102 protein-coding genes and 9 tRNA genes are annotated in these 115,343 nt (G+C 61.8%); 32 read left to right on the top strand and 79 right to left on the bottom strand.

The features are described 5' to 3' along the window. The first annotated feature begins 350 nt into the window (after positions 1–350). The 13 genes from DM813_RS25030 (at position 351) to DM813_RS24970 (ending at position 16,758) form a co-directional block, all read left to right on the top strand. A complete protein-coding gene (locus DM813_RS25030; RefSeq protein WP_128326083.1) occupies positions 351–704 on the top strand; it encodes a hypothetical protein in 354 nt (117 codons plus the stop codon). A gap of 74 nt (positions 705–778) precedes the next feature. Beyond that, positions 779–1,489 carry a FadR/GntR family transcriptional regulator gene (locus tag DM813_RS25025; protein WP_128326082.1) on the top strand — a complete coding sequence of 237 codons (711 nt, stop codon included), beginning with the start codon at positions 779–781 and terminating at the stop codon, positions 1,487–1,489. Between the two features lie 118 nt (positions 1,490–1,607). Further along, positions 1,608–2,801, top strand: a complete 1,194-nt coding sequence (gene lhgO, locus DM813_RS25020; RefSeq protein WP_128326081.1) for an L-2-hydroxyglutarate oxidase — start codon at positions 1,608–1,610, stop codon at positions 2,799–2,801. A 46-nt stretch (positions 2,802–2,847) separates the two neighbouring features. Then, positions 2,848–4,176 carry an MFS transporter gene (locus DM813_RS25015; protein WP_128326080.1) on the top strand — a complete coding sequence of 443 codons (1,329 nt, stop codon included), beginning with the start codon at positions 2,848–2,850 and terminating at the stop codon, positions 4,174–4,176. Between the two features lie 246 nt (positions 4,177–4,422). Beyond that, complete coding sequence (locus DM813_RS25010; protein ID WP_045187310.1) at positions 4,423–5,382, top strand: AAA family ATPase; 960 nt, start codon at positions 4,423–4,425, stop codon at positions 5,380–5,382. Between the two features lie 4 nt (positions 5,383–5,386). Then, complete coding sequence (locus tag DM813_RS25005; RefSeq protein WP_128326079.1) at positions 5,387–6,331, top strand: DUF58 domain-containing protein; 945 nt, start codon at positions 5,387–5,389, stop codon at positions 6,329–6,331. Then, positions 6,328–6,822 carry a DUF4381 domain-containing protein gene (locus DM813_RS25000; RefSeq protein WP_128326078.1) on the top strand — a complete coding sequence of 165 codons (495 nt, stop codon included), beginning with the start codon at positions 6,328–6,330 and terminating at the stop codon, positions 6,820–6,822. The genes DM813_RS25005 and DM813_RS25000 overlap by 4 nt, the downstream gene beginning before the upstream one ends. Further along, entirely contained in the window at positions 6,815–7,891 is a 1,077-nt protein-coding gene (locus DM813_RS24995; protein ID WP_128326077.1) for a vWA domain-containing protein, read from the top strand. The genes DM813_RS25000 and DM813_RS24995 overlap by 8 nt, the downstream gene beginning before the upstream one ends. Then, on the top strand, positions 7,888–9,606 hold the full coding sequence (locus tag DM813_RS24990; protein ID WP_128326076.1) for a vWA domain-containing protein: 1,719 nt from the start codon (positions 7,888–7,890) through the stop codon (positions 9,604–9,606). The genes DM813_RS24995 and DM813_RS24990 overlap by 4 nt, the downstream gene beginning before the upstream one ends. Next, positions 9,603–11,231 carry a BatD family protein gene (locus tag DM813_RS24985; RefSeq protein ID WP_128326075.1) on the top strand — a complete coding sequence of 543 codons (1,629 nt, stop codon included), beginning with the start codon at positions 9,603–9,605 and terminating at the stop codon, positions 11,229–11,231. The genes DM813_RS24990 and DM813_RS24985 overlap by 4 nt, the downstream gene beginning before the upstream one ends. 51 nt (positions 11,232–11,282) lie before the next feature. Next, the gene (locus DM813_RS24980) at positions 11,283–12,524 is read left to right on the top strand and encodes an exonuclease SbcCD subunit D C-terminal domain-containing protein (RefSeq protein WP_128326074.1); all 1,242 of its coding nucleotides are present in this window, start codon (positions 11,283–11,285) and stop codon (positions 12,522–12,524) included. Further along, complete coding sequence (locus tag DM813_RS24975; protein WP_128326073.1) at positions 12,521–16,168, top strand: AAA family ATPase; 3,648 nt, start codon at positions 12,521–12,523, stop codon at positions 16,166–16,168. The genes DM813_RS24980 and DM813_RS24975 overlap by 4 nt, the downstream gene beginning before the upstream one ends. Next, the gene (locus DM813_RS24970) at positions 16,165–16,758 is read left to right on the top strand and encodes a glutathione S-transferase (protein WP_128326072.1); all 594 of its coding nucleotides are present in this window, start codon (positions 16,165–16,167) and stop codon (positions 16,756–16,758) included. Before DM813_RS24975 ends, DM813_RS24970 begins: the two co-directional genes overlap by 4 nt. 181 nt (positions 16,759–16,939) lie before the next feature. On the opposite strand, the gene DM813_RS24965 is transcribed toward DM813_RS24970, so the two are convergent. From DM813_RS24965 to DM813_RS24915, 11 genes are all read right to left on the bottom strand, one after another. Beyond that, positions 16,940–17,119, bottom strand: a complete 180-nt coding sequence (locus DM813_RS24965) for a hypothetical protein (RefSeq protein WP_038616324.1) — start codon at positions 17,117–17,119, stop codon at positions 16,940–16,942. Positions 17,120–17,240: 121 nt separating this feature from the next. Next, complete coding sequence (locus DM813_RS24960) at positions 17,241–18,380, bottom strand: lactonase family protein (RefSeq protein WP_128326071.1); 1,140 nt, start codon at positions 18,378–18,380, stop codon at positions 17,241–17,243. Next, complete coding sequence (locus DM813_RS24955; protein WP_128326070.1) at positions 18,346–18,636, bottom strand: DUF5629 family protein; 291 nt, start codon at positions 18,634–18,636, stop codon at positions 18,346–18,348. The genes DM813_RS24960 and DM813_RS24955 overlap by 35 nt, the downstream gene beginning before the upstream one ends. Positions 18,637–18,756: 120 nt before the next feature. Next, positions 18,757–21,135 carry an efflux RND transporter permease subunit gene (locus DM813_RS24950; protein ID WP_431312013.1) on the bottom strand — a complete coding sequence of 793 codons (2,379 nt, stop codon included), beginning with the start codon at positions 21,133–21,135 and terminating at the stop codon, positions 18,757–18,759. Positions 21,136–21,155: 20 nt separating this feature from the next. Continuing rightward, entirely contained in the window at positions 21,156–22,202 is a 1,047-nt protein-coding gene (locus DM813_RS24945; RefSeq protein WP_128326068.1) for a YCF48-related protein, read from the bottom strand. 233 nt (positions 22,203–22,435) lie between these two features. Beyond that, positions 22,436–25,093, bottom strand: coding sequence for an aminopeptidase N (gene pepN, locus DM813_RS24940; RefSeq protein WP_128326067.1), 2,658 nt, complete (start codon positions 25,091–25,093; stop codon positions 22,436–22,438). A 12-nt stretch (positions 25,094–25,105) separates the two neighbouring features. Next, positions 25,106–25,936, bottom strand: coding sequence for a DUF2797 domain-containing protein (locus DM813_RS24935; protein ID WP_128326066.1), 831 nt, complete (start codon positions 25,934–25,936; stop codon positions 25,106–25,108). Further along, positions 25,933–26,193, bottom strand: a complete 261-nt coding sequence (locus tag DM813_RS24930; protein ID WP_038608730.1) for a YeaC family protein — start codon at positions 26,191–26,193, stop codon at positions 25,933–25,935. Before DM813_RS24930 ends, DM813_RS24935 begins: the two co-directional genes overlap by 4 nt. Positions 26,194–26,206: 13 nt before the next feature. Beyond that, on the bottom strand, positions 26,207–27,076 hold the full coding sequence (locus DM813_RS24925; protein ID WP_128326065.1) for a rhomboid family intramembrane serine protease: 870 nt from the start codon (positions 27,074–27,076) through the stop codon (positions 26,207–26,209). Continuing rightward, on the bottom strand, positions 27,073–28,047 hold the full coding sequence (locus DM813_RS24920) for a metallophosphoesterase (protein WP_206617429.1): 975 nt from the start codon (positions 28,045–28,047) through the stop codon (positions 27,073–27,075). The genes DM813_RS24925 and DM813_RS24920 overlap by 4 nt, the downstream gene beginning before the upstream one ends. Beyond that, the gene (locus DM813_RS24915) at positions 28,044–28,934 is read right to left on the bottom strand and encodes an NAD(+) kinase (protein ID WP_128326063.1); all 891 of its coding nucleotides are present in this window, start codon (positions 28,932–28,934) and stop codon (positions 28,044–28,046) included. Before DM813_RS24915 ends, DM813_RS24920 begins: the two co-directional genes overlap by 4 nt. A 136-nt stretch (positions 28,935–29,070) precedes the next feature. On the opposite strand from DM813_RS24915, the gene DM813_RS24910 reads away from it, so the two are divergent. Further along, on the top strand, positions 29,071–30,015 hold the full coding sequence (locus DM813_RS24910; protein ID WP_128326062.1) for a DUF1853 family protein: 945 nt from the start codon (positions 29,071–29,073) through the stop codon (positions 30,013–30,015). Between the two features lie 44 nt (positions 30,016–30,059). Here the strand turns inward: DM813_RS24910 and DM813_RS24905 are convergent, their stop codons facing one another. Then, on the bottom strand, positions 30,060–31,346 hold the full coding sequence (locus DM813_RS24905) for an arsenic transporter (RefSeq protein ID WP_128326061.1): 1,287 nt from the start codon (positions 31,344–31,346) through the stop codon (positions 30,060–30,062). A gap of 172 nt (positions 31,347–31,518) precedes the next feature. Between DM813_RS24905 and DM813_RS24900 the strand changes: the two genes are divergently transcribed. Further along, positions 31,519–32,067 carry a cytochrome b gene (locus DM813_RS24900; RefSeq protein ID WP_128326060.1) on the top strand — a complete coding sequence of 183 codons (549 nt, stop codon included), beginning with the start codon at positions 31,519–31,521 and terminating at the stop codon, positions 32,065–32,067. Here the strand turns inward: DM813_RS24900 and DM813_RS24895 are convergent. Then, a complete protein-coding gene (locus DM813_RS24895; protein ID WP_128326059.1) occupies positions 32,064–32,960 on the bottom strand; it encodes a 1-aminocyclopropane-1-carboxylate deaminase/D-cysteine desulfhydrase in 897 nt (298 codons plus the stop codon). The genes DM813_RS24900 and DM813_RS24895 overlap by 4 nt on opposite strands. 72 nt (positions 32,961–33,032) lie before the next feature. Further along, positions 33,033–35,069: an NADPH-dependent 2,4-dienoyl-CoA reductase gene (locus tag DM813_RS24890; RefSeq protein ID WP_128326058.1), complete on the bottom strand. Its 2,037-nt coding sequence runs from the start codon at positions 35,067–35,069 to the stop codon at positions 33,033–33,035. 192 nt (positions 35,070–35,261) lie between these two features. Between DM813_RS24890 and DM813_RS24885 the strand changes: the two genes are divergently transcribed. Together DM813_RS24885 and DM813_RS24880 are read left to right on the top strand one after the other, a co-directional pair. Beyond that, positions 35,262–36,383 (top strand): nitrilase-related carbon-nitrogen hydrolase, encoded by a 1,122-nt coding sequence (locus DM813_RS24885; protein ID WP_128326057.1) that lies wholly within the window; start codon positions 35,262–35,264, stop codon positions 36,381–36,383. Between the two features lie 7 nt (positions 36,384–36,390). Then, positions 36,391–37,431, top strand: a complete 1,041-nt coding sequence (locus DM813_RS24880; protein ID WP_128326056.1) for an AraC family transcriptional regulator — start codon at positions 36,391–36,393, stop codon at positions 37,429–37,431. A 217-nt stretch (positions 37,432–37,648) separates the two neighbouring features. Here the strand turns inward: DM813_RS24880 and DM813_RS24875 are convergent, their stop codons facing one another. After that, on the bottom strand, positions 37,649–38,509 hold the full coding sequence (locus tag DM813_RS24875) for a DUF2242 domain-containing protein (protein ID WP_128326055.1): 861 nt from the start codon (positions 38,507–38,509) through the stop codon (positions 37,649–37,651). A 268-nt stretch (positions 38,510–38,777) separates the two neighbouring features. Between DM813_RS24875 and DM813_RS24870 the strand changes: the two genes are divergently transcribed. Continuing rightward, entirely contained in the window at positions 38,778–40,331 is a 1,554-nt protein-coding gene (locus DM813_RS24870; protein ID WP_431312009.1) for a methyl-accepting chemotaxis protein, read from the top strand. A gap of 73 nt (positions 40,332–40,404) precedes the next feature. On the opposite strand, the gene DM813_RS24865 is transcribed toward DM813_RS24870, so the two are convergent. The 19 genes from DM813_RS24865 to leuC form a co-directional block, all read right to left on the bottom strand. Beyond that, positions 40,405–40,481, bottom strand: a tRNA-Asp gene (locus tag DM813_RS24865). A gap of 113 nt (positions 40,482–40,594) precedes the next feature. Continuing rightward, positions 40,595–40,671, bottom strand: a tRNA-Asp gene (locus DM813_RS24860). Positions 40,672–40,770: 99 nt separating this feature from the next. Next, positions 40,771–40,847 (bottom strand) — tRNA-Asp (locus DM813_RS24855). 77 nt (positions 40,848–40,924) lie between these two features. Continuing rightward, positions 40,925–41,000: transfer RNA gene (locus DM813_RS24850), tRNA-Val, on the bottom strand. Between the two features lie 94 nt (positions 41,001–41,094). After that, positions 41,095–41,853 (bottom strand): SDR family oxidoreductase, encoded by a 759-nt coding sequence (locus DM813_RS24845; protein ID WP_206617436.1) that lies wholly within the window; start codon positions 41,851–41,853, stop codon positions 41,095–41,097. Between the two features lie 11 nt (positions 41,854–41,864). After that, a complete protein-coding gene (locus DM813_RS24840; protein ID WP_128326053.1) occupies positions 41,865–43,076 on the bottom strand; it encodes an O-succinylhomoserine sulfhydrylase in 1,212 nt (403 codons plus the stop codon). Positions 43,077–43,091: 15 nt separating this feature from the next. Then, positions 43,092–44,597 (bottom strand): amidophosphoribosyltransferase, encoded by a 1,506-nt coding sequence (gene purF, locus DM813_RS24835; RefSeq protein ID WP_128326052.1) that lies wholly within the window; start codon positions 44,595–44,597, stop codon positions 43,092–43,094. Between the two features lie 41 nt (positions 44,598–44,638). Then, entirely contained in the window at positions 44,639–45,193 is a 555-nt protein-coding gene (locus DM813_RS24830; protein ID WP_045187244.1) for a CvpA family protein, read from the bottom strand. Between the two features lie 99 nt (positions 45,194–45,292). After that, positions 45,293–45,982: an SPOR domain-containing protein gene (locus DM813_RS24825; RefSeq protein ID WP_128326051.1), complete on the bottom strand. Its 690-nt coding sequence runs from the start codon at positions 45,980–45,982 to the stop codon at positions 45,293–45,295. Beyond that, entirely contained in the window at positions 45,966–47,273 is a 1,308-nt protein-coding gene (gene folC / locus DM813_RS24820) for a bifunctional tetrahydrofolate synthase/dihydrofolate synthase (RefSeq protein WP_128326050.1), read from the bottom strand. The genes DM813_RS24825 and folC overlap by 17 nt, the downstream gene beginning before the upstream one ends. Beyond that, positions 47,270–48,190, bottom strand: coding sequence for an acetyl-CoA carboxylase, carboxyltransferase subunit beta (accD, locus tag DM813_RS24815; RefSeq protein WP_128326049.1), 921 nt, complete (start codon positions 48,188–48,190; stop codon positions 47,270–47,272). Before accD ends, folC begins: the two co-directional genes overlap by 4 nt. 281 nt (positions 48,191–48,471) lie before the next feature. Then, positions 48,472–49,092, bottom strand: coding sequence for a phosphoribosylanthranilate isomerase (locus DM813_RS24810; protein WP_128326048.1), 621 nt, complete (start codon positions 49,090–49,092; stop codon positions 48,472–48,474). A 38-nt stretch (positions 49,093–49,130) separates the two neighbouring features. After that, the gene (gene truA / locus DM813_RS24805; protein WP_128326047.1) at positions 49,131–50,006 is read right to left on the bottom strand and encodes a tRNA pseudouridine(38-40) synthase TruA; all 876 of its coding nucleotides are present in this window, start codon (positions 50,004–50,006) and stop codon (positions 49,131–49,133) included. A 90-nt stretch (positions 50,007–50,096) separates the two neighbouring features. Further along, positions 50,097–52,793: a FimV/HubP family polar landmark protein gene (locus DM813_RS24800; RefSeq protein ID WP_128326046.1), complete on the bottom strand. Its 2,697-nt coding sequence runs from the start codon at positions 52,791–52,793 to the stop codon at positions 50,097–50,099. Positions 52,794–52,865: 72 nt separating this feature from the next. Then, the gene (locus tag DM813_RS24795) at positions 52,866–53,876 is read right to left on the bottom strand and encodes an aspartate-semialdehyde dehydrogenase (RefSeq protein ID WP_128326045.1); all 1,011 of its coding nucleotides are present in this window, start codon (positions 53,874–53,876) and stop codon (positions 52,866–52,868) included. A 160-nt stretch (positions 53,877–54,036) separates the two neighbouring features. Then, on the bottom strand, positions 54,037–55,149 hold the full coding sequence (asd, locus tag DM813_RS24790) for an aspartate-semialdehyde dehydrogenase (protein WP_128326044.1): 1,113 nt from the start codon (positions 55,147–55,149) through the stop codon (positions 54,037–54,039). A gap of 68 nt (positions 55,150–55,217) precedes the next feature. Further along, a complete protein-coding gene (leuB, locus tag DM813_RS24785) occupies positions 55,218–56,300 on the bottom strand; it encodes a 3-isopropylmalate dehydrogenase (protein WP_128326043.1) in 1,083 nt (360 codons plus the stop codon). Positions 56,301–56,475: 175 nt separating this feature from the next. After that, the gene (gene leuD / locus DM813_RS24775) at positions 56,476–57,120 is read right to left on the bottom strand and encodes a 3-isopropylmalate dehydratase small subunit (RefSeq protein ID WP_128326042.1); all 645 of its coding nucleotides are present in this window, start codon (positions 57,118–57,120) and stop codon (positions 56,476–56,478) included. Then, entirely contained in the window at positions 57,117–58,550 is a 1,434-nt protein-coding gene (gene leuC, locus DM813_RS24770; RefSeq protein WP_128326041.1) for a 3-isopropylmalate dehydratase large subunit, read from the bottom strand. The genes leuD and leuC overlap by 4 nt, the downstream gene beginning before the upstream one ends. Before the next feature lie 132 nt (positions 58,551–58,682). Here leuC and DM813_RS24765 point away from each other — a divergent pair, with 132 nt between their 5' ends. After that, on the top strand, positions 58,683–59,561 hold the full coding sequence (locus tag DM813_RS24765) for a LysR family transcriptional regulator (protein WP_128326040.1): 879 nt from the start codon (positions 58,683–58,685) through the stop codon (positions 59,559–59,561). A gap of 66 nt (positions 59,562–59,627) precedes the next feature. After that, on the top strand, positions 59,628–62,921 hold the full coding sequence (locus tag DM813_RS24760) for a sensor domain-containing protein (protein WP_128326039.1): 3,294 nt from the start codon (positions 59,628–59,630) through the stop codon (positions 62,919–62,921). Positions 62,922–62,986: 65 nt separating this feature from the next. On the opposite strand, the gene DM813_RS24755 is transcribed toward DM813_RS24760, so the two are convergent. The 10 genes from DM813_RS24755 to gltX form a co-directional block, all read right to left on the bottom strand. Then, positions 62,987–63,433, bottom strand: coding sequence for an Hsp20 family protein (locus DM813_RS24755; protein ID WP_128326038.1), 447 nt, complete (start codon positions 63,431–63,433; stop codon positions 62,987–62,989). Positions 63,434–63,547: 114 nt separating this feature from the next. Next, entirely contained in the window at positions 63,548–64,507 is a 960-nt protein-coding gene (locus DM813_RS24750) for a tRNA dihydrouridine synthase (protein ID WP_128326037.1), read from the bottom strand. Between the two features lie 48 nt (positions 64,508–64,555). Continuing rightward, the gene (locus DM813_RS24745; protein WP_128326036.1) at positions 64,556–64,996 is read right to left on the bottom strand and encodes an acyl-CoA thioesterase; all 441 of its coding nucleotides are present in this window, start codon (positions 64,994–64,996) and stop codon (positions 64,556–64,558) included. 45 nt (positions 64,997–65,041) lie between these two features. Next, positions 65,042–65,875: an alpha/beta fold hydrolase gene (locus DM813_RS24740; protein ID WP_128326035.1), complete on the bottom strand. Its 834-nt coding sequence runs from the start codon at positions 65,873–65,875 to the stop codon at positions 65,042–65,044. A 27-nt stretch (positions 65,876–65,902) separates the two neighbouring features. Next, positions 65,903–66,442 carry a TetR/AcrR family transcriptional regulator gene (locus tag DM813_RS24735; protein WP_128326034.1) on the bottom strand — a complete coding sequence of 180 codons (540 nt, stop codon included), beginning with the start codon at positions 66,440–66,442 and terminating at the stop codon, positions 65,903–65,905. A gap of 179 nt (positions 66,443–66,621) precedes the next feature. After that, positions 66,622–66,697, bottom strand: a tRNA-Glu gene (locus tag DM813_RS24730). A gap of 44 nt (positions 66,698–66,741) precedes the next feature. Next, a tRNA-Ala gene (locus tag DM813_RS24725) sits at positions 66,742–66,817 on the bottom strand. 53 nt (positions 66,818–66,870) lie between these two features. After that, a tRNA-Glu gene (locus DM813_RS24720) sits at positions 66,871–66,946 on the bottom strand. Positions 66,947–67,025: 79 nt separating this feature from the next. Then, positions 67,026–67,101, bottom strand: a tRNA-Ala gene (locus tag DM813_RS24715). 333 nt (positions 67,102–67,434) lie between these two features. After that, positions 67,435–68,916 carry a glutamate--tRNA ligase gene (gltX, locus tag DM813_RS24710; RefSeq protein WP_128326033.1) on the bottom strand — a complete coding sequence of 494 codons (1,482 nt, stop codon included), beginning with the start codon at positions 68,914–68,916 and terminating at the stop codon, positions 67,435–67,437. Between the two features lie 144 nt (positions 68,917–69,060). Here gltX and DM813_RS24705 point away from each other — a divergent pair, with 144 nt between their 5' ends. After that, the gene (locus DM813_RS24705) at positions 69,061–70,110 is read left to right on the top strand and encodes an HlyD family secretion protein (RefSeq protein WP_128326032.1); all 1,050 of its coding nucleotides are present in this window, start codon (positions 69,061–69,063) and stop codon (positions 70,108–70,110) included. Between the two features lie 49 nt (positions 70,111–70,159). Further along, entirely contained in the window at positions 70,160–71,650 is a 1,491-nt protein-coding gene (locus DM813_RS24700; RefSeq protein ID WP_206617435.1) for an MDR family MFS transporter, read from the top strand. A 113-nt stretch (positions 71,651–71,763) separates the two neighbouring features. Here DM813_RS24700 and uvrB read toward each other — a convergent pair whose 3' ends face one another. Beyond that, a complete protein-coding gene (uvrB, locus tag DM813_RS24695; protein ID WP_128326030.1) occupies positions 71,764–73,779 on the bottom strand; it encodes an excinuclease ABC subunit UvrB in 2,016 nt (671 codons plus the stop codon). A gap of 308 nt (positions 73,780–74,087) precedes the next feature. Between uvrB and DM813_RS24690 the strand changes: the two genes are divergently transcribed. Both DM813_RS24690 and DM813_RS24685 read left to right on the top strand, forming a co-directional pair. Then, a complete protein-coding gene (locus DM813_RS24690) occupies positions 74,088–75,284 on the top strand; it encodes an amino acid aminotransferase (RefSeq protein WP_128326029.1) in 1,197 nt (398 codons plus the stop codon). Between the two features lie 62 nt (positions 75,285–75,346). Next, a tRNA-Asn gene (locus DM813_RS24685) sits at positions 75,347–75,422 on the top strand. Positions 75,423–75,495: 73 nt separating this feature from the next. Here the strand turns inward: DM813_RS24685 and DM813_RS24680 are convergent. From DM813_RS24680 to DM813_RS24650, 7 genes are all read right to left on the bottom strand, one after another. Next, positions 75,496–76,722, bottom strand: coding sequence for an NADH:flavin oxidoreductase/NADH oxidase family protein (locus DM813_RS24680; RefSeq protein ID WP_128326028.1), 1,227 nt, complete (start codon positions 76,720–76,722; stop codon positions 75,496–75,498). Positions 76,723–76,806: 84 nt separating this feature from the next. Continuing rightward, the gene (locus DM813_RS24675; RefSeq protein WP_128326027.1) at positions 76,807–77,214 is read right to left on the bottom strand and encodes a MerR family transcriptional regulator; all 408 of its coding nucleotides are present in this window, start codon (positions 77,212–77,214) and stop codon (positions 76,807–76,809) included. 58 nt (positions 77,215–77,272) lie between these two features. Continuing rightward, on the bottom strand, positions 77,273–77,695 hold the full coding sequence (locus DM813_RS24670; protein ID WP_128326026.1) for a cupin domain-containing protein: 423 nt from the start codon (positions 77,693–77,695) through the stop codon (positions 77,273–77,275). 90 nt (positions 77,696–77,785) lie between these two features. Continuing rightward, a complete protein-coding gene (locus DM813_RS24665; RefSeq protein WP_128326025.1) occupies positions 77,786–78,346 on the bottom strand; it encodes a DUF1285 domain-containing protein in 561 nt (186 codons plus the stop codon). A gap of 10 nt (positions 78,347–78,356) precedes the next feature. Then, positions 78,357–78,962 carry a DUF4823 domain-containing protein gene (locus DM813_RS24660; RefSeq protein WP_128326024.1) on the bottom strand — a complete coding sequence of 202 codons (606 nt, stop codon included), beginning with the start codon at positions 78,960–78,962 and terminating at the stop codon, positions 78,357–78,359. Between the two features lie 66 nt (positions 78,963–79,028). After that, complete coding sequence (locus tag DM813_RS24655; RefSeq protein ID WP_128326023.1) at positions 79,029–79,997, bottom strand: GTP 3',8-cyclase MoaA; 969 nt, start codon at positions 79,995–79,997, stop codon at positions 79,029–79,031. A gap of 127 nt (positions 79,998–80,124) precedes the next feature. After that, positions 80,125–80,763, bottom strand: coding sequence for a TetR/AcrR family transcriptional regulator (locus DM813_RS24650; protein WP_128326022.1), 639 nt, complete (start codon positions 80,761–80,763; stop codon positions 80,125–80,127). A 72-nt stretch (positions 80,764–80,835) separates the two neighbouring features. On the opposite strand from DM813_RS24650, the gene DM813_RS24645 reads away from it, so the two are divergent. Beyond that, positions 80,836–81,969, top strand: coding sequence for an aminotransferase class V-fold PLP-dependent enzyme (locus tag DM813_RS24645; protein WP_128326021.1), 1,134 nt, complete (start codon positions 80,836–80,838; stop codon positions 81,967–81,969). 239 nt (positions 81,970–82,208) lie between these two features. Here DM813_RS24645 and DM813_RS24640 read toward each other — a convergent pair whose 3' ends face one another. The 12 genes from DM813_RS24640 to DM813_RS24585 form a co-directional block, all read right to left on the bottom strand. After that, on the bottom strand, positions 82,209–83,021 hold the full coding sequence (locus tag DM813_RS24640; protein ID WP_128326020.1) for a TatD family hydrolase: 813 nt from the start codon (positions 83,019–83,021) through the stop codon (positions 82,209–82,211). Between the two features lie 43 nt (positions 83,022–83,064). Continuing rightward, positions 83,065–84,051 (bottom strand): DNA polymerase III subunit delta', encoded by a 987-nt coding sequence (locus DM813_RS24635; protein ID WP_128326019.1) that lies wholly within the window; start codon positions 84,049–84,051, stop codon positions 83,065–83,067. Further along, complete coding sequence (tmk, locus tag DM813_RS24630; protein WP_128326018.1) at positions 84,044–84,676, bottom strand: dTMP kinase; 633 nt, start codon at positions 84,674–84,676, stop codon at positions 84,044–84,046. The genes DM813_RS24635 and tmk overlap by 8 nt, the downstream gene beginning before the upstream one ends. 19 nt (positions 84,677–84,695) lie before the next feature. Further along, positions 84,696–85,838: an endolytic transglycosylase MltG gene (gene mltG / locus DM813_RS24625; RefSeq protein WP_128326017.1), complete on the bottom strand. Its 1,143-nt coding sequence runs from the start codon at positions 85,836–85,838 to the stop codon at positions 84,696–84,698. A 3-nt stretch (positions 85,839–85,841) separates the two neighbouring features. Further along, the gene (gene pabC / locus DM813_RS24620) at positions 85,842–86,657 is read right to left on the bottom strand and encodes an aminodeoxychorismate lyase (RefSeq protein ID WP_128326016.1); all 816 of its coding nucleotides are present in this window, start codon (positions 86,655–86,657) and stop codon (positions 85,842–85,844) included. Then, positions 86,657–87,901 (bottom strand): beta-ketoacyl-ACP synthase II, encoded by a 1,245-nt coding sequence (gene fabF / locus DM813_RS24615; RefSeq protein WP_128326015.1) that lies wholly within the window; start codon positions 87,899–87,901, stop codon positions 86,657–86,659. The genes pabC and fabF overlap by 1 nt, the downstream gene beginning before the upstream one ends. Before the next feature lie 105 nt (positions 87,902–88,006). Further along, a complete protein-coding gene (acpP, locus tag DM813_RS24610; protein ID WP_003175607.1) occupies positions 88,007–88,243 on the bottom strand; it encodes an acyl carrier protein in 237 nt (78 codons plus the stop codon). 195 nt (positions 88,244–88,438) lie between these two features. Next, complete coding sequence (gene fabG / locus DM813_RS24605; protein ID WP_128326014.1) at positions 88,439–89,179, bottom strand: 3-oxoacyl-ACP reductase FabG; 741 nt, start codon at positions 89,177–89,179, stop codon at positions 88,439–88,441. A gap of 16 nt (positions 89,180–89,195) precedes the next feature. Then, complete coding sequence (gene fabD, locus DM813_RS24600; protein ID WP_128326013.1) at positions 89,196–90,134, bottom strand: ACP S-malonyltransferase; 939 nt, start codon at positions 90,132–90,134, stop codon at positions 89,196–89,198. Positions 90,135–90,263: 129 nt separating this feature from the next. Next, entirely contained in the window at positions 90,264–91,274 is a 1,011-nt protein-coding gene (plsX, locus tag DM813_RS24595; protein WP_128326012.1) for a phosphate acyltransferase PlsX, read from the bottom strand. Positions 91,275–91,277: 3 nt separating this feature from the next. Then, on the bottom strand, positions 91,278–91,460 hold the full coding sequence (rpmF, locus tag DM813_RS24590; protein ID WP_010223221.1) for a 50S ribosomal protein L32: 183 nt from the start codon (positions 91,458–91,460) through the stop codon (positions 91,278–91,280). A 13-nt stretch (positions 91,461–91,473) separates the two neighbouring features. Continuing rightward, entirely contained in the window at positions 91,474–92,001 is a 528-nt protein-coding gene (locus tag DM813_RS24585; RefSeq protein ID WP_010223220.1) for a YceD family protein, read from the bottom strand. A 95-nt stretch (positions 92,002–92,096) separates the two neighbouring features. Here DM813_RS24585 and DM813_RS24580 point away from each other — a divergent pair, with 95 nt between their 5' ends. Beyond that, a complete protein-coding gene (locus DM813_RS24580; RefSeq protein ID WP_128326011.1) occupies positions 92,097–92,675 on the top strand; it encodes a Maf family protein in 579 nt (192 codons plus the stop codon). Positions 92,676–92,725: 50 nt separating this feature from the next. Here the strand turns inward: DM813_RS24580 and DM813_RS24575 are convergent, their stop codons facing one another. From DM813_RS24575 to rluC, 3 genes are read right to left on the bottom strand one after another with little or no spacing between them, the layout of a single operon-like run. Beyond that, positions 92,726–93,718: a S49 family peptidase gene (locus DM813_RS24575; RefSeq protein WP_128326010.1), complete on the bottom strand. Its 993-nt coding sequence runs from the start codon at positions 93,716–93,718 to the stop codon at positions 92,726–92,728. Between the two features lie 6 nt (positions 93,719–93,724). Further along, on the bottom strand, positions 93,725–94,396 hold the full coding sequence (locus tag DM813_RS24570; RefSeq protein ID WP_128326009.1) for an HAD family hydrolase: 672 nt from the start codon (positions 94,394–94,396) through the stop codon (positions 93,725–93,727). Beyond that, a complete protein-coding gene (rluC, locus tag DM813_RS24565; protein WP_128326008.1) occupies positions 94,386–95,342 on the bottom strand; it encodes a 23S rRNA pseudouridine(955/2504/2580) synthase RluC in 957 nt (318 codons plus the stop codon). The genes DM813_RS24570 and rluC overlap by 11 nt, the downstream gene beginning before the upstream one ends. Positions 95,343–96,089: 747 nt before the next feature. Between rluC and rne the strand changes: the two genes are divergently transcribed. Next, the gene (rne, locus tag DM813_RS24555; protein WP_128326007.1) at positions 96,090–99,245 is read left to right on the top strand and encodes a ribonuclease E; all 3,156 of its coding nucleotides are present in this window, start codon (positions 96,090–96,092) and stop codon (positions 99,243–99,245) included. Positions 99,246–99,409: 164 nt separating this feature from the next. Here the strand turns inward: rne and murB are convergent, their stop codons facing one another. The 8 genes from murB to DM813_RS24515 all read right to left on the bottom strand — a co-directional run bounded on the left by murB (position 99,410) and on the right by DM813_RS24515 (position 106,245). After that, a complete protein-coding gene (gene murB, locus DM813_RS24550; protein WP_128326006.1) occupies positions 99,410–100,429 on the bottom strand; it encodes a UDP-N-acetylmuramate dehydrogenase in 1,020 nt (339 codons plus the stop codon). Further along, positions 100,426–100,890, bottom strand: a complete 465-nt coding sequence (locus tag DM813_RS24545; protein WP_128326005.1) for a low molecular weight protein-tyrosine-phosphatase — start codon at positions 100,888–100,890, stop codon at positions 100,426–100,428. The genes murB and DM813_RS24545 overlap by 4 nt, the downstream gene beginning before the upstream one ends. Then, positions 100,890–101,654: a 3-deoxy-manno-octulosonate cytidylyltransferase gene (gene kdsB / locus DM813_RS24540; protein ID WP_128326004.1), complete on the bottom strand. Its 765-nt coding sequence runs from the start codon at positions 101,652–101,654 to the stop codon at positions 100,890–100,892. Before kdsB ends, DM813_RS24545 begins: the two co-directional genes overlap by 1 nt. Further along, positions 101,651–101,836, bottom strand: coding sequence for a Trm112 family protein (locus DM813_RS24535; protein WP_011532874.1), 186 nt, complete (start codon positions 101,834–101,836; stop codon positions 101,651–101,653). The genes kdsB and DM813_RS24535 overlap by 4 nt, the downstream gene beginning before the upstream one ends. A 39-nt stretch (positions 101,837–101,875) precedes the next feature. Continuing rightward, positions 101,876–102,886: a tetraacyldisaccharide 4'-kinase gene (gene lpxK, locus DM813_RS24530; protein WP_128326003.1), complete on the bottom strand. Its 1,011-nt coding sequence runs from the start codon at positions 102,884–102,886 to the stop codon at positions 101,876–101,878. Continuing rightward, positions 102,886–103,317, bottom strand: a complete 432-nt coding sequence (locus tag DM813_RS24525; protein WP_128326002.1) for an ExbD/TolR family protein — start codon at positions 103,315–103,317, stop codon at positions 102,886–102,888. The genes lpxK and DM813_RS24525 overlap by 1 nt, the downstream gene beginning before the upstream one ends. Then, positions 103,314–103,949 (bottom strand): MotA/TolQ/ExbB proton channel family protein, encoded by a 636-nt coding sequence (locus DM813_RS24520; RefSeq protein ID WP_128326001.1) that lies wholly within the window; start codon positions 103,947–103,949, stop codon positions 103,314–103,316. The genes DM813_RS24525 and DM813_RS24520 overlap by 4 nt, the downstream gene beginning before the upstream one ends. Positions 103,950–104,019: 70 nt before the next feature. After that, positions 104,020–106,245 carry a DNA internalization-related competence protein ComEC/Rec2 gene (locus DM813_RS24515; protein WP_128326000.1) on the bottom strand — a complete coding sequence of 742 codons (2,226 nt, stop codon included), beginning with the start codon at positions 106,243–106,245 and terminating at the stop codon, positions 104,020–104,022. 143 nt (positions 106,246–106,388) lie between these two features. On the opposite strand from DM813_RS24515, the gene DM813_RS24510 reads away from it, so the two are divergent. Then, positions 106,389–106,931, top strand: coding sequence for a DUF2062 domain-containing protein (locus tag DM813_RS24510; protein WP_128325999.1), 543 nt, complete (start codon positions 106,389–106,391; stop codon positions 106,929–106,931). On the opposite strand, the gene DM813_RS24505 is transcribed toward DM813_RS24510, so the two are convergent. From DM813_RS24505 to DM813_RS24495, 3 genes are all read right to left on the bottom strand, one after another. Next, positions 106,899–107,678 (bottom strand): ABC transporter permease, encoded by a 780-nt coding sequence (locus tag DM813_RS24505; protein ID WP_128325998.1) that lies wholly within the window; start codon positions 107,676–107,678, stop codon positions 106,899–106,901. The two genes, DM813_RS24510 and DM813_RS24505, sit on opposite strands and share 33 nt — an antisense overlap. Then, positions 107,675–108,607 (bottom strand): ABC transporter ATP-binding protein, encoded by a 933-nt coding sequence (locus DM813_RS24500; protein WP_128325997.1) that lies wholly within the window; start codon positions 108,605–108,607, stop codon positions 107,675–107,677. Before DM813_RS24500 ends, DM813_RS24505 begins: the two co-directional genes overlap by 4 nt. A 137-nt stretch (positions 108,608–108,744) precedes the next feature. After that, positions 108,745–109,368, bottom strand: a complete 624-nt coding sequence (locus DM813_RS24495; protein WP_128325996.1) for a glutathione S-transferase family protein — start codon at positions 109,366–109,368, stop codon at positions 108,745–108,747. Between the two features lie 182 nt (positions 109,369–109,550). Between DM813_RS24495 and DM813_RS24490 the strand changes: the two genes are divergently transcribed. The 4 genes from DM813_RS24490 to DM813_RS24475 all read left to right on the top strand — a co-directional run bounded on the left by DM813_RS24490 (position 109,551) and on the right by DM813_RS24475 (position 114,406). Next, positions 109,551–111,998 (top strand): acyl-CoA dehydrogenase, encoded by a 2,448-nt coding sequence (locus DM813_RS24490; protein WP_128325995.1) that lies wholly within the window; start codon positions 109,551–109,553, stop codon positions 111,996–111,998. 129 nt (positions 111,999–112,127) lie between these two features. After that, a complete protein-coding gene (locus tag DM813_RS24485) occupies positions 112,128–112,538 on the top strand; it encodes a PA2817 family protein (RefSeq protein WP_128325994.1) in 411 nt (136 codons plus the stop codon). Positions 112,539–113,068: 530 nt separating this feature from the next. Then, the gene (locus DM813_RS24480) at positions 113,069–113,611 is read left to right on the top strand and encodes a fimbrial protein (protein ID WP_128325993.1); all 543 of its coding nucleotides are present in this window, start codon (positions 113,069–113,071) and stop codon (positions 113,609–113,611) included. A gap of 57 nt (positions 113,612–113,668) precedes the next feature. Beyond that, positions 113,669–114,406, top strand: a complete 738-nt coding sequence (locus tag DM813_RS24475; RefSeq protein ID WP_128325992.1) for a fimbrial biogenesis chaperone — start codon at positions 113,669–113,671, stop codon at positions 114,404–114,406. Positions 114,407–114,534: 128 nt separating this feature from the next. Here DM813_RS24475 and DM813_RS24470 read toward each other — a convergent pair whose 3' ends face one another. After that, on the bottom strand, positions 114,535–114,930 hold the full coding sequence (locus DM813_RS24470) for a hypothetical protein (RefSeq protein ID WP_128325991.1): 396 nt from the start codon (positions 114,928–114,930) through the stop codon (positions 114,535–114,537). Positions 114,931–115,343: the final 413 nt, after the last annotated feature.

The following is a 115,343-nucleotide window of genomic DNA, read 5'->3' as shown; positions in this document are numbered from 1 at the left end:
CTGTGGTACTCCGCTTGGGCTTTGTTTTTGAGTGAAGCGTCGCGCGCGTCCGCCATCTACGGATCAACGATAGCCAACCCGTAGCAGGAGGACAGTAAAACCACCAGGAACGAGTGCAAAACGCGACTCATGAGTCACATACCCCGTTCCAAGGATGGGCATCTGCAAAAACGACTGCGCCGCACGGCGCTGTGTCTTTACGGGTGACCATCGACAGCGCAGCTTAACGAGACCCCGCCCGCCCCTGCTTGCGGTGCTGCGACATATTCGGTCATTGAGGTGCAGGTGCTCGTTTATCCAGGCGCAGAAGACTGGCAGAATCGTGTTTCAACTTATTTATCGAGCCGCTCATGCAACTGACCACCGCCCTGCTCTTCGCCACCCCCTGCGATGATGAAGAAGACAACATGGCCACCCTGTGCTGCCACAGCGACAAGGGCCAGATGTTCCTCATGACCCGCTACCCGGACGAAGACCGCGTGGACATCACCCTCGACGACCACTACGCCCCCGTCGAAGGCTTGAAGGTCACCCTGAGCAAAACCCGCTTGCTGGTCGAGGTGGCGCCACTGGATGCCGACGCGCTGGGTGGCGACGATCACCTGGAAATCATCCTGAGCAGCGACGGTACCGACTTTGCCGAGGTCGAGGAAACCCTGCAGAACATCCTCAAAGGCACTGGCACCTACGTCAGCGAGCTGTAAGCGTGGCAGCGGTTTCTTGACAAGATTCCGCCCTGAAGGCATTGTCTGACAACCTGACCAATGAGCAATACCCCATGCTTGAGCTTCAGCGCCCCGACACGCTGGTCGAACGCGTCGTCGGCGCCATCCGTGCAGAGATCGATTCCGGACGCCTGGCGGCCGAATCGCGCCTGCCCACTGAACAGCAACTGGCCGAACAGCTGAATGTCAGCCGTTCGGTGGTGCGCGAGGCAGTGGCCCAGCTCAAGGCCGACGGGGTATTGATTGCCCGCCGCGGTCTGGGTTCGTACATTTCCCAGACCCCGACCGGCACGGTGTTTCGCTTTCCCCAGGGCCAGGGCCGACGCCCGGACCTGGTGCAGATGTTTGAAGTGCGCCTGTGGATCGAAACCCAGGCTGCCTCGGTGGCCGCCCAGCGCCGCGATGCCGCGGACCTGGCGCGGATGAACAAGGCCCTGCAGGAGATGCTCGACAAGCGCAGTGACTTTGCTGCAGCGGCGGCCGCCGATGTCGAGTTCCACCGCGCCATCGCCGACGCCAGCAAGAACGATTATTTCGTGGCCTTTCACGACTTCCTTCGTGGTCAACTGGCCGCTGCGCGCAAAACCGCCTGGGAAAACTCCGCCGCGCACTCGGTGGGTGGCTCGGCGGATGCCAACCGCGAGCACCAGGCGCTGTACCAGGCCATCGCCGATGGCGATCGCCACGCTGCTGCGGCCTGCGCCGAGGCGCACCTGCGCGCATCGGCCAAGCGCCTGAAACTGGAACTGCCAAGCATCGATTGAACCCTTGATATGCACGTATTAGCGGGCGCTGGTAGAAAGCGCCCTTTTGTTTGACCTACTTAGTCTGACAACCTGATAAGCAGACTCTCTGACAAGAACAACCCAAGGTGACACCTGCATGATTTACGACTACTGCATCATCGGCGGCGGCATCGTCGGCCTCGCCACCGCCATGGCGCTACTGGAGCGCCAGCCCGGTGCCTCGCTGCTGATCCTGGAAAAGGAAGCGAGCCTGGCCCGGCATCAGACCGGGCACAACAGTGGCGTTATCCATGCGGGCATCTATTACGCCCCGGGCAGTCTCAAGGCCGACCTGTGCAAACGCGGCGCCGAAGCCACCAAGGCGTTCTGCACCGAGCACAAGATCAAGTTCGATGTCTGCGGCAAGTTGCTGGTAGCCTCCACACCGCTGGAAGTCCAGCGCATGCATGCGCTGTACGAGCGTTCGCAGCAGAACGGCCTGAAGGTCGAGCGCCTCGATGCCACAGAACTGCAACGCCGTGAACCGAACATCGTTGGCCTCGGCGGCCTGTTCCTCGATGCCACCGGTATCGTCGATTACAAACAGGTGTGCCAGGCCATGGCCCGGGTCATCCAGGCCGCCGGTGGCGAGCTGCAGCTGTCGACCACCGTGCGCGCGATCGTCGAGAGCGGCGACTGCGTCACCATCAGCAGTGACGACAAAGTCTGGCAGGCTCGCCAGCTCGTTGCCTGCGCCGGCCTGCAATCGGATCGCCTGGCGGCGCTTGCCGGGGTGAAGATCGATCACCAGATCATCCCGTTTCGCGGCGAGTATTTCCGCCTGCCAGCCAGCAAGAATGACATCGTCAACCACCTGATCTACCCGATCCCGGATCCGGAACTGCCGTTTCTTGGCGTGCACCTGACACGAATGATCGACGGCAGCGTGACCGTAGGGCCGAACGCCGTGCTGGGCCTGGGCCGCGAAAACTACAAGAAATTCTCGGTGAACTGGCGCGACGTGGCCGAGTACGCGCGCTTCCCCGGGTTCTGGAAAACCATCTGGGCCAACCTGGGCTCCGGCACCACCGAGATGAAGAACTCGCTGTTCAAGGGCGGCTACCTGGAACAATGCCGCAAGTACTGCCCGTCCCTGAATATCGAAGATTTGCTGCCCTACGAAGCCGGCATCCGCGCACAGGCGGTGATGCGCGACGGCACCCTGGTTCACGACTTCCTGTTCGCCGAGACGCCACGCATGGTGCATGTCTGCAACGCCCCTTCACCGGCCGCCACCTCGGCGATCCCGATTGGCCAGATGATTGCCGACAGGATCTTCAAGACACGCTGAAACGCTGCTGCATACCATAACTACAAAGACAAAAAGGAAACCTCCGATGTCGGTACATGAGGCGGCCGTGGCCGCGACAGAAACCCCGGAACAGACTAAAAAGCGCCTGCGCAAGGTTGCTGCTGCGACCATCTTCGGCTCGATGCTGGAGTGGTATGACTTCTACCTGTACGCCACCATGGCGGCGATCGTCTTCTCGAAGGTGTTCTTCGACCCCAGCAACCCGGCCGTGGCCTCGCTGCTGGCGTTCTCCACCTTCGCCATCGGCTTCATCGCCCGCCCCTTCGGCGGCATCCTGTTCGGCTACCTGGGCGACCGCTTCGGGCGCAAACAGGTACTGGTCATCACCTTCTGCCTGATGGGCGTGTGCACCACCGTCATCGGCCTGATCCCCAGCTACGCCTCCATCGGCATCTGGGCACCGATCATCCTGGTGCTCGTGCGTATCATCCAGGGTCTCGGGGCTGGTGCCGAACTTTCGGCCGCTGCCGTCACTTCCTACGAGCATGCCAGCGAAGGCAAGCGCGGCAGCCAGGGCGCCTGGCCGGCACTGGGCCTGAACCTGGGGCTGCTGCTGTCGTCGCTGACCGTGTACGTGCTGACCATGAACGGCAACGACTTCCTGCTCTCTGGCGGCTGGCGCATCCCGTTCATCTGCAGCATCGTGCTGGTCGCTGTCGGCCTGTGGGTGCGCAGAAGCATTCCGGAAACCCCGGACTTCAAAGAACTCGACAAAGCACCGAGCAAAGCCCAGGTGTCGCCGCTCAAGCTGCTGTTCAAAAACGACCTCAAGGGCCTGGCGGTGGTGTTCTTCGTGGCGATCGGCTACAACGCCCTGAGCTACATCTTCAAGACCTTCTCGCTGGCCTACCTGACCCAGTACAAAGGTGTTGAAGCCCATGTCACGTCGCTGTCGGTGACCATTGCCAGCCTGGTGGCGATCATCGCCGTGCCGTTCTTCGGCTGGCTGTGCGACAAGTGGAGCAGCAAGACCGTGCTGATGCTCGGCGGGATTTTTTCGGTGTTGTTCGCCTACCCGTTCCTGGCACTGCTCAACACCGGCGAGCCGATGATGATCTACCTGGCCATCGCGATTGGTACCGGCCTCCTGGCGCCAATGATGTTTGCCCCGCAGGGTTCGTTCCTCAGCCGGCAGTTCCCGACCCAGACTCGCTCTTCGGGCTTCGGTACCGGCCGCGAGATCGGCACTGCCGTGGCCGGTGGCCTGGCGCCGCTGGGCGGCCTGGCGCTGGTTGCAAGCTCCGCCACCCACTCCACCGACGGTGTGGCGGTCATCCTCGCGGTAGCGGCAGTGCTGGTGGTGGTGTTTGCCCTGTGTGACCAGGGCCGCAAGCACTCCAGCTTCAAGAACTGACAGCCTGCAGGAGCGGAGTTATCCGCGATGGGGCGCGTAGCGGCCCCAAAGAAGGGACTGCCATGCAGTCCATCGCGGCGGTCCGGCGTCCCGGTGAATCCGCTCCTACGGGCCGGGTACGCCGGGTATTCGCACAAAATTACACGCCGCCGTTAGTCGCCAGGGCCCCGGATAGATTAAAGTGTCATCCCCTGCCCGGGCGCTTTTACGCCGCACGCCCTGGCCTAAGTCCAGGAACCTTCATCGATGGAACACCGTGAGGCGCTGATCGCGCTGCGCACCTTTCTTTCCACCCAGATCCTTGGCCAGGAAAAACTCGTCGAGCGCCTGCTCATCGTGCTCCTGGCCGACGGCCACATGCTCGTCGAAGGCGCGCCCGGGCTGGCCAAAACCAAGGCCATCAAGGAACTGGCCGAAGGTGTCGAAGCCGAGTTCCATCGCATCCAGTTCACTCCCGACCTGCTCCCGGCCGATATCACCGGTACCGAGATCTACCGCCCGGAAACCGGCAGCTTCGTGTTCCAGCAGGGGCCGATCTTCCACAACCTGGTGTTGGCCGACGAAATCAACCGGGCACCGGCCAAGGTCCAGTCGGCCCTGCTTGAAGCCATGGCCGAGCGCCAGGTCAGCGTCGGGCGCAGCACCTACGAGCTGTCGCCGTTGTTCCTGGTGATGGCCACACAAAACCCGATCGAGCAGGAAGGCACCTACCCGCTGCCTGAAGCCCAGCTCGACCGTTTTCTCATGCACGTGAAAATCGGCTTCCCGGACGCGTCGGTAGAACGGCGTATTCTCCAGCAGGCCCGTGGCGAAGCACTCAATGGCGAAGCCAAGCCCGAACGCCGGGTGAGTCAGCAGGCGATCTTTGCCGCGCGCAAGGAAATCCTCGGCCTGTACATGGCCGATGCGGTAGAGGAGTACCTGGTCCAGCTGGTCATGGCCACCCGTACCCCGGCCAAGTTCGACCTGGAGCTGGCCGACTGGATCGCCTATGGCGCCAGCCCGCGCGGCTCCATCGCCCTGGACCGCTGCGCACGGGCCCATGCCTGGCTGGCCGGACGCGACTTCGTCAGCCCGGAAGACATCCAGGCGGTGCTGTTTGACGTGCTGCGCCACCGCATCATTCTTTCCTTCGAGGCCGAGGCCGCCGGGATCGATCAGGACCGGGTGATTCAGCGCATCCTCGACGTCGTCGCTGTCGCCTGACGCCATGCCCGAGCAACTGCTGGCCGCACCCGGCATTCGCATCAGCCTCGCCGAGCTGATCGAAATGCGTCATCGCGTCCGCGAAGTGCAATTGTTTTCGCGTCCCGGCCAGCGCAGCCCGCTGGTGGGCCTGCATCACTCGAAACTGCGTGGGCGCGGGGTCGACTTCGATCAGGTACGGGTCTACCAGGCCGGCGACGACGTTCGCAACATCGACTGGCGAGTAACAGCACGTACCCAGGAGCCGCATACCAAACTCTTCCATGAGGAGCGCGAGCGGCCGATTTTCATCCTGGTCGAACAGAGTCAGCGCCTGTTCTTTGGCTCAGGACTGATGTTCAAGTCGGTGCTCGCCGCCCAGGCAGCCGCATTGATCGGCTGGGCCGCGCTGGGCCATAACGACCGTATCGGCGGCTTGGTGTTCGGCGACAACGAGCACTACGAAATCAAACCACGGCGCAGCAAGCAAAGCCTGTTGCAGCTGCTCAACCGTCTGGCCAGGGTCAACCAGTCGCTGCACACCGAAGCCCAGCCCCAGGCCGACAGCCTCGGCCTGGCCCTGCGCCGCGCCCGTGAGGTGCTACGCCCGGGCAGCCTGGCCATCATCATCTGCGACGAGCGCGCCCTGACGCCGGCGGTGGAACAGCAACTGAGCCTGCTGTCCAGGCACTGCGACCTGCTGTTGCTGCCGCTGTCCGACCCGCTTGACCATGCCCTGCCCGCGGCCGGCCTGCTGCGTTTTGCCCAGCACGGCGCACAGCTTGAGCTTGATACTCTCGACCCCACCCTGCGCCGCAGCTACCGTCACCAGAGCGAGGCACGCATCGAGCGCTGGGAGATGCTGGCGCAAAAACTGCGGGTGGTGCTGATGCCGCTAAGCACCCAAAGCGAAATGATCGAGCAACTGCGCGAATACCTCAATGCGCAACGACCGGGGAAAGCCCCGTGAACGAACTGGAACAACTGCAGCCATTGATCACCCCGCCGGCCATCGGCTGGTGGCCACTGGCACCTGGCTGGTGGCTGCTCCTGGCATTGTTGCCGCTACTAGGCTGGGGCGCGTGGCGCCTGCGCCACTGGCGGCCCGGGAAAAAGCCGATTGTGCGTGCCGAACTGCCGCTGGACCCGATTCGCGTCGAAGCCCTGGCTGAATTGGCACGCCTGCCCAAGCCGTATAATGGTGAACCGGCCGGCGCCTGGTTGCAGCAGATCAACGCCCTGCTCAAACGCCTGTGCCGCAATCATTATCCCGGCAGTCACAGCCATACACTCAACGGCCGCCAGTGGCTGGCGTTTCTCGACAACCGATGCCCGGCTGCCGGCCTGACCCGCTGGATGGTGCTGGTCGAAGGCGCCTACAAGCCTGAATGCAAGCTCGACGACAAAGCCATTGCCGGGCTCTATCAGGCGGTCGACACCTGGATCCGCAAACATGTTTGAACTGGCCTGGCCGTGGGTTTTCCTGCTGCTGCCGCTGCCCTGGCTCGCGCGGCTGCTGCTACCGGCTGCCGACAGCGGCGAGCCGGTGCTCAAAGTCAGCTTCCTCAACGAGCTGGAAGGCCTGGCTGGGCGCCGTGCCCGCCTGAACCTCCCCACCTGGCGCCAACAGGCGCCCTTTGTGCTGGTCTGGCTGCTGTTGCTGTGCGCCGCTGCCCGCCCGCAGTGGCTGGGTGAGCCGCTGCCGGTTTCGGCCAGCGGCCGCGACCTGTTGGTAGCCGTGGATGTCTCCGGCTCCATGGACTTTCCCGATATGCAGTGGCAAGGCGAAGAGGTCAGCCGCCTGACCCTGGTCAAGGCGCTGCTTGGCGACTTTCTCGAGGCTCGCCAGGGCGACCGTGTCGGCTTGATCCTGTTTGGCAGCCAGGCCTATCTGCAGGCGCCACTGACCTTTGACCGGCGCACGGTGCGCACCTTTCTCGACGAAGCACAGGTTGGTATCGCCGGCAAGAACACCGCCATCGGCGATGCAATCGGCCTTGCGCTCAAACGCCTGCGCCAGCGTCCGGCACAGAGCCGGGTGCTGGTACTGGTCACCGATGGCGCCAACAATGGCGGCCAGATCCATCCACTGACTGCGGCCCGTCTGGCAGCCCAGGAAAACGTGCGCATCTACACCATCGGCATCGGTGCCGACCCGCAGGAATCCGGTACTGCCGGCCTGCTCGGCATCAACCCGAGTCTGGACCTGGATGAAGCCTCGCTCAAGGAAATTGCCGAACAGACCGGTGGCAGTTATTTCCGCGCCCGTGATGGCGAAGAACTCCAGGCCATCGACGAGGCGCTCGACCGCCTGGAGCCGGTGGCTCAGCAACCGACCCAGGCACGCTCGGCCCAGGCCTTGTACAGCTGGCCGCTGGCATTGGCCTTGCTGCTCAGCTTGCTGCTGGTGGCGCGCGAGCAATGGCCGGACAATCCCCTGCAACGCCTGCTGCGCAGGCCGCACTTCCTGGCACCGCACTGGCAGTGGCGTGAGCGGCTCAAACGCCTGCGCCTGAGGAGACGCCGATGATTGCCCTGTGGCCGCAATGGTTGCGCCCGGCCTGGCTGATTGTGCTGCCGCTGCTCGCCTGGCTGCTGTGGAAACTCTGGCACCGGCAAAAACGCGCCGGGCGCTGGCAGATGATCCTGCCCCCCAGTTTCCATGCTGTGCTGTTGGGTGGCGGCAACGGCCGCGACAGTAAACTGCCGTGGATTGCCCTCGGCCTGGCCTGGCTGCTGACCGTACTGGCCCTAGTTGGCCCTAGCTGGCAGCGCCTGGAAGAAACCCGCCAGCGTCCGGCCGACCCGCTGGTGATCCTGCTCGAACTGACCCCACAGATGCTCGCCGAAGATGCCGCGCCTACGCGCCTGGAGCAAGCGCGGCGCAAGGTGCTCGACCTGCTCGAGCATCGCCGCGACAGTCAGACGGCAATCATCGTCTATGCCGGCAGTGCCCACACCCTGGTACCGCTGTCAGACGACCTGGCGACCAGCCGCAACCTGCTTGAGGCCCTCACTCCGTCGATCATGCCCCAGGCCGGCCAGCGCGCCGACCTTGCCGTCCGCAAAGGGCTGGCTTTGTTGGCCCAGGCGGGCCTCGGCCAAGGTCGCCTGCTGCTGATCGGCTCGTCCCTGAGCCCTCAGGAGCGCGAAGGTATCAAGCAGGCGCTCGGTCGCCAGGGTCCCGGTTTGTTGATGCTGGGCGTCGGTTCTGCCGAAGGTGCCCCGGTCAAGCAGGCCAATGGCGAGTTTCTCAAGGACGACCAGGGCGGCATCCTCATGCCGCGCCTGGACAGCGCGAGCCTCAAGGCATTTATCAGCAGCACCGGTGGCCGCTACCGCAATGCCCGCATCGACGACCTCGACCTGCGCGGCCTGCGCCTGTTCGACAACCCCAAAAGCCTGCGTGAAGACGGCCAGGCACTGCAACTGGACAGCTGGGCAGACCAGGGCTACTGGCTGCTATTGCCCCTGCTGCTATTGGCAGCCTGTGCCGGCCGCCGCGGCTGGCTGTTCTGCTTGCCGCTGTTGCTGGCGCTGCCGCAACCGGTGTACGCCTTCGAGTTCAACGACCTGTGGCTACGCCCCGACCAGCAAGGCCAGCGCCTGCTCGAGCAACAGCGCCCGGACCAGGCTGCCGAGCACTTCCAGAACCGCCAATGGAAAGGTGTGGCGCTGTATCAGGCCGGTGACTACGACGGTGCCGCACGCCTGTTTGCCCAAGGCAGCAGCGCTGCCGATCACTACAATCGTGGCAACGCCCTGGCACGCAGCGGGGAACTTGAAGCTGCGATTGATGCCTATGAGCAGGCCCTGGAACTGCAACCCGAATTACAGGTAGCCTTGGCCAACAAGGCCTTGGTCGAACAGGTGCTGCAACAGCGTCAGGCCGAGCAGGCCGAGCAACCGCCCAAGGACAACCCGCAGAGCGACAGCAACGCCCAGCCCGACGCCAACAGCAGCGCCCAGAGTGCCGAGGGAGAAACCCGCGAGCAATCGGCCCAGCAACCCAGCGACGCCAACAGGGACGAAAACACCTCGAGCGAGCAGGCGCAACAGCTGGCCGGCAACGGCGATGATGATGAAACCACCCGACCGCCCCAGCGCCCGCAAGGCAGCACCCTGGATGCGGAGCAGCGCCAGGCCCTGGAGCAATGGCTGCGGCAGATTCCGGATAACCCGGCAGAGCTGCTTCGGCGTAAATTCTGGTACGAACAGCAACAGCATCAGGAACCCCATCGATGAGTCGCGTCTGCGTCTTTGTGCTCAGCCTCTTCATTTGCCTGCAGGTGCAGGCCGCCGTGCTGCGCGCCAGCGTTGACCGTACCCGCCTGAACGCCGGCGAAACCCTTGAACTGACCCTGCAGACCGAAGATGTGACCCAGTTCGGCAAACCCGACCTGAGCCCGCTGGACGCCCATTTCGAAGTGCGTGACACCCGCCAGGTCAACAGCCTGAACAATGTCGGCGAACAGAACAGCGCCGGCACTCGCTGGATCATCACCTTGCTGCCACGCCAAAGCGGCAGCGTGGAGATTCCGGCCTTGCAGGTCGGCGATCTGCGCAGCGAGCCGATCAGCCTGCAGATACTTACCCAGGACGCCAGCAGCGAAAACCACGGCCCGGTGTTCATCGATGCCAGCCTCGATCAACCCGAGGTCTATGTGCAGGCCCAGGCCGTGCTGACCCTGAGCATCTACCATTCGGTGCCGCTGTACGACGACAGCAGCCTGAGCCCGTTGCAGATCGACAATGCCAAGGTCGAGCCACTGGGCGAATCGCGTACCTTCGAGAAAGATATCGACGGCGTGCGCCACGGCGTCATCGAAATGCGCTATGCAATCTACCCACAGCAAAGCGGCGACCTCACTGTTCCGGCCCTGACGTTCACTGCCACAGCCGCCCAGAACGATGCCGACCAGGAACTCAACACGCCCCGTGCAGGCAAGCAAGTACGCGTCAGTTCCACGCCACTGGTACTGACCGTCAACCCGATTCCCGCCGACTACCCGGCCAATGCCCCCTGGCTCCCGACCAGCAGCCTGACCCTGGAAGAGCACTGGAGCCCTGATCCGGCCGCGCAACAAACCCAGATCGGCGACTCCCTCACCCGAACCGTGACGCTTCAGGCCGAGGGCTTGTCCAGTGCCCAGTTGCCCCCGCTGCCAGCGACCGAAGTAACAGGCCTGCGCCGTTACCCGGACCAGCCGCAACTGCGCAACCAGGTCAACGACCGCGGCTTGCTGGGCGTGCGTGAAGAACGTGAAGCCCTGGTCCCCACCCACAGCGGCACACTGGAGCTGCCGGCCCAGGAAGTTTTCTGGTGGAACACTCGCGAAGACCATCTGGAACACAGCAGCCTGCCGGCGCGTAGCCTGCAGATTCAGGACAACCCGGCCCTGAGCGCCGACAAACCGGCCAACATTGACCCGGTCAGCGTCACCACACGCCCGCTCTGGCCCTGGCAGCTGAGCACCTTCATCTTCGCCCTGACCACCCTGCTCGGTTTTACCTTGTGGTGGCGCGCCCGTTCGCAACCGGCGGTGCTGCGCGCCGCGCAAACGGGGCCCAGCCCGCGCACCCTGCTGGATGACCTCAAGCGCGCCTGCCAGGCCAACGATCCACAGGCTACACGCCAGGCGCTGGACGCCTGGGCGCGCCAGCAACCGGAAACTCTGGCCGAAATGGCCGCCCGCTTCATCCCCTTGTCCGATGCCCTGGATGGCCTCAACGGTGCCCTCTACAGCGAAAGCGGGCACTATTGGCAGGGTGATGAACTCTGGCGTGCCATCGGCACCATCCCGGCGGCAGAACAGATCCTACCGGCCGCGAGCGAAAACGGCAGCCTGCCACCGCTGTACCCCAAATAACCCCCAGGCGTGACGCCCCGCGCGTTACGCCGGTAATCTGCGGAACCCTCCATGCGTCTGTTTCATACTTCCGACTGGCACCTGGGACAAGCCCTGCACGGCCAGGAGCGCGACTTCGAACACGCCTGTTTTCTCGACTGGTTGCTCGGCCAGCTCAAACTGCGCCAACCGGATGCGCTGCTGATTGCCGGCGACATCTTCGACACGGTCAATCCGCCGGTCAAAGCGCAGGAACGCCTCTACGACTTTATCGTCCAGGCCCATGAGCAACAGCCGAAGCTTAATATCGTGATGATCGCCGGCAACCATGATTCGGGCTCGCGCATCGAACTCCCGGCACCCCTGATGCGCCGCCTGCGCACTCACGCCCTGGGCCGGGTACAGTGGCTGGATGACGGTGTGCTGGACAGCGAGCGCCTGCTGATCCCGCTGACCAATGCGCGCGGCAAAGTGAGCGCCTGGTGCCTGGCCTTACCTTTCCTGCGCCCGGCCGAAGTAACCGGTCCCCACCTCGGTGACGATTACCTGCGGGGCATTGCTCAGGTTCACGAGCGCCTGATCGAAGCCGCCCTTGAGCGACGCAAACCCGGACAAGCGCTGATTGCCGTGAGCCATGCGCACATGGCCGGTGGTTCGGTGTCAGAGGATTCCGAGCGCAGCCTGATCATCGGCAACGCCGAAGCCTTGCCTGCCAGCTTGTTCAGCAAAGACATCAGCTATGTCGCCCTCGGTCACTTGCACAAGCCGCAGCGAGTCAACCGCGAGGAACGCATCCGCTATAGCGGCTCGCCGATTCCACTGTCGTTCTCGGAAATCGCTTACCCGCATCAGATCCTTGAGATCGAGCTCGATGGCAGCACCCTGACCAGCGTCGAATCGCGCCTGATCCCGCGTGCCGTGCACTTGCAACGCCTGGGGCCAGCGCCGCTGGCAGAGATACTTAAACAACTGGCCGAGCTGCCGGTGGTCGACCTGCTCGAAGACCCGCAACGCCAGCCATGGCTGGAAGTGCGCGTGCGCCTGGACGAACCGCTGCCAGACCTGCGCCAGCAGCTGGAAAACGCACTGCAGGGCAAGGCGGTGCGCCTTGTACGCATCGCTGCCGAATACGCGGGCAACCGCGAAGGTGAAGCGCTCGATGACGCCGCCTTGATGGAGCTGGGCCAGATGACCCCACAGGAACTGTTCAGCCGCGCCTGGACCCAGGCTTACGGTAACGCCGTGGATGAGCAGACCCTGGCCGACTTCGCGCTGTTGCTGCAGGACGTTCAGCAGCAAGAGGAGCAGCCATGAAAATTCTCGCCATCCGCCTGAAGAACCTGGCCTCCCTGGCGGGCCCGTTTGAGATCGATTTCACCGCTGAACCGCTGGCCAGCGCCGGCCTGTTTGCCATTACCGGCCCCACCGGCGCGGGCAAGAGCACCCTGCTCGATGCCTTGTGCCTGGCCCTGTTTGGCGCGGTGCCGCGCTTGAGCAACATTGGCCGGGAAACCAAGCTGCCGGAAATCGACAGCGACATTCTCACCAGCGACCCGCGGACCCTGCTGCGCCGCGGTACCGGCAGCGGCTTTGCCGAAGTCGATTTCGTCGGTCTCGATGGCCGCCGCTACCGTGCACGCTGGGAAGCCAACCGCGCCCGCGACAAAGCCAATGGCAAGCTGCAAGGCAGCCGCCAAAGCCTGCATGACCTGGACAGCGAGCAACTGCTGAGCAACCAGAGCAAGGGTGAATACAAGCAACTGATCGAGGCCTGCCTGGGCCTGAATTTCGAGCAGTTCACCCGCGCCGTGATGCTGGCCCAGAGCGAATTCAGTGCCTTTCTCAAGGCCGACGACAAGGACCGCAGCGAGCTGCTGGAAAAGCTCACCAACACGGCGATCTACAGCCAGTTGGGGCGTCGCGCCTACAGCAAGAGCAAAGAGGCCGAGGACGCCCACAAGGCCCTGCAGGATCAAGCGGCGGGTGTCATGCCGATGGCGCCTGAAGCACGTGCCGAACTCGACCAGCGCTACGCCGGGGCGCTTGAGCACCTCAAAGGCGAACAGGCTCAATTGCGTCAGCTCGAACTGCAACGCGCCTGGCTGACCGAACTCAAGCAACTGCAAGCCCAGGTGCACAGCAGCAGCGAACAATTGCGCAGTGTCCAGCAGCACAGTGACAGCCTGCAGGGCGAACGCCTGAACCTCGCACGCCTGGAACACCTGGCGCCGCAACGCCATCAGTTCGCCCGTCTGCAAACCTTGGGCAGCCAGCTTTCACCGTTGGCCGCCAGCATCCGTGCGCAACGCCTGCAGCACGAAGCGCTGCAGGCCGGACAACACCAGCTACAGACCGAGCAGCAACTGGCGCAACAGGCACTGGCCGAGGCCCTGGCGCAACAGGCGGAGCGGGCGCCCCTGTTGCGCCAGGCCTTCACAGAACAGAACAGCCTGACCCGCCTGTCACAGGAACTGGCCAATTGTGCCGCGCTCAAGCAACAGGCCGAACAGGCCAGCGCCGAAGGCCAGCAGCAATTGGCAAGTCTGTCCGAACAGCAGCGGCTAACGGAAGAGCGCCTGACCCAGATCAGCGAGCAGCTCACCCACAGCGCAGCCCTGGCAGGCCTGGGCGATGCCTGGAACGCTTACCGCGATCGACTGCAGCAGCTGATGCAGCTAGGAAACCGCCTGAACCAGGGGCGCGCCGAACTGCCCGGCCTGCAGGCGCGCACCCTGCAGGCAAACACCACGCTGGACGAACAGCGTGCCGCCATCGCCCTGCTCTACCGCGAAGCCCAGGCCGAGCCCGATGCCCTGGCCGAACAGATCGGCCTGCTGGGCGAACTCCTGCAAAAAAACCGCCAGCAGCAACGCCAGGTGGAAGACCTGAGCCGTCTCTGGCACCAACAGCAGGATCTGGAGCAGCGCCTGACGGCCCTGCGCGAACGCCAGCAGGCGGCCCTCAAGCAGCGCGAGCAACTGATCAGTGAAGGCCTGAACGGCAAGAACCAGCTGACCGCCGCTGAACAGGCGCTGAACATCACCCGGCAATTGCTGGAACGCCAGCGCCTGGCGCGCAGCCAAAGCGTCGAAGAGCTGCGCGCACAATTGCAGGATGACCAGCCTTGCCCGGTCTGCGGTAGCCAGGAACACCCCTATCATCAGCCCGAGGCCCTGTTGCAGAGCCTGGGCCGCCATGATCAGGATGAAGAACACAATGCCCTGCAACAGGTCGATGCGCTGAAAAAACAGCTCGACGAACTGCGCACGCAACTGGGTGGCGTCAACGGTCAGATCAAAGAGTACCTGCACCAGCAGGAGCAACTGGCCGAGCAGCTTCAGCGCCTGGCCCCGAGCGTGCAGGCCCAGCCGTTGTATGCGGACCTGGCCGGCCAGGACAGCCGCCAGCAATCTGCCTGGCTCGAGCTGCAGGAGCGGCGTCTGGCGGATGACATCAGCCGCGACGAACAGCGCCAGAACGCTCTGTTGACCCTGCAAAAGGATGCCGCACGCCTGCAACAGCAGCTGCAGGCGGCGATCGAAGCCAGCCAGCAGGCCAGTCAGCACCTGAGTCAACAACAGCAAGCCCTGGACAACGACGAGCAACGCCTGGAGCAGGAGCTGGCGAGCTTCGCCACCGTGCTGCCGGCCGACGTGCTTGACGACCTGCGTCGCGAGCCGACGGACACCTTTCTGCGCCTGGACCAGCAACTGGCGCAACGCATGGACCTGGTGCAACGCCACAAGGACGAGCAACTCGAACACAGCGAGCGCCAGCAGGCACTGGACAAGGCCCAGGTACTGCAAGAAGGCCGGGGCCAGAAGCAACAGGAACTGCAGCAGCAATTCACCGAATTTGAGCGCCAGCAGCACAGCAGCCAGACCAGCCTCAGCGGCCTGCTCGGCGAGCACGCCGGTGCCGAGCAGTGGCAGCAGCACCTGGAGCAGGCTGTAGAACAGGCGCGCCAGCAGGAAGCGCTCAAGGTCCGGCAGTTGCAGGAAACCCAGGCGCAACTGATCGAGCTGACGACCGAACTCAAGGCCAAGGACGAGCGCTTGATCGCGCTTGAACAGGAGCACGGCGAGGTCCGTACGCAGATCGAGCAGTGGCGCCAGCGTCACCCCGAACTGGATGACAGCGGCCTGGAACAATTGCTCGCCCTCGACGACAACGCCGTTGCCCAGCTGCGCCAACGCCTGCAAGACAGCGAAAAGGCCCTGGAACAAGCACAGGTGCTGCTCAACGAGCGTCAGCAACGCCTCGACCAGCACCAGGCCCTGGTAACGCTCGAGTTACCGGAAGATGAGCTGGAGCAATCGCTCGAGGTCCTGCAAGGTCAACTCGCCAACAGCGAGCAGCACTGCGCCGAACTGCGTGCCGAGCAGGCCGATGACCAGCGTCGCCAGCAGGCCAACCAGGCCCTGGCCGAGCAAATCACCCAGGCCTACGGCGAATGGCAGCGCTGGGCCCGCCTCAATGCCCTGATCGGTTCGGCCACCGGTGACACCTTCCGCAAGATCGCCCAGGGCTACAACCTCGACTTGCTGGTGCATCACGCCAATGCCCAGCTGCGTCAGCTGGCCCGCCGCTATCGTCTGAAGCGCGGGGGCAGCCTGCTTGGCCTGCTGGTGCTGGATACCGAAATGGGCGACGAGCTACGCTCAGTGCATTCATTGTCCGGTGGCGAGACCTTCCTGGTGTCCCTGGCCCTGGCGTTGGGCCTGGCGTCGATGGCGTCGAGCACCCTGCGTATCGAATCGCTGTTTATCGACGAAGGCTTCGGCAGCCTGGACCCGGAGTCGCTGCAGCTGGCCATGGACGCCCTTGACGGCCTGCAGGCTCAAGGTCGCAAGGTCGCAGTGATTTCCCACGTGCAGGAAATGCACGAACGCATCCCGGTGCAGATCCAGGTGCGCCGTCAGGGCAATGGCTTGAGTTCGGTGGAGGTCAGTGGATGATTCTCTACTCGTTCCGTCGCTGCCCTTGGGCCATGCGCGCGCGCCTGGCCTTGCGTTACAGCGAGTGTCCGGTGGAAGTCCGCGAAGTCAGTCTCAAGGCCAAGCCGCCCGAGCTGCTCGCGCTGTCACCCAAAGGTACGGTGCCGGTGTTGAGTGCGGACGATCAGGTCCTCGATGAAAGCCTCGACATCATGCGCTGGGCCCTGGCCCGGCATGATCCGCAGGACTGGTTGCTACACGCCGATCCGTCCGCAGCGCAGGCAGCCGATGCCCTGATCGTGCGCAATGACCGCGACTTCAAGGCCCAGGTCAACCTCTACAAGTACGCCGAGCGCTACCCGCAACATACGCGTGAGGATTATCGCCAGCAGGCGCAAGCCTGGCTGGAGGAACTTGAGGGCCTGCTGACGCAGCGCCCCTACCTGTTCGCCGATCATCCAAGCCTGGCCGATGCCGCGTTGCTGCCATTGATGCGCCAGTTTGCCGGAGTCGAACCGGACTGGTTCGCCAGCGCGCCCTACCCGCACCTGCGAGCGTGGCTGCGGGGCTGGCTGGAGTCGGCGCTGTTCAAGGCAATCATGGCGCGTTGAGTCTCATCGCCGACAAACCGGCTCCCGCCGGTTACAGCGCCAGAATCGGCGAAGAATAAAGGAACAGCAGTACCGCCAGGATGCGCCATTTCATGTCTTTATCCCCTAAGGACAAGTGTCAATAAATTAGCGTCAAATTCAATCATATGGCGGTATGCCATTACCAGAATATTTACACGTCTCAGTGCTGCGACTTGTGATCCAGCGCCGCATAGAAATTGGCACTCTGCTGCAGGTACTTTTGCGTGTAGCTGAGGGTGGAGGATTTGCGTTCGCTGATTTCAACCTGCGCGTGGGCAGGCAATGCCACCGAAGCAGAAATGGCAGAAGCGGCAATGACCGGGAAGAGATTGAAGTTCATGGCGCTGACCTCGAAGTCTGTGGTTTGAAGTGGCCGTTGCCGGCCGTGGTTCAAACGTACGCCGCTCACGCGGCGCACAGAAATTCATTGCAGCAGTAGCTATTATCGAGGCGATTGATAGTCAATCGAGAAACTTGAGGTCCGACGGCGCATCCTGGACCAGCTTCTGCACAGTTTCACCGAGCATGCCGCTACGCGGATCGCGGCGGATGACCACGATTTCGTTGCTCTTCTGGTTGGCCACCAGCAGGAACTTGCCCGTCGGGTCGATAGCGAACTCGCGTGGGTGGTCACCCTCGACGCTGCGTCGCTGCACCTGCATCAACTTGCCGCTGTCGTCATCCACCGCAAACACCAACAGTTCGTTAGCCGTGCCGCGGTTACTTACATACAAAAAACGGCCGTCCGGCGACAGGTGCAAGGCGCCCGCAGCTTTCGCCGAAGCATCGTTCTGCTCGGTCAGTGGCAGTCGCTGACGCTCGGTCAACGCACCATCAACATGATCGAAGACCACCACCTGCGCGCTCATTTCCAGGGTCAGGTAGGCATGCTTGCCATCCTTGCTGAACAGCAGATGCCGTGGGCCGCTGCCCGGAGGCAGGTCAACAGCAGGCATTTTGGCAGGGCTCAGGGGGTGCTTGGGGCTGGCGCCGTCATACTGGTAGACGAACACCTTGTCCGCTCCCAGATCGCTGGCAAACACGTAATGCCCATCTGGCGAAGACACCACTGAATGCACATGGGGCCCGGCCTGGCGCTGCGGATTGGCACCGCTGGCCTTGTGCTGGTCCTGCTGCACCGAGTCGCCGAGTTTTCCGTCCTTGGCGACCGGCAGCACACTCAAGCTGCCACCCGGCGTCGGCTGTACACCGTAGTTGGCCACGAACAGGTAACGCTGGTCATGGCTGAGGCTGGCATGCGTGGGTTCGTCGCCCGCACTGCTGACCTGATTGAGGGGCTTGAGGGTGAAATCTTTGGCACTGATGGAAAAACTGCTGGCCTGGCCTTTACCCGCACCATTTTCATTGACCGCAAACAGCAGCTTCTGGTCAAACGATATGGTCAGCCATGACGGGTTTTCGCTCTTCAGCACCTGCAGCGGCGGAGTACCGATCTGCCCGCTATCGCTGTCGAACGCATAGCGATAAAGACCTTCACTGGCACCGTCGGTGTAACTGCCCACCAGCAACTGCGCGCCGTGAGCGGTGGCAAACACACTCATGGCACTAGCGATCAGCAGGGTCGTCAGCTGGCGTTTCATCGTCATCCTCGTCCGGTGCACGAAAGGCACTCATACAGACTAGTCGATGCTCGGCGGTGTCGGCAGCGATCAGCCAGTCTTCGCCCTCGGCACGCGCCGCAGCGATCTGTTCCGGGCTGAACGACCATTTTTTCAGGGCACGACCGTCCATGCACTCGATGTGCAGGCCGGTATCGTCATAGGTGAAGTCAAAGGCATGCAAACCGTCGACAAGGAGCATGTCGCAGGACTGCAAGACGAGGGAAAGGGTTGTCATCGGGCGTCGCCATCAACAAACAAAGAGCGACAGTGTAAGCGCTGAGCCCCAAGCTGCAAGCGGCAAGTGAGGCCTCCCCACTTGCCGCTTGCAGCTTGTCGCTTGAAGCTGCCCTCTTCGTCAGTGGGCGAAAATCGACTTGCTCTCCTTGCCTGCCATTTTTTCCGGCTTGATCAGGAAGCGTGCCAGCGCTGGCAACAGCCACAGGGCGCCGAACATGTTCCACAACAGCATGAACGTCAGCATCAAGCCCATATCAGCCTGGAACTTGATCGCCGAGAAGATCCAGGTGCACACGCCGATGGCCAGGCAAAGGCCGGTGAACAGCACCGCCTTGCCGGTGGACTTGAGCGTCTGGTAGTAGGCTTCCTGCAGCGGCATGCCCGCGCGCAGGAAACTCTCCAGGCGGCTGTAGATGTAGATGCCGTAATCCACGCCGATACCCACGCCAAGGGCCACCACCGGCAAGGTCGCGACTTTTACGCCGATCCCCATGAAAGCCATCAGGGCGTTGCCCAGCACCGACGTCAGTACCAGCGGCAGGACGATGCAAAGGGTCGCGGCAAACGAGCGGAAGGTGATCATGCACATCACCGCCACGCAGATGTACACCAGGATCAGGATGGTCAGCTCGGCCGACTTGATCACCTCGTTGGTGGCCGCCTCGATACCGGCGTTACCCGCTGCCAGGAGGAACTCCAGTCCTTCCTTGTTGTGGGTGCTGGCAAATTCCTTCACCGCGTTGACCGCACGGTCCAGGGTCTCGGCCTTGTGGTCGTTGAGGAAGATCAGCACCGGCGCCAGCGAGCAATCAGCGTTGTACAGGCCATCGGCACGAGAAATGGAGCTGTTGAGCACGTCCGGGTTACGCGACAGGCTTTCCCATTTCAGGTTGCCCTCGTTCATGCCCTTGATCATCTGCTTGGAGACGGTGACCAGGGAGATGGCCGACTGCACACCCGGGGTGTTTTCCATCTTCCACATCAGTTCATCGATCGGCGCCATGGTCGAGTACACCGAGCAGCCTTCGGTCGGGGTCTTGACCATCACCACCAGCACGTCGGAACTGGTCGAGTAGTTGTCGATGATGAAACTGTTGTCTTTGTTGTAGCGCGAGTCGGGACGCAGTTCAGGCGCACCCTGGTCAAGGTCGCCGATCTTCAGGTTCTGGCTGTACCAGAGGCCGCCACCGAAGGCCAGCAGTGCCAGGACGATGGATACCGGGGCCACCTTGGCACTGGCGAAGTTGGACAGCAGCCGCCAGAAAGGATGTTCGCGGGTTGCGTCTTTCTTGCTGCGCTCAATGGCCTTCTTGCTGATTCCGACATAGGAAATCGCCACCGGCAGCAGGATCAGGTTGGTGAACACGATCACCGCCACACCGATGGAAGCGCCGATGGCCAGCTCGCGGATCACGCCGATGTCGATGATCAGCAGGGTGATGAAACCCACTGCGTCGGCGAGGATGGCGATCATCCCCGGCAGGAACAGCTGGCGGAAAGTACGGCGGGCAGCGGTCAGGGCGTTGTCGGCGTCGCTCGACTGCAGGGCGATACCGTTGATCTTCTGGACCCCGTGGGAAATGCCGATGGCGAAGATCAGGAACGGTACCAGCATCGAGTACGGGTCAAGCCCGAAGCCCACCGCGTGCATCAGCCCCAGCTGCCAGACCACCGCCACCAGCGTGGTGATCAGCACGGCGATGGTGCTGCGGATACACCAGGTGAACCAGTACAGCAGCACCCAGGTAATCACCAGAGCGATACCAAAGAACATCGCCACCATCATCAGGCCATCGATCAGGTCGCCCACTTTCTTGGCGAAACCGACGATATGCACCTTCACGTTGGGGTTCTGAGCCTGGAACTTGTCGCGAATCTTTTCTTCCAGCTGGTGGGAGAACTGCTGGTAGTCGAGCTTGATCAGCTTGCTCTGGTCCTGCGGATCAGGGTAGGACTCCAGCAGCGGGATATCGATGATGCTCGACTTGAAGTTGTTGCCCACCAACCGGCCAACCTGCCCGGACTTCAGCACGTTGTTGCGCAGCTGGTCGAGGCTGTCTGCCGAACCGTCATAGGTGTTGGGGATCACTTCACCACCGGCGAAGCCCTCTTCGGTCACCTCGGTCCAGCGCACGCTGGGGCTCCACAACGACTTGAGCCCGGAACGGTCGACGCCCGGGATGTAGAAGACCTCATCGTGGATCTGGCGCAAGGTCTCCATGTAGTCCTTGCTGAAGATGTCGCCATCGGTGGCTTCCACCGAAATGCGCACGGTGTTGCCGAGGTTGGCCAGGTCGTTGCGGTGTTCGAGCATCTTCTCGATGAAGGGATGCTCAAGCGGGATCATTTTCTCGAAGCTGGTTGAAGGACGAATCTGCGTGGCCTGCCAGAACAGGAAGACGCTGACCAGCAGGCAGATGAGGATCACCACCGGGCGGTTGTTGAAGATCAGACGCTCGAGCAGCGTCGCCTTGTCCTGATGGTGCTGCTGATTCATGTTGAACTGCTCCTGATGCGTCATGGCTGCACTCCTTCGGCGCCTTGGGCCGAAGCCAGATGCACACCACCCTGGCCCACCAGCACCAGGCCCCCTGCGCCCTGCCCGCTGACGCCCGCCAGGGCGATGCGATCGGAGCGGTTATAAATGCTGAAGGTCTGACCGTCGTCGTTGCTGCGCAATACGCTGCCGCCATTACCGACCAGTACCAGGGTGCCATCATCCAGAAGCGTAGCGTTTGCCAGGCCAAATTCGAGGGCCCCGCGCGCTGCCTTCAACTCGATCTTCTGCCAGCTGTCACCGAAATCCGTGGAGCGGTAGAGGTTGCCGCGCAAACCGTAGGCCAGCAACGTGTGCGACTGCGCGGTGCCGATCACACCGAACAACGAGCCTTCGTATGGGCCTTCGAGCTTCTGCCAGGTCTGGCCGTCGTCGCTGGAGCGGAACATGCTGCCCTGCTCACCGACAATGAACAGGCCGGCATCCTTGACCTGGGCAATACCGTTAAGGTGGAACTGGTCTTCGTTGTCCAGACGGTCGCTGACATCGACCCAGTCTTTGCCACCGTCGGTGGTTTCAAGCAGTGCGCCGTAAGCGCCGACAGCAAAGCCGTTACTGGCATCCTTGAACCAGACATCCAGCAATGGCGCTTCGCGCTTCAAGTCTTCAAATTGCTTGGTCCAGGTCACGCCGCCGTCGCTGCTGACGAGGATTTGTGCGTCATGGCCAACCGCCCAGCCATGTTTGTCATCGACAAAGTACACCGCCGTCAGCAGTTGCCGGGTGGGGACTTTGGACTGGGTCCAGGATTTGCCCTGGTCATCAGAGAAGAGGATATGGCCGCGATCGCCGACAGCGACCAGGCGATTGCCCGCACGCGTCACGTCGAGCATCAGGCTTTTTTCGGCCTTGGCCGATTCGGTGGAGTAGACCTGGGCCGTCGGCGTTGCCGCCTCGACCGTATTGGCCCAAAGCCCCATTGCCAGCAACAGCGCACCGCTGGCGGCCATTGCCCATGGGCGCACGCGCAGTGCGCCGCCAGTACCTGCCATGAACGGCTCGGTCATAGATCTGTCCCCCGGTTTTTTGTTATTTGGGTCAATCTATTTGCAGGTACTGCCAAAAACCGTGTTCCAGAGCCCCGCAATAGCTGGGAGCCATCCTATCGGTGTTTGTGAAGGGCTGACAACGAACGGGACGTTATCTTTTGTTAAGCAGGGATAACGCGGGCTCTGTAGGAGCGGATTCATCCGCGAATGGGGCGTTGCGACCCATCGCGGATAAATCCGCTCCTACAGGATCAGGCCAGGCTTTTGCTCACGACTTCGTAGACGTCGCTGGACAACGAACCCGAGGCCAGGATGCGCTCTAGCTCTCCTTTCATCAGCGCCTGACGCGCATCATCGTACTTGCGCCAGCGCGTCAGCGGCGCCAGCTGGCGCGAAGCGATTTGCGGGTTGAGGGCGTTGAGCTCGATGACCAGGTCCGCCAGGAAGCGGTAGCCCGAGCCATCAGCGGCATGGAAGTTGACCAGGTTCTGCCCGGCGAACGCACCGATCAGGGCGCGGACCTTGTTCGGGTTCTTCATCGTGAACGCCGGGTGCTGCATCAACGCCTTGACCCGTGCCAGACCACCCGGCAGGGTGCTCGCAGCCTGAACGCTGAACCACTGGTCCATGACCAGCGGGTTGTCCTTGAAGTTTTCGGCGAAGACCTCCAGCGCCTTGGCCCGTTCGGCTTCGAACGGCGAGTTGACCAGCACGGCCAGCGCAGTAAGGCGCTCGGTCATGTTGTCACAGGCGTCAAACTGCTCCTGGGTGGCGGCCACTACTTCTGGCTTGCCGCTGAGCATCAGGTACGACAGGGCAATGTTCTGCAGGCTGCGGCGGGCAAAATGCTCGGCCTCGGCGACATACGCGGTGCTTCGCGAAACAGCACGATTGGCCTGGTAACGCGCATTCAGGGCATCGAACAACTGATCGGCAATCTGCTTGCGGGCAAACTCGCGGGCCGCGTGAATGGCGTCGACATCGGCCACTTCGCTGATTTCGGTGAGGTAGGCCTCGCTCGGCAGCGAGAGCATCTCGGCGACCATGGCCTGGTCCAGCTGGTCGTTACCCAGCACCGCAGCCAACGCCGTGACCAGGCGCTGGTCCAGCACCAGGGCACTGCCCTGCTGATGCTGGGCGATCAGTTCCTGCAGCACCTGCACCGACAGTTGCTGGCCGGCTTCCCACCGGTTGAAACCGTCACTGTCATGCTGCATGAGGAACATCAGCTGATCGCGATCGTAGGGGAAGCTCAGCTTCACTGGTGCACTGAAGCCCCGCAACAGCGATGGCAAGGGCTTGGCGGCAACGTCGACAAAGGTGAAGGTTTGTTCTGCCTCAGTCACCGACACCACACGCGAGGTACCCAGCGCAGCGGCTTCGCCTTGCAGGCGCAGGGCGATGTCGTTGCCCTGGGCGTCCAGCAGACCCAGCTCGACCGGGATCACGAAGGGCTTTTTCTCAACCTTGTCCGGGGTCGCCGGGCAGCTCTGGCGGAAGGTCAGGCTGTAGGTGTGCGCCGCGCTGTCGTACGACTCGCTCACCGCCAGACGTGGCGTACCGGCCTGGCTGTACCAGCGCTTGAACTGCGTCAGGTCGACGCCGTTGGCATCTTCCATGGCCTTGATGAAATCATCGCAGGTCACCGCCTGGCCGTCATGGCGCTCGAAGTACAGGTCGCTGCCTTTGCGGAAACCTTCCGCGCCCAGCAACGTACGCACCATGCGCACCACTTCCGAGCCCTTCTCGTAGACGGTCAGGGTGTAGAAGTTGGAAATCTCGATAAAACTGTCCGGGCGCACCGCGTGCGCCATCGGGCCGGCATCTTCAGCGAACTGGTGGGTACGCAGGTAGGCAACATCCTCGATGCGCTTGACCGTGCGCGAGTTCATGTCGGCGCTGAATTCCGAATCACGGAACACCGTGAAGCCTTCCTTGAGCGACAGCTGGAACCAGTCGCGGCAGGTCACGCGGTTGCCCGACCAGTTGTGGAAGTATTCGTGGGCAACCACCGCCTCGACCCGCTGGTGCGCGGCATCGGTGGCGGTTTCGGCGCGGGCCAGCACGCAACTGGAGTTGAAGATGTTCAGGCCCTTGTTTTCCATGGCGCCCATGTTGAAGTCATTGACCGCAACAATCATGAAGATGTCCAGGTCGTACTCGCGACCGTACACCTCTTCGTCCCAGCGCATGGACTTCTTCAGGCTGTTCATGGCGTGCTGGCACTTGTCGATGTTTTCCGGCTCGACATAGATGCGCAGGGTCACGTCGCGGCCCGACTGACGGGTGAAGGTGTCTTCGACACACCACAGGTCACCGGCCACCAGCGCGAACAGGTAGGCCGGTTTCATGAACGGGTCTTCCCAGGTCGCCCAGTGCCGGCCGTCGTCCTGCGGACCGCTGCCGATCGGGTTGCCGTTGGACAACAGCACCGGGTAGCGATGTTGCTCGGCGATCACCGTGGTGGTGAATGTGCTCATCACGTCCGGGCGGTCGAGGTAGTAGGTAATCTTGCGGAAACCTTCGGCCTCGCACTGGGTGCAGAACATGCTGCCGGACTTGTACAGGCCTTCGAGCGCCGTGTTGCTTTCCGGGTGGATCTTCACGCTGGTGTCGAGGGTGAAGGTCGCGGCCTTGGGCTGCAGGGTCAGCTGGCTGTCGTCGAGTTGATAATCGCCGGCGCTCAACGCCTGGTCGTCCAGGGCCACGCTGAGCAGCTCCAGCTGCTGGCCATCGAGGACCAGCGGCGGCAGGCCGGCTCCACGTGCGGGGTTACGGCGCATGACCAGCTGCGCGTGGACCAGGCTGTGGTCCTCGAACAGTTCGAAGGTCAGGTGCGTCTCGTCGATCAGGTACTCGGGCGCCTGATAGTCCTTGAGGTAGATCACTTGCGGCTGTTCGGTACGCATGTGGCGGTCCTTTTACTGATGCACGGCAAGCTGGTACGCCGTGTACTTGCGAATATTGATCACACCGGTATCAAAAATCAGGTACTGGCCCTTGATACCCAGCAACGTGCCTTCAGCCACCGGGTTCTTGTCCAGGTTGAAGCTGACGATCTTGCTCGGGTAGGCCTCGACCGGGTAGCGGATTTCCAGTACCTCGCCGTCGCTTAGCGGTTGCACGGCCTGTAGGCCGAATCGTGTCTGCAAGGCGCTCAGGCCTTCGGCGCAGCTGTCGAACAGCTGATCGCGAACGGCCAGCAGATCGACAGCTTCGGCATCGCCCTTGAGCAGCGCACGCCAGTTGGTGCGATCGGCGACCTGGCTGCGGAACAGGTCTTCGACCAACCCCGATTGCTGGCGCGTGGCAACCCGCACGATCGGCAGGGCCTGGCTTGCGCCCTGGTCGAGCCAGCGCGTGGGCAGCTGGGTGGCACGGGTGATACCGACCTTGATGCCCGAGGAGTTGGCCAGGTACACGACATGATCGGTCATGCAGAACTGCTCACCCCAGGCCGGCTCGCGGCAAGTGCCTTGGTCGTAGTGGCATTTTTCCGGAGCCATGATGCAGACGTCACACTGGGCCAGCTTGGTCATGCACGGGTAGCAATAACCCTGGCTGAAGCTGGTTTTGGTCTTGCGACCGCAGTGGCTGCAATGGATGGCACCGAGGTATTCCAGGCGCAGGGTCTTGCCGATCAACGGATTGACCGGCACTTCCAGCTCGCCCAGGCGAAATGCGTACTGCACTACCGGAGCGTCGAGACGCGCCGACATTTTACTGATGGAACCACGGCCGAGTTCGATCAATGGATCGCATCCGACTTGAACAGGATGTTGGCAACCGGTGCCGACTTCGAGCTGCATTCCTGCGGGCCCATGTAGCCGGTACGCTGCTCTTCGGGCAGGTTCTGCATTTCCCAGGCGATGACCGCCTGCAGCGACAGTTCTTTCTGCTCGGTGGTGAGCTTGCGCCCATCCGCCCATTTGCCCAGCTCCACGGCCAGTTTCAGGCTCTCGTAGATTTCCGGGGTGATGTTTTCAATCATTTGCGCAAAAGTGGACATAGCGTCTCCCAAATCAAGCCGTCAGTTTACGCCGAGCCAGCGCCCCGCCCAAGAGCCCGCTTAGGCAACCGACCAACAACCCGCCGACATGAGCGGCGTTGGCGATCTGGCCAAAGCCCAGCAGGCTGACCAGCCCCGACAGGCACAGCAGCAACCAGACCAGCATCATGACCAGTACCCCGCGTGGCATCCGGTACACCGGGTTGGGTGCCAGCCACTGGTACAACCAGATGTGCCCAAGCAGGCCGTACAGCACGCCCGACAGGCCGCCGAACAGGCTCGGCCCGCCAAACAGGTATTGCGCGGCATTGGATACCAGGCTGAACAACAGGGTCAGGGTCAGCATCGACCAGGGCCCCTGGCGCAGTTCGATACGCCGGCCAAGCTCCCAGTACCACAAGGCGTTCATCGCCAGGTGGAGGATGCCGAAATGCACCAGCATCGGCGTGAACAGGCGCCACCATTGACCGTCGGCCAGGCTGGCCGCCAACGGGGTGAAGTACAGGTATTCGCCCTGTACGCGGAAATCGAGAAAGGTCAGCCAGCTCAAGGTGGCGAAGTTGTCTCCCAGCCCGGTAAGGCCAGCAACGATCAGGCACAGCAGCAATACCGCAGCAGTAGCCTTGCTGGCGCGCAGCTGCTCGCCAATGCTCGGGCGCGCCGGCGCCTGGTTGGCCTGGGCGGGCAACTGGAAGTCGGCGTCGCCTTCGGGAAAGCGCTGGTACAGCTCACGCACGTCCTCAGCCAGATTTTCCGCCACCCACAGCACCTGGTCACCGCCCTCCTCGCTGACCCGATGCGGCACCTGCAGGCGCCGCAGCAGGCCGACAAAGCCGCTGAGGTCAGTATTCAACGGCTTACGCAATACCACCACTGCACTCATTGGCTGGCCTCCGGCCGGTCCACGTCGACCCAGACGAATTTGCGCGGGTCGAGTCGGGTTTCATCGTCGAGTCGGTAAGCAACCAGTTTGCCGTACAGCACCGCACTGTAGTCCAGGCAGGCCAGGTTGGCGCGGATCGGCGCCGGTTTGCCACTGCGCCAGTAATGCCCGACGAACAGCAAGGGCTCGTCTTCACCGTAACGCAGCAAGGCATTCTTCTGGCTGTGGCTCAGCGGCGTGCTGGCAACCTTCTCTGGCAGCGCATCCGGCTGGAAAACGATGTCACCGTAGGTTTTCGGGTCTTCTTCCCAGAACTTGGTCCGGAAGAAGGCGCGGGTCAGGCCATCGCCGCCCGTCAGGGTAAGGCCGTCCGGCAGGCGCATGTCGGTGCCGCGCAGCAAGCGGTTGCAGACCGTGGCGGCAAAGCTGTCGGCCACAGCCGAGGCCTGGATGAAATGCTCGTCGATACACCCGTTCGGGTACTGTTGGCGCAACGGCTCGATCAGGCGCGAATCCCAGCAGGCATGCACCAGACGGAAACGCCCGGCGTCGAGGAACAGCGGCAGCTCGTAGAACCATTCAAGAAAATCGTGCCAGTCCGCCGGGTGCCCTTCGAATTGCTCAAGGGTTTCGTAGATCAGGCGGCCATGCCGCGGGTTGTGTTCGCGCACAAACTGCTTGCCGCTCTCAGGCAACGCCGGAGTGTTCCAGCCCAGGGCGTTGTATTCATGGTTGCCCATGATGCAGCGGGCCTGACCGGCTTCGACCATGTCGTGAACGATATGCAGGGCCTCGCGTATCCTCGGGCCGCGATCGATGATATCGCCGAGGAACAGCGCCTGGCGCTGGGGATGACGCCAGACGCCGCCCTGACGCTTGTAGCCAAGGGCGTCGAGCAAGCGCTCAAGGGTGTGTGCACAGCCGTGCACGTCACCGATCAAATCGTAACTGCGGGCTGGATCGAGCATCACTCGCCTCCACCACCCAGGCGGCTGCCCCAACCGAGTTTGGTCCGGCATACCTCATAGTAATTGTGATCCAGTGGGTGGATCAGGCGCAGTTTCTGCGGCTTCTTGTTCACCGTGATGGTGTCACCGGGGGCACAGGTGAAGTGGTTTTGACCGTCACAGGAAATTTGCGGGTAAATCTGCATATCTTTGGACACCACGATCTTCAACTCGCTGTTGCCATCCACCACGATCGGCCGCCCCGACAGGGTGTGCGGGTACATCGGCACAATGACGATGGCGTCGAGTTTGGGGTGCATGATCGGGCCGCCCGCCGACAGCGCGTAAGCCGTCGAGCCGGTAGGCGTGGCGACGATCAGGCCGTCGGCCTTCTGGCTGCAGACGAACTGACCGTCGATGTAGATCTCGAATTCGATCATCCGCGTCGACTTGCCCGGGTGCAGCACCACATCGTTGAGGGCATCGCCCTGGCCAATGGCTTCGGCGTGACGGCGTACTTCGGCCTGGAGCAGAAAACGGTTTTCCACCAGGTAGTGGCCGTCGAGCACTTCGGCGACTTTTACTTCCAGTTCATCCGGGCGAATGTCGGTTAGAAAGCCCAGGCTGCCGCGGTTGATCCCCAGCACCGGGGTGTTGTGCCGGGCCAGCGCGCGCGCGGCGCCCAGCAAACTACCGTCGCCACCGACGACAATCACCAGGTCGCAGACTTCACCCAGCAGTTTGCGCGATGAGGTCTGCAGGCCGTGGCCGGGCAGCACTTCGGCAATGGTGTCTTCGAGAATGACGTGCAGGTGCCGTTCGAGCAGGAATTTTTTCAGTCGGCGAATGGTATCGAGCACCTGGGAGCTGCCGAGGCGGCCGATGATACCGATATTGCGAAATTGCTCCATGGGGCTCCTGCTAGACGCTACGGCGGGAAAAGAGGCTCAATTGGCCCAAGAGTTCGATTATGGGCGAAAGCGCCGGGTAGCAGCAAACGCCGGAGAAATTCGCCAGTGCCCGGGGCATAGCGGCTATGCTCGCTGGATGAACCCTTTTTCCGCCCTGATCGACCTGCCCCGCCAGTTGCGCCATCCCCAGGTGCGCGACCTGGCCTGGGTCATCCTGGCACCGCCGATGCTGCGTGAAACGCCCTGGCCACAGCGTCATCCGCTGGCTGCCAGTGACTGGGTCGACCATCCACAACGACTGCGCCAGTGGCTCCATGACCTGGATCACGACAGTCGCTTGCTCGAACACTGGCTGGCGCAACTGGCGACTCGGCGCCTGGGCTTGTACTACGAACGTCTGTGGCAATTTGCCTTGCAGCACGCACCCGGCGTCGAACTGCTGGCTGCCAATCTGCCGATCCGCACGGGTGGCCACACACTGGGTGAGCTCGACATCCTTCTGCGCGATGCTGAAGGGGTGCACCACCTGGAGCTGGCGATCAAACTCTATCTGGGGCCGCCAGGGGGCGATGGCAAGGACCCGGCGCACTGGCTGGGGCCAGGGTGCCACGATCGTCTGGACGTCAAGCTTGCACACCTGGCCGAACACCAGCTGCCGATTTCGGCCCGGGCCGAAAGCCGCGAGGCACTTGCAGCGCTGGAGATTGAACAGTTCAGTGCCCAGTTGTGGCTTGCCGGTTACCTGTTTTATCCCTGGCCCGCGCATGCCGATCCACCCACGGGTGCGCACCCGCAGCATCTGACCGGGCAATGGCTGCATCAGCGGGACTGGCAGGCCTTTGTCGAGCAAAGCTTGCCGGGCGTCTGGCAGCCCCTGCCCCGGCAAGCCTGGTTGGCGCCAGCGCATTGTGCGCCGGACGAGTGCTGGAGTCCGGAACGTTTCCATGCCTGGCTCAATGTCCTGGACCCGCTGGCACCGGCGCAACTGCTGGTGCGTCTGGTGGCAGGTGAAGATGGCGAGTGGGAAGAAGCGCAGCGGGTGTTTCTGGTCTCCGATCTGTGGCCGAATCTACCCGGCTGAACCGGCCCTGTAGGAGCGGATTTATCCGCGATTGGGCGCACAGCCTACCCCCAGGTCAAACGCACGGCCAACGCCGCCAGCGTCACCAGCAACACCGGCACGGTCAGCACGATCCCGACCTTGAAGTAATACCCCCAACCAATCTTCACCCCCTTGCGCTCCAGCACATGCAACCACAACAAGGTCGCCAGGCTGCCGATGGGGGTAATCTTCGGCCCCAGGTCGCTGCCAATCACATTGGCGTAGATCATCGCTTCCTTGACCACCCCGGTGGCCGCGCTTGCATCGATCGACAAGGCGCCGATCAGCACCGTGGGCAAGTTGTTCATGACCGACGACAACACCGCCGCCAGCAGCCCGGTGCCCAGCGCCGCGCCCCACACGCCGCCAGCCGCAAAGTCATCCAGCCAGCCGGCCAGGTAATCGGTCAGCCCGGCATTGCGCAGGCCATAAACCACCAGATACATACCCAGGGAAAACACCACGATATGCCAGGGTGCTTCCTTGAGCACCTTGCCCACGGCAATCCTGTGCCCGCGCGCGGCCACCACCAGCAACACCAGCGCACACACGATCGAAATCGCACTGATGGGAATGCCCAGCGGTTCCAGGGCAAAACAACCGATCAGCAGGATCACCAGCACCAGCCAGCCGGCAACGAAGGTCGCCGGGTCGTTTACTGCGCTGCGTGGCCGATCCAGTTGCAGCGGGTCGTAGTCAGCCGGGATGTCGCGGCGAAAGTACCAGCGCAGCACCGCCAGGGTCGCCAGCACGCTGACCAGGTTCACCGGCACCATCACGGCCGCGTAACGGTTGAAACCGATGCCGAAAAAATCCGCCGAGACAATGTTGACCAGGTTCGATACCACCAGCGGCAAGCTCGCAGTATCGGCAATAAAGCCGGCTGCCATGACGAAGGCCAGGGTCGCCGCCGGGCTGAAGCGCAATGCCAGCAGCATGGCCATGACAATGGGGGTCAGGATCAGCGCCGCGCCATCGTTGGCAAACAGTGCCGACACCAGCGCACCAAGCAACACAATGAAACTGAACAGCCGGCGCCCGTTGCCCCGCCCCCAGCGCGCCACATGCAGCGCCGCCCAGGCGAAAAAGCCCGCCGCGTCGAGCAGCAGGCTGATGATGATCAGGGCAATGAAGGTGCCGGTGGCATTCCAGATGATTTGCCAGACCACGGGTACATCTCCCCACTGCACCACGCCGCTGAGCAGCGCCAGTAATGCACCGCCGCTGGCGCTCCAGCCAACACCCAGCCCACGGGGTTGCCAGATCACCAACGTAATGGTCAGCAGGAAAATCAGCGACGCCATCAACATGACACGAACCTTGAAATCGAAAGGGACGAAACGGCGAATTCTAGCGACAGGTCAATGCAAGGCTGGCATTTTTTTGCTGCAATCCCCGGGTAATCGGCTTTCCAGCGTTTACAGTTACAGCATTGCGCCAGCAAGAGCGCGACCTACGACCTGATGATGACAAGGAATGACCATGACCCTGAATACACCCCAGGCCCGCTATGGCGGCCTGTCGATTGCCCTGCACTGGCTGATGCTGGTATTGCTGGCGGCCGTGTACGCCCTGATCGAACTGCGCGGCCTGTTCCCCAAGGACAGCGCCGAACGTAACCTGATGAAAGACCTGCACTTCATGCTCGGCCTGACCGTATTCGTCCTGGTCTGGCTGCGCCTGGTCGTTCGCCTGGGCCGTCCGACACCACCCATCATCCCCAAGCCACCGGCCTGGCAGACCGGCCTTGCCCACTTGATGCACCTGGCCCTGTACTTGCTGATGATCGGCTTGCCGCTGGCTGGCTGGCTGATTCTCAGTGCCGCCGACAAACCGATTCCGTTCTATGGCTTCGAACTGCCGGCCCTGATCGCACCGGACCCGGACCAGGCAAAATTCATCAAGGGCTGGCACGAGCGCATTGGCAGCTGGGGTTACTGGCTGATCGGCCTGCATGCCCTGGCCGGTCTTTACCATCATTACGTGCAGCGCGATAACACTCTGCTGCGCATGCTGCCAGGCAAAGACTAGACAAAGCCACGGCGGCCCTGCAGGCCGCCGCTGTGCAGGAAGATCAGGCGTGTGCCGGGAGCAAAGGCACCCGCTTCAACCTGATCGCGCAGCGCCATCAATGCCTTGCCGGTGTAGAGCGGCTCCAGCGGCACAGCGGATTCAGCTTCGCTGGCATCGATAAACGCCAGCAACGCCTCATCCACCTTGGCAAATCCCCCCCGACTGGCGTCGTACAAGTGGTAGCCGTTACGTCCGGCCAACGCCTCGACCTGCTCGGGCACACCGTGACCGGCAGGCACAGCCAACGCCCCATGAACACGATGTTCGCCGCGCTCGGCCAGCACCAGTCCGGCCAACGTGGTGCCGGTGCCTGCGGCCAGCCACCAGCCGTCATAATCCGACCAGCCGACCTTTGCCAACTGCTGCTTCGCCTGCGTAACGATCAAGGCACAGCCCTTGGCCCCCAGCGAACCACCACCGCCTTCCGGTACACAGTGCCAGCCTGGGTAGCGTTGCTGCCACGGCAACCAGAAACCGGTCTGATGCCTTGCCCTATAGTCGGCGTAACCGAGCCAATGCAGGTGCATGCCGTATGCCTGCAAGTCGCGGACGGTGGGAGTGTCCTGGGGATGACCACGCAGCAGACCGGCGGTGGCAAAACCGAAACGTTTGCCAGCCGCTGCCAGCGCATGCAGGTGGTTGGAGTGCGCCCCGCCAAGGCTGATAACGCCCGGGGCACCGGCCTGTTGGGCCAGGCGCAAGTGTTCAAGCAGCTTGAACCACTTGTTGCCGCTGATCAGCGGGTCAATCAGGTCCAGGCGCAACACCGCCAACTCGACACCGAAAGGGCGTAGCCAATCCAGTGTCAGGCGGTGCAGTGGAGCAACAGGAAGCGCATCAAAGCCGGTCATACAGGGTTCACTGCCGCAAGGAGGCGGCAGTTTAGCAGCGCAGCAGGGTCTGCACCCCGCTGCGCGCCGTACTCAGAGCTCGGCAGCCAGGCGCGAGCCCTGATTGATGGCCCGCTTGGCATCCAGTTCGGCCGCGACATCAGCGCCGCCGATCAGGTGCACCGACTGCCCCGCCGCCTGCAACCCTTCCTGCAACTCGCGCAACGGGTCCTGACCGGCACAGATCACCACGTTATCCACAGGCAGCACCTGTGGCTCGCCTTCGGCAATACGGATATGCAGGCCGGCATCGTCGATGCCCAGGTACTCGACGCTGTTGAGCATCTGCACCTGCTTGTTTTTCAGGCCGGTACGGTGGATCCAGCCCGTGGTCTTGCCCAGGCCATCGCCGACCTTGGACTTCTTGCGTTGCAGCAGGTACACCTCACGCGCCGGCGCATGCGGCTGCGCCTTGACGCCGGCCACCCCGCCACGCGCCTGCAGTGCGGTGTCGATACCCCACTCCTTCCAGAACGCCTCGCGATCCTGGCTGGTGGCCTTGCCTTGGTGGACGAGGAACTCGGAGACGTCAAAACCGATACCACCGGCACCGATCACCGCGACTTTCTGTCCGACCGGTTTGCGCTCAAGCAGCACGTCCAGGTAGCTCAGCACTTTGTTGTGCTCAATGCCCGGGATCGCTGGCAAGCGCGGTGCGATCCCCGTGGCCAGGATGATTTCGTCGTAACCGCCCGCCGCCAGTTGCTCGACATCGACGCGGGTATTCAGGCACACCTCGACACCCGTGGTCTGCAGCTTGCGCTTGAAGTAGCGCAGAGTTTCATAAAACTCTTCTTTGCCCGGCACCCGCTTGGCAACGTTGAACTGACCGCCAATTTCGCTGGCCGAATCGAACAGCGTCACCTGATGGCCGCGTTCGGCCGCCACGGTGGCTGCAGCCAGCCCGGCAGGGCCGGCACCGACCACGGCGATCTGCTTGACCTGGGTGACCGGCAGGTAGTTGAGCTCGGTTTCATGGCAGGCGCGCGGGTTGACCAGGCAACTGGTCAGCTTGCCGCCAAAGGTGTGGTCCAGGCAGGCCTGGTTGCAGCCGATGCAGGTGTTGATCTCGTCACTGCGCCCGGCGGCCGCTTTGTTGACGAAGTCCGGGTCGGCAAGGAACGGCCGCGCCATGGACACCATGTCAGCATCGCCTTCGGCGAGGATCTGCTCGGCCACCTCCGGAGTGTTGATGCGGTTGGTGGTGATCAACGGAATCTGTACGGCGCCACGCAGCTTGGCCGTGACCTTACTGAACGCGGCGCGAGGCACTTTGGTGGCGATGGTCGGGATTCGCGCCTCGTGCCAGCCGATGCCGGTGTTGATGATGGTCGCACCGGCTTGCTCGATCGCCTGGGCCAGTTGCACGATCTCTTCCCAGTTGCTGCCGCCCTCAATCAGGTCGAGCATCGACAGACGGAAGATGATGATGAAGTTCGGGCCGACCGCTTCACGCACCCGGCTGACGATCTCTACCGCCAGGCGCATGCGGTTTTCATAGCTGCCACCCCAGCGATCGGTGCGCTGATTGGTATGGGCGGCCAGGAACTGGTTGATGAAGTAACCTTCCGAGCCCATGATTTCGACGCCGTCGTACTCGGCGCTTTGTGCCAGCACCGAGCAATTGACGAAATCCTGAATCTGCTTCTCGATCCCCTCTTCGTCCAGCTCACGCGGCTTGAACGGGTTGATCGGCGCCTGGATGGCACTCGGCGCTACCGATTTCGGGCTGTAGGCGTAGCGACCAGCGTGGAGGATCTGCATGCAGATCTTGCCGCCTGCCTCGTGTACGGCACGGGTGACGATGCGGTGCTTTTCGGCTTCTTCCGGGGTGCTCAACTTGGCTGCCCCCGAATACACACCACCCTCAACGTTAGGGCCGATGCCGCCGGTGACCATCAGGCCGACGCCGCCACGTGCACGCTCGGCAAAGTAGGCAGCCATGCGCTCGAAGCCACCGGGCTTTTCCTCCAGGCCAGTGTGCATCGAGCCCATCAGGGTGCGGTTGCGCAGGGTGGTGAAACCCAGATCCAGCGGGGCGAGCAGGTGCGGGTAACGAGCGGCGGCCATAGTGAACTCCACAACAGACTTAATCACAGGATGCGGGCACCTCGCTCAGGGAGCGGAGCCCGTCAGTTATCTGTGACCGACATTAATGAGCCAGCGCCCACGGCTCAATGACCGAAAGTTACAAGTTATTGATCCTACTGCACGCGGGGTCTACCCTAATCACCGAATCCCTTGCTGGTGCTGTGCTGATTCATGCGAAAACTCCTGTTGGGCGCCTTGGCGCTGGTCATCATTGCTGCACTGTGCGGCTACGGGTTCTGGACCGGGCAACGACCCACCGGGCATTACCTGTCGGACCTGCGCGTCGAACTGACCCTGAGCGAAGGGATTCCCGCCGACCACGGCAATCTGCTCGGGGTCGAGCCACAGCTGTATCCCGGCGACTACCAGAACCTTCAGCGACTGCACCGCAAACTGGCCGCCTACCTTGAGCAAGCCCGCGCGCAAGGCCTGATCAACGCTCGCACCGTGGTCATCCTGCCCGAGCACATCGGTACCTGGCTCTGGGCCCGGGGCGAGAAGAACGAGCTCTACCAGGTCACCCAACGTCGCGAAGCCTGGCAATGGCTGGAACTGAGCAACCCGCTCAGCTACGGCCTGGCCATGCTCGGTGCCGAAGGCGATGACCGCCGTGCCGATGCCCACCTGCGCATGAAGGCGCAGCAGATGGCCAGTGACTACCAGCAACTGTTCAGTGGCCTGGCCAAAGAGTTCGGTGTCACCCTGGTGGCAGGCTCGATTGTGCTGCCCTCCCCTTATGTAGAGCGTGGCATCCTGAAAATCGGCTCGGGCGCCTTGTACAACAGCAGCCTGGTGTTTGCAGGCGACGGCTCGGTGCTTGGCCAGCCGCAGCTGCAACAACACCCCGATGGAGAAGTGCGGCGTTTTATCAGCAGCGGCACCGACCAGCCACCACAAGTCCTGCAAACCCCCGCCGGGCGCCTGGGGGTGCTGATCGGCAGCGACAGCTGGTACCCGAGCAACCAGCAACAACTGGTCAATCAGTCAGCGCAACTGATTGCCAACCCGGCGTTTCTGTCAGGCAAAGGCAGCTGGAACGGGCCGTGGCGCGGGAACCGCCACCAGCCCCTGGCAGCCACCCTCCCGATCAAACCCGGCGAAGTCAGCGAAGCCCAGGCTTGGCAACAGCTGACGCTGAACGCCAACCCTACCGGGATCAGCAGCATGAGCGTGTTCCTGCGTGGGCGCTTCTGGGACGAAGTCGTTGATGGCCAGGGTTTTGCCAGTCGCGCTGGCCTCAACCTGACCGGCGCCGGCACTGCTGGCGCCCGCCTGCTGAACCTGTGGCTATAGGCTCGGCATGAACCGTCCACGGATGCGCCTGGGAGACCTGTCAGTGGGTTTTATCCAAAGCCTAAGCGAAACCCTGCAGCAGCGCGGCATCGAGCCCACAGCGCTGCTGGAGCGCTATGGCTTGGACACTGACCGCCTGGCCGAAGCCGGCGCGCGCCTGTCCATTCCGCGGTACATGCACCTGGGCCATGCCGCCATCGAACTGACTGGCGACCCGGCACTGGGCTTGCACATGGGCCAGATCAGCCGCCTGAGCCAGGCAGGCCTGGCAGGCGTCACCGCGGCCCAAGCCCCCACCGTCGGTGCGGCGGCGCGCACATTGTTGCGCTTTGAGCCGCTGTACGCCGCCAACTACCGCGGCCATTCAAGCTTTGACGAGGACGCCAGTGGCGCCTGGCTGCGCTTTTACTCCATCAGCCCCTACAACACCTACAACCGTTTTGTAGTGGATTCGCTGTTGTCTGGCTGGCTGGCGCAATTGTCGAGCCTGGCCGGGGTCACGCTGCTGGCCGAACGGATGGAAATCGAATTCGAGGCACCACCCTACGCCAGCCACTACCAGGCGCTATGTTCAACCCCGGTGCAGTTTGGCGCGCAGACCAATCAGCTGCGCCTGAGTCGTGCGAGCCTGGCCCTGCGCAACCCGACGCACTGTCCAAGCACCTGGCAGCACCTGCTCAAACTGTGTGAAACGGAACTGGAACAACGCACGCGCATCCGTAGCCTGAGCGAGCGCATCGCCCACTTGCTGGGGCCGCTGCTCAATGGCGGACGGGAACCGGATCTGGAGGAAGTGGCGCACCACCTGCAACTGCCCACCTGGACGCTACGACGCAAGCTGGCCGAGGAAGGCACGCAGTTTCGCGCGATTCTCAATGACACGCGCCGCGACCTGGCCATGGCCTACATCCGCGACACAGAGCTGGCTTTCGGCGAGATCGCCTATTTGCTCGGGTTTGCTTCGGCCGAAGCCTTCCAGCGCGCATTCAAGCGCTGGAACAGCATGACCCCGGGGGAGTTTCGCCGCAGCCAGCGGCGTACCGGCTGAGATTACAGCTCGGTGGCGTCCTCGGCCGGCTCAGGCGGATCGAGCTCAAAGGCGCGGTATTCGAGTAGTTCTTCTTGATAGTCGTCCATCGTCTGCTCCGTCGTTTCTCATTCGATTCATTGATTCGTCATCGAGCCTAAAGTGCCGCGATGAATAAAAAATGACAATGACGCGTATCAACACAACGTAGCAGCAGACGCAGAATTTATCCGCCCGGTTATTGCGGTGCCTGCTCAGGGCTGCTGACCGGCACCGCCGGATTCACCGTCGATACCGGTTCGGCGCTGACTGGCACAGGCTGTTCGACGTTGATCGGGGCAGCATCGACCGGGGGCGCCACCGGCTTGGAGCCGGCGCTGTCATCCACCACAGGCGCTGGCGCCGCTTCAACGGTTGCCGCCTGCGGCGCCGCTGCTGGCTCGCTGACAGGCACGGCCACCGGCGCATCCGGCGCCAGGGTGGCAGGCGCTGCTACCGGCGCAGGCTCGGGCATACCCAGCTCAGGCGCAGGTTTATCGACGGGCTTTTTCAGCGCGAGCTTTTTCTTCGGCTCCTTGGGCAGGAAGCTCTCGACCAGCGCGAAATAACGCTCGTAGAACCTCGCGGAAGTAACGGTCTCACTGGCAACCTTGACCATCGAATCGTCGGTCGAGCCGATGGGCATCGATAGCGAACCCAGCACCCCCACCCCGACACTGGCCGAGGTGTTGGATTTTTTCAGCGCATAGCGGTCCTGCAAGGCGTTGGCGAACATGGTCGAGCGCTGCTCGTCTTCGCTGTCGCGGGCACAGACCACATTGAAGCTGATCTGCAGATGCGATTCGCCCGTCTGCTGGAAGCTTTTGTTGCCATTGACCTGGCCGGCATCGCTGCTGGTGATGATGTAACCCTGGCTGAGCAAGGCCCGCCGGGCCGCTTCGCAAGTACTGGCTTCGTTAACCGCAAAGCTGCGCGAATAAGTACCCGAGTCGTCGAAATTCTCGTGTTCGTAGATGGCAGCTTTCTTCGAGGAACAGCCGGAAACACCCGCCAGCACAAGGGCCAGCCCGAGCGCACCCAAGACGGTTGACTTTGACATTGCAAATCCTGAGTAAAACGATCAACGCCTATTGTGCAACACATCGGCGGATCACTGAAACCGCAGCAGCGCAATCACCCCGGAAAAATCCTTGGCAAGGCCGTAAATCAAGCGCGAAGCCCTGGGCGCCGCTGGTCGAAAAATCTTGTATCCATTCAGTTGGCACTCTGCGGGAATCTACCTTGCTCCGGCTTCTTAACCTGCAAATGTGCAACTACGCTGGCATGTAGCCACTACCCAGACCGGACCACTACAAGGAGTTACCCCGGTGAAAAACCTGTCAGTGAAAATCAAGCTATTGCTCGGCTTCACCCCTATCCTGGTGTTGATGGTGCTCCTGGCCATCACTGCCATCAGCAGCCTGAATACCCTGACCCAACGTGCCGACCGGCTGGTATCGGTCAACTACATCCTCGACAACCTCAATGAAATGCGCGCTGCCCAGTTGAGCTTCGAGCAGCGCCGTGAAGCGGTATTTGCCGATCAGTTGAACGAAGCCTCTCAACAAACCCGGCAACTGCTCGATGAAAACCTCAGGCACCTGCTTGACGCCGACTCACAGCGCCTGTTGCGCGCTACGCAAGACGACCTGCAACGCTACCAGGAGCAGTTCCGGCAACTGCAGGCTGCACCCGCCAACGGCCCCAAGCAAGCCCAGCTTCACGATCAGTTGCTGGAGAATGTGCACAGGGGCCTTGAGGCAATCAATCAGTTGATCAGCTTGCAGAACCAGCGCAGCAATGAGGAGTCCAGCCACAGCCGTACTCTGATGCTCGCCCTGCTGTTCTGCGCCCTGGTGCTGGGCGTGCTCATCAGCGCCGTGATCATCCGCCAGATTACCCTACCCTTGCGCCAGGCCGTGGTAATCGCCCGGCGCATCGGCGAAGGTGACCTGACCCCTACAGCCAGCGAACTTCGCCACGACGAATTCGGCCAACTGCTGTTGGCGCTGGAGCAAAGCGGCAACAACCTGCGCGAAATGCTCGGCCAGGCCAGCAACGTCACTCGCCAGCTGTCTACGGCCGCCGAGGAGCTGTCCGCCATTACCGAACAAACCAGTGCCGGTATCAACAGCCAGAAGGTCGAGACCGACCAGGTGGCGACGGCCATGAGCGAGATGGTCGCCACCGTCCAGGACGTGGCACGCAATGCCGAAGAAGCCAGCGAAGCCACCCGCCAGGCCAACAGCCAGGCCAATCAGGGCAACCAGGTGGTGCAACGGGCGCTGGCCCAGATCGGGCAACTGGCCGTCGACATCGGCAGCTCCGCCGAGGCGGTCAACCAGCTGTCGACCGAAAGCGAACACATCAGCAGCGTAATGACAGTAATCAACGCCGTGGCCGAGCAAACCAACCTGCTGGCCCTCAATGCCGCGATCGAAGCGGCACGGGCAGGTGACGCCGGGCGTGGGTTCGCCGTGGTGGCCGACGAAGTCCGCGCACTGGCCAAGCGCACCCAGCAGTCCACCGCGCAGATCGAAGCGTTGATTGTTTCGCTGCAACAAGGCGCACAAAAAGCCGCGCAGATGATGCATAACAGCCACGAAATGGTCGGTACCACCGTGGCGCTGGCCAATGAGGCGGGTATAGAACTGCAAGCCATCACCCAGACGGTGACCAGCATCCAGAGCATGAACCTGCAAATCGCCACCGCCGCCGAACAGCAGAGCGCCGTGGCCGAATCGATCAACCGCAGCGTGCTGAGTGTGCGGGATGTGGCGGAACAGTCTTCAACCGCCTCACAGCAGACCGCCGCCTCGTCGGTGGAACTGGCGCGCCTGGGCGGGGAGCTGCAAGCGCTGGTGGCGCGCTTCAGGGTCTAGTTGCCTGGCCGGGGCTGCCAAATTGCGCGCACAAAAAAAGCGACCTGAGGTCGCTTTTTTCGTTACATCAATATGGCGCAGCGGACGGGACTCGAACCCGCGACCCCCGGCGTGACAGGCCGGTATTCTAACCGACTGAACTACCGCTGCGTGGTCGTGCTCACCTGGACTGCGAAACTGCCGCTAATCTCAGGCACAAAAAAAGCGAACCTAATGTCGCTCTTTTTGTTACCTGGAGGAGTTCAAGGGCCTCCAGGTGAATATGGCGCAGCGGACGGGACTCGAACCCGCGACCCCCGGCGTGACAGGCCGGTATTCTAACCGACTGAACTACCGCTGCGTATCGTACAAGCTTGCGCTTGCTTGAAACTGGGATCTGGCCTGAAGGCTTTAGCACCTTCGGACCTCAAACCGGTCGTTGAACCGATCTGGAGAAAAGTGGCGCAGCGGACGGGACTCGAACCCGCGACCCCCGGCGTGACAGGCCGGTATTCTAACCGACTGAACTACCGCTGCGCATAGTGGACTTGCGTCCTGTTCCTCTCTGGTAACACCTTCTTGCGATTGTGTCGGGCCAGGAACATCTCAGGAAGTGGTGGGTGATGACGGGATCGAACCGCCGACCCTCTGCTTGTAAGGCAGATGCTCTCCCGGCTGAGCTAATCACCCGTGTGCTTCGCTGAGGTGGCGAAATTTACGCAGGTATCGAACCTAAGTCAATACCCCCGTTGAAGTTTTTTTCAAAAAGGGCAAAAAAGCAGTGTTACGTGTAGATCATCTTCTTGGTCATACCGCCGTCGACCACGAACTCCTGACCGGTGACGAAGCCAGCATTGCGCGACAACAACCAGGCAACCATGGCTGCCACGTCTTCCACCGTCCCTACCCTGCCCGCCGGATGCTGGGCATGATCGGTTTCGCTCAAAGGTTCAGCGCGGCGCTGCGACGGGTCCCGGGCATCAATCCAGCCGGGACTTACAGCGTTGACGCGAATCTCTGGCCCCAGACTCATCGCCAGGGCGTGGGTCAGGGCCAGCAAACCGCCCTTGCTCGCTGCATACGCCTCGGTATCGGGCTCTGACTGACCAGCGCGGGTAGACGCCAGGTTGACGATGGCGCCGCCGTGAGCACGCAGGTAAGGCGCACAGTGCTTGGCCAACAGCATGGGCCCACCGAGGTTGACCGCCAACACGCGATTCCAATGAGCAAGGCTCAGGGTTTCCAGGGTGGTGTTGTGCGGATCGGCGACGGCGGCATTGCACACCAGCGCATCCAGGCGCCCGAACTGGCCGAGCACTTCGGCCACCCCGGTCTTGACCTGGGCTTCATCGGCGACATCCATGCCGATGAACCAGGCGTTGTCACCCAGCACCTTGGCGACCTTGGCGCCTCGCGCACGGTCAAGGTCGGTCAGCACCACCTGCCAGCCCTCGGCAATCAGCCAGGCCGCAATGCCCAGGCCGATCCCCCGGGCCGCACCGGTGACCAGGGCGACACGGCCGTTATGGCTGCTGTCGCCCACCGACCAGTCGATCACAGCGCCGCCAGACCGCGGGCCAGATCGGCCTTGAGGTCGCCGACGTCTTCCAGGCCCACGGCCACCCGGATCAGGCTGTCGCGAATGCCTGCAGCCTCACGCTCCTGCGGCGACAGACGGCCGTGGGAGGTGGTGCCCGGATGGGTGATGGTGGTCTTGCTGTCGCCCAGGTTGGCGGTGATCGAAATCAGGCGTGTGGCATCGATGAAACGCCAGGCGCCTTCTTTGCCACCCTTGACCTCGAAGCTCACCACCGCGCCGAAGCCACTCATCTGGCTTTTTGCGAGCGCATGCTGCGGATGGCTCTCAAGCCCGGCGTAGTGCACTTTCTCGATGCCGTCCTGCTGCTCCAGCCATTCGGCCAGGGCCTGGGCATTGGCGCAATGGGCACGCATACGCAGATTGAGCGTCTCCAGGCCCTTGAGGAAGATCCAGGCGTTGAACGGGCTCAGAGACGGCCCGGCAGTGCGCAGGAAGCCCACTACTTCTTTCATCTGCTCGCTGCGCCCGGCTACGACGCCACCCATGCAACGACCTTGGCCGTCGATGAACTTGGTTGCCGAGTGCACGACGATGTCGGCGCCCAGCTTCAGCGGTTGCTGCAAGGCCGGGGTACTGAAGCAGTTATCCACAACCAGCTGTGCGCCCTTGGCATGGGCAATCTCGGCCAGCGCCGCGATATCCACCAGCTCGGCCAGCGGATTGGACGGCGACTCGACGAACAGCAGCTTGGTGTTGGCCTTGATGGCCTTGTCCCAGCCGGTCAGGTCCGCCAGTGGCACGTAGTCGACCTGCACGCCGAAGCGCTTGAAATACTTCTCGAACAGGCTGATGGTCGAACCGAATACGCTCTGCGAGACCAGTACATGGTCACCGGCGCTGCACAGCGCCATCACCGTGGACAGGATTGCCGACATGCCGGTGGACGTTGCCACCGCCTGCTCGGCACCTTCCAGGGCAGCGATGCGCTCTTCGAACGCACGTACGGTCGGGTTGGTGTAGCGTGAATAGACGTTGCCTGGAACCTCGCCGGCGAACCGTGCAGCGGCGTCGGCCGCTGTACGGAACACATAGCTGGAGGTGAAGAACAGCGGGTCGCTGTGCTCACCTTCCGGCGTTCGATGCTGACCGGCGCGTACCGCCAGCGTATCGAAAGCGACCCCTTCGAGGTCGCTGTCCAGGCGCCCGGCATCCCATTCCTGTGTCATGCCGCTGCTCCTGATTCAGTTGTTATAGAGGTCGATGATTGCGCTGACCGCCTGATTCTTGACCTTCGAGGCATCATTTCGCGCCTGCTCGATCTTGTTCAGGTAGGCCTCGTCAATGTCGCCGGTCACATACTTGCCGTCGAACACTGCGCAGTCGAAATGCTCAATCTTGATCTTGCCGCCGCCGACCGCTTCGATCAGGTCTGGCAGGTCCTGGTAAACCAGCCAGTCAGCGCCGATAAGCTCGGCGACATCTTCGGTGCTGCGGTTGTGGGCGATCAGCTCATGAGCGCTCGGCATGTCGATGCCGTAGACGTTGGGGTAACGCACTGCAGGTGCGGCCGAGCAGAAGTAGACGTTCTTCGCCCCGGCTTCACGTGCCATCTGAATGATCTGTTTGCACGTGGTGCCACGCACGATGGAGTCGTCGACCAGCATCACGTTCTTGCCGCGGAACTCCAGCTCGATCGCGTTGAGCTTCTGGCGGACCGACTTCTTGCGCGCCGCCTGGCCAGGCATGATGAAGGTACGGCCGATGTAGCGGTTCTTGACGAAGCCTTCGCGGAACTTGACGCCCAGGTGGTTAGCCAGTTCCAGCGCAGCGGTACGGCTGGTGTCAGGAATCGGGATGACCACGTCGATGTCGTGATCAGGACGCTCGCGCTGGATCTTCTCGGCCAGCTTCTCGCCCATGCGCAGGCGCGCCTTGTAGACCGAGACGCCGTCGATGATCGAGTCAGGACGAGCCAGGTAAACGTGTTCGAAGATGCACGGCGACAATTGCGGGTTGGTGGCGCACTGACGGGTGTGCAGCTTGCCTTCTTCGGTGATGTACACCGCTTCGCCCGGCGCCAGGTCGCGAATCAGGGTGAAACCGAGCACATCCAGCGAAACGCTCTCGGAAGCGATCATGTACTCGACGCCTTCGTCGGTGTGACGCTGGCCGAACACGATCGGACGGATGCCGTTCGGGTCGCGGAAGCCGACGATGCCGTAACCGGTGATCATTGCCACCACGGCGTAGCCACCCACGCAACGGTTGTGCACATCGGTCACTGCGGCGAACACGTCTTCTTCGGTCGGCTGCAGCTTGCCGCGCACCGCCAGTTCATGAGCAAAGACGTTGAGCAGGACTTCAGAGTCGGAGCTGGTGTTGACGTGGCGCAGGTCAGACTCGTAGATCTCCTTGGCCAACTGCTCAACGTTGGTCAGGTTACCGTTGTGCGCCAGGGTGATGCCATATGGCGAGTTGACGTAGAACGGCTGGGCCTCGGCCGAGGTCGAGCTGCCCGCAGTCGGATAGCGCACATGGCCAATGCCCATGTGGCCGACCAGGCGCTGCATATGGCGCTGCTGGAACACATCACGAACCAGGCCGTTGTCCTTGCGCAGGAATAACCGGCCATCATGGCTGGTCACAATACCGGCAGCGTCCTGGCCGCGGTGCTGGAGGACGGTTAGCGCGTCATACAGCGCCTGATTGACGTTCGACTTACCGACGATACCGACGATGCCACACATGCGACGCAACCCCTACTTAATGAAACTGGACTGAGCAGCTCTCAAGGCGTCTTGGGCCCCAGAAGCTGATCCTTGAACGGGAGATCAGCCGGTGCGCTGATCCCGCTGGCTAGCCACTGACTGGTGAACCCCAGAATGAGGTTTTTCGACCAGTCAGCCACCAATAGAAATTGTGGTATCAGGCGCGAGTCCTGCCACCACTGATCCTGTTGTACCGGCCCCAGGCTCAACAGCCCGACAGCCACCACCACCAGCAAGGCTCCACGGGCGGCACCGAATGCCATGCCCAGGAAGCGATCGGTCCCGGAAAGCCCGGTGACGCGAATCAGCTCGCCGATGAGAAAGTTGATCATGGCCCCCACCAGCAGGGTGGCGACGAAAAGAATGGCGCATCCGGCGATGACCCGGGCCGAAGGCGTCTGGATATAGGATTCCAGGTACTGCGACAACGAGCCACCGAACATCCAGGCTACCGCACCGGCAATGATCCAGGTAAGCAGCGACAAGGCCTCTTTGACGAAGCCGCGCTTGAGACTGATCAGCGAAGAAATGGCGATGATCGCGAAAATCGCCCAGTCGACCCAGGTAAATGCCACAGTGTTGCCTGCAAACGGATAAGGCGGCGCATTTTACCAGAGCAGCGGGCTGTCGGTAAGCAGTGATTTACCGCCCGGCGCCAGCCGGGCAGCGCCTCTTCAACTGCGCTCGGGCTGGAAGCGCACAATGATGCCGTTCAGCTTCTGCTGGCGGCTGATCACATCACGCAGACGCTCGGCCTCGGCGCGCTCGATCAGCGGCCCGACATACACCCGGTTCATGCCACCGGCCGAACGGATATAGGCGTTGTAACCCTGACTGCGCAGGGTTTTCTGCAGGTTGTCGGCGCCCGCCCGGCTGGACAGGCTGGCCAACTGTACCGACCAGCTGACCGGCAGGCCATTGGCGTCGATCTTGCCCGCTGCCGGCTTGGCGGCAGTGGCAACCGTAGCGGCCGGCTTGGCTTCAGGTTTGACCGCAGCAGGCGCTGGCGTCACCGGCTTGCTGGCGACCGTTGGCGCAGGAACAGGGGCAGGCGTCGGAGGCGTCACCGGAACGGCCGTGGGAACCACCGCCGTGATCGGCGCGCTTGGAGCCTGAGCGGGCGCCGTGGATTCGTCAACCACCACCGGGGCTTCTTCAGGCAGCACCTGCGGCTCGGGCACCGCCACCGGCTCGACCTGCACCGGGGCCATGGTCGGCGCTGCCGGCGCTTCCGGCGCGTCGACACGCACCTGGCGCATCTCGTCTTCACGGGAGAACAGCATCGGCAGGAAGATCACCGCCAGTGCGACCAGCACCAGCGCACCGACCATCCGCTGCTTGACCACTTTATCCAGCAATGCCATCTGCCCCTTCCTCCATGGCGTGCCGGCCCAGCCACTGCAGGGCTTCGCCGACACAGAAAAACGATCCGAACAGCACGATTTCGTCATCGGCCGTTGCCAGCGCGCACTGACCGTCAAGTGCATCCGCCACGCTGGAATAACGCACGACCTCGGCACCGAGCCCGGCCAGGGTCGCCTCAAGCTCATCCGCCGCCCGGCTGCGCGCCGTGTCCAGCGGCGCAACCGCCCACTGCTGGAGTTCACCCAACAGCGGCTGCACTACCCCCTCGAGGTCCTTGTCGGCCAACAAACCGAACACCGCCAGGCGCTTGCCCTGCACCGGCCGCTCGGCAAGGCGTCGGGCCAGGTACTCGGCAGCGTGCGGGTTGTGCCCGACATCCATGAGGATAGTCAACGCCTTGCCCTGCCAGTGAAATGTCCGACGGTCCAGACGACCGACGATCCGCGTAGCACACAACGTTGCCGCAATCTGCCCAGCATCCCAGGGCAGCCCCAGCAACAGATAGGCTTGCAGCGCCAACGCGGCGTTTTCCATCGGCAGGTCGAGCAATGGCAGGTCATGCAGTTCGACCTGCTGGCCGGCGCTGTCCAGGCCGCGCCATTGCCAGCACTGATCCGTACTGGCCAGGTCGAAATCACGCCCACGCAGGAAGAACGGGCAACTCAGCTCGCGCGCCTTGTCCTGCAGCGGTTGCGGCGGGTTCAGGTCGCCACACAACGCCGGCTTGCCCTGGCGGAAGATGCCGGCCTTCTCGAAGGCCACCGACTCACGGGTATCTCCCAGGTAATCGGCATGATCAACACCGATGCTGGTGACCAGTGCCATATCGGCATCAACGATATTGACCGTATCCAGGCGCCCGCCCAATCCCACTTCAAGCACCACGGCATCCAGCGCCGACTGCCTGAACAGCCAGAACGCCGCCAGCGTACCGGCTTCGAAGTAGGTCAGGGAAATGTCGCCGCGCGCGGCTTCAACTGCGGCAAACGCATCACACAGCTGTTCATCGCTGGCCTCGCGACCGTCGATCTGCACCCGCTCGTTGTAGCGCAACAAGTGCGGCGAGCTGTAGACCCCGACCTTGAGGCCCTGGGCGCGCAACAAGGCAGCCAGAAAGGCACAGGTCGAGCCCTTGCCATTGGTGCCAGTCACGGTGATTACCCGTGGCGCCGGCTTGTCCAGCCCGAGCCTGGCCGCAACCTGTTGCGAACGCGCCAGGCCCATGTCGATGGCCGAGGGGTGCAACTGCTCGAGATAGGCGAGCCAGTCGCCAAGGGTACGTTGGATCATACGGTAGCAGGCGCCGGCGGAACGACGATCGGCTCAAGCACAGGTGCGACGAACTTCGGCGTCGGCAGGCCCATCATCTGTGCCAGCAGGTTACCCAGGCGCTGGCGCATTTCCTGACGCGGAATGATCATATCGATGGCACCGTGTTCAAGGAGGAACTCGCTGCGCTGGAAACCTTCCGGCAGCTTCTCGCGCACGGTCTGCTCGATCACACGAGGACCGGCGAAGCCGATCAGCGCCTTTGGCTCGCCGACGATGACATCGCCGAGCATGGCCAGGCTGGCCGAGACGCCACCGTAGACCGGGTCGGTCAGTACCGAGATGAACGGAATGCCCTCTTCGCGCAGGCGCGCCAGCACGGCGGAGGTCTTGGCCATCTGCATCAGCGATATCAGCGCTTCCTGCATGCGCGCGCCGCCCGAGGCCGAGAAGCAGACCATAGGGCAACGGTTTTCCAGGGCGTAGTTGGCTGCACGAACAAAGCGCTCACCGACAATGGCGCCCATCGAACCGCCCATGAAGGAGAATTCGAAGGCACTGACCACCACCGGCATACCCAGCAGGGTACCGCTCATGGAGATCAGTGCATCCTTTTCACCGGTCTGCTTCTGGGCGGCGCTCAGGCGATCCTTGTACTTCTTGCCATCACGGAACTTCAGGCGGTCAACCGGCTCCAGTTCGGCGCCCAGCTCGGCGCGGCCTTCGGCATCGAGGAAGATATCGATACGCGCACGCGCGCCGATGCGCATGTGGTGGTTGCACTTGGGGCAGACATCCAGGGTCTTTTCCAGCTCCGGACGATACAGCACGGCCTCGCAGGACGGGCACTTGTGCCACAGCCCTTCAGGTACCGAACTCTTCTTCACCTCGGAACGCATGATCGAAGGGATCAGTTTGTCTACTAACCAGTTGCTCATGCTTTCTTTCTCCAGTAACGGCGACCCGCAGGCTTTGGCTGCCAGGCTCGCGCGTATGCCCTTGAGCTCAATTCATGTATATCGCGATGAGGGTCCGGCTCCGACGCCTCGCGTACAGCGAGGTGCCCTGACACCGATCCATCGTCAACCTGTAAGGGCGACGCCAATGGCGCCACCCGGTAATTTCGACCGCCCCATAGGTGCGATCCGGCAGCACCGGGCTGCGAAAGCTATGGACGATGGCGCGCGGCCAGCCGTCACATCCGCAACAGCAGACCTTATCACGCCTGCTTGACCGCCTTGATAAAGGCTTCGATCAGCGCGGCATCCTTGATGCCCTTGGCCTGCTCGACCCCACCACTGACGTCGACGGCATACGGACGTACCTGGGCGATGGCGCTGGCAACGTTGGCGGGCGACAGCCCACCGGCGAGGATGACCGGTTTGCTGAGCCTTTCCGGCACCAGCGACCAGTCGAAGGCCTCCCCCGTACCACCTGGCACACCAGCAACATAGGTATCGAGGAGGATGCCGCTAGCCTCGCTGTACAGCTTGCAGGCAGCCTCCAGGTCATCCCCCGGACGCACGCGCAACGCCTTGATCCATGGTCGGTTATGACCCGCGCAATCGGCCGGGGTTTCATCGCCGTGAAATTGCAGCAGGTCCAGCGGCACCGCGTCGAGGATTTCGCCCAGCTCGCAGCGACTGGCATTGACGAACAGGCCCACAGTGGTGATGAAGGGTGGCAACGCGGCAATGATCGCCCGCGCTTGCTGCACATCCACCGCCCGCGGGCTCTTGGCGTAGAACACCAGGCCAATGGCGTCGGCCCCCGCTTCGGCTGCGGCCAGCGCATCCTCGATGCGGGTAATGCCACAGATTTTGCTGCGAACGGCGCTCATACCCTGTGAACCTCGGCTGATCTTGAGAGTTCCGGATGTTAGCAAATGGTGTGTGGGTCGTCAGCCGCCAGCGACTCGTAACCGGTGATAAAGTGTGGACCGATGTAACGCTCGGGCAAAGCGAACTCGTCGTGGTACTCAACCTGCACCAGGTAAAGGCCGAACGGATGCGCAGTTACCCCGCCCGTGCGCCGCTCGCGGCTTTCCAGTACCTCTCGGGCCCACTCCACCGGGCGCTCACCGGCGCCGATGGTCATCAGCACGCCGGCGATGTTGCGCACCATGTGGTGCAGGAAGGCACTGGCGCGAATGTCCAGGACAATCATCTTGCCGTGGCGCGTCACCCGCAGGTGATGAAGGTTCTTGATTGGCGACTTGGCCTGGCACTGACCGGCGCGGAACGCGCTGAAGTCGTGGGTGCCCACCAGGTACTCGGCGGCCAGCGCCATGCGCTCGACATCCAGCGGCCGGTGGTTCCAGGTGACTTCCTGCCCCAGATGCGCCGGGCGAATCTGGTCGTTGTAGATCACATAGCGGTAACGCCGGGCAATGGCCTTGAAGCGCGCATGAAAATGCGCAGGCATCTCTTTGGCCCAGCTGACACTGATGTCGTGGGGCAAATTGATATTGGCGCCCATGGTCCAGGCCTTCATGCTGCGCACCACCTGGGTGTCGAAATGCACCACCTGACCACAGGCATGCACCCCCGCGTCGGTGCGCCCGGCGCACAACAGCGTCACAGGCGAATCGGCGACTTTGGACAAAGCCTCTTCCAGGGTTTGCTGAACGCTCGGCACGCCATCGGCCTGGCGCTGCCACCCCCGGTAGCGCGAACCCTTGTATTCAACGCCCAGAGCAATACGGAAGAAGCCTTCGGCCGCCGATTCGGCAACCGTGTTATCAATAGTTTCCAAGAAGATACAGCCTGTCGATTTAGCAGATGGCGGGAATTATAACGACAACGGCAGCCACCAGGGCTGCCGTCGGACGTACAAGGGCAGGACTCAGACCAGACGCGAGAGCATCTCTTCGGCTTCCTGCTTCTGGGTATCGTTACCCTCTTTACGCACTTCGTCGAGAATGTCGCGTGCCCCGTCATGGTCACCCATGTCGATGTAGGCCCGTGCCAGGTCAAGCTTGGTTGCCGCCTCATCGGCGCCGCCCAGGTAGTCGAACTCCAGGTCGTCCCCCAGATCGTCGCTCAAGGCGGCATCTTCGGCGGTAAAGTGCGGTTCGATGGACGGCTGCTCCAGACTATGGGACAGCTTGTCGAGCTCGGCGTTGACATCATCCAGCTCGGACGCAAAGCTCTTCGCCGCGTCGGAATCGTCATCCAGCGACAACGACAAGTCGAAGTCTTCCGGTAACTCCAGCTCGCTCAGTGGGTCGAACTCCGGCATCGTCTCATCGAAAGCCGCGAGCTCGGCAGCGATATCGATCGGTTCGCTGATCGGCTGTGCGGCCGACTGCTCGACCGGTACATCCAGGTCGAAGTCTGACAGGTCGTCAAGGGTGACCGGCGCCTCTTCGGCTTGCACCTCAACTGGCGGCTCGATGTCAGCCACAGGTGCCGGAACGATCTCCTCTTCAACCACCGCAGGCGCCTCATCGGTTAATGGCGCATCCAGTTCCAGCCCTTGCAGGTCATCGTCCAGGCTCAGGTCAAAGGCGCTGTCCAGGTCATCTTCGACAACCGGCTCCGACTCAGGTGCCAGCTCGGCAACCGGATCTGGCTCCGGCGCAGGCTGAACTTCAGGCTCCGGTTCCGATTGCGCCTCTGGCTCAGCTGGCGGCTCATCCTGCAACAAGGCCTGAACGTACTGCGCATCGAGCTCGGCTGCCAGGGCAGCTGCACCTACACCACCCGCGACTGCCAATGCCGCCATGGCCGGGAAACGGCTCTTGAGGGATTCGACGTCGGCGTGGTTCTGGCCGGTAGCGATCAGTTGGCGCTCGTGCCCGACGAACGCATCACGGTCACCTTGACGCGCATACACCTCCATCAGCTTCAGGCGCAGGTCACTTCGTTGCGGCGCTGTCTCAACGGCGGGCTCAAGCAGGTCGGCTGCATGGTTGAGGCGACCACGAGCAATGCTCAGTTCGACCTCGTCAAGCAACGCATCACCGGTCGGCTCCGGCGTCGCGTTGGCAGCCGGGGCTACCAGCGGTGCAGCCATGGGCTGCGGCTCGGCCGGCTTCACCTCAACCGGCCGGGTTTCAGCCACCGGCGCTTCGGCAGCACTGGCTGCCGCCGCCGACGCGGCGACAACTGCAGGCGACAGGGTGACACTCGGCGGTGGGACTTCAAGACCCTCGAAACTGCTCGGTGGCAGGTCCAGGTCCGGGCCACGCTCGCTTTCTTCAGCCAGTGCACGAGCCATGCGCAGGTGCTTTTCCGCTTCCTGGTCAGCCTTGCGCTTGCGTGCCAACAGCAAGAGCAGCAAGAGCAGCACCAGCAAGGCGGAGCCTGCGATCAACGCCAACAACACCGGATTGCCAAGGATGTCGTCGAGCACTTTGCTGGAGCTGGCTGGTGCCGTCTCGGCCGCTTCCGGCGTGGCCGCGTCGACCGGTGCGGTATCGACCGCTGCCGGGGCCGGGGTCACCACCGGCTCGGCCGGTGCTGGGTCAGCCGGTGCAGGTTCAAGCTGCGCGTTGACGGCAGGCGGTGCTGCATCTGCAGGCGCCTCCTGGTCAGCAGCGCCCTCGGCTTCGAGCTTGGCCAGTTGATCATTCTTCAAGGCGATCAGGCGTTCCAGCTTGTCCAGCTGGCTCTGCAGATCGGTCATGCGGCTTTTCAGCTCGGCATTGTCACGCTTGGTGGTATCGAGGTTTTCCTGGGCAACCGCAAGCTTGTCGCTGACGGCCTTGCTGCCACCGGCAGCTTTACCTTCGGGTGCCACCAGGCGCAGGTTGTCCTGTTGGGCAATGCGCGCCGGCGCCGCTTCGGTGCCAGTGCGACGGGTAGCGTCCAGTTGTCGGGCGCGCGGCCCCAGGCGCCGGCCTTCACGCCAGGCCGCATACTGCTCGGCAACTTCGGTCACCGCCTGGCCCTGAGGAGTGCTCAGGACCTGCTGTTGATCGGGCATACGCAACACTTGCCCGGTTTTCAGCAAGTTGATGTTGCCGTTGATGAAGGCATCAGGGTTCAAGGCCTGAATGGCCAGCATCGCCTGCTGTACCGAGCCGCCCTGACGGGCTTTCGAGGCAATTTCCCACAAAGTGTCGCGGCGCACCGTGGTGTAGCTGGAAGCAGCGCTGACTGCCGGATTGATCGCCGACTCAGGCTTGGCGCCCGGCAACGCTGCAGCGTTGACCAACACACTGTAGTCACGCAGCAGGCGCCCGCTCGGCCACATCACCTGCACCAGGAACTTGACCATCGGCGCGGGCAGCGGCTGACTGGACGTCACCCGCAGCACACTCTTGCCGTTGGGGTTGATGACTGGCGTAAAGATCAAGTCATTGAGGAAAGGCTGGCGCTCGATGCCGGCCTTGGCGAACTCCTCGGCCGGGGCCAGGCTCGGGGCCAGTTCGGCCGCGGTAAGGTCGCGCACATCAAGCAGTTCAATCTCCGCGTCCAGCGGTTGGTTCTGCGCCGACTTAAGGGTCAGTTCACCCAAGCCGAGGGCATGCGCCATACCGGACGACAGCGCCGACGCTGCGGCAATTGCTAAGACCAGTTTGCGAATTCGAAGCATGACCTCTTCCTTTGAATGAACCGTCCCCGGCACCCGGGATAAATCCCGGTAAAAATTATCTGCAAGTATCTTTTACACAACTTGTTTTATCAACAATTGCGCCAGCTGCACGGCGTTCAAGGCCGCGCCTTTGCGCACGTTGTCGGTGGTCAACCACAGATTGAGCTGTTCGCTGTCGTCGATTCCGCCACGTACTCGTCCAACATAGACCACGTCTTGTCCGACTGCGTCACCAACAGGGGTCGGATAATCACCCTCCTCGACCAGCTCAATGCTCGGCGCCGCCTCCAACGCTGCATTGACTGCCGCCAGGTCAATCGGTTCACGGCTTTGTACCGACACACTGTAGCTATCGCCGAAAAACACCGGGACTTGAATACAACTCACGGAAATCTTCAGGGCCGGCAAGCCGAGTACTTCGCGCAACTCGCTGACCAGGCGCCGCTCCAGGGTGCCGTGGCCGTCGGCGTCGCTGGCGCCGACCTGCGCCAGCAAATTGAAGGCCATTTGCCGATCAAAGAAACGCGGCTCCAGAGGACGCGCATTGAGCAGTTCCGCAGTCTGCCGGGCCAGTTCGTTGACCGCTTCGCGGCCCTGGGCCGACACCGCCAGGCACGCGGTGACATTGATCCGCTCGATGTCGAACAAGCCCTTGAGTGGCGCCAGAGTCACCGCCAGTGCCACGGCTGCTGCGCTCGGGCTGCTCACCTGAACCGGCAGCGACAGGCTGTCGAGGCGCTGTGCATTGGCCTCGGGTACCAATGCGGGTGCCTGCTCGGCAGGCAAGCCGCCGGACAGGTCGATCACCGCACACCCCGCCGCCTGGGCACGCGGGGCAAAACTGCGGGTGACGGCCGTGCCGGCGGCGAAAAAGGCCAGCTTGACCTTGCTGAAGTCGAAGCTGTCGACTTCACGCACACGCAGGCTCTTGCTACGGAACATCACACCGCTGCCGGCGGATTCATTGCTGGCCAGCAAGTGCAAGGTGCCCACCGGGAAGTCTTGCTCTTCGAGGATCTGCACCAGGGCTTCACCGACAGCACCGGTGGCACCGATCACGGCGATATCAATAGGCTGGCTCATGGAAAAATCCTCTGCTGGAACGACGGGAGCGGCACTGTACTTGGATTTCACTCAAGGCTCTACTGTGCCCATCGCGGATAAATCCGCGAAAAGCCTTCTTGGGAAAACAAAAAGCCCGCGCTGTTACCAGCACGGGCTTTTTTTCAACTCACTGCAGCGATCAACGCTCCAGCAGGATCCGCAGCATGCGGCGCAGCGGCTCGGCCGCGCCCCACAGCAACTGGTCACCTACGGTGAACGCTCCCAGGTACTGCGAACCCATGTTCAATTTGCGCAGACGACCCACAGGAATGTTCAGGGTACCGGTCACGTTGGTCGGGCTCAGCTCCTGCATGCTGATCTCGCGCTGGTTCGGCACCAGCTTAACCCATGGGTTGTGCTGGCTGATCATGCCTTCGATATCGGCGATCGGCACATCCTTGTTCAGCTTGATGGTCAGCGCCTGGCTGTGGCAACGCATGGCGCCGATGCGCACACAGATACCGTCAACCGGGATCGGGCTCTTGAAACGACCGAGAATCTTGTTGGTTTCAGCCTGGGCCTTCCACTCTTCGCGGCTCTGGCCGTTAGGCAGCTCTTTGTCGATCCACGGGATCAGGCTGCCCGCCAGTGGCACACCGAAGTTTTCGGTCGGGTAGGCTTCGCTGCGCATGGCCTCGGCGACCTTGCGATCGATGTCCAGAATGGCACTGGCCGGGTTGGCCAGGTCATCGGCGACCGCCGCGTGAGTGGCGCCCATCTGACGGATCAGTTCACGCATGTTCTGCGCACCGGCACCGGAAGCCGCCTGGTAGGTCATGGCGCTCATCCACTCGACCAGACCGGCCTCGAACAGGCCACCCAGGCCCATCAGCATCAGGCTGACGGTGCAGTTGCCGCCGATGTAGTTCTTGGTACCGGCATCCAGCTGCTGGTCGATTACCTTGCGGTTGACCGGGTCCAGCACGATGACCGCGTCATCCTGCATGCGCAGGCTGGAAGCGGCATCGATCCAGTAGCCCTGCCAGCCGGCTTCGCGCAGCTTGGGGAAGACTTCACTGGTGTAGTCGCCACCCTGGCAGGTCAGGATTACATCGAGGGTCTTGAGCTCTTCAATGCTGTAAGCGTCCTTGAGCGGAGCAATATCCTTGCCCACAGCCGGACCCTGGCCACCTACGTTGGAGGTGGTGAAGAACACCGGCTCAATAAGATCGAAATCCTGCTCTTCCAGCATCCGCTGCATGAGCACGGAACCGACCATACCGCGCCAACCGATCAGACCTACACGTTTCATCGCAACTACACCTTTGCTAAAAAGTGGGCCGCTGCTTCACATGGAAAAACAGCAGCGGGCCCGAGAGATTACAGATTCCGCAGCGCTGCGACTACTGCGTCGCCCATTTCCTGCGTACCTACCTTGCTGCAACCGGCCGACCAGATGTCGCCAGTGCGCAAGCCTTGATCCAACACCAGGCTGACCGCCTTTTCAATGGCTTCGGCTGCTGCCTGCTGATTGAAACTGTAACGCAGCATCATCGACACCGACAAAATGGTTGCCAACGGGTTGGCGATGCCTTGGCCGGCGATGTCTGGCGCGGAGCCGTGGCACGGTTCGTACATGCCCTTGTTGCTGGCATCCAGCGACGCAGACGGCAGCATGCCAATGGAGCCGGTGAGCATGGAAGCTTCATCCGACAGGATGTCGCCGAACATGTTGTCGGTGACCATCACGTCGAACTGCTTCGGCGCACGCACCAGTTGCATGGCGGCGTTGTCGACGTACATGTGGCTCAGTTCGACATCCGGGTAGTCCTTGGCCACTTCCTCGACGATTTCGCGCCACAGCTGGCTGGACGCCAGAACGTTGGCCTTGTCTACCGAGCAGAGTTTTTTACCACGGACGCGGGCCATGTCGAATCCGACACGGGCGATACGGCGGATTTCGCTCTCGCTGTACGGCAAGGTGTCGTAGGACTGACGCTCGCCGCCTTCCAGCTCACGGGTGCCGCGCGGGGCGCCGAAGTAGATGCCGCCGGTCAGCTCGCGAACGATGAGGATATCCAGGCCGGAAACGATTTCTGGCTTGAGCGAGGAAGCATCCGCCAGTTGCGGGTAGAGGATCGCCGGACGCAGGTTGGCAAACAGGCCCAGTTGCGAACGGATCTTCAGCAAGCCGCGCTCCGGACGGATGTCGCGCTCGATCTTGTCCCATTTAGGCCCACCCACGGCGCCCAGCAGTACCGCGTCAGCCTGGCGCGCGCGCTCCAGGGTCTCGTCAGCCAGCGGCACGCCGTGCTTGTCGATGGCTGCGCCACCGATCACGTCGTGGGACAAGCTGATACCGAGCTGGAACTTGTCGTTGGCCAACTCCAGCACCTTGACGGCTTCGGCCATGATTTCCGGACCAATGCCATCACCTGGGAGAATCAGAATCTGCTTGCTCATGGGTTCCTCTTGTTCGACTCAAGCGACACGCCGCAATGGCCCGCCGGAAAAATAATCAGCACCCGGCCCGGCGCACCAGTACATCAGTGCTGAACGGGCCGTGGGCTTCATTCGGGTAATACTGCCGTATTTCTTCGCCCATCGCCTGCTGCAAATGGGGTACGGCGTCATTCAATCAAGCGTCACGGAACAACCACGGCTGGCTCGCGCGGTGCTTGGCTTCGAACGTGGCAATCGCATCACTGTCCTGCAAGGTCAGGCCGATATCGTCCAGGCCGTTGAGCAGGCAGTGCTTGCGAAATGCGTCGATCTCGAAGCTCAGGACCTTTCCGTCAGGGCGGGTTACGGTCTGCGCCTGCAGGTCGATGGTCAATTGATAACCCGGGTCGGCTTCAACCTGCTTGAACAGTTCGTCGACTTCCTCATCACTGAGGATGATCGGCAGCAGGCCGTTCTTGAAGCTGTTGTTGAAGAAGATATCGGCATAGCTCGGCGCGATGATGCTGCGGAAACCGTATTCTTCCAGTGCCCATGGCGCGTGCTCACGGCTTGACCCGCAACCGAAGTTCTCACGGGCGAGCAAAACGCTGGCACCCTGATAACGGTCGTGGTTCAAGACGAAGTCCGGGTTCTTCGGACGTTTGCTGTTGTCCTGGTACGGCTGGCCGACATCCAGGTAACGCCACTCGTCAAACAGGTTCGGGCCAAAGCCGGTGCGCTTGATCGACTTCAGGAACTGCTTGGGGATGATCTGGTCGGTGTCGACGTTGGCACGGTCCAAAGGCGCGACGAGGCCGGTGTGCTGGGTAAAGGCTTTCATGCTGCGCTCCCTTGAATCAACTCACGTACATCGACAAAACGGCCGGTGACAGCGGCGGCAGCAGCCATGGCCGGGCTCACCAGGTGGGTACGACCGCCAGCACCCTGACGGCCTTCAAAGTTACGGTTGGAGGTCGAGGCGCAATGCTCGCCACTTTCCAGGCGGTCCGGGTTCATCGCCAGGCACATGGAGCAGCCTGGTTCACGCCATTCAAAACCGGCTTCGACGAAGATCTTGTCCAGGCCTTCTTTCTCGGCCTGGGCTTTGACCAGGCCCGAGCCCGGCACAACGATGGCTTGCTTGATGGTCGACGCCACCTTGCGGCCTTTGGCGATCTCGGCGGCAGCGCGCAGGTCTTCGATCCGCGAGTTGGTGCACGAGCCAATGAACACACGGTCCAGCTGGATGTCAGTGATCGCCTGATTGGCGCTCAGGCCCATGTACTTCAGGGCCCGCTCGATGGAACCACGCTTGACCAGGTCGGCTTCGGCAGCAGGGTCCGGGACGCACTGGTCAACCGCCAGCACCATTTCCGGCGAAGTGCCCCAGCTGACCTGCGGTTTGATCTGCGCAGCATCGAGCTCGATCACGGTATCGAACACGGCGTCGGCGTCGGACACCAGGTCCTTCCAGGCTTCGACCGCCTGCGCCCACTGCTCACCCTTCGGCGCATACGGGCGACCTTTGACGTACTCGACGGTCTTCTCATCGGTCGCGACCAAACCTACCCGCGCGCCCGCTTCGATGGACATGTTGCAGATGGTCATGCGCCCTTCTACCGACAGGTCGCGAATGGCACTACCGGCGAACTCCATGGCGTGGCCATTGCCACCGGCAGTACCGATCTTGCCAATCACCGCCAGCACGATGTCTTTGGCGGTCACGCCAAACGGCAACTGACCTTCGACACGCACCAGCATGTTCTTCATTTTCTTCGCCACCAGGCACTGGGTAGCGAGCACGTGCTCGACTTCCGAAGTACCGATGCCATGGGCCAGGGCCCCAAAAGCGCCATGGGTGGAGGTGTGCGAGTCGCCGCAGACCACGGTCATGCCCGGCAAGGTCGCGCCCTGCTCCGGGCCGATAACGTGAACGATGCCCTGACGCACGTCGTTCATCTTGAATTCGGTGATGCCGTACTCGTCGCAGTTTTCGTCGAGGGTCTGCACCTGCAGGCGCGACACCTGGTCGACAATGGCGTCGATACCGCCCTTGCGTTCCGGCGTGGTCGGTACGTTGTGGTCAGGCGTGGCGATGTTGGCATCGATGCGCCAGGGTTTGCGGTTGGCCAGGCGCAGGCCTTCGAAGGCTTGCGGCGACGTCACTTCGTGAATGATGTGACGGTCGATATAGATCAGCGCCGAACCATCGTCGCGCTGCTTGACCAAATGCGAATCCCAGAGCTTGTCGTAGAGCGTTTTGCCGGCCATCAGACTGTTCCTCATCAGCGTCTTTCTATGCCAATAACCACTTGGCTTGTACGGACGATGCTATGCGGTTAGATTGGATAACTCAAATTCATAATTTTTATGCTTTGGATAACCAGGGGGAATACTTAACCCATGGATGTGGCCAACCTTAATGCTTTTATCGCCGTGGCTGAAACCGGTAGCTTTTCCGGGGCAGGCGAACGCCTGCACCTCACCCAGCCGGCCATCAGCAAGCGCATTGCCGGCCTGGAGCAGCAGCTGGATGTACGCCTGTTCGACCGCCTCGGGCGCGAAGTCAATCTCACCGAAGCCGGCCGCGCGCTTCTGCCACGGGCGTACCAGATCATCAACGTACTGGACGACACCCGCCGCGCCCTGACCAATCTTACCGGCGAAGTGGCAGGTCGCCTGACCCTGGCGACCAGTCACCACATCGGCCTGCACCGCTTGCCGCCGGTTCTACGCACATTCACCCGACAATATCCGGCGGTGGCGCTGGATATTCAGTTTCTCGATTCAGAAGCGGCCTACGATGAAATTCTCCATGGCCGCGCGGAAATTGCCGTGATTACCCTCGCGCCGGAGCCGCACAACCTGGTCCGCGCGGTACCGGTGTGGGACGACCCGCTGGATTTCGTCGCCGCCCCCGAACACGCACTGGCGAGCAACGGCGCCGTGAGCCTGGCCGATGTCGCCCATCACCCGGCAGTGTTCCCTGGCGGCAATACATTCACTCACCACATCGTGCAGCGCCTGTTCGAAGCCCAGGGCCTGACGCCCAATATCGCCATGAGCACCAACTACCTGGAAACCATAAAAATGATGGTTTCGATCGGCCTGGCGTGGAGTGTGCTGCCGCGTACTATGCTCGATGAGCAAGTTGCGCCTATCGCTTTGCCCGGCATACAGCTGTCGCGCCAGCTAGGCTACATTCTGCACACTGAACGAACGTTATCGAATGCGGCCAAAGCCTTCATGGCCTTGCTCGACAGCCACGCAAGGCAACCCTGATCCAACGAGGTAACCCGGTCAGTACGACTCTCAAGGACGCGTCACCCGCCAAAGGTCTGGTAACCGATGCCCAAATCAGCAAATCGCTTTCCGCGCCTGCCACGCATCCATGCGGCAGACCCCCAGGCGTTGGAGCAGACCTGGGAGAACGCGCCGCAGTTGCTGTCGGCGTTGAACGGCGCGCGGCTGGGCGCCTGGTTCTGGGATGTCGAAACCGGTCAGATCAGCTGGTCCAGGGGCACGCAGGCGCTGTTTGGTTTTGACCCCGAGCAGCCGCTACCCAATGACGTCGACTACCTCGACCTATTACCGCCGGAAGATCGCACCCGCGCCTTGCAGGCCTTCAATGCGATCATCAGCGGCGAGCCGGTGGAACAAGCCTTGCGCCACCGCATCTACTGGCCCGATGGAAGCCTGCACTGGCTGGAAATCAACGGCAGCCTGGTCAAGGACAAACACGGCCGCCCCCAGATGGTGGGAGTAATCCGCGAAATCACTCGCCAGCGCGAGCGCGAGACTGCGCTGATCAACTCGGAAAAGCGCTTTGCCACCCTGTTTCACCTGAGCCCCAACGTCGTGCTGCTGACACGCCGGTCCGACGGCCTCATCTACGAAGTCAACCAGCACTTTGAAAAGACCCTCGGCTGGCCGGGTCATCAAGTCATCAACAAGACCACCATTGAACTTGGCCTGTGGGCCAACCCGTTGCAGCGCCATGCCGTGCTCGACGCCACCCGTGACAACAGCGGCCCGGTGACCCTCGAAGTACAGTTCTGCGCCAGCAACGGCAAGGTGCACGACGGCATCCTCAGCGCCCAGAGCATCGAATTCGAAGGCACTGTCTACCTGCTGAGTACCTTCGTCGACACCAGCGAGCACAAACGTGCCGAACAGGCCCTCAAAGACAGTCAGGAACGCCTGGACCTGGCGCTGGACTCCGCGCAACTGGGCACCTGGGACTGGCATATTCCCAGCGGCATGCTCTACGGCTCGGCGCGCGCCGCTGAATTGCACGGCCTAGACCCGGTACCGTTCCATGAGTCCTTCGAAGCGTTCTTCGAAGGGGTTCCGGAGCATGAACGCAATTCCATGCGCAAGGCTTACCGCAGCCTGCGTGAGGGGCCGGCCGGCAACTACCAGATAACCTACCGCATCCAGCTGGAGAACGGCGCCTCGCGCTACATAGAAAGCCGCGCGCGGCTGTACCGCGATGAACAGGGCAACCCGTTGCGCATGGCCGGCACCCTGCTCGACATCACCGAACAGGTCGAGCGTGAACAGCGCCTGACCAGCTCGGAAGAGAAATTCGCCAGCCTCTTCCAGGCCAGCCCCGACCCGATCTGCGTGACGCGCCAGGACACCGGCCAGTTTATCGAGATCAACCCGGCGTTCACCCAGACCTTTGGCTGGGACGCCAGCCAGGTCATCAACCGCACTGCGGAGGAAATCGGCCTGTGGGCCGGATCCCCCGAGCGCGCCCGGCGAATTGAACAGGTGATTCGCGACGAGGCCCTGAACAATGTCGCCGTGGTGATCAACCACAAGGACGGCCAGCCCCTGACCTGCGTGATATCCAGCCGCCTGATCACCGTCGAAGAACAACCGTGCAGCGTCACCACCCTGCGCGACATCACCCAGCAACAGCGCGCCGAAGCCGCACTGAAAGCCAGTGAAGAGAAATTTGCCAAGGCGTTCCACTCCAGCCCCGATGCCATCACCATTACCGAGCTTGAAAGCGGCCGTTACCTGGAGGTCAATGATGGTTTCTGCCGCCTGACCGGCTACAGCACCGACGAAGTGCTTGGCCGCACCGCAAGCGAAATCGGAATCTGGGCCGACGACAAACAACGCACAACCCTCATCAGTGAACTCAAGGACAAGGGCCGGGTACACCACCGCGAAATGCTCGGGCGCAACAAGCGCGGAGAGATCCTCACCGTTGAAGTCTCGATCGAGCCCATTACCCTCAACGAAACGCAATGCCTGTTGCTGACCGCCCGTGATGTCAGCCAGCTGAAGAACGCCCAGGCACAGATCCGTCACCTGGCCTACCACGACCCGCTGACCAACCTGCCGAACCGCGCGTTGCTGATGGACCGCCTGAGCCAGCAGATCGCCTTGCTCAAGCGCCACAACCTGCGCGGCGCCCTGTTGTTTCTCGACCTTGACCACTTTAAGCACATCAACGACTCCCTCGGCCACCCCGTCGGCGACACGGTGCTGAAGATCATCACCGCCCGCCTGGAAGCCAGTGTGCGCCTGGAAGACACCGTGGCCCGCCTGGGCGGGGATGAATTCGTTGTATTGCTCAGCGGCCTGGAAGGCAGCCGCGACGAGGTCACGGAGAAAGTCCGCGGCCTGGCCGATACCCTGCGCGAACTGCTGGCCGAGCCGATGTCGCTGGATGGCCAGCGCCTGCAGGTGACCCCCAGCATCGGCGTGGCGCTGATTCCCGACCACGGCACCACCCCGGCCGACCTGCTCAAGCGTGCCGATATCGCCCTGTACCGGGCCAAGGACTCCGGGCGCAACACCACCCAGCTGTTCCACACCACCATGCAGAAGGCCGCCAGCGAGCGCCTGCGCATGGAAAGCGACCTGCGCATGGCCCTGGCCCGCGGCGAACTTGCCCTGCACTTTCAGCCCCAGGTCGATGCCCGCGACAACCGCATCATCGGTGCCGAAGTGCTGCTGCGCTGGCACCACCCACAGCTGGGCCAGCAGCCGCCTGCGCAGTTCATCCAGGTGCTGGAAGAAAGCGGCCTGATTCTCGAAGTGGGCAGCTGGATACTCGACGAAGCCTGCGACGCCTGTGCCGGAATGCTGCGCGACCATCTGATCGACATGGACGATTTCAGCCTGTGCGTGAACATCAGCCCACGGCAGTTCCGTCAGAACGATTTTGTCGAACGGGTATTGCGTAGCCTGGACGACTTCAGCCTGCCGTACAAAATGCTCAAGCTGGAAATCACCGAAGGCATTGTCATTCAAAACCTGGAAGACACCATCAACAAAATGCGCGAGCTCAAACGCTATGGCGTGAGCTTTGCCATGGATGATTTTGGGACCGGTTATTCATCGCTGACCTACCTCAAGCGGTTACCCGTGGATGCCCTGAAGATCGACCAGTCGTTCGTGCGTGATGCACCCGTGGACCCCAACGACGCCGAAATCGTCCGGGCGATTGTCGCCATGGCGCGCAGCCTGGAACTGGCGGTCATTGCCGAGGGGGTCGAGCTGTCCGAACAGCTGGAGTTTCTGGAGCGGCTGGGATGTCACCTGTATCAGGGGTACTTGCACAGTCGGCCATTGCCGCTGGGGGAATTTCGGCGGATGTTGCTGGAAATGCCAGCACTGTAGAAGCCGGAATGCGCCCCAAAAAAAAAGGGCACCCGAAGGTGCCCTCTTTTACAACATCACCTCACTCAGTTCAGAGCAGGCTTGCTATCCCCATTGATCGGGATACGTTTGGCTTTCGCCTCTTCCGGCACAATCCTCAGCAGATCGATGCTGAGCAACCCATTGGCCAGGCCCGCCGCCTTCACTTCGATATGGTCGGCCAGGCGGAAGGACAACTTGAACGCCCGCTGGGCAATGCCCTGATGCAGATAGGTAACGCTTTCACCGTTGCTTTCACGTTTGCCGCCAGTGACGGTCAATACGCCTTTTTCAACTTGCAGATCCAGATCCTGCTCCTGGAAGCCGGCTGCAGCAACGACGATTCGATAGTGGTCTTCGCCATGTTTTTCAACGTTGTAGGGAGGGTAGCTGCTACCCGCCTCGTTACGCGCCGCAGATTCGAACAGGTCATTGAAACGGTCGAAGCCTACGGAATGACGGAACAGTGGAGCCAGAGAAAAAGCAGTAGTCATGGTGCATCTCCTGAAAATCAGCGAGGTTGTTTAGTAACGCGACCCGACTTCGGCATCGCGTACTCCTTAGATAAGGACCCTCGCCTGCTTTTCAAGCACCCCTGAAAAAATTTTTCAGGCCGCCTCGCTGACCGGCATGCCGATCAATTGCCCCACCCGATCGCAGTCGGTTTCCCGGCGCAGCTCAGTGAACAATGCCACCGCCTCGGGGTAGGTGCGGGTCAACATTGCCACCCATTGCTTCAAACGCCCCGGTGCCTGACGCGGGGTCATTTGCGCGCGGGCCTGAAGCCAGAAGTCCTGGATCAGCGGCAACAGGCTCTGCCAATCCATCGGCACGAACTCGACACCGTCGCGCTCAGCGGCAATCTGCCGAGCCAGGTCCGGGCGTGACACCAGGCCACGACCGAGCATGATGTCTTCGACGCCACTCACCTCGCGGCAACGCCGCCAGTCATCCAGGGTCCAGACCTCACCGTTGGCGTACACCGGCACCTTGACCACGTCCTGCACTTTGGCCACCCACTCCCAATGCGCGGGCGGCTTGTAGCCATCAACCTTGGTTCGTGCATGCACAACCAGTTGCTCGGCGCCGCCTTCGGCCAAGGCCAGCGCGCAATCCAGCGCACCGTCAGGGCTGTCGAAACCCAGGCGCATCTTGGCGGTGACCGGAATGTGCGCCGGCACCGCGCGGCGCACTTCACGCAAGATGGCGTGAAGCAGCTCTGGCTCCTTGAGCAGCACCGCCCCGCCACGGGACTTATTCACCGTCTTGGCCGGGCAGCCGAAGTTCAGGTCAATCACCGGCGCGCCCAGCTCACAGGCCAATACCGCGTTTTCCGCCAGACAAACGGGATCGGAACCGAGCAATTGCACGCGCAACGGCACCCCGGCTGCGGTCTGCGCGCCCTGACTCAACTCGGGCGCGAGTTTGTCGAAGGTCGCCGCAGGCAACAGCCGGTCACAGACACGAATGAATTCAGTGACACACCAGTCGATGCCGCCCACTTGGGTCAGTACGTCACGAAGGATGTTGTCGACCAGCCCCTCCATCGGGGCCAGGGCAATTTGCATGGGTGGCATCTCGGGCGAAAAGGCGCGCAGTCTAGCAAAATCCGCGCACTACAGCGCTCCGGTCATCAGTGCCTGGCCGTAGCCCTCAATGAACTCCCCCGGCATACGCTTGGGTCGCCCTGTGGATAACTCGATGCAGACAAAGGTGGTTTGTGCGCGCAGCAAGGTGGTGCCGTCACTGGGGCGCACCAGCTGGAAACGCCGGGTCATCTTCAGGCGCTGATCCCAGTCGACAATCCAGGTGGCGAGTTGCAACTCGTCGTCCTCATAGGCACTGGCGAGGTAGTCAATTTCGTGACGTACCACTGCCATCGCCCGGTCCAGGCGCCGGTACTCGGCAAGATCCAGCCCCAGGCGCTGGGAATGCCGCCAGGCGCAGCGTTCCAGCCAGGTGACATAAACCGCGTTATTGGCGTGGCCGAGGCCATCGATATCGTCGGCAGCGACGCGCAGATCGATCGTGAACGGTGTTGCCAGATCCCAACTCATGCCCGCTCCAGGTCTGTGGTGAACGGGCATGAGTGTAACGGATGCTCAGGCCAATTGCCGCGCTGGCGCATGACCATGCGCCAGCAACGCCAGAACACCTTCGATCACTTGAGGGGCGGAGAGTACGCGCTGATGCCCGCCTTCCGGCAGCAGCAACAGGCGACTGTCGAACCATGCCTGGTGGATGACCTGGGCCTCGCTGGCCGGCACCAGGCGATCGTCTTCGGCGTGTATGATCAGCGCCGGAATGTCCAGTTGATAGCCGCTGACGTCCAGGCGGCCGAGCGGTATGCCAACGCCCCGCTCGACCTGGCGCACAAAGGCGGCGCGCGCCCGCGTCGGCAGGCCCAGGTGCTTGGCGAAACGCCGCAGCACACCCAGCAGCTGCGCCGGCGCCGCAACGCTCACGGCCGCTTCGGCACGCAGGCCCCACTGCAATGCAAGCATGACGCTGGCGCCGCCCATCGAGTGCCCGATCACCGCTTTCAAGGGCGGCAACTCCGCCGCCGCTTCCAGCAGCGCCCGGGCGAACAGCACGACATCCGCCTGATTGCCCGGCGAATGGCCATGAGCGGGGCCTTCAAGCGACACGGCGGTGTAGCCTGCCTGCACCAGGGTTTCGATCAGGCTCGCAAACTGAGTGGGCCGCCCTTCCCAGCCGTGCATCAACAACACCGTCGGCCCCTGCCCCCAGCGCAGCGCGGACAAGCCAAAACGCAGGGTGATGCGCTCAGCACGCGCCAGCAACGGCAACTCCCACTCGCGCGGCGGCAGGTTGCGCGGGGTCAGGAAGGCGCGGTGCATCTTGCCGGCAATGTGCTCTGGCGCCAGTCGTCCAAGGGTGCCGTTAACGCTACGAATCCAGCTCAAGGTATTCATCGCTTCGCTCCGGTGGCTCTCGCTCGTTCAGACAACCGCCGACTTGGCGGCACGCAGGATACGGTCAGACAGTTCGCCAGTGCCAAAGGCACGGGCCAGCGTCAGGCCGCCGATCATCAGGGCCATGTCGGCCAGCACTTTGTCGGCGTCTTCCGGGCTGTCCGCCAGGTTGGCCATCATCAGTTCCAGGTGATCGGCCAGCACTTGGCGGAAGGCGTCAGGAAGGCGCGCCATCTCGCCCAGGGCAGTTGGCAACGGGCAGCCCCGCTCGGTGGCATCGCGGTGTTTGCGCGACAGGTAGAACGCGGCCACCAGCGCGCGGCGCTCTTCACCGCTCATGCTCGGGTCGACCTCGGCCAGCAAGGCCCGGCGCTCGGCCAACAGCTGGCTGAAGGCTTCCAGCATCAACGCATCCTTGCTGTCGAAGTGCGCGTAGAAGCCACCCACCGTCAGCCCGGCGGCGCTCATGACCTGGTTGACGCTGGGCTCGGCAGGCCCGTGCTGGATCAGCGCGCTACAGGCAGCATCCAGGATCCGTTCGCGGGTTTTCGCTTTTTTGTCGTTCATGACCTGCCTCCGAATATTATGACCAGAATATTATTCTCATCATATTTTTCCGCAAGCGTTATTTCTGCCCGCTTGTCGTGCCGAGGAGGTAGGAGGGAAAGGAAAACTTTTTTCGAGGCAAAAACAAAAGGCTCATTCAATAATCGAATGAGCCTTGAAATCCCACAAAGTGGGTAAAATGGCGTCCCCTAGGGGACTCGAACCCCTGTTACCGCCGTGAAAGGGCGGTGTCCTAGGCCACTAGACGAAGGGGACTTGTAACCTTCGTACAGATCCGTTTTCACGAATCCTGGCAAAATTGGTGGAGCTAAGCGGGATCGAACCGCTGACCTCCTGCATGCCATGCAGGCGCTCTCCCAGCTGAGCTATAGCCCCAGATTTCTAGCCTCGCGGCCCAGCGACCTCTTTCGATGTCGCTTGTGCAAAACTGGCGTCCCCTAGGGGACTCGAACCCCTGTTACCGCCGTGAAAGGGCGGTGTCCTAGGCCACTAGACGAAGGGGACGAACCTTCTTACCTTGACAACCCGGCTGCTGGAACCCGGTTGACTTCGCAGTCAGTGTAGCTGACTACGAATCGGAATTTGGTGGAGCTAAGCGGGATCGAACCGCTGACCTCCTGCATGCCATGCAGGCGCTCTCCCAGCTGAGCTATAGCCCCACAATGTCGCTTTGAACTGAATCGCTTGGCTGGGTGCTTCGCGTTTCGTTTCGTTCATCGCTGTGGACGGGGCGCATATTAAGATCGGATGGCGAACCTGTCAAATATATTTTCAACAAAATTCAAAAAAAATTTCCGAGATAACAACCACTTACCGCCCCACCCCGGTTTCAGCCCGCAAAAACGGGGGTTGCAGGCGGATGTCTGTAGGAGCGGATTCACCTGCGATGGGCTGCGTAACAGGCCCATTTCGGAGTTGCACTTCCGACCTTCGCGGGTGAACCCGCTCCCACAAAAACAGTTGCGCCTACAGAATCACAACGCGATCCGCTGTCAGGCGATGGTGCCCAACAGCTTTTCCCACTCTTTGTTTTCTTTCTTCGACACACCACCGAGCAAATCCAGCGCCTGGCGCAGACGGTAGCGAGTCAGGTCCGGCCCGAGGATTTCCATGGCATCGAGCACCGACACGGAGCTTGCCTGGCCACTGATTGCCGCGAACATCAGCGGCATGGCGTCGCGCAGCTTCAGCTCCAGCGCTTCGACTACCGCCTGGATGCAGCCGGTGATACGGTCTTTTTCCCACTGACGGAGGCTTTCCAGCTTCCACAGGATCAGCTGGATGACCTGGCGCACCTGATCGGCGGACAGTTTCTTGTGCTCGAACAGTTTGGCGTCGAGTTTCAGCGCGCCTTCAAAGAAGAAGCCACCCAGCGGGGCGATCTGGCTGAAGGTCTCTACCCTGCCCTGCACGTGCGGCGCGATCTTCATCATGTAGTTGCTGTTGAACGCCCACTTCTGCACGCGCGCGGCAAATTCTTCCACCGGCAGGTCGCGCAGCCACTGGCCGTTCAGCCAGGACAGCTTCTCGATATCGAAGATCGGCCCGCCCAGGGAAACCCGCGACAGGTCGAAATGCTCGACCATCTCGGCCAGGGAGAACTTTTCACGCTCGTCCGGCATCGACCAGCCCATGCGCCCCAGGTAGTTGAGCATGGCTTCCGGCATGAAGCCCATGCGCTCGTAGAAGGTCACCGAGGTCGGGTTCTTGCGCTTGGACAGCTTGCTCTTGTCCGGGTTACGCAGCAGCGGCATGTAGCACAGGGTCGGCTGTTCCCAACCGAAGTACTCGTACAGCTTGATCAGCTTCGGCGCCGACGGCAGCCATTCTTCGCCACGCAACACGTGGGTGATGCCCATCAGGTGGTCATCGACGACGTTGGCCAGGAAGTAGGTCGGCAGGCCATCGGTCTTCATCAGGACCTGCATGTCCATGCGGTCCCACGGGATCTCGACATCGCCACGGAGCATGTCCGGCACCACGCAGACGCCTTCGCTCGGCACTTTCATGCGGATCACATGCGGCTCGCCAGCGGCCAGGCGGCGCTGCACCTCTTCAGCCGAGAGCAACAAGGCACGGCCGTCGTAGCGCGGGGTTTCGCCGCGGGCCATCTGCTCGGCACGCATCTGATCCAGCTCTTCGGCAGTGCAGAAGCACGGGAATGCGTGGCCCATGTCGACCAGTTGCTGGGCGTACTGTTTGTAGATATCGCCCCGCTCGCTCTGCCGGTACGGGCCATGCGGGCCGCCGACGTCCGGACCTTCGCTCCACTCGATGCCGAGCCAGCGCAGGGCGTCGAAGATCTGCTGTTCCGACTCGCGGGTCGAACGCAGCTGGTCGGTATCTTCGATACGCAGGATGAACTCGCCGCCGTGCTGCTTGGCGAAGCAGTAGTTGAACAGGGCGATGTAGGCGGTGCCGACATGGGGATCGCCAGTAGGCGAAGGCGCGATACGCGTGCGAACGGTGGTCATGGACAGTCTCGAACAAGAGATGAAACAAAGGCTGGATGTTAACAGGGAGCGGGCATCGGGCTCCAGCAATGGGCGCAATCACCCCTTGTGGATGCGGATCCAAACACGGTTAAATTTGCTTACATTTTTGGAACGATGGTACCCATGCCCGCTCAACTCAAACGCCGCCTGCTGGTTTTTCTCACGCTGGTCCTGCTGATTGCCCTCGCCTTTCTTGCCCATTGGTACTTCAAAGGGCGCTTCTACGAAAGCACCGACAACGCCTATGTGCAAGGCGAAATCACCCGCGTGTCCAGCCAGCTTAGCGCCCGCATCGACGAAGTGCTGGTCCAGGACAACCAGCATGTGGCCAAGGGCGACCTGCTGGTACGCCTGGAGCCGGATGATTTTCGTCTGGCTGTAGACCGTGCCCGCGCCGCCCTCGACACCCGCCAGGCCGAGCGCCTGCAAGCCGAAAGCCGCCTAACCCAGCAAGCCAGCATGATCGCCGCCGGTCAGGCCCAGGTCGCCGCCAATCAGGCCACACTGGGCCGCGCCGTGCTGGACCTGACCCGCGCCGAAGCCCTGCGCAAGCCAGGCTTCGTCTCCGAAGAACGGGTCACCACCCTGTCGGCGGAAAACAATGTCGCCCGCTCCCAGGTAAGCAAGGCCCAGGCCGACCTGCAAGGCCAGCGCCAGCAGGTCAACGCCCTGACTGCTGAAATCAAGCGCCTGGATGCGCAGATCGTCAATGCACGTACCGACCTGGCCCAGGCCGAACTGAACCTGACCCGCAGCGAAATCCGTGCACCGATCAGCGGCATGATCGGCCAGCGCGCCGCCCGCAATGGTCAGGTGGTACAGGCCGGCGCCTACCTGCTGTCGATCGTTCCGGACGAAGCCATCTGGATTCAGGCCAACTTCAAGGAAACCCAGATCGGCCACATGCAGCCCGGGCAAAAAGCCGAGCTGGTATTCGACAGCTACCCCGACACCCCGATCGAGGCCCGTGTCGATAGCCTGTTCGCGGCCTCCGGCGCGCAGTTCAGCCTGTTGCCACCGGACAACGCCACCGGCAACTTCACCAAGGTGGTGCAGCGCATTCCGGTCAAGCTGACCTTTGCTGCCGATAACCCGTTGCAAGGCAGGATCCGCCCGGGCATGTCGGTCACCGCGACCGTGGACATCCGGGACACCGCCGACCATGGCCGGTGATGCGTTGATCCGTCCCGTCGGCGAACCCAGCCGACGCGACTGGATCGCCGTGATGAGTGTGATGCTCGGCGCCTTCATGGCGGTGCTCGACATCCAGATCACCAACTCCTCGCTCAAGGACATCCAGGGCGCCCTCTCGGCGACGCTGGAGGAAGGCTCGTGGATCTCCACCTCGTACCTGGTGGCCGAGATCATCATGATCCCGCTCACCGCCTGGCTGGTGCAGCTGCTTTCGGCACGACGCCTGGCGGTCTGGGTGTCGCTGGGCTTTCTGGTGTCGTCGCTGTTGTGTTCCATGGCCTGGAACCTGGAAAGCATGATCATCTTCAGGGCCATGCAGGGCTTTACCGGTGGCGCACTGATTCCGCTGGCGTTTACCCTGACCCTGATCAAGCTGCCCGAGCACCATCGCGCCAAGGGCATGGCGATGTTTGCCATGACCGCCACCTTCGCCCCGTCCATCGGGCCGACGTTGGGTGGCTGGCTGACCGAGAACTGGGGCTGGGAATACATTTTCTACATCAACATCCCGCCCGGCCTGCTGATGATCGCCGGCCTGATGTACGGCCTGGAAAAGAAGGAAGCGCACTGGGAACTGCTGAAAAGCACCGACTACGCCGGCATCGTCACGCTTGGCGTGGGCTTGGGTTGCCTGCAGGTGTTTCTCGAAGAAGGCCACCGCAAGGACTGGCTGGAGTCGAGCCTGATCGTCGGCCTGGGCAGCATCGCCCTGCTGAGCCTGATCACCTTCGTGATCGTGCAGTTTTCCAAACCCAACCCGCTGATCAACCTGCGCATTCTCGGCAACCGCAACTTCGGCCTGTCGAGTATTGCCAGCCTGGGGATGGGGGTGGGACTGTACGGGTCGATCTACCTGCTGCCGCTGTACCTGGCGCAGATCCAGAACTACAACGCCCTGCAGATTGGCGAGGTGATCATGTGGATGGGGATTCCGCAGCTATTCCTGATCCCGCTGGTGCCGCAACTGATGAAGGTGATTTCACCGAAAATCCTCTGCACCCTGGGGTTTGGCCTGTTCGGCCTGGCCAGCTTTAGTTCCGGGGTACTCAACCCGGACTTTGCCGGCGAGCAGTTCAACCAGATCCAGATCATCCGCGCGCTTGGGCAACCGATGATCATGGTGACCATTTCATTGATCGCCACCAGTTACATCCTGCCGCAGGATGCCGGCTCGGCGTCGAGCCTGTTCAACATTCTGCGCAACCTGGGCGGCGCCATTGGCATCGCGTTGCTGGCGACCCTGCTGGATGCGCGTACCAAAGTGTATTTCGACTATCTGCGCGAATCGCTCGTACCCACCAACCCGCAGGTGGCCGAGCGCCTGACGCAACTGGCGGAGCGCCTGGGCAGCGACAATGCGGCACTGGGCAAACTGAGTGAAATCACCCACCAGCAAGCGATGATCATGGCTTACAACGATGCCTTCCACTTCGTTGGCATCGGCTTGGCGATCAGCATGGTGGCAGTGATGATGACGCGCAAACTGCCGGTGGGTTTGAAGGCTGGGGAGGCCCACTGACCAGCCTTGCAAATCGCTTTGTAGGAGCGGACTCCGCGGACGCAGAAGGCCCACAATTTGGGTACGTGTCGCGGCCTTTCGCGGATAAATCCGCTCCTACAAAATGAACTGCATCAGACAGTCAGTAAACGCTCGCGCAAAGCGGCAATTTCGTCGCGCATCTGCGCGGCGGCCTCGAACTCCAGGTCGCGCGCCAGCTGGTACATCTTCTCCTCCAGCAGCTTGATGCGCTTGGCGATTTCGCCGGGTGAACGCAGCTCCGCTTCGTACCGCGCGCTTTCTTCGGCCGCCTTGGCCATGCCCTTGCGCTTCTTGCTGCGCGAGCCGGGCACGTTGGCGCCTTCCATGATGTCGGTAATGTCCTTGACCACGCCTTTGGGCACGATGCCGTTGGCGGCGTTGAAGGCGATCTGCTTGTCGCGGCGGCGCTCGGTTTCACCGATCGCCCTCTCCATCGAACCGGTCATTCTGTCGGCATAGAGAATCGCCCGGCCATTGAGGTTACGCGCCGCACGGCCGATGGTCTGGATCAACGAGCGCTCGGAGCGCAGGAAACCTTCCTTGTCGGCATCGAGGATCGCCACCAGCGACACCTCGGGCATGTCCAGGCCCTCGCGCAGCAGGTTGATCCCCACCAGTACATCGAAAGTCCCCAGGCGCAGGTCACGGATGATTTCGACGCGCTCCACGGTATCGATGTCCGAGTGCAGGTAACGCACCCGCACGTCGTGATCGGCCAGATAATCGGTCAGGTCTTCGGCCATGCGCTTGGTCAGTGTCGTGACCAGCACACGCTCCTCCACCGCGACGCGCTTATGGATTTCCGACAACAAATCGTCGACCTGGGTGGTGGCCGGACGCACCTCAACCTGAGGGTCAACCAGACCCGTTGGACGCACGACCTGTTCCACTACCCTGCCCGCATGATCGGCCTCATAAGGGCCGGGCGTGGCGGAAACGAAGATCGTCTGTGGGCTGACATTCTCCCACTCATCGAAACGCATCGGCCGGTTGTCCAGCGCCGACGGTAGGCGAAAGCCATATTCGACCAGGGTTTCCTTGCGCGAGCGGTCGCCCTTGTACATGGCGCCCACCTGCGGAACGCTGACGTGCGACTCATCGATCACCAGCAGCGAATCAGGCGGCAGATAATCATAGAGCGTCGGCGGCGGTGCCCCGGCCGGCCGGCCGGACAGATACCGCGAGTAGTTTTCGATGCCATTGCAGTAGCCCAGCTCGAGGATCATCTCCAGATCAAAGCGGGTCCGTTGCTCCAGGCGCTGGGCTTCCACCAGCTTGTTGGCCTTGTGCAGGTACTCCAGTCGCTGCTGCAGCTCTTCCTTGATACCCTCCACCGCTTCGAGCAGGGTTTCGCGCGGGGTCACATAGTGACTCTTGGGGTAGAAGGTGAAGCGCGGCAATTTGCGGATCACTTCCCCGGTCAACGGATCGAACGCGGCAATGTTCTCCACTTCATCGTCGAACAGCTCGATGCGGATTGCCTCGAGGTCCGATTCAGCCGGGAAAATATCAATCACGTCGCCGCGTACACGGAAGGTCGCCCGGGCAAAGTCCATTTCATTGCGGGTGTATTGCAGGTCGGCCAGGCGGCGCAGCAAGGCGCGCTGGTCGAGCTTGTCGCCGCGGTCCACGTGCAGGACCATCTTCAGGTAGGTTTCCGGGCTGCCCAAGCCGTAGATGCAGGACACGGTGGTGACAATGATCGCGTCGCGGCGCTCCAGCAGTGCCTTGGTCGCCGACAGGCGCATCTGCTCGATATGGTCGTTGATCGACGCATCCTTCTCGATGAAGGTGTCGGACGACGGCACATAGGCTTCCGGCTGGTAGTAGTCGTAGTAGGACACGAAGTATTCAACGGCGTTGTTGGGGAAAAACGCCTTGAACTCGCCATACAGCTGCGCCGCCAGGGTTTTGTTCGGCGCCAGTACCAGCGTCGGCCGCTGCACCTGGGCGATGACATTGGCGATGCTGAACGTCTTGCCAGAGCCCGTCACACCAAGCAGGGTCTGGTGCGCCAGGCCCGCCTCGATCCCCTCGACCATCAGGCGAATGGCCTCGGGCTGATCGCCGGCCGGCTGGAAACGGGTGACGAGCTGGAACTCGGACATGACAAACCTCTGTGATTTCGCGGCGTTTTTATCGCCGACGCTGGCAACTGTATCTATAGACAGTGGTTATACCGAATTAGTGGCAGTGAGCGCCACTTTCAACTCAGTGTCGGGGGCTTTTGCAGCTATTGACCGGTCAATTCGACTAACGGTCGAAAAATAATCGGCGAAACAGCGGGAAAAGCTGCATCCGACTGTCGCCGTGACCGATGGGTATCACTATACTGACTCCCCGTTTGTGCACCGCTCTAGTGCATCCGACTGGAGCGTGCGACCCCTATCACTCTCCATTCAGAGCCAAGGTAATAATGAGCCTGTTTTCCGCTGTCGAGCTGGCACCACGCGATCCCATTCTGGGCCTCAACGAAGCTTTCAATGCCGATACCCGTGACAATAAAGTCAACCTGGGTGTGGGTGTTTACTGCAACGAAGAAGGGCGTATCCCACTGCTGCGCGCAGTGATCGAAGCCGAAACCCAGCGCGCTGCCCAGCACGCTTCCCGCGGTTACTTGCCGATCGACGGCATCGCCGCCTACGACCAGGCCGTACAGAAGCTGCTGTTCGGTGCCGAGTCGCCACTGCTGGCCGCTGGCCGTGTGATCACCACCCAGGCCGTCGGCGGTACCGGTGCCCTGAAAATCGGTGCCGACTTCCTCAAGCAGGTTTCGCCGAACGCCGTCGTGGCCATCAGCGACCCAAGCTGGGAAAACCACCGCGCCCTGTTCGAAGCTGCCGGTTTCCCGGTACAGAACTACCGCTACTACGACGCAGCCACCAACGACGTCAACCGCAGCGGCATGCTCGAAGACCTCAATGCCCTGCCGTCCGGCTCGATCATCGTGCTGCACGCCTGCTGCCACAACCCGACCGGCGTCGACCTGAGCCTGGAAGACTGGAAAAACGTCCTGGAAGTGGTCAAGGCCAAAGGCCACGTACCGTTCCTCGACATGGCCTACCAGGGCTTTGGCGACGGCATCCACGAAGACGCCTTCGCTGTGCGCCTGTTCGCCGAGTCGGGCCTGGACTTCTTCGTTTCCAGCTCGTTCTCGAAGTCCTTCTCGCTGTACGGCGAGCGCGTGGGTGCGCTGTCGATCGTCACCGAGTCCAAGGAAGAAAGCGCGCGCGTACTGTCCCAGGTCAAGCGCGTGATCCGCACCAACTACTCCAACCCGCCAACCCACGGCGCCACCATCGTCGCCACCGTGCTCAACAGCCCGGAACTGCGCGCCATGTGGGAAGCCGAGCTGGGCGAAATGCGCCAACGCATCCACGGCATGCGCAAGCAGATGGTTGAGCTGCTGGCCGAATACGGCGCACAGCGCGACTTCAGCTTCGTCGGTCGCCAACGTGGCATGTTCTCGTACTCGGGCCTGACCGTTGAGCAAGTGGCACGCCTGAAGAACGAGTTCGGCATCTATGCCCTGGATACCGGCCGCATCTGCGTCGCTACCCTGAACCAGAGCAACATCCATGTCGTGACCAAGGCCATCGTCGAGGTCCTGTAACTGACAAATTGCCAGGGGGAGGCTTGACTTCCCCTTAGCAATCAGTAAGATACGCCACAGATTCCGCGATAGCTCAGTCGGTAGAGCAAATGACTGTTAATCATTGGGTCCCAGGTTCGAGTCCTGGTCGCGGAGCCAAACACAGTTTCAGAGGCCGTTTTCAAAGTCTTTGAAGCAACAAAAAACCCACCTTACGGTGGGTTTTTTCGTTCTAGCGCCCCGCCATCCATCGACGGTATTGGCGAGCGCGCAAAGCGTTGGCCACTTGCTGCAGCAGCAGTGCCCACCAGGCGGACACGTGCGGGTTCGGCATCCTGGCCTGGCTGAGTTTGCGCAACTGGAATTTGACCACCGCCATGCTGGCCAGCGAGGCCAGCGCCTTGTTCTTCCAGACGATCGGCAGCAGCTGCGGCGCGTTATCCTTTCCAGCCTGCCAGTCACGCGGCAGGAAAGGGTCGATCGCCAGTGCCGTACCGATCCCGACCATCGCCACACCACTGCCAATCACCTCGTCAGCCACCGGGCGCCGGCGAATGCCGCCGGTGACCATGACCGGCATCTTCGCAATCGCTTGTATGTCGCGGGCAAACTCCAGGAAGTATGCCTCCCGGGCAAGGGTGCGGCCGTCCCGCGACACACCCTGCATGGCCGGAGCCTCATAGCTGCCGCCGGACAGCTCGACCAGATCGACGTCGAGGTCGTTGAGCCACAGCACGACCTGCCGGGCGTCATCGGCACTGAAGCCGCCGCGCTGGAAGTCGGCAGAGTTGAGCTTTACCGCCACCGCGAACCCAGGCGACACCTCTGCACGTACCGCCTTGACGGTGTCCAGCAGCAGCCGCGCGCGATTGCCCAGCGACCCGCCCCACTGGTCGCTGCGCTGGTTGCTCAGCGGCGACAGGAACTGACTGAGCAGGTAGCCATGGGCAGCGTGGATTTCTACACCGGTAAAGCCCGCCTGCTCGGCCAGGCGCGCGGTACGGGCAAAGCGGCGGATGACCTCGTCGATAACCGTCGGCGTCATCGCCTGGGGCGTGCCAAAGTGCCGGGACATCTTGCCCAGATCCAAGGGCACGGCGGACGGCGCCCAGGTCGACTGGCCGAGATTGGCAGGCATCTGCCGGCCAGGGTGATTGATCTGCAACCACACTTGCGCGCCGCCGGAGCGCCCTATCCGCGCCCACTGGCTAAATTTTTCCAGGTTCTGGTCGCTCTCCAGCACTACGCCACCCGGCCCGGTCATGGCGCGGCCGTCGACCATCACATTGCCGGTGATGATCAGGCCGGCGCCACCGTCCGCCCATACCTGATAAAGGCGCAACAACTGCGCGGACGGCGACTGCGTCAGGTCGGCCATGTTTTCCTCCATGGCGGCCTTGGCAATACGGTTGGGAATGGTCGAACCATTGGGCAGGGTCAGGACGTCGAACACGTTCATCGCAAGTACCTCGTTTGATCGTGTCCGGACTCTATCGTTAAAGTTAACTTTAATGTCAATCCCGGCAATTTCACCACATTGCTACTAAACGCCGTTGCGCAACCCGTTGAGTACCCGCTGCGCATTGTCCTCGCAGGCCATACCCTCAGGCTTGCTTTCAATGCCTTCGATCACCTGCAACAGTTGCGCCTTGCTACTGGCAAGACGCTGTTGCAACGCCTCGATCTCTTCGACTTTGCGCTTGAGCCCTTGCACCAGCTCATCGTGCTGCCAACCCTTGGCGTTCACCGGTAACAAGTGACGAATTTCGTCCAGGGAGAAACCGGCGGCCTGGGCACTGGTGATAATCCCCAGCACGCGCACCGCCTCATCGCCGTAATCGCGGTAACCGTTGGCCTTGCGAACAACCGAGTGGATCAGCCCGCTGGCCTCGTAGAAACGGATCCGTGAAGGGGCCAGGCCGGTGATTTTCGCCAGTTCTCCGATTTTCATAAGCTACCTGTAAGCACGGGTTCAACCTGAAGCTTACTTTAACCTCAGGGCCTGGTGCTCACTGCTGATACGGCTCGGTCACTGGCTTGCGCTCATCCACCAGCGACCACACCAGCAATTTTGCCGGCTGCGTCGCGCTGGCATTGTAAGACTGCAGGTGCACCGTACCCGGCGCTTCGTACCAGAACTCCCCCGCCTTGTAGGTCACCGGCTTCGACTCGCCCTTGAGCTGAGAGACCACCGAACCTTCCAGGACGTAGGCCATGACCGCTCCCGGATGCTGGTGCGCCACTGACTTCTGTCCTGGCGCATAGCTGACCGTGAGCATGATGGCTTTTTTGCCCGGCGCATTGCTCGGCATCTGCTCCTGCAGGATCTTGATTGCTTCCTGACCCTGCTCAAGCCCATGCGCCCAGGCACCTGGCAGAACAGACAAACCGCTGGTAATCAGAGCGGCGATTAAGAAGGGACGGTATTTCATGGGGACTACCTCGTGGTGGGGAATACCGGCAGGTTATGCCGACTACCACGAGGTAAAAAGCGCCAATTCAGGCGAAAACGCGGAGGCTAATCAGCTGCGACCGATGGGATAGAACTCACCGCCACTCCAGACCCCCAGCCACTCCTGACCGTCGATCTGTTGCGCCACGGCCAGCTCCACCAGCTGGTAGAACACATTGCGGTGGATCAGCGCCTCAAGGTTGCTGCGCATATGCACATAGGGCGATGGCTCCTGTGTCTGCACATCGATCTCGAAGCGCAACGGGTGCTCCGGGCCCGCTTCGACCTGATCATCAACATTGCTGGTAAAGCGCAACACCTGCTGCTCGCCGCTGCCCAGTACTTCAAGAAGCACCGCTACAAATGGCGCATCGTCGACCTTGATGCCGACCTTCTCTACCGGCGTTACCAGGAAGTAGTCATCACCGTCGCGGCGGATGATGGTGGAAAACAGCCGGACCATCGGTTTGCGCCCGATGGGTGTCCCCAGGTAATACCAGGTGCCATCGCGGGCGATGCGCATATCGATGTCACCGCAGAAGTCCGGGTTCCACAGATGCACCGGTGGCAGCCCCTTGCCCGATGCAGGGATCTGCGCCAGCAAATCATTGGCCTTCCCGGAATCTGTCATCACTTTCTCCTCAACGGCTCATGCCCAAAAGGCTACGAGCGTAATCTTCAAGCGGTGGGCCAAGCAAATCTTCCGGCGTTTGGTCATGGAATGTCAGCAAGCCGCCGCGGCTTTTGATTCGTGCCGTGTCGATCAGGTAACGGGTATTGGTTTCGATCAGCATCAACTGCACCACACCGGTGTCGACGCCCAGGCGATCAACGGCTTGCTCGTCGTACCATTCGTCACCGTTGCCGATACGGTCATCGGTACGGGCAAAACGGGTGTAAAGCAGGTAATGGGCGCCGACTGCGCGCGCTTCAACCAGGGCTTGCTCCAGCCCCAGCGGGCCTTGAGCCCGGCGCACCAGCGGGAAGTACTCGATAAAACCCTTGAACGCCTCTTCGGCGACCACGTTAGGCCGTGGATACGGTCCCTTGCCCGGCGGCACGAACGCGCCCTGGCCGATGTAAATGAATGAGTCAGGCTGCAGGCGTACCGACAACGAACGGCGCGTATCGCTGTGATCCAGCAGGCCGGCATCGCTCATGTGGTAGCGGGCACCCTCGCCCATGTCGCTGACATTCATACAGCCGCCCAGCACCATCAGCGCCAGCAGCAAAACCAGGCTTCGCATCTATCCTCCAGTAGCCGGTGACGGAAAACCGGCGAACGGCAGACAGATGCAGATTTTGCGCCAGTCTTAACCGCCAATGATCTTCATCACCGTTGCACCACCAGAAAACGCCACTGGCTGCTTGTCACCCAGCGCCTTGACCAGCAAGCCCTGCAGGGCGGGCAATGCCTGATGGCGCGGCTTGTCGAGCAAGTCGCCGATAAAGTGACGGTTGCTCGACGACAGACAGCCATGCAACCAGCCTGTGGAAGACAAGCGCAGACGCGAACAGGTTCGGCAGAACGGCACGCTTTCGTTGGCAATCACCCCGAAGTAGCCTTTGCCTGGAATCTCGTAGCGCAACGCGGTGGCGTCCACCGGCGCATTGGCCTGCAGGTATTCGTAACGCTCGCCGATCAACTGCAACAAGTGCTCAAGGCTGACGAACTGCTGCACAAAGGCATTACTGTCACGCGCCAGGTGGCCCATGCGCATCAGTTCGATAAAGCGCAGCTCATAGCCGCGGGCCAGGCAGTATTCCAGCAACGGCACCACCTGATCGAAGTTCTGCCCGCGCAGCGGCACCATGTTGACCTTGATGCGCATACCGGCCGCCGTAGCCTGCGCCATTCCCTCCAGCACCGTGGCCAGGTCGCCGCCACGGGCAATACGGCGAAAGGCGTCGGGGTCGAGGGTATCGAGCGAGACATTGAGCCGGCGAATGCCGGCCGCGCGCAGCAACGGCAGCTTGCGCGCCAACAACTGGCCATTGGTGGTCAGGCTGATTTCATCCAGGCCAAAGCCTGCGACAGAGGCAAGAAAGGGTTCCAGCTTGGGGCTGACCAATGGCTCACCCCCCGTCACGCGCAACCGCTCGATACCGGCGGCCTCGATCAGGTAGGCCACCCCACGGGCCATCGCTTCGGCAGAGAGCTCGTCCTGAGCCGCGACCAACCGCTTGCCGTCTGGTACGCAATAGGTGCAGGCATAGTTGCAGGCAGCAGTGAGGCTGACACGCAAGTTGCGAAAACGCCTGCCTTGGCGGTCGACGATCATGGATGACTCCGGCGTGGAAGAATCGGGCCTGCAAAACCTGACTCAAAAATCAGGTTTTTGCAAGCCTCTTACATGAGTATAGGCCTGCAGGCCTTACCACAGTAGCGCCGAAGCTATTCAGGGTCGATCAGTTACCGGTCACATCCGGGTCGCGCTTGCGCTTGTTGCCCATGCGTACGCCGATGTCCATGAGGAACTGGAAGAAGCCTTCCTGATCTTCCAGCACATTGCTCCAGAACGGCGAATGGTAGAGCGCAACGGCGCCGTGTACCAAGGCCCAGGCAGCGCAATAGTGGAAGTACGGCGGCACGTCTTCGAGCTTGCCTTCGCTGATGCGCCCTTTGATCAGCAGGGTCAGGCGCTCGAAGTTGGAGGCGCGGATCTTGTGTAGCTCCTCGACCATCTCCGGCACCTGGTTGCCCTTGACCACTTTCTCTTCGAGGCGGTCGAACAACCGGTAACGCTGCGGATCACGCATGCGAAATTCGAAGTAGGCGCGCGACAGGGCTTCCTTGTCGCGGTCAACGTCGGCAGAGTGCAACAGTTCGTTCAAATCGCGCTCGTAGTCGAGCATCAGGCGCAGGTAGATCTCCGCCTTGGATTTGAAATGCTTGTAGATCGTGCCTTTGCCGATACCGACTGCATCAGCGATCATCTCGACGGTGACACTGTCTTCACCCTGTTCGAGAAACAGCTTGAGCGCGGTATCGAGAATTTCTTGCTCACGGCGACGAAACTCACGGACCTTACGAGGTTCTTTCTGCATAAGAAGGACTGGATCAAAATCGAAGCCGGTTATTATGCCTAACTTGCGCCAAAATGCACGGATCATCCGACCATGTCTATGTTTCTTGATGACTTTGAACAAGCGCCAGGCCTTCGCTACCTGAACCATGCCGCCGTTGCCCCTTGGCCTAGACGCGCCAGTGAGGCTGTCAAGCGTTTCGCCGAGGAAAACGTTTGGCTGGGTGCCCGGGACTATCCGGCGTGGATGGCCATGGAGCAGCGTCTGCGTGAACGCCTGATGCGCCTGACCAATGCACCCTCGACAGACGACATCGCCCTGGTCAAGAACACCTCCGAGGCACTGTCGTTCGTTGCCTTTGGCCTGGACTGGCAGGCCGGCGACCAGATCGTCATCAGCGACGAAGAGTTCCCGTCCAACCGTATCGTCTGGGAAGCGCTGGCCGACCGGGGTGTCGAAGTGCGCCAAGTCAGCCTCAAGGGCGCCGACCCGGAAGCCGACCTGCTGAGCGCCTGCGGGCCACAGGTACGCCTGCTGGCGATCAGTGCCGTGCAGTTCGCCAGCGGCCTGCGCCTGGACCTGGCCCGGCTTGGCCAGGGCTGCCGGGAGCGCGATGTGTTGTTCTGCATCGACGCCATCCAGCAACTGGGCGCCCTGCCCTTTGACGTACAGGCCTATCAATGCGACTTCGCCATGGCCGACGGGCACAAATGGATGCTCGGCCCGGAAGGCCTGGGCGTGTTCTATTGCCGCGCCGAGGTACGCCCCCGCCTGAAACTCAGCGAATACGGCTGGCACATGCTTGAGCACATGGGCGATTACACCCGCACCGAATGGGAGCCGGCCCACAGCGCCCGTCGCTTTGAATGCGGCAGCCCGAACATGCTCGGCGCGGCAGCCCTGGACGCCAGCCTGTCGCTACTGGAAGAGGTGGGGATGGAAAAGGTCTCGGCATTGCTGGCCGAGCGGGTGCAATGGCTGTACGACGGGCTGAAGGCCATTGCGGGCGTACAACTGCACAGCCCTGAGGAGCACCGCCGCCGTTCCGGCATTGTGTCGTTCAGCATCGCCGGGGTGGACAATGCCCAGGCCTGTCACCTGCTGAAGCAGCAGCAGGTGGTTTGCATAACTCGCGGCCCTGGCGTGCGTTTTTCCCCGCATTTCTACACGCCCCGGCAGGTTATCGACGAAACTCTGGCGGTGGTGCGGCAGATTGCAGAGCGATGAGTGCTCAGCAGCGGCGGCTGTATTCCAAATCTGTTTAAAAAACGAGCAACCACCGCTGGCAGCCCGCCAATCCTGACCAATACTTCAGGTGTTGGCGCGGCGCATCCCCCCAAGTGGCGCGCCGATAAAGGTGCCCAGGGACCGCGTACCTTTGTTTTACTCCTAATGGTCTTAACCCGGATTCACCCCCCAGAACCCGGGTTTTTTTTGCCCGTCATCCGGCCCCGCACAGTTAATGCTTATACCGCCCCTGTGGGAGCGGGTTTACCCGCGAAAAGCCGTGCCAACGGGAACAGGCGTTTGAAGTTCGCCGTGGTTTGCTCGGCCAGTTGCTCGTAGCCCTCACCCCGCACCATCGCGACAAATTCCGCCACTTCACGCACGTACTGCGGTAGGTTCGGTTTGCCGCGGTACGGAATCGGCGCCAGATACGGCGAATCCGTCTCTACCAGCAAACGCTCGGCGGGCACCTGCCGGGCAACGTCGCGCAAGGCGTCGGCATTGCGGAAGGTAACGATACCGGACAACGAAATGTAGTACCCCAGGTCCAGCGCGGCCTTGGCCATCTCCCAGTCTTCGGTAAAGCAGTGCAGCACGCCAGCCTGCGCCAGGTCGGCTTCGCGCAACAACGCCAGGGTGTCGGCACGCGCTGCGCGGGTATGAATGATGACCGGCTTGCCAGTGACTTTTGCCGCCTGCAGGTGCAAGCGGAAAGAGTCCTGTTGAACCTCCGCTGCTTCCGGCTCGTAGTGATAGTCCAGGCCAGTTTCGCCGATCGCCACCACATGCGGATGCGCCAGCTCCTTGAGCAGCCACTCCAGCGGCGGCGCACCCTCGGGGGTGAGGTCCAGCGGATGGATACCCACCGAACAGTCGACGTCGCTATAGCGCTCGCTGAGGTCCTTGACGGCCTTGGCGTTGTCGGCGCTGACGCCGATGCACAGAAAGTGGCCGACACCGCGCGCACGTGCGGCATCCAGCGCCGCGTCCAGCGAACCCTGGTGGGCGGAGAGATCGAGACGATCGAGGTGGCAATGGGAATCTACAAGCATGGGCACATGACAACACTGAAATGAAAGTAAGGGACCGCTCGGCTCAACGCTGGCCAGGCAACATCGCCCAGGACGCCAGCAACGCTTCGAGCAACAGCGCACGATTGAGGTTGGCCTTGGCCAGCACCTTCTGGCGATGGGCAAGGATCCAGTCCTGGATCTCCAGTACCTTGCCCTGCGCACTCTTCTGCGCCAGGTACTGCACGACCTTGCGCATATCGCTCAAGCCTAAACCTTCCTCGTCTTCGGTCAACTGATAGCGCAGGATGAGGTTGGACCAGTCGCAGAACCAATCGAACAGCTGCAGCAAGGGCACAGCATTCCAGGCTTCTGCCAGCTGGCTGGGGGAGGCTTGCTGCTTGAGCAACTTCTTCACGCCGTCGACCACCAGCGCGCGCTGTTCGCGCACGCCCTGAGCCTGCAGGGTCACGGCGGCCAATGGCGAACCAGCAGCCAGGGTGAGCAGATCCAGGCGCTCCTGCTCATCACACTCGGGCAAGGCCTGACTCAACCAGGCCAGGCTTTGCTCGGCGCTCGGCAGTGGGCACGCCTGCTGGACACACCGACTCTTGATGGTCGGCAGCAAACGGCTTGACTGATGGCTTACCAGCAGCAGGACGGTATCACCGGAGGGTTCTTCCAGGCTCTTGAGCAAGGCGTTGGCGGCATTGATGTTCATCGCCTCCACCGGCTCGATCAACACGACCTTGCGACCGCCCAGCTGCGCGGTCTGGACCACGAAGGACACCAGGTCGCGGACCTGATCGACCTTGATCGGCTTGTCGGCCTCTTCCGGCTCGAGCACGTAGTTGTCCGGGTGACTGCCGGCAGCCAGCAACAAGCATGACTTGCATTGCCCGCAAGCATGCAGGTTGGTCGGCCGCTGGCAGAGCAACAGGGCCATCAGGCGTTCGGCCAGGGCCCGCTTGCCGATGCCCTGAGGCCCGTGTAGCAAGTAGGCATGGGCATGCTGGGTGCGCCCCGCCAGTTGTTGCCACAAGGCCTGCTGCCAAGGATAGGCCTCAGCCACGGCAGCGCTCCAGGATCTGCGGCAGCAAGGCGTCCAGCGACTGCTGCACCTGCGCCAGCGATTGCGAAGCGTCGATCAGCCTGTACTGCTGCGGGGCCGCCTTGGCACGCGCCAGGTAGGCCTCTCGCACGGCTTCGAAGAAAGCCTGGTCTTCCTGTTCGAAGCGGTCCAGCCGACCACGGGCCGCCGCCCGCGACAAGCCGACTTCCACCGGCAGATCGAACACCAGCGTCAAGTCAGGACGCAACGCGCCCTGTACAAATTGCTCGAGGGTGGCAATGCGCGACACCGAAAGACCGCGACCGCCGCCCTGGTAGGCGTAGGTGGCATCGGTAAAGCGATCACACAGCACCACCGCGCCGCGCGCCAGCGCCGGGCGAATGACCTGCGCCAGATGCTGGGCACGGGCGGCGAACACCAGCAGCAGCTCGGTGTCGGCGTCCATGGCCTCATCGCTCGGGGCCAGCAGCAACTCGCGAATCCGCTCGGCCAAGGGGGTACCACCCGGCTCGCGGGTCAGCACCACGTCCACGCCCTGAGCGCGCAAATGGTCGGCGAGGTACTCGCGATTGGTACTTTTGCCCGCGCCTTCGGGACCTTCCAGGGTAATAAACAAGCCGCTCACAGGCAGTCCTTACAGTTGATCATTGCGAAGAGGCGTCGCTGGCCGGTGCCGAAGATTCGGGAACCGCCTCAGGATCGGCCTCAGGGGCTTGCGGGGCCTGCGACTCGTCCTCAACTTCAGGGTCGATTGCAGGGGCCGGGCTCGAACGATAGTCGGCGCGGCGCTTGATCTGGTACTCACGAACCGCTGAATTGTGCGCATCCAGATCATCGGAGAACACGTGGCTGCCGTCACCACGGGCGACAAAGTACAAACTGCTGCCCGGCGTCGGATTTAACGCGGCATGAATCGCTTCTCGGCCGACCATGGCAATCGGCGTCGGCGGCAGGCCGGCGTTCGTGTAGGTGTTGTAAGGCGTGGGCTCACGCAAGTCGGCGCGGGTGATCTTGCCGTTGTAGCGTTCGCCCATGCCATAGATCACGGTCGGATCGGTTTGCAACAGCATGCCGATCCGCATGCGGCGTACGAACACCCCGGCGATCAGGCCACGCTCCTGAGGCACCCCGGTTTCCTTTTCCACCAGCGAGGCCATAATCAGCGCCTGGTACGGGTCGCGGTACGGCAGATCGGTCGGGCGCTCAGCCCACTCCTTGGCCAACACTTCTTCAAGGCGGGCATAGGCTTGCTGGAGAAACTCGACATCGGTCATGCCCCGCACAAAACGATAGGTGTCGGGGAAAAAGCGCCCCTCAGGGAACACCCCGGGATGCCCGAGTTTGTCCATCACTTCGGCATCGCTGAGGCCGTCGAGGGTCTGTTTGATTTTTTCATGCTTGGCCAGGGCCGAACGCACCTGACGGAAGTTCCAGCCCTCGACCAGGGTCAGGCTGTACTGCACGACATCGCCACGACGCCAGACCTCAAACAGGTCATGCACGGTCATGCCCGGGGTCATGCGGTATTCGCCGGTGTGCAACGGTACGCCGGCCATGTTGAAGCGCCAGTAAAGCCGCAACCAGAACGCATCGTCCAGCAGGCCCTGGCTTTCCATGCGGTAAAACATGCGATTGGGGTTGGTGCCGGTGGGCACGTCGAGCAATTGTTCCTGACTGATGTGCAGGGGCTGCTCCAGTGCCGACTTCACCTTCCAGGCGGAAAAGCCCAACAGCAGGCCTGCCAGAATCAATCCGGTTTCCAGCAGCACCAATAATTTACGTCTCACAAATCAGGCATCCAGTAACGTACGGGCAATGGCCTGCAGTTTACGGGTGAGTGGACCCGGCGGCCAGTTCAGCGATGCAAAAGCACGCACCGGCCAGACACCGTAGACGCTGTTGCAGACAAACACTTCGTCGGCCTGTTCCAGGTCCTGCAGAGTCAGATCGGTAACGCGCAGCGCAATCCCGGCCGTTGCCGCCTGCTCGATCAGGGCCGCACGCATGACCCCGGCGACGCCACAGCGACTCAGGTTGGCTGTCAGCAACTCGGTGCCGTGTACCAGAAACAGGTTGCTGTACACCCCTTCGACGATGCGACCGGAAACATCGCGCATCAATCCTTCGGCATGCTCGGCATCCTGCCATTCGGCTCGCGCCAGCACTTGCTCAAGACGATTGAGGTGCTTGAGCCCGGCCAGCAGCGGTTGTTCCGCCAGACGCGTGACACAGGGATAAAGGCGAACACCCTGCTCGGCATGCTGAGCAGGATAAGCAGGCAAGGGACTGCCCTGAAGAATGCGCCGTGGTGCCGCGCCAGCCGCAGGCGCATAGCCGCGCTGGCTGTCACCACGGACCAGTATCAACTTGAGCACACCGTCACCCAGCGCACTGGCGTAGCGACACACTTCATCGCGAATCAGCAACGAATCGGCGTCGATCGCCAGGCGGCGGCATCCCAGTGCCAGGCGATCAAGGTGATACTCAAGCAGCGATGGCTTACCGGCCCTGACGGCAATGGTCTCGAACAGACCATCACCGTAGGCCAGCGCACGGCTCTGCAGGTTCACTGCATCGGCCGGCACGCCATCGATCCAGCTGTGCATCAGTCGGCGAACCGGCGGAACACCAGCGAGCCGTTGGTACCGCCAAAGCCGAAGGAGTTGGACAGCACGACGTCGATCGGCATGTTGCGCGCCTCATGCGGCACGAAGTCCAGGTCGCAACCGGCATCCGGCTCATCGAGGTTGATGGTCGGTGGGGCTACCTGGCCGTTGATCGACAGCACGCTGAAGATTGCCTCGACGGCACCTGCGGCACCCAGCAAATGGCCGGTCATCGACTTGGTCGAGCTGACTGCCAGCTTGTAGGCATGCTCACCGAACACCGACTTGATCGCCGAGGCTTCAGCCAGATCGCCAGCCGGCGTCGAAGTGCCGTGCGCGTTGATGTAGTTCACCTGATCGGCGTTCAAACCCGCATCACGCAATGCATTGACCATGCAACGCGCCGCGCCGCTACCGTCTTCAGGTGGCGAGGTCATGTGGTACGCGTCGCCGCTCATGCCAAAACCTACCAGCTCGGCATAAATGGTGGCACCACGCGCTTTGGCGTGCTCGAGCTCTTCGAGTACCAGGGCACCGGCACCGTCGGACAGCACGAAACCATCACGGCCCTTGTCCCACGGACGGCTGGCCCGGGTTGGATCGTCATTGCGGGTCGACAGCGCGCGCGAAGCGCCGAAGCCGCCCATGCCCAGACCGCAGGCTGCCATTTCCGCACCACCGGCGATCATCACGTCGGCTTCGCCGAAGGCAATATTGCGTGCCGCCATGCCGATACAGTGAGTACCGGTGGTGCAGGCCGTGGCGATGGCGTAGTTAGGTCCCTGTACACCCAGGTGGATCGACAGGAAACCGGAAATCATGTTGATGATCGAACCCGGTACGAAGAACGGCGAAATGCGCCGCGGTCCTTGCTCGTGCAAAGTCCGGCTGGTTTCTTCGATATTGGTCAGGCCACCGATACCCGAGCCCATGGCTACGCCAATGCGCTCGCGGTTGGCGTCGGTCACTTCCAGACCAGCGTTGCGCACTGCCTGAAAACCGGCTGCCAGGCCGTACTGAATGAACAGATCGAGCTTGCGGGCTTCCTTGACCGACAGGTACTGCTCAACCTCGAAGCCCTTTACCGAGCCGCCAAAACGGGTGGAGTAGGCAGACAGGTCCGTATGTTCAATCAGACCTATGCCACTGCGGCCAGCCAGAATGCCCTGCCAACTGCTCGGTACATCCGTACCCAGTGGCGACAGCATACCCATACCGGTGACCACGACGCGTCTACGCGACACAGCACTCTCCTTATTCACATTGACTACATGTCTTGTAAAGAAAAAACCGCACGCCAGTTAAGGCAGTGCGGTTTTTCCATGACAAGAAGCGACGACTACAACGTCTTAGGCCTGGTGGCTGGTGACGTAGTCGATAGCAGCTTGAACAGTAGTGATCTTCTCGGCTTCTTCGTCAGGGATTTCGGTCTCGAATTCCTCTTCCAGAGCCATCACCAGCTCAACGGTGTCAAGGGAATCGGCACCCAGATCTTCGACGAAGGAAGCAGTGTTCACTACTTCTTCTTCTTTAACGCCCAGTTGCTCGGCGACGATTTTCTTGACGCGTTCTTCGATGGTGCTCATACCTTGTTTTCACTCCTAATGGACATATGTCAGGCGGCTGGCCGGTGTGTAAGTGTATAGAAAGACGTCTGCTTTTCAAGCGCAACACGCCTCGCCAGACCACACCTGCCAACCGACTAGAATCTGGTTGCAGCTTTATAACGGATTTTAGACAGCTCGTATGACATTTTTTTGAAGCAATCCGTCACATTGAATTTACATATACATGCCGCCGTTGACTGGAATCGTTGCCCCAGTCACATAACCCGCACCTTCGGAGGCCAGGAAAGCCACTACATTGGCGATCTCCTGAGCCTGGCCCAGACGTCCCAGCGGAATCTGGGTCTGCAGCGCTTCGCGCTGAGCCTCAGGCAGCTCGCGGGTCATGTCGGTGTCGATAAAGCCCGGGGTCACCGAATTAACAGTGATCGCACGAGAGCCCACTTCACGCGCCAGGGCACGGCTGAAACCTTCCAGGCCCGCCTTGGCTGCTGCATAGTTGACCTGCCCGGCGTTACCCATGGCACCCACTACCGAACCGATGCTGATGATACGACCCCAGCGTGCCTTGGTCATGCCGCGCAGCACGCCCTTGGACAGACGGTAGAGGCTGTTGAGGTTGGTATCGATGACGTCGAACCACTCATCATCCTTCATGCGCATCATCAGGTTGTCGCGGGTAATACCAGCGTTGTTGACCAGAATGGTCGGCGCGCCGAATTGCTCCTGGATCGCAGCCAGGGTCGCGCTCACCGACTCGTCGCTGGTCACGTTCAGCTCAAGGCCGGTACCGGCGATGCCGTGTTCCTTGAGGGTGGCAGCGATTCGCTCAGCGCCGGAGGCGGAGGTCGCGGTACCGATCACGGTAGCGCCCAGGCGGCCCAGTTCCAGGGCGATAGCCTGGCCGATACCACGGCTGGCGCCGGTAACCAGTGCAACTTTACCTTGCAGGCTCATGCAAGCTTCTCCTAAATCAGGCCAGCGCCGCGCGGGTGGCGGCGAAAGCATCTGGGGTGTTGAGGTTGTAGGTGGTGACGCCTTCGGCGCAACGCTTGTTCAGACCAGCCAGGACCTTGCCCGGGCCGCACTCGACCAGATTGACCGGACCATTGGCGGCCAGGGTCTGTACACATTCAACCCAGCGAACCGGCTTGTACAGCTGCTCGAGCAGGTCGCGCTTGAGGGTGTCGAGGTCGGCAGCAACGGCTGCGCTGACGTTTTGCACCAGCGGGATCTGCGGCGCTTGCCAGTCGACGGCATTGACCGACTCGGCAAATCGCTCGGCGGCAGGACGCATCAGTTCACAGTGCGACGGCACGCTGACCGGCAGCGGCAGTGCGCGCTTGGCACCGGCCGCCTTGCAGGCTTCCATGGCGCGCTCGACAGCCGCCTTGGCACCGGCGATCACGACCTGGCCCGGCGAGTTGAAGTTGACTGCGCTGACCACTTCGCCCTGGGCAGCTTCGGCGCAGATACGCACGACATCGGCATCGTCCAGACCAAGGATCGCCGCCATCGCACCCTGCCCGGCCGGTACGGCTTCCTGCATGAGCTCGCCACGGCGCTTCACCAGCTTGACGGCGTCACCCAGGCTCAGGCTGCCAGCGGCAACCAGTGCGCTGTACTCACCCAGGCTGTGACCGGAAACGAATGCCGGGCGCGCACCGCCCTCTGCCAGCCACAGACGCCACAAGGCGATCGAGGCGGTGAGGATGGCCGGCTGGGTTTTGTCGGTTTGATTGAGTTGCTCTTCCGGCCCCTGCTGGGTCAGCGCCCAGAGGTCATAGCCCAGGGCATCGGAGGCTTCCTTGAAGGTATCAATGACCAGCGGATACTGGGCGCCCAGCTCGGCAAGCATGCCGAGGGACTGCGAACCTTGACCGGGAAAGACGAATGCGAGGGATGCAGACATTGAACAAGCCCCTAATGATCTTGTCGTCGGAAATGAAGCGCCCAGCACCTGGCTGAGCGCAAGAAACTGAAGACTTGGATGATAACGCGGACCAAGCGGTCACATTTAACCACTTCCTCGCCGATATGCCTAAAGCAACAAGTCTTCCAGGCGACCGTGAAGACGCTCCGGCAGGTTCTCCTGGATTTCGATCAGGGCGCGCTGGATGGCGCTCTGAAAGCCCTGCACACCCGCAGAACCATGGCTCTTGATGACGATACCCTGCAAGCCGAGGAAACTCGCGCCGTTATGCCGTGCCGGCGCAAGATCTGCCTGCAGGCGCTTGAGCAGCGGCATGGCCATGGCACCCGCCAGGCGTGCCGCCACGCCGCCCTTGAACAGCGCCTCGATGCGCGCGCCGATCATGGTCGCCAGCCCTTCGCTGGATTTGAGAAGGATGTTGCCGACAAAACCGTCGCACACCACCACATCCGCTTCGCCGCGATACAGGCCATCGCCCTCGACAAAACCGATGTAGTTAAGGCCACGCGCATTTTGCAGCAAGCTGGCAGCCAGCTTGACCTGCTGGTTGCCCTTGATGTCTTCGGTACCGACATTGAGCAGCGCCACTCGCGGCCGGGAAATACCCAGAGCCTGGGCCGCCACCGAGCCCATCACGGCAAACTGGAAGAGGTTTTCTGCACTGCAGTCGACGTTCGCCCCCAGGTCAAGCAACTGGCAATAACCAGCCTGAGTGGGAATGGCTGCAACCATTGCCGGGCGATCAATGCCGGGCAAGGTTTTCAATACATAGCGCGACAGCGCCATCAGCGCCCCGGTGTTGCCAGCGCTCACGCAGGCCTGAACCTTGCCATCACGCAATAATTCGAGCGCTACGCGCATTGACGAATCGGGCTTGCCGCGCAACGCCTGGGACGGCCGCTCGTCCATGCCGATCACTTCGCTTGCCGCAACAATCTGCAGGCGCGCGCGATCCGCTGCCGACTGGCCAGCGATGAGATCTTCAAGGAGGGAGGGTTGACCGACGAGGGTCAGGTGTAGCGAGGGCGTAACCGATAGGCAAGCAATACTTGCCTGAACAATGCTGCGGGGACCGAAGTCCCCGCCCATTGCGTCAATCGCGATGATCTGAGCGGACAAGGATTACTCGTCAGCGCCCTTGTCGATCACTTTACGACCACGGTATACGCCTTCTGGCGATACGTGGTGACGCAGGTGTACTTCACCGGTGGTTTTCTCTACGGACAGAGCGTTTTCCGAGAGGGCGTCGTGCGAACGGCGCATGTCACGGGCAGAGCGGGATTTTTTGTTCTGCTGAACAGCCATAATTGATTAACTCCTAAACGTTTGGGTCACGCTTTAACTGCGCCAATACACTGAACGGGTTGGACCGTGTTACCTCGTCCTTGCTCGGTTCGGGCTCATCGGCGCCCGCCGGCTGCTGGCATTCTTCCGGATGATGAGCAGGCACGATGGGCAGGGCGAGCAAAAGCTCCTCCTCGACCAAGGCCTGCAGATCCAAAGGATCTTCGCCCAGTTCCAGCACGTCATAACCTTTCGGCAACGACTGGGTATTCGCACCCTCCTTCACCACAGCGTACGTACATTCGCTGTGGATCGGCAGGGTGACCAGCTCAAGACAACGCTGGCAAACCATCTTGACCTCGACGCTCAGGTCGGTGTGGATAACCACAGCCTTCTGCTCGTCTCGCTCAAAATCGAATTTAGCCTGCACCGTACCGACAGTATCGGAAAGCGGGTCGCAGAGTCTCTCCAAATCGGCGAGCTGCAGCGTTCCTTCGAGAGAAACACCACGATCGGCCAATTTGCGCGGGTCAACGTGAGGTGGAATCGGGTCATTCAACATAGGCGCAGCATTCTAGGGATGACCCCCGCCCCTGTCAAAGGAAATTCGGCTCCGTTCAGCATGTTAGAATCGTTTCACCTGCCCAGGAGTTTATCATGCTGCCTTTATTACTGGCTTCCAGCTCGCCTTACCGGCGCGAATTGCTTGAACGCTTGCGCCTTCCTTTCAGCTGGGCCTCCCCCGATATCGACGAACAGCGCCTGCCCGAAGAGCCCGCCCTTGACCTGGTCAAACGCCTCGCCCGCGAAAAAGCCCAGGCACTGGCGAGCAGTCACCCCGCGCACCTGATCATCGGCTCCGACCAGGTGGCCGTGCTGGGCGAGCAAATCCTCGGCAAGCCACATACCTTTGAACGCGCCTGCGAGCAATTGCTGGCCGCCAGCGGCAATCACGTCACCTTTCTAACCGGCGTTGCCCTGCTCAACAGCCAGACCGGCCATTGCCAGGTCGATTGCGTCCCTTTCACGGTGAACATGCGCGAACTGGACCTGGCGCGCATCCAGCGCTACCTGCGCGCTGAAACGCCTTACGATTGCGCCGGCAGCTTCAAAGCCGAAGGCCTTGGCGTCAGCCTGTTCCAAAGCACCCATGGCGCAGACGCCACCAGCCTGATCGGCCTGCCGCTGATCCGCCTGATCGACATGTTGCTGGCCGAAGGCGTTGACCTGCCCTGACCCATAAAAAAACCGGCCTCGACGGGCCGGTTTTTTAGCTGGCAGAGCACTCAGCGCAGCGATGGCCCCTGAAAGCCCATCCACATCGCCATGCGCTCGGCAATGCTGGTGCCCAGGCGCTTGGAGAAGCGATCGAACGGCGACTCTTCTACGGTAAAGTCCACCAGCTCCTTCTCACCCACCACCTCACGTGCCACGTAGCCTGCACTACCCAGGCCATCCACCAGACCCAGCGCCATTGCCTGCTCGCCCGACCAGATCAAGCCACTGAACAGCTCAGGGTGCTCTTTGTCCTTGAGGCGATCACCACGCCCCTGCTTGACGCTGGCGATGAACTGCTTGTGCGTGGTCTCCAGCACGCCCTGCCAGAACGCAGTCTCTTCAGGCTTTTGCGGCTGGAACGGGTCCAGGAACGCCTTGTGCTCGCCCGCCGTATAGGTGCGACGTTCGACCCCCAGCTTCTCCATGGTACCGACAAAGCCATAACCGGCCGCGGTCACGCCGATAGAGCCGACCAGGCTCGCCTTGTCGGCATAGATCTGGTCGGCAGCACTGGCGATGTAATAGGCGCCGGAGGCACCGAGATCGCTGATCACGGCATACAGCTTGATGGCCGGATATTCCGCGCGCAGGCGACGAATTTCATCGTAGATGTAACCCGACTGTACCGGACTGCCCCCCGGGCTGTTGATGCGCAGGATGACTGCCTTGGTTTTCGAGTCTTTGAAAGCGTCGCGCAAGCCACTGATGATGTTGTCGGCACTGGCCGGCTCCTGATCGGCAATCATTCCGCGCACCTCGACCACCGCGGTGTGACTGACGCTGCGAGACGCCGCCTTGTCCATGCTCATCAACGGGCTGAACAGCGCCAGAATGCCAAACAGGTACGCAAAGGTCAGCAGCTTGAAGAAAATCCCCCAACGCCGCGCACGACGCTGCTCCTGCACCCCCGCCAGCAAGGTCTTTTCCAGCAACTTCCAGCTTTTGCGCTCTTCGTTGCCTTCATTTTCGTCGGCGCCGGGCGCCTTCCACTCGTCAGCCATGCTCACCTACCCTGGAATCACAGGCGAGCGATTCAGCCACACCTGCAAATGTGAAAAATGCTCGATACAGACCTGCGGTCCGAATGCGCTCAACGCTTGCAGCGACATCGCCCCGTAACCGACAGCGACCGAGTGCATACCTGCATTGTTGGCCATCACCAGATCGAACGACGAGTCACCCACCATCAACGCACGCTCAGGCGCTACCTGGCAATGCGCAAGGATTTCCTCAAGCATCTGCGGATGCGGCTTGCCACGGCTCTCGTCCGCAGCACGGGTGATATCAAAAAAATCCTCCCAGCCATTGGCCCGCAGCACCCGATCCAGCCCGCGGCGCGCCTTGCCGGTGGCCACTGCCAGGCGATAGCCCTGGGCACGAAACGCCTCAAGCGACTCCACCACGCTGTCGAACAACGGCGACGGCTGCTCATCCAGCGCCATGTACACATCAGCATAGTGCTGACGGAACACCGCCACCTGCTCTGCATCCAGATGCGGGTACAGCGTGGCGATGGCCTCGGACAATGCCAGGCCGATTATGCCCTTGACCGCCTCATCGTCGCAGGTGGCATGACCGGCACGCCCGGCTGCCAGGCGCATGGCTTCGACAATGCGCCCGATGGAATCGGCCAGGGTGCCGTCCCAATCGAAAATCAGCAGATCGTAATCACGACGCACTCAAGCGCTCCACGGTTTTAGCCCACATCTCATCCACAGGCGCTTCGAGCTTGAGCTCACCGCCGTCCGGCAGCGGCACGGTCAGGGCATAAGCATGCAGAAACAACCGCTTGCCACCCAGGTCGCGAATCTCACGGGTGAAATCCTCATCGCCGTACTTGCTGTCACCAGCGATGCAGTGCCCGGCATGCAAGGCATGCACGCGAATCTGGTGGGTACGACCAGTGATCGGGCGCGCCTCGACGATGGTGGCGAACTCGCCAAAGCGGCGCAGCACACGGAAGATTGTCAGCGCTTCCTTGCCCTCATCGTTGACTTCGACCATACGCTCGCCGGAACGCAGGTTGCTCTTGAGCAACGGCGCATTGACCTGCTTCTTGGCGGTCGCCCAGTGGCCACGCACCAGCGCCATGTAGCGTTTGTCGACACCATCACCGCGCAAGGCGGCGTGCAGGTGGCGCAGCATGCTGCGCTTTTTGGCGATCATCAGCAGCCCGGAGGTGTCCCGGTCCAGGCGATGGACCAGCTCCAGCTCCTTGGCATCCGGACGCATCTGACGAAAGGCTTCGATCACGCCGAAATTCAGGCCGCTGCCGCCGTGCACAGCAATACCGGCTGGTTTATTCAGCACGATCAAGGCTTTGTCTTCGTAGACAATGGCGGCCTCAAGACGCTGAAGCAAACCCTGGGCCACAGGCACAGGCTCATCGCGCTCCGGCAGACGAACGGGCGGCACGCGCACGATGTCACCGGCCTGCAACTTGTACTCGGGCTTGATCCGCCCCTTGTTCACCCGCACTTCGCCTTTGCGCAAAATCCGGTAAATCAAGGTCTTGGGAACACCCTTGAGTGCAGTGATGAGGAAATTATCGATTCGTTGGCCGGCAAGTTCCGGCGCGACCTCGATCAGCTGGACGCCGGAGGTCGGAGGGGCATTAGTCGTCATTTGCCAATCATAACAATTTTTTATGGATTTGAAGCACTTAATGATTGCTGCTATAGTCGCGAACGCCGCCAAAAGCGGCTGGCCAGCGGAATCACGGCTTCTAGCCGGCCCTGACCGACGCAAATCTCGAGGACGCGAGGCCGTCCGACGGGGCTTTTGCCAGTTTACAGAAATGCCTGGAATCGCCACCAGCGCCGTGCAGAGAAGACCGATAAAAAACTACAAGAGCGGTGTTTTGCCCTCCCCCACGTTTTTTTTCGATGCCCACTCTGTCAGTGCCGTCAATTTCACGCAGTCAGGCGAAGGCTTCGGAAATACCAGCCTTGGACATAAAAGGCGCGGGCTCCCGTATTGGAGCTGGCGATAAATGCAACCCGTTGCGGATTCAGCGCGCGGCAGCACCCGAATTATCAGGGATACGTGTAGGGTGGAGATGCACAACCGTCGGACCGTGTAGTACTGCGTCCAGTCCACAGGCCTTTTGGCCAGGCGACCGGACCCGGTCTTGATCAAGATGCCCCTGGGGCGTCCACGGCCGAAGGCTGATTCCTCCTCCTGACTGAGTGCATTTGACACCACAGCAAGCAGGACGCGTCGTCGCGACTTCGGCAGTACTGGGTTACCAGTCTGGCTCGAATGTCGCTGGACACGGGGGTGGCCCGCCACCCCTTGCGCACCTGACACCGACCGTGAGAAGTCGTGTGTGCCGAACGCCGTTTCCGGCAGCCCGGAAACCGACGGTATTACATGAAAAGAATGCTGATTAACGCGACTCAACCCGAAGAGTTGCGTGTAGCTCTGGTAGACGGCCAACGTCTCTACGACCTGGACATCGAGTCCGGTGCGCGCGAGCAGAAGAAGGCCAACATCTACAAAGGCCGGATCACCCGGATCGAACCCAGCCTCGAAGCCGCCTTCGTCGACTTCGGCTCCGAACGTCACGGCTTTCTGCCGCTGAAGGAAATTTCCCGCGAATACTTCAAGAAGTCCCCGGAAGGCCGGGTGAACATCAAGGAAGTGCTCAGCGAAGGCCAGGAAGTCATCGTCCAGGTCGAGAAAGAAGAGCGTGGCAACAAGGGCGCCGCCCTCACCACCTTCATCAGCCTGGCCGGTCGTTACCTGGTACTGATGCCGAACAACCCGCGTGCCGGTGGCATCTCCCGCCGTATCGAAGGCGAAGAGCGCAACGAACTGCGTGAAGCCCTGAACGGCTTGGTTGCACCTGCCGACATGGGCCTGATCGTACGCACTGCCGGCCTTGGCCGCAGCAGCGAAGAAATGCAGTGGGACCTGGATTACCTGCTGCAACTCTGGACCGCGATCAAAGAAGCCTCCCAGGACCGCGCCGCACCTTTCCTGATCTACCAGGAAAGCAACGTCATCATCCGTGCGATCCGCGACTACCTGCGCCAGGACATCGGCGAAGTGCTGATCGACAGCATCGACGCCCAGGAAGAAGCCCTGACTTTCATCCGCCAGGTGATGCCGCAGTACGCCAGCAAGATCAAGCTGTATGAAGACAGCGTCCCGCTGTTCAACCGCTTCCAGATCGAAAGCCAGATCGAAACCGCCTTCCAGCGCGTGGTCGACCTGCCGTCCGGCGGCTCGATCGTCATCGACCCGACTGAAGCCCTGGTGTCCATCGACATCAACTCGGCGCGCGCCACCAAAGGCAGCGACATCGAGGAAACTGCCCTGCAGACCAACCTGGAAGCGGCTGAGGAAATCGCCCGCCAACTGCGTCTGCGCGACATCGGCGGCCTGATCGTCATCGACTTCATCGACATGACCCCGGCCAAGAACCAGCGCGCCGTCGAAGAAAAGGTGCGCGAGTGCCTGGAAGCCGACCGTGCCCGCGTACAGGTCGGCCGCATTTCGCGCTTCGGCCTGCTGGAAATGTCCCGTCAGCGCCTGCGCCCTTCTCTGGGTGAAAGCAGCGGCATCGTTTGCCCGCGTTGCAGCGGCACCGGCATCATCCGTGACGTCGAGTCCCTGTCGCTGGCTATCCTGCGCCTGATCGAAGAAGAGGCCCTGAAGGACCGCACCGCCGAAGTTCGCGCCCAGGTGCCGATTCCGGTGGCCGCCTTCCTGCTCAACGAAAAGCGCAACTCGATCACCAAGATCGAACTGCGTACCCGGGCCCGTATCGTCATTCTGCCGAACGACCACCTGGAAACCCCACACTTCGAAGTCCAGCGCCTGCGCGACGACAGCCCGGAAGCCCTCAGCGGCCAGTCCAGCTACGAAATCGCTGCCGCCGAGACCGAAGAGGTCCAGCCGACCGCTGCCACCCGCACCCTGGTTCGCCAGGAAGCCGCGGTCAAGACCGCACCGGCTCGCGCCAACGCCCCGGTACCGAGCGCGCCAGAGCAGCCAGCCGCCCCAGTGCACGTCGCCCCTGAGCCAAGCCTGTTCAAAGGCCTGGTGAAGTCGCTGGTCAGCCTGTTCGCCGGCAAGGAAGAACCTGCAGCCGCCCCGGTGGTTGCCGAGAAGCCAGCCGCCGAGCGTTCGCAGCGCAACGAGGAGCGCCGTAACGGTCGTCAGCAAAGCCGCAACCGCAATGGCCGTCGCGATGAAGAGCGCAAGCCACGCGAAGAGCGCGCCCCGCGTGAAGAACGTCAGCCACGCGAAGCCCGCGAAGAGACCCAGGCCCGCGAAGAGCGTGCGCCACGTCAGCCGCGTGAAGAGCGTCAGCCGCGTGCACCACGTGAAGACCGTCGCGCCACCCGCGAAGAGCGTCCGGTGCGCGAACTGCGCGAACCACTGGATGCCGCGACCCCGGCCGTGCGTGAAGAGCGTCCTGAGCGTGCCCCACGCGAAGAACGTGCCCCACGTGAAGAGCGTGCACCGCGTGAAGACCGTCAACCACGTGAAGAACGTGCTCCGCGCGAAGAGCGTGCGCCGCGTGAGGAACGCGCCCCACGTGAAGAGCGTCAGCCACGTCCTCCACGCGAAGAGCGTCAGCCTCGCCCGGCAGCCGAAGCCGCTGCTGAAGTTGCTGAAGAGCAACTGCCGAACGAAGAACTGCTGCAGGACGAGAGCCAGGAAGGTGCGGAAGGCGAACGCCCACGCCGCCGTTCCCGTGGCCAGCGTCGTCGCAGCAACCGCCGCGAGCGTCAGCGCGATGCCAACGGTGATATCGTTGAGGGCTCTGAAGACGGCGCAGAAGATGGCACCGAGCCGTCGACCGCCGAACTGGCTGCTGGCCTGGCCGTTACCGCTGCAGTGGCGACCAGCAACATCAGCGCCGAAGCCGAAGCGCAAGCCAACGTTCAGGCTCAACGCGCTACCGCTGCCGTTGAAGAGGCTGCCCCGGTAGCCGCTCAGGAAGCGACTGAAGTCGTTGTTGCACAGGCCGCTGAAGTAGTCGAAGCACCGACAGCGACCGAAGTAACTGAAGCCACCGTGGTCGAGGCTGTTGCAGTCGAATCCCCTGCGCCTGCAGCTGTCGAAGAAGTGGCAATCGCCCCTGTCGTCGAGCAGCCCGTCGTCGAACCTGCAGCCGTGGTTGAGCCGAGCATCGAGCCGGTTGCCGAAGTGGCACCTCAGCACGTAGCAGAAGCGTCGGTCGAAGCACCCGCTGAAGCCGTGGTGATCGCCGAGCCAGTCGTTGAGGCACCTCGCGAGCCGGAAGCCGTTCAGGCACCTGCCGTTGAAGCCGAAGCCGCCGAAGTGGTCGAGCCTGCACCGGCTGTCGTCGAACAGGCCCCTGTTGCCGAACCGGTTGTAGAGCCAGCGCCGGCTGTCATGCTGCCGAACGGTCGCGCGCCTAACGACCCGCGCGAAGTGCGTCGTCGCAAGCGTGAAGCCGAAGCAGCTGCAGCAGCGGCCGCCGCTGCAGCTACTGCCGCAGTAAGCGCTGAAGCCGTGGAACCGGAAGAAGAGCAAAAGCCGCTCGTCTGACCCACCCGGCAATAAAAAGCCCCGCCAGGCAACTGGCGGGGCTTTTTTATTCGCGCCTCTTCGCGGGTAAACCCGCGAAGTCAGTTGTTTCTACAAACGCCGAGGCAATAAAAAAAGGCTCTTCACGGAATGCCGTGAAGAGCCTTTTTATGCTGCCAGAATCCTCAGTACAGATTCGGCTCCATCTCCAGCCTGACGTCAAAGCGCTCAAGAATGTCAGCCTGGATTTTCTGCGCCAGCTGATGCAACTGCAGGCCACTGGCCTGGCCGTAATTCACCAGCACCAACGACTGCAACCGGTGCACACCGGCATCGCCTTCGCGGTGCCCTTTCCAGCCCGCCTGCTCGATCAGCCAGCCTGCGGCCAATTTCACCTGACCGTCGGCCTGTGGATAAGCCACCAGCCCCGGATACTGCAGACGAATCTTGTCGGCCAGCACAGCAGCGACCACAGGGTTCTTGAAGAAGCTTCCGGCATTACCCAGCTCGACCGGATCCGGCAGTTTCTCGCGGCGAATACTGCAAATCGCATCGCTGACATTCTGCGCCGTCGGCTGACCAATACCCTGCTCGCTCAGACGCTGACGCACCGGTCCGTAGTCCAGATGCGCCTGCATGACGCGGCTCAAGGCAAAACGCACGCGCAGAATCAACCAGCGTCCTGGGTGCTGTTTGAACACACTGTCGCGGTAGGCGAACCGGCACTCGTCGAGGGTGAACTCGCGCACCTCACCGGACTCGCGATCAAGCGCGGTCAACCCGGCAAACACATCCTTGATCTCGACACCGTACGCACCGATGTTCTGCATCGGTGCGGCACCGACGGTACCGGGAATCAGGCTGAGGTTCTCCAGGCCCGCCAGGCCCTGGCCCAGGCTCCACTGAACGAAAGGATGCCAGGGCTCGCCCGCCTCGGCTTCAACAATCACCCGTTGGCCATCATCCGCCAGGATGCGCACACCCCGACTGGCCATGCGCATCACCAGCGCCTGCACATCCGCCGTCAGCAGCAGATTGCTGCCACCGCCTATGACCAGCACCGGTATCTTTTGTTGCTTGGCGTCGGCCAGTGCCTGGCGCACTTCGGTGTCATTGTGCACGTTGGTGAAATACCGCGCCGCGACATCAATACCGAAAGTGTTGTACGGCTTGAGCGATACCTGCTCCTGCCACTGACCGCTCATAGACGACCCTTGAGTTCGATGACCAATTGGCGGCAGGCTGCTTCGATCAGGTCAAGCACCTGCTCGAACCCTTGCTCGCCGCCATAGTAAGGATCCGGCACCTCGTCCAGCGCACCCTGATAACGGCGCAGGAACAGGTCCAGCTCGGCTTTTGCCCCAGGGGGCTGCAAGGCTCGCAGATGGCCAAGGTTGCTCTTGTCCATCGCCAGGATCAGGTCGTACTCGCTGAAGTGGTCCGCCCTGACCTGTTGCGCACGCTGCTGCGACAGGTCATAGCCGCGCAATTGCGCAGCGCGGCGGGTACGGCTGTCTGGCTGCTTGCCGACATGCCAGTCACCAGTACCGGCCGAAGCCACTTCGATCCGCTCAGCCAGGCCTTCGGCCTCAAGCTGATGGCGCAGCACGCCCTCAGCAGTGGGTGACCGGCAGATGTTGCCCAGGCATACAAACAGAACCCGCATCAGGCCTCCAGAATTTGCCGTACACGCTCTAAATCCTGTGGTGTATCGACACCTACGGGCGGCGCCTCGATGGCATCGGCGACATGGATACGCACGCCATGCCAGAGTGCACGCAACTGCTCAAGCGACTCGGTGCGTTCCAGCCAGCACGGCCCCCAGCCCACGAAGTCCTGGAGGAAACCCGCACGGTACGCGTACATGCCGATATGACGACGATAAGGTACGCCCTCAGGCAGCGTGTCCTGGCTGTGGGCAAATGCATCGCGCGCCCAGGGCAGCGGTGCCCGGCTGAAGGTCAGCGCCAGGCCGTTGCAGTCACTGACCACCTTGACTGCATTGGGATTGAATACCGCCGTCACGTCGTTGATCGGCTCGGCCAGGGTTGCGATACCCGCTTCCGGATGCGCAGCCAGATTGGCCGCGACCTGGTCAATGATCACCGGCGGAATCAGCGGCTCGTCGCCCTGCACATTGACCACGATCGCGTCGGCGGCCAGACCGAGCTTGACCGCCACTTCGGCCAGGCGGTCGGTGCCCGAGTCGTGGTCGGCGCGGGTCATCAGCACTTCAGCACCGAAGGCCTCGCAGGCCTGGAAGATACCGGCATCATCGGTGGCAATCACCACACGGCTGGCGCTGCTTTTGCACGCCTGCTCCCAGACATGCTGGATCATCGGCTTGCCGGCGATGGGCAGCAACGGCTTGCCCGGCAGCCGGGTGGACGCCAGGCGCGCCGGGATCACCACGGTAAAGGTCAGGCTCATTTATCCAGGCGCTCTTCATCGGTCAGGGTGCGCGCCTCGCTTTCCAGCATCACTGGAATACCGTCGCGAATCGGATAGGCCAGGCCTGCGCCTTTGCTGATCAGCTCGGTCTTGTCGGCACTGAGTTTGAGCGGGCCTTTGGTGATCGGGCAGGCCAGGATATCGAGCAGTTTGGTGTCCATGGGTATTCCTCAGGCCAGTGGCCGGAAAAAAGAAACGAATCAGGAGTGCCCCGAGCCGGGCAACAAGCGATCGAGCTGGGCATCAAACCAGGCCTGGAAGGCCGGCGAAGGCACAGCATCGACCGCAAGGTACCACCAGTCGTCGGCAGCGAAGGCGCGGCATTTGACCGCGTCCTTTTCAGTCATGATCAATGGCAGCGCAGGGCTGAAGCTCAAGGCTTGGGCGCTGTACTCGGCATGATCGGCAAACGGGTGTGGCACAGGCTGCCAGTTTAGTCCCTGCAGGGTATTGAAGAAACGTTGCGGATTACCGATACCGGCGACCGCGTGCACCGCCTGCCCCGCCGCAAAACGCTCAAGCCCGGCGCGCTCGCCCGTGCGCAGGTTAACCAGCGCCGTGGGCTTGAGGACAAAGCCATAGCCGTCATCACGGTCCGTCATGGCGCCGTTGTAGAGCAGTGCATCCACTGCCTGCAGGCGCTCAACCGGCTCGCGCAGGGGCCCGGCAGGCAAGCAGCGACGGTTGCCGAGGCCGCGGGCGGCATCTATTAACACCAGCTCCAGGTCACGGGCCAGGCGGTAATGCTGCATGCCGTCGTCGCACAGAATCAGGTCCAGCGTTTCAGCGGCCAGTAACGCCTGAACGGCACGGGAGCGGTCGGGGTCAATCACCAGCGGCACATCACTGCGCTGCACGATCAACAGCGGCTCATCGCCGGCCTGGGCGGCGCTCTGGTCAGCACGCACCCGCCACGGCAGTTGCGGCGGCTTGGCGCCATAACCGCGACTGACCACGCCAACACGCAAACCTTGCCGGCGGCAATGCTCGATCATCCACAGGATCATTGGCGTTTTGCCGGTACCGCCGACGGTGATGTTACCGACCACGATCACCGGTACCGGCGCACGGTAGCCGGGTTGCTCGCCACTGATAAAACGCGCGCGCTTGCGCTGCACCACGCGGCGATACAGCGACTCCAGCGGGCGCAGCAGTACCAGGGCCGGATGCCCGGCATACCAGGCGTCGAGCAAACGATCGGCCAGGCCCATCAAGGCGTCCCCTGCGCCGCCTCGACCGTGGTCATGCGCAAGTGGCTGAAACCGAGCTTGCCGGCTGCATCCATGGCAGTCACCACCGCCTGGTGCGGGGTTTTGCCGTCGGCGCTGATCGACAACGGCAGTTTGGTGTCACCGGCAGATTCTTTCTGCAGGGCTTCGATCAGGGTGGCCAGATCACTTTTGGGCAGCAGGTGATTGTTGACCGAGTAAACGCCATCGGCACTGATGGTGATGTCGAGCTGCTTGGCTTCGTTATCGGGCGCCGGCGCGCCACTGACAGACTCCGGCAATTCGACGCGCAATTGGGTTTCGCGGGTGAAGGTGGTGGTCACCACGAAAAACAGCAGCAGAATGAACACCACGTCAATCAGCGACGCCAGGTTGATATCAACGTTTTCCCGTTGCTTGCGTCGGAATTTCACGCCTTGCCCCCGGCCAGGTCGACATCACGGTCGCCTTGGACCACTTCAACCAGTTTGATCGCCTCTTGCTCCATGCCCACCACCAGTTCGTCGATACGACGCTGCAGGAAGCGATGGAAGAATACCGACGGGATACCCACCATCAGGCCCGCAGCGGTAGTGATCAGCGCCTTGGAGATACCCCCGGCGAGCACGGCAGCATTGGTCGTCATGCCGGTGCCCATGAACGCACTGAAAATATCGATCATGCCCAGCACGGTACCGAGCAAACCGAGCAGCGGGGCCATGGCGGCAATGGTGCCCAGCGCATTGATATAGCGCTCCAGCTCATGGATGACGCGGGCGGCGGCCTCTTCAATGCACTCTTTCATGATCTCGCGACCATGGCGGGAGTTGGCCAGGCCTGCCGCGAGAATTTCTCCCAGTGGCGAGTCGGCGCGCAAGGCCTTGAGCTTGTCACTGGTGAGCTGTTTGTCTTTGATCCACATCCACACCTGGCCTAGCAGGTGCGGAGGGGTGACGCGGCTGGCGCGCAAGGTCCAGAGACGCTCGGCGACGATAGCCATGGCGGCGATGGAACTCAGAATGATCGGCAGCATCATCCAACCACCGGACTTGACCAATTCCCACACAGTTAGCATCCCCTAGAAAAAGTCCGCCACTCTACCATATGCCCCTTGGACGCTCATCTGCCGAAGGTCGTCAACTCGGCTCACGCCAGAAACGCCGCTGGCTGCGCAGGCCCTGCGGCTCGCCGAACGTCCCCAGTTGCAGGCGCAAGGCGCCGTGAACGGCACTGTCGAAGGCGACAATGCCATTGGTCCGGTAGCGCTGCATGACCTCGGCATGGGGGTGACCGAAGGCGTTGTGGCGCCCCCGGGAAATCAGCACGCCACGCGGCGCTGTGGCGGCCAGCAGGGCCTGGCTGGATGAGGTGCGGCTGCCATGGTGCGGGGCTTGCAGCCAATCGACGTGGGTCGCCTGCCAGTCGCGGACCCAGGCCCGTTCGCCAGCAGCATCAAGGTCGCCGCTGAGCAGCAGCCGCTCACCGCTCGCCTCGACCAGCAGCACACAGGAGTCCTGGTTACTGTCACGCGCGCCTTGCCATTGCCACAGCGAGAAGTTCACGCCGTCCCACTGCCAACGGTGGCCGCTGTTACAGGCTTGCGCCTGCAAAGCAGCTGGCAGCTTTGCCGCTTCGCCCGCCTGTACCGTGCGCACCGGCATGCCACGAGTAATCGCCAGCGCTCCGCCTGCATGATCGGCGTCGGCGTGGCTCAACAGCATCAGGTCAACCTGGCGAATGCCCAACTTGTACAGGGTCGGCAGCACGACTCGCTCGCCCAGGTCATGGTCGCCCATTGCCGGCCCGGCGTCATACACGAGTGTATGTTCACGAGTACGCAGCACAAACGCCAGCCCCTGCCCGACATCCAGCTGCCACACCTCGACCTGGCCGTGCGGCACCCGCTCTCGCGGCGCAATGACGGCCAGCAACAACAGCGGCCAGCCCAGCACCCGCATTGGCAAGCCCCGCGGCAACAACAGCAACAGCACCCCGACCGACAACAGCCCCCAGAACGCCCAAGGTAGCGGCTGCGGCACCCAGGCTGGCTGCCACATGGCAAGCTGCCCAAGTACGCTAAACAGTCCGTCAAGAAAGCCACCGGCCAGCCAAAGCAACGGCGCTCCGAGCATCGGCAGGGGCAACAGGACAGTTCCCAGCAGCGCCAGCGGCAGCACTGCAAGGCTGATCCAGGGCACCGCAAACAGGTTGGCCAGCGGCGCAGTAAGGCTCACCGGCAATCCCAGCGCCATCAGCACCGGCAACAAGCCCAGGGCAATCAACCACTGCGCCCGCCCCCATGCCTGCCAGGGGCGCCAGGCGCCCAAACGGCCACTGAAGGTGAACAGCAACACCGCCACAGCGGCAAACGACAACCAGAACCCCGGCAACAGGCTGGCCAGCGGCTCCCACAACAACACCGCATTGAGCGCCAGCAAGAATGGCACGCCCGCGCCCAGGTGACGGAAACGCAAACGCCAGAGCAGCACCACCGCAAGCATCACACAGGCGCGCTGCACCGGCACCTGAAAGCCCGCCAGCAGGCCGTAACCCAGCGCCGCCGCAAAGGCACTGCCACAGGCCCAGGGTAGCCAGGGCAACGCGCGTGGCCAGACGCCCAAGCGTGCCAACCCGGCAATCAGCCCATAGACCAGGCCGGCCAGCAGCCCGACATGCTGCCCGGAAATCACCAGCAAGTGCACCGTGCCGGTGGCCTGTAGAGCGTGCCAGCGCTCACGTGCCAGCCCTGCGCCGTCACCCAGCACCAGGGCCAGCAACTCCGCCTCGCGGCCTTGCGCATCGACCTTCAGCAAGCGCTGGCGAACGCCGTCACGCCAGGCGCCCTCAGCCGACGCCAGCCGCTCCCCGGCTTTGATTGAACCGGTCGCTCCGATCCTGCGGGCCAACAACGCGGCCTCACGGTCCGGGCCATGTGGATTGAGTAACCCATGGGGGCGCTTGAGCGTTACAGCCAGCCGCCAACGCTCGCCACTGTATACCTCAGGACCGTTGAACCAGCTCAGCAGTAGGCGCTGTGGCAGTTGTGCGCGACGCGACTGCGCACCATCGAGCTCAAAGCGTACCGAGCGACCGCTGTGCGCAGGCAAACCGATCACCCTGCCCTCCAGCCACAGCGTACGCCCGTCGAGTGCGGGCGCGAGACGATCATCCAGTGCCTGGTGCGCCGACAGGCAAGCCCAACTGACTCCAAGCAAGAACAGACCCGGAAGGCGCGTTCGCCGCCAAGGCAGGCAAATCAGCCCGATCAAGCCGGTAATGATCAGCCATCCGACCGATGGCAAAACCGGAAAAACACTCAGGCACAACAGGCCCAGTGCCAGCGCCAACATCCCTGTGCGCATGGTTTGAAGCTCCAGAAGAAATTCACCTTCTGAGGCTTAGTTCAATACGCGGGGAAACTTGCTCAATAATTGTCACAAAGTCTGTAATGGGAGGCTTTTGGATTCCGTGCATACTTGCCCCCTTCACCCAGTCGAGAGCCTACATGCCGCGTCGTCTCTTCAAACGCTACATGCCCGACCCGACCAGCATCAGGGAACATAAGTCCTTACGCTTTCTCGGCCGGCTTTTGCATGACCCGAACCTCTGGCACCTGAATCGCCACTCGGTTGCACGGGCGATGGCAGTCGGCCTGTTTGCGGCGTTCATTCCGATCCCGATGCAAATGCTGCTGGCCGCGAGCCTGGCGGTGCTGGTGCGCGGCAACATGCCGATTGCCGTCAGCCTGGTGTGGCTGACCAACCCGTTCACCATGCCGCCGGTGTTCTACTGCACCTACCAGATGGGCGCCTGGCTGATGCAGGTACCGCCGCGCACCCTGCCCGAGGAGCTGACCTTCGAGTGGATCACCGGCGAGCTGTCGACGCTCTGGCAACCCTTCCTGCTGGGTTCGGTGGTGTGCGGCGTGCTGCTGGGCGCCCTGGCCTACTGCCTGACCATGCTCTACTGGCGCTGGTGGGTAGGCCGGCAGTGGCGCCGGCGCAAGCAGAAGGTGTCAGGTACGCATTCCACGCCCGCTGACCAGTAGGCGCACGCAACCGAAGTACAGCACCGCTGTGGCCACCAGCATGAAGGTGATGGCGACGCCGATACGGATGTCCGAGACCCCGAGGATGCCGTAGCGGAACGAGTTGACCATGTGCAGCACCGGGTTGGCCAGCGACACGGTCTGCCAGAACGGCGGCAGCAGGTTGATCGAGTAGAAAACGCCGCCCAGGTAGGTCAGCGGCGTCAACACGAAGGTCGGGATGATCGAGATGTCGTCAAAGTTGCGCGCAAACACCGCGTTGATGAAGCCCAGCAACGAGAAAATCGTCGCCGTCAGCAACACCACCAGAATGGTCACGCCCAGGTGATGCACCTGCAGGTGGGTGAAGAACAGCGACAGGATCGTGACGATCACCCCCACTGCCAGCCCGCGCAATACACCACCCAGGGTGTAGCCGATCAGAATGGTATGCGGCGATACCGGCGACACCATCAGTTCCTCGATCGAACGCTGGAACTTGCTGCCGAAGAAACTCGACACCACGTTGCCATAGGAGTTGGTGATCACCGACATCATGATCAGCCCCGGCACGATGTACTCCATGTAGGTGAAGCCGCCCATGTCACCGATCTGCCGACCGATCAGGTTACCGAAGATCACGAAGTACAAGACCATGGTGATCGCCGGCGGCAGCAACGTCTGTGGCCAGATCCGGGTAAAGCGGCGCACTTCGCGGTAAACGATGGTATTGAGGGCGACCAGGTTGGCGCGCAGTTCCGAACTCATACCGCCACCTTCGCCAGGTTTTTCTCCACCAGGGACACAAACAGCTCCTCGAGACGATTGCTCTTGTTGCGCAGGCTTTGCACTTCGATGTTCTGCAGGGCCAACTGGCCGAACAACGCGGTGACGCCGGCTTCCTTGTCGACTTGCACTTCCAGGGTATGCGGGCTGATCAGCTTGCAGGGGTAGCCGAGCAGCGTTGGCGCCTGCGCCAGCTCCCGCTTGAGATCAAGCAGGAAGGTTTCTACATGCAGCGTACTGAGCAGCGCGCGCATGCTGGTGTTCTCGACGATGGTGCCGTGATCGATGATGCCGATGTGGCGGCACAGCTGTTCGGCCTCTTCCAGGTAATGGGTGGTGAGGATGATGGTGATGCCTTGCTCATTCAGTTCGGTGAGAAAGCTCCACATCGAGCGGCGCAGTTCGATATCCACACCCGCCGTCGGCTCATCGAGGATCAGCAGGCGCGGTTCGTGGATCAGCGCCCGGGCGATCATCAGGCGACGCTTCATGCCCCCCGACAGCGAACGCGACGGCACATCGCGCTTGTCCCACAAACCCAACTGAGTAAGGTACTTCTCGGCGCGCTCCTTGGCCACCTTGGCCGGGATGCCGTAATAGCCGGCCTGGGTCACGACGATGTCGAAGGTCTTTTCGAACTGGTTGAAGTTGAACTCCTGCGGCACCACGCCAATGCTGCGCTTGAGCGCGGCCGGCTGACGATCGAGGTCGTTGCCGAAAATGCTCACCGTGCCACTGGTCTTGTTGACCAGGGTCGAGAGGATGCCGATGGTGGTGGACTTGCCGGCGCCATTGGGGCCGAGCAAGGCGAAGAAGTCACCTTCGGCGACATCCAGGTCGATACCCTTGAGGGCCTGGAAACCGTTGCCGTAGGTTTTGGTTAGCTGCCTTATGGACAGAGCAGAACTCATAGCGGGTCATGCACCAGAATGGGAGGTCAGGACGCGGCCGGACAGGCCAGCCGCAGCGAATATGACCATGGTGCTTGCCCAGGCCATACAAGTACAGTCATGTGTATCGATAATAACTATCAGGTTGAGCGAAAAACTCAGGTCAGCGCGGTCATGACCGCCACCTGATACGCCTCACGCTCCTGCAGACGCTCGTACCAGGCGCGCAAATGACGCATTTCCGGACGTTCGATCGGCATCTCGAACCAGGCATAGGCAAAGCAGCCCAGGGGAATATCGCCCATGCCCAGGTGCTTGCCGGAAAGGTACGGGCGTGTTGCCAGCGCCTGGTCGGCAATCGACAGCAGCTGCGCACAGGTTTTGTGTGCGGCATTGATTGCCACCCAGTCCTGCTGTTCAGGCGACGTGCGCAGCAGCCCCCAGAACAACGGACGAAACGGCGCAGCGAAGGACGAGGTTGCCCAATCCATCCACTTGTCCGCTTCGGCACGCTTGCGCGGGTCGCTCAGGTACCAGTGCGAATCCTTGCCGTACTGCGCACACAGGTAGCGCACGATGGCATTGGACTCCCAGAGCACCAGGCCGTCGTCTTCGATCATCGGCACCAGGCCGTTGGGGTTCAGCGCCCGGTACTCAGGCTCGTTGACCAGGCCGAAGGCGCCACCGGCATCGATCGACTCATACTCGAGCCCCAGTTCCTGCGCGCACCACAACGCTTTTCTGACATTGGTCGAATTCTTCCGGCCCCAGATCTTGAGCATGACGTCGTCCTGATGAATGTTTGGGCGCCCAGTCTACTCCAGGCCACCGCGCTGACAATCGCTTGCACCTCAAGACGAACTCCCCGCCGCACAGCCTGTCACTGTTCAGACAGGCCGATCATTGCAGGCCGACTAAGCTCTATGGTTTGCACTACGCCCCGCTGTTTCACGGAGGAATGATTATGTTGCTGTTGTGGTTAGTGGTTCTGGTGATCGGTACGGCCTACCTGGCCCACCGACGCATCGCCGCCCTGCCGATGCTGGGCATCATTGCGGTGTATGTCCTGCTGATGGGCATTTTCAGTCGCGCCCCCGGCTGGTTGCTGACAATCTTCTGGCTGGTGCTGGCCGCCAAGGCTGCGCTGTTGCTGCTGCCGGAACTGCGGCGCAGGATCTTCAGCGGCCCGCTGTTCGGCTGGTTCAAACGCACCTTGCCGCCCATGTCGCAAACCGAACGCGAAGCGATCGATGCCGGCACCGTGTGGTGGGACGGCGAACTGTTCAGTGGCCGCCCTGACTGGAACACCCTGCTGGATTACGCCAAGCCCGAACTGACCGCGGAAGAACAGGCCTTCATCGACGGCCCCACCGAAGTGCTCTGCGCCATGGTCAGCGACTGGCAGATTGGCCAGGACATGGACCTGCCACCCGCCGCCTGGGCGCACATCAAGGCCGAAGGTTTCTTTGCCTTGATCATTCCCAAGGAATATGGCGGCAAAGGCTTCTCGGCCTATGCCCACTCACAGGTCGCCATGAAGCTCGCAACCCGCAGCGGCGACCTCGCCTCCACGGTGATGGTGCCCAACTCCCTCGGCCCTGCGGAACTGCTGCTGCATTACGGCACGGACGAACAGCGCAACCATTACCTGCCACGCCTGGCGCGTGGCGACGAGATCCCCTGTTTTGCCCTCACCGGCCCGCTGGCCGGCTCCGATGCTGGCGCCATGCCCGATACCGGGGTGATCTGCAAAGGCCAGTGGCAGGGTGAAGAAGTGCTCGGTCTGCGCCTGAACTGGGAAAAACGCTACATCACTCTCGGCCCGGTCGCGACCCTGCTGGGCCTGGCGTTCAAGGCCTACGACCCGGAGCACTTGCTGGGCGAGGAAGAAGAACTGGGCATCAGCCTGGCCCTGATCCCCACCGATACCCCGGGTGTGGAAATCGGCAAGCGCCACCTGCCCCTGGGCGCTGCGTTCATGAACGGCCCCAATAGCGGCAAAGACGTGTTCGTCCCGCTGGAGTTCCTCATCGGCGGCAAGGACATGCTCGGCAAGGGCTGGATGATGCTGATGAACTGCCTGTCGGTAGGCCGCTCGATCTCCCTGCCCGCCGTCGGCACCGGCGCGGCCAAGTACACCAGCCTGGTCACCGGGCAGTACGCGCGCATCCGCGAACAGTTCAATGTGCCGCTCGCGGCTTTCGAAGGCATCCAGGAGGCGCTCGCACGCATCGGCGGCAACGCCTGGTTGATGGACAGCGCCCGCCTGCTCACCGCCAAGGCGGTGGACCTGGGCGAGAAGCCCTCGGTGTTGTCGGCAATCCTCAAGTACCACCTCACCGAGCGCGGTCGCGAATGCATTCAGCACGCCATGGACGTACACGGCGGCAAGGGCATCATCATGGGCCCCAACAACTACCTGGCACGCAGCTGGCAGGGGGCGCCGATATTCATCACCGTCGAGGGTGCCAATATCCTTTCGCGTAACCTGATGATCTTCGGCCAGGGTGCGATCCGCTGCCATCCGTTCGTACTCAAGGAGATGGCCCTGGCCGCGCGGGAGGATCAGCAGCAGGCGCTCCATGAATTCGACGACCTGTTGATGAAGCACATCATGTTCGCCGTCGGCAATGCCGCCAGCACCTTCGTACTGGGGTTGGGCCTGGGCCACTTCGAGCGCGTGCCGGGCGATGCCCTCAGCCAGGGTTACTTCCGTGCCCTCAACCGCCAGGCCGCCGCCTTTGCGCTGCTGGCGGACCTGTCGATGATGCTGCTCGGCGGCGCCCTCAAGCGCCGCGAGCGTCTGAGCGCACGCCTGGGCGACGTGCTCAGCTACCTGTACCTCTCCAGCGCCGCGCTCAAGCGCTACCACGACCTTGGTTCGCCGCCGCACATGCAACCGTTGCTGCGTTGGGCCATGGAAGAAAGCCTGGGCAAGGCTGAACAGGCGCTGGATCGTTTGCTCGACAACTTCCCCAACCGCTTCGTCGGCTGCGCCTTGCGGGTGCTGGTGTTCCCCTTCGGTCGCCGCCACACCGGGCCCAGCGACGCACTGGATGCCGAAGTGGCCGCACTGATTGGCCGCAGCAAGGGCGACCCGGCGCTGGAGGAACTGCTGGCTGGCTGCTTCCGGCCGCAGGTCGATGGCGACCCGGTGGCTGCACTGCAACAGGCCAGCGATCTGCTGGATGAGACCGTGCCGCTGCACAAGTCACTGCAACAGGCGATCAAGGAAGGCAAAGTGCGAGCGGCACCAGGGCAGTCGCTGATCGATGCGGCTGTCGAGGCTGGCGTGCTGGAGCCAGGCGAAGGACAGCGGCTGCAACTCGCCGAGCAAGCGCGGCGCACGGTGATCGATGTGGATGCCTTCGACAAGGCGCAGTTGCTGCCCGAGCCAGGCAAAGTGCGCTAATCGCGCAGGCGCTGACGAAGCCTGCGATCGAGCGCGCAGCGGTCGCAGGCCACCGAGGTCCAGATTCACCCACACGGTCCCAACCGGCGTATACTCCGCCCCTTTTCATGCACCACCGAGGACCCCGCCATGGCCAATCCCCATCTGGAATATCACCTGCAACTGCTCCAGCACCTGCGCACCATCCTGGTGGCCCTGGGCGAAGCGGAACAAGTGCCGGAAGAAAGCCACAGCCTGTTCCTCGAACGCTTCGACGAACTGCTTACCCTGCTGCCACAGGATCCCCTGGAAAGCCAGTACCTGGGCCAGGACCTGATCTGTCAGGTGATCCAGCGCTACCCGCAAATCGCCCACCTGGTACCGCGCGACCTGCTGTGGTTCTTCGGCGGCGACTGCCTGCACTTCATGCCGGACGACGAGCTGGACCTGTACCAGCAGCTTGAAGAACGCCGCTTTGAAGCCGAACAGAACGACGAACCGTTCGACTGGCACCAGGAAAAGCAACTGCTCAGCCTGACCGATCGCGAACAAAAGCATTAAATAGCCCGCCAGGTTCCTGTGCCTCAGCAGTTGAGCATTTTTACCGCTTGCTCGACCCTCATCTGTGGCACAGGCAAGGTGATGACTGCCCAATAGAGGAAGCGCGGATCTACTCCCTGACGAGCAGAAACTCAGCAAAGTCCTTGAAGGTTCTATCCAGCTTCACCGCCACAGGAAAAAGCGCATTAAGCGCATAGATCACTCGAAACTCACAGTCACAATATACATATTTCCAGCCAATACCACTGGCTACCCGGCTAAGTCATAAGAGAAACACCCCTGCCTTATAAACATCCACCACAACCCGGCAAACTCGAAGCAATATCTGTCCAACTAAATAACAGAACAAATTTGATACAAATATTCATGTTTCTACCATCTGTCAATCCACTTTCTGCAGTCAACTAATCCTACATCCAGCCCTTGGCAAACACTCTAGTCTGATCGCCGTTCCCCGCCTACTCCACATCGCACTCCGGGAGTTCTCTGGGTCTACCCCACAGAAACGCGAACACATAAAGGAAGTGTTAATGAAGAAGACTTTACTCATGCTTGCCCTTGGAATGGCCAGCAGCAGCGTATTTGCAGCGAGTTCAATAGGAGATGTAAATTTTCGAGGTACCATCAGTGGTGGGGGCACCTGCCCGATCGAAGTAATCGAACGACCTGGCGGCCCTGAAGTTGGCAGTATTTCTCTGGGTAGCTACACCGCGGGGTACTTCAAATCGATCGGCACCAAAACACCTGCAGTTAATTTCATGCTACGCATAACACCGGGTGACAACTGCGAAATCCAGGATGGTGACACAGCCTCGGTTACCTATTCGTCGTTGGATGGTGTTGTCGGCAATGACCTATACAGCTTCCGCAAAAACGGCGCCGGTGGCCTGGGCCTGGCAATCACAGACCGGAACCACACCAAGGTCGTGCCCGAAGAAGAATCCATAGAATACGAACTGCACACTGATCGCCCAACTGAAATGAGGTTCTACGCCTCGTATGAGTCGTACTCAGAAACCGTTACCGAAGGCGTGGCCGAGGCACAAATCAGCTTCGTGGTGCATCTGCTTTGATACGTACTCCAGGTGCATGCACCTGGAGTCGCTTCCCTTTCTGCCCGGTCAAATTTCATGCTGCCTTCATTCCGCTCCCTGACGACCTTCTGCAGCTGCCTGGCGCTGCTCACGGCCAGCCTGCCCAACGCCTATGCAGCGCTCACCATCAGCCACACTCGGGTGGTGCACGAGAGTGCCAAACGCAGCTCCTCGGTAATTGTCGCCAACCCTTCCTCCAGGCCTTATGCGGCGCAGGCCTGGGTCAACACAGAAGCCGACGATGCGACCACTGCCGTGCCACTGATTACCTCGCCCAACCTGTTCCGGCTCGACCCCGGGAATGAGCAAACGGTGCAGATCAATGCCCTGCCCAACGACCTCCCCCAGGACCGTGAATCGCTGTTCTATTTCAACCTGCAAGAAATTCCACAAACGGCAGCCGATGCCGGGCAAAACGTGCTGAACGTCGCCCTGCGTACCCGCATCAAGCTGTTCTACCGACCCAGCCAACTCAAAGGCCGCCCGCAGGATCGACTCAAAGACCTGGCCTGGTCGATACAACAGATCGAAGGCAAAACACACCTGGTCGTCGACAACCCTTCGCCTTACCACTTCACCTTCAATCGCCTGATCATCAGCGGTGCCGGCGTCAGTGAAACCATCAACGCCAAAGGCATGGCCCTGCCGCTGGGCAGACAGGCATATGCATTGCAGAACGTACCCGTCACCAACGGCCTGCAGGTCACCTTCACCACGATCAACGATTACAGTGGTACCACCGCAGAGATCTCCAGCCCGGTTGCACAGCCGTAATCCAATTCGGGCGATAGCTGTAGGCTGAGGGAGGGAAACCTGATCCGGTTCCCTCCCGACGCGCCTCTTCGTCCAGCACCAGGTTTCCATCGACGTGGCACTTCAGTTCGACTGGCAGGCACCCCCTACTAAATTAACTGCAAGTTTATGCTGCGAAACTTCGTAAAATGCAGCCCCAGGTAGCAGAATTGTCGAAGCAATTCCTGTGCGCCAACCACGGTGTAGGAGAAGAACGCCCATCCGCCTGCGGCGTCGCAGACTTTCTGGTTTTCGATTTTTATTACAAGTCCGTTTTCCAGATATTCCTCGAGAACTGGCAACCGCGCTTTGATATCGTCGAACACTTCACCGGTCGGACCGGCGCCTACCCAGCGTGGCGCAACAAGATCCCCGACTTGCATACCGGCATATTTAATAATGGCGAGCAGCGGTCCATCTCCTAGTTGATCAATATCCACTTCATTGAATTCATTCAGATCCGGAATACGAGGCTTCTCGAACCCTGACGTACGCAATACACTCATATTAACAACCTCTGATTAATTATGACGGCAGGACAATAACCATTACGTACTATTGCGCTATTACCTGTCCCGCCAGCGATTTACTTGAGCAACCTTATATGCCTGCATACGCAATGCAGACAACGGGTGAACCTGCTAGGCACGCCAGAGGCATACGGCAAAAACGTTCAAACTTGATTTGCCCCGTACTGAAAACAAGTTCGAAAAACCGCGAAAATTCAATTTATCGATATACCTTCCGTCTCAGTAATCACCTTGTCATCCAGAAAAGGAAATCATGACTGACGGATTAAACTAATTTTTACTTCAGCACTATCAGCGAAGGTGAACAAAAGCGCTTTCGCATCGTTCACAAGTCGGGCCTCGACGAGATCCTCGAACACTACTCAAACACCCCGTAGCCCCCTCCCCCC

Source organism: Pseudomonas alkylphenolica (assembly GCF_004025535.1).
GTDB lineage: Bacteria > Pseudomonadota > Gammaproteobacteria > Pseudomonadales > Pseudomonadaceae > Aquipseudomonas > Aquipseudomonas alkylphenolica_A.
This window is presented reverse-complemented; position numbering and strand designations above follow the sequence as displayed.

Coding starts and splice junctions, on each gene's coding strand:
- murB (WP_128326006.1), bottom strand. CDS start 100,429: ATGAGCGGTCAGTGGCAGGAGCAGGTATCGCTCAAGCCGTACAACACT.
- DM813_RS24490 (WP_128325995.1), top strand. CDS start 109,551: ATGTTGCTGTTGTGGTTAGTGGTTCTGGTGATCGGTACGGCCTACCTG.
- DM813_RS24950 (WP_431312013.1), bottom strand. CDS start 21,135: ATGAATCAGCAGCACCATCAGGACAAGGCGACGCTGCTCGAGCGTCTG.
- DM813_RS24485 (WP_128325994.1), top strand. CDS start 112,128: ATGGCCAATCCCCATCTGGAATATCACCTGCAACTGCTCCAGCACCTG.
- DM813_RS24990 (WP_128326076.1), top strand. CDS start 7,888: ATGATTGCCCTGTGGCCGCAATGGTTGCGCCCGGCCTGGCTGATTGTG.
- DM813_RS24840 (WP_128326053.1), bottom strand. CDS start 43,076: ATGACACAGGAATGGGATGCCGGGCGCCTGGACAGCGACCTCGAAGGG.
- DM813_RS24975 (WP_128326073.1), top strand. CDS start 12,521: ATGAAAATTCTCGCCATCCGCCTGAAGAACCTGGCCTCCCTGGCGGGC.
- DM813_RS24665 (WP_128326025.1), bottom strand. CDS start 78,346: ATGACAGATTCCGGGAAGGCCAATGATTTGCTGGCGCAGATCCCTGCA.
- DM813_RS24945 (WP_128326068.1), bottom strand. CDS start 22,202: ATGACCGAGCCGTTCATGGCAGGTACTGGCGGCGCACTGCGCGTGCGC.
- leuD (WP_128326042.1), bottom strand. CDS start 57,120: ATGAAAGCCTTTACCCAGCACACCGGCCTCGTCGCGCCTTTGGACCGT.
- DM813_RS24890 (WP_128326058.1), bottom strand. CDS start 35,069: ATGGCCGCCGCTCGTTACCCGCACCTGCTCGCCCCGCTGGATCTGGGT.
- DM813_RS24645 (WP_128326021.1), top strand. CDS start 80,836: ATGTCTATGTTTCTTGATGACTTTGAACAAGCGCCAGGCCTTCGCTAC.
- DM813_RS25010 (WP_045187310.1), top strand. CDS start 4,423: ATGGAACACCGTGAGGCGCTGATCGCGCTGCGCACCTTTCTTTCCACC.
- folC (WP_128326050.1), bottom strand. CDS start 47,273: ATGATCCAACGTACCCTTGGCGACTGGCTCGCCTATCTCGAGCAGTTG.
- DM813_RS24755 (WP_128326038.1), bottom strand. CDS start 63,433: ATGACTACTGCTTTTTCTCTGGCTCCACTGTTCCGTCATTCCGTAGGC.
- DM813_RS24800 (WP_128326046.1), bottom strand. CDS start 52,793: ATGCTTCGAATTCGCAAACTGGTCTTAGCAATTGCCGCAGCGTCGGCG.
- DM813_RS24495 (WP_128325996.1), bottom strand. CDS start 109,368: ATGCTCAAGATCTGGGGCCGGAAGAATTCGACCAATGTCAGAAAAGCG.
- leuB (WP_128326043.1), bottom strand. CDS start 56,300: ATGAGCAAGCAGATTCTGATTCTCCCAGGTGATGGCATTGGTCCGGAA.
- pabC (WP_128326016.1), bottom strand. CDS start 86,657: ATGCACAGCTGGATCGATGGCGTGCCGGCCGATGCAGTGAACCTGCAG.
- DM813_RS24690 (WP_128326029.1), top strand. CDS start 74,088: ATGAGCCTGTTTTCCGCTGTCGAGCTGGCACCACGCGATCCCATTCTG.
- fabD (WP_128326013.1), bottom strand. CDS start 90,134: ATGTCTGCATCCCTCGCATTCGTCTTTCCCGGTCAAGGTTCGCAGTCC.
- purF (WP_128326052.1), bottom strand. CDS start 44,597: ATGTGTGGCATCGTCGGTATCGTCGGTAAGTCGAACGTCAATCAGGCG.
- DM813_RS24580 (WP_128326011.1), top strand. CDS start 92,097: ATGCTGCCTTTATTACTGGCTTCCAGCTCGCCTTACCGGCGCGAATTG.
- DM813_RS24585 (WP_010223220.1), bottom strand. CDS start 92,001: ATGTTGAATGACCCGATTCCACCTCACGTTGACCCGCGCAAATTGGCC.
- DM813_RS25005 (WP_128326079.1), top strand. CDS start 5,387: ATGCCCGAGCAACTGCTGGCCGCACCCGGCATTCGCATCAGCCTCGCC.
- DM813_RS24960 (WP_128326071.1), bottom strand. CDS start 18,380: ATGAAACGCCAGCTGACGACCCTGCTGATCGCTAGTGCCATGAGTGTG.
- DM813_RS24740 (WP_128326035.1), bottom strand. CDS start 65,875: ATGAATACCTTGAGCTGGATTCGTAGCGTTAACGGCACCCTTGGACGA.
- DM813_RS25025 (WP_128326082.1), top strand. CDS start 779: ATGCTTGAGCTTCAGCGCCCCGACACGCTGGTCGAACGCGTCGTCGGC.
- DM813_RS24650 (WP_128326022.1), bottom strand. CDS start 80,763: ATGCAGAAAGAACCTCGTAAGGTCCGTGAGTTTCGTCGCCGTGAGCAA.
- accD (WP_128326049.1), bottom strand. CDS start 48,190: ATGAGCAACTGGTTAGTAGACAAACTGATCCCTTCGATCATGCGTTCC.
- DM813_RS24765 (WP_128326040.1), top strand. CDS start 58,683: ATGGATGTGGCCAACCTTAATGCTTTTATCGCCGTGGCTGAAACCGGT.
- rne (WP_128326007.1), top strand. CDS start 96,090: ATGAAAAGAATGCTGATTAACGCGACTCAACCCGAAGAGTTGCGTGTA.
- DM813_RS24995 (WP_128326077.1), top strand. CDS start 6,815: ATGTTTGAACTGGCCTGGCCGTGGGTTTTCCTGCTGCTGCCGCTGCCC.
- DM813_RS24980 (WP_128326074.1), top strand. CDS start 11,283: ATGCGTCTGTTTCATACTTCCGACTGGCACCTGGGACAAGCCCTGCAC.
- DM813_RS24475 (WP_128325992.1), top strand. CDS start 113,669: ATGCTGCCTTCATTCCGCTCCCTGACGACCTTCTGCAGCTGCCTGGCG.
- DM813_RS24880 (WP_128326056.1), top strand. CDS start 36,391: ATGAACCGTCCACGGATGCGCCTGGGAGACCTGTCAGTGGGTTTTATC.
- pepN (WP_128326067.1), bottom strand. CDS start 25,093: ATGCGTACCGAACAGCCGCAAGTGATCTACCTCAAGGACTATCAGGCG.
- DM813_RS24735 (WP_128326034.1), bottom strand. CDS start 66,442: ATGAACGACAAAAAAGCGAAAACCCGCGAACGGATCCTGGATGCTGCC.
- DM813_RS24875 (WP_128326055.1), bottom strand. CDS start 38,509: ATGTCAAAGTCAACCGTCTTGGGTGCGCTCGGGCTGGCCCTTGTGCTG.
- kdsB (WP_128326004.1), bottom strand. CDS start 101,654: ATGAGCCTGACCTTTACCGTGGTGATCCCGGCGCGCCTGGCGTCCACC.
- DM813_RS24675 (WP_128326027.1), bottom strand. CDS start 77,214: ATGAAAATCGGAGAACTGGCGAAAATCACCGGCCTGGCCCCTTCACGG.
- DM813_RS24660 (WP_128326024.1), bottom strand. CDS start 78,962: ATGCGAAGCCTGGTTTTGCTGCTGGCGCTGATGGTGCTGGGCGGCTGT.
- DM813_RS24480 (WP_128325993.1), top strand. CDS start 113,069: ATGAAGAAGACTTTACTCATGCTTGCCCTTGGAATGGCCAGCAGCAGC.
- DM813_RS24575 (WP_128326010.1), bottom strand. CDS start 93,718: ATGGCTGACGAGTGGAAGGCGCCCGGCGCCGACGAAAATGAAGGCAAC.
- DM813_RS24925 (WP_128326065.1), bottom strand. CDS start 27,076: ATGAGTGCAGTGGTGGTATTGCGTAAGCCGTTGAATACTGACCTCAGC.
- DM813_RS24930 (WP_038608730.1), bottom strand. CDS start 26,193: ATGTCCACTTTTGCGCAAATGATTGAAAACATCACCCCGGAAATCTAC.
- DM813_RS24670 (WP_128326026.1), bottom strand. CDS start 77,695: ATGAAATACCGTCCCTTCTTAATCGCCGCTCTGATTACCAGCGGTTTG.
- DM813_RS24655 (WP_128326023.1), bottom strand. CDS start 79,997: ATGATCGTCGACCGCCAAGGCAGGCGTTTTCGCAACTTGCGTGTCAGC.
- DM813_RS24900 (WP_128326060.1), top strand. CDS start 31,519: ATGACCCTGAATACACCCCAGGCCCGCTATGGCGGCCTGTCGATTGCC.
- DM813_RS24885 (WP_128326057.1), top strand. CDS start 35,262: ATGCGAAAACTCCTGTTGGGCGCCTTGGCGCTGGTCATCATTGCTGCA.
- DM813_RS24750 (WP_128326037.1), bottom strand. CDS start 64,507: ATGCAAATTGCCCTGGCCCCGATGGAGGGGCTGGTCGACAACATCCTT.
- DM813_RS24680 (WP_128326028.1), bottom strand. CDS start 76,722: ATGAACGTGTTCGACGTCCTGACCCTGCCCAATGGTTCGACCATTCCC.
- DM813_RS24705 (WP_128326032.1), top strand. CDS start 69,061: ATGCCCGCTCAACTCAAACGCCGCCTGCTGGTTTTTCTCACGCTGGTC.
- DM813_RS24640 (WP_128326020.1), bottom strand. CDS start 83,021: ATGCTTGTAGATTCCCATTGCCACCTCGATCGTCTCGATCTCTCCGCC.
- DM813_RS24810 (WP_128326048.1), bottom strand. CDS start 49,092: ATGAGCGCCGTTCGCAGCAAAATCTGTGGCATTACCCGCATCGAGGAT.
- asd (WP_128326044.1), bottom strand. CDS start 55,149: ATGAAACGTGTAGGTCTGATCGGTTGGCGCGGTATGGTCGGTTCCGTG.
- gltX (WP_128326033.1), bottom strand. CDS start 68,916: ATGACCACCGTTCGCACGCGTATCGCGCCTTCGCCTACTGGCGATCCC.
- DM813_RS24760 (WP_128326039.1), top strand. CDS start 59,628: ATGCCCAAATCAGCAAATCGCTTTCCGCGCCTGCCACGCATCCATGCG.
- acpP (WP_003175607.1), bottom strand. CDS start 88,243: ATGAGCACCATCGAAGAACGCGTCAAGAAAATCGTCGCCGAGCAACTG.
- DM813_RS24905 (WP_128326061.1), bottom strand. CDS start 31,346: ATGTTGATGGCGTCGCTGATTTTCCTGCTGACCATTACGTTGGTGATC.
- DM813_RS24505 (WP_128325998.1), bottom strand. CDS start 107,678: ATGAGTTCGGAACTGCGCGCCAACCTGGTCGCCCTCAATACCATCGTT.
- fabG (WP_128326014.1), bottom strand. CDS start 89,179: ATGAGCCTGCAAGGTAAAGTTGCACTGGTTACCGGCGCCAGCCGTGGT.
- DM813_RS25015 (WP_128326080.1), top strand. CDS start 2,848: ATGTCGGTACATGAGGCGGCCGTGGCCGCGACAGAAACCCCGGAACAG.
- lhgO (WP_128326081.1), top strand. CDS start 1,608: ATGATTTACGACTACTGCATCATCGGCGGCGGCATCGTCGGCCTCGCC.
- uvrB (WP_128326030.1), bottom strand. CDS start 73,779: ATGTCCGAGTTCCAGCTCGTCACCCGTTTCCAGCCGGCCGGCGATCAG.
- lpxK (WP_128326003.1), bottom strand. CDS start 102,886: ATGGGCCTGGCCGATCGTTTGCTCGACGCCTGGTATGCCGGGCATCCG.
- DM813_RS24470 (WP_128325991.1), bottom strand. CDS start 114,930: ATGAGTGTATTGCGTACGTCAGGGTTCGAGAAGCCTCGTATTCCGGAT.
- DM813_RS24515 (WP_128326000.1), bottom strand. CDS start 106,245: ATGCGCACAGGGATGTTGGCGCTGGCACTGGGCCTGTTGTGCCTGAGT.
- DM813_RS24915 (WP_128326063.1), bottom strand. CDS start 28,934: ATGGAGCAATTTCGCAATATCGGTATCATCGGCCGCCTCGGCAGCTCC.
- DM813_RS24970 (WP_128326072.1), top strand. CDS start 16,165: ATGATTCTCTACTCGTTCCGTCGCTGCCCTTGGGCCATGCGCGCGCGC.
- DM813_RS24965 (WP_038616324.1), bottom strand. CDS start 17,119: ATGAACTTCAATCTCTTCCCGGTCATTGCCGCTTCTGCCATTTCTGCT.
- DM813_RS24795 (WP_128326045.1), bottom strand. CDS start 53,876: ATGAGCCAGCCTATTGATATCGCCGTGATCGGTGCCACCGGTGCTGTC.
- DM813_RS24825 (WP_128326051.1), bottom strand. CDS start 45,982: ATGGCATTGCTGGATAAAGTGGTCAAGCAGCGGATGGTCGGTGCGCTG.
- DM813_RS24545 (WP_128326005.1), bottom strand. CDS start 100,890: ATGCGGGTTCTGTTTGTATGCCTGGGCAACATCTGCCGGTCACCCACT.
- DM813_RS24500 (WP_128325997.1), bottom strand. CDS start 108,607: ATGAGTTCTGCTCTGTCCATAAGGCAGCTAACCAAAACCTACGGCAAC.
- DM813_RS24535 (WP_011532874.1), bottom strand. CDS start 101,836: ATGGACACCAAACTGCTCGATATCCTGGCCTGCCCGATCACCAAAGGC.
- DM813_RS24895 (WP_128326059.1), bottom strand. CDS start 32,960: ATGACCGGCTTTGATGCGCTTCCTGTTGCTCCACTGCACCGCCTGACA.
- DM813_RS25030 (WP_128326083.1), top strand. CDS start 351: ATGCAACTGACCACCGCCCTGCTCTTCGCCACCCCCTGCGATGATGAA.
- DM813_RS24955 (WP_128326070.1), bottom strand. CDS start 18,636: ATGACAACCCTTTCCCTCGTCTTGCAGTCCTGCGACATGCTCCTTGTC.
- rluC (WP_128326008.1), bottom strand. CDS start 95,342: ATGACGACTAATGCCCCTCCGACCTCCGGCGTCCAGCTGATCGAGGTC.
- DM813_RS24745 (WP_128326036.1), bottom strand. CDS start 64,996: ATGAGTTGGGATCTGGCAACACCGTTCACGATCGATCTGCGCGTCGCT.
- rpmF (WP_010223221.1), bottom strand. CDS start 91,460: ATGGCTGTTCAGCAGAACAAAAAATCCCGCTCTGCCCGTGACATGCGC.
- DM813_RS24910 (WP_128326062.1), top strand. CDS start 29,071: ATGAACCCTTTTTCCGCCCTGATCGACCTGCCCCGCCAGTTGCGCCAT.
- DM813_RS24985 (WP_128326075.1), top strand. CDS start 9,603: ATGAGTCGCGTCTGCGTCTTTGTGCTCAGCCTCTTCATTTGCCTGCAG.
- leuC (WP_128326041.1), bottom strand. CDS start 58,550: ATGGCCGGCAAAACGCTCTACGACAAGCTCTGGGATTCGCATTTGGTC.
- DM813_RS24510 (WP_128325999.1), top strand. CDS start 106,389: ATGCCGCGTCGTCTCTTCAAACGCTACATGCCCGACCCGACCAGCATC.